The sequence below is a fragment of the Gammaproteobacteria bacterium genome, from assembly GCA_015709615.1.
In the GTDB taxonomy this organism is placed as follows: domain Bacteria; phylum Pseudomonadota; class Gammaproteobacteria; order Burkholderiales; family Nitrosomonadaceae; genus Nitrosomonas.
This window is the reverse complement of the sequence record CP054179.1, coordinates 2,871,870-2,987,212: the sequence shown is the minus strand read 5'-3', so window position 1 is coordinate 2,987,212 and position 115,343 is coordinate 2,871,870. Positions and strand designations below refer to the sequence as shown.

The following is a 115,343-nucleotide window of genomic DNA, read 5'->3' as shown; positions in this document are numbered from 1 at the left end:
CCGGATTGGGTTCGCGCGCGCGGCCTGGCTATTTTTCAGATGGCGGTTTTCGGCGCTATGGCCGCCGGATCGCTGGGTTGGGGGCAAGTAGCGATCGTCAGCGATCTATCGACATCGTTGATCGCCTCGGGATTACTGGCGCTTGCCCTGATTCCGATCACTCATCGCTTCACGCTCAATCTGGGCGAGCATCATGACCATACGCCTTCGGGACACTGGGTGGAACCGGTTGCGGCTACTGCGGCTGCTCATGATAGCGGCCCGGTGCTGGTGACGCTGGAATACCGCATCGCGGACAAGGATCGCGATGAATTTTTTACGCTGATCCGGGAGCTAGGAACAATCCGCCGCCGCGACGGCGCGATTCAATGGGGATACTTCGAGGATATCGAACAGCGCGGGCGCTTCATCGAAATGTTCATGGCGGAATCCTGGATCGATCACCTGCGTCAGCATGCCCGCGTATCCGCAGCCGACAAAATGTTGCAGGATAAAATTTTCGCTTTGCACCAGGGAACAACGCATCCTCCCGTCACGCATGCCGTGACACCGCAGCCCGGAAGTCCCTCGGAAGCGATTCCCAAATCGCATCACGAACTTTGACTGGTATTGTTCCGTGCGTCCCACTCCTTGAACCGAAACTGTTGCGGAATGTCGAAAAATCACCATAATTTGCACCCGGGGCACACAATGAAAGCTATGATTGCAGTCATCTTAATGATATTTGCCATGACGGTATTTGCAATGGAGAAAACCGTGACATCCAACTCTGTAACATCAAATCCGAACAGTACTACGAAAACCGATTTCATCGTCTTGGGCATGGGGTGTTTCTGGGGCGCGGAGAAGCGCATGAGCGAGATTCCAGGCGTACTCGACGTGGAAAGCGGCTACGCGGGCGGCGATCTTCCCGGCGTTGGTTATCAGCAGATTTTGAATCATGAGCGGATGTTAAGCGCGGGCCGGACAACGGCACGCAATCATGCCGAAGTGATCAAGGTCACTTTCGATCCGGCAAAAGTAACGCTCGAAACCGTGCTGGCGAAATTCTGGGAAAACCACAACCCGACGCAAGGAGACCGCCAAGGTAACGACATCGGCAGCAATTACCGCAGCGCCATTTATTTTCACGACGAATCGCAGAAGAACCTTGCGCTGAGCACACAAAAAGTTTATCAACAGGCGCTGGATACCGCCGGGTACGGAAAAATCACCACGGAAATCCTGCCGCTGAAAAATTACATCACCGCCGAGGAATATCATCAGGATTACTTACGAAAAAATCCCAACGGCTACTGCGGCCTGGGCGGCACGGGTGTGAAATACCCTGCAACGGATCAGAAAGCCGCAAAAAATGATTTCACAGGGAACCCCGCAACCGCCGAACGCATAAAACCGCTGGATGGCAAGGATTTAAACTTTGCCCAGCAATTGGTGATTTTTGAGGCCGAGCATTGCGAGTACTGCAAGCTTTTCGACAAGGAAGTACTTAATCAGTGGCAAGCAACCGTGCCAGTGGCGACAACGATGAACCCCAACCCACCGGCTGGCTGGAATTTGGAAAAACCGCTATTTGCGACACCGACCATCGTACTGTTCCGCAACGGCCAGGAAGCCGCCCGCTACACGGGGTACAACGGGGAAAAAGCTAATTTCTGGAAGTGGCTGGGGTTTCAGCTGCTGTCACCGGAACAGCAAAAAATCGCCTTTGCACAAGGCACCGAACCGCCGTTTACCGCGTCCAACCTAGATGAAAAACGTCCCGGACGGTTTGTCGATCCGATCACCGGCGCCACGCTTTTCCTCAGTCAGACAAAGTTCAACAGCGGCACCGGCTGGCCGAGCTTTTTCGATCCCGTCGAAGGATCGGTAACGCTGCACGACGATTTTTCTCACGGCATGCAGCGCATCGAAGTCCGCAGCGCCAGCTCCGGCATACACCTCGGTCACGTCTTCGACGACGGCCCGCCGCCGAGCTATAAACGCTATTGCATCAACGGCAATGTGCTGAAGTTCATTCCGGATTGATTCGATGATTCCGCTGAGCCAACAATTCTGTGGCCTCTGGAGGCGGAAGGGAAAACTCAATATCCGGCGGTTTATGTGTGATCAAATGGCGTTACTGCCGCTAATTTTTATTTGATTTCCCGGTCTCTTACTTCAGCTTGATAATCGGTCAGCATACCGGCAACGATGATGATGATACCCATCGCTATATAAAAATTCCTTGCCGCTTCTTCATCCGAAAAATTAAGAATAAAGGGGACGGCTATCAACAAAGGGCCAACCATGCGCTCAATCCAGCCATGAACGGTAAATGGAATGAGCTTAACTACCCCAAAAGGAAAATCGGAAGCCAGGGTAACAATCAAATGTACTACGGCAAGGCCATAGGCTAGCATTGCTGATAGCTGGCTTAATCCTAAAAGTGTAGGGGCCAGTAAAAAAATAAAGACAGTCAAAAAATCAAAATAACCGTGTATGCGCGGCGAGATTACTTTCATGTGAACGCTCCTGTATTAATTTTTGGTCACTCCGATAGTCACCATGATCAATAAATTAATACAGTGCGGTCATTGATGTCTGTTATCTGCACAACAAATCTACATATTCCTCACAAAATTCCAAGTCGTCAGGATTGCTGAAATTCGCAAGAATCGGCAAGAGCCGCATCATTAATGCAAATCTGATCGCGCGTGTAATCAAGCATTCCGCGATTTCTGAAATCATTCAAAACCGTGCTCACGACCGAGCGGCTTGCTCCCACTAAATCCGCCACTTCTTGCTGGGTCAAGTGGATTTCCAAGGTATACCCATGCGTGCATCGTATTCCAAACATTCCGGCCAATTCTAACAATGTCGTGATAACGCGCATTTCAACGGGTTGAGTCAGAATAGTTGTTAGTTTGCGTTCCACCCTTTGCTTCCGGGCATACATATCTTCAATGACATACCAAGCCAACTCCGCTTGATGAGACATCATCGCTTTAAAATCGCTATAGGCTATTCGATAGTAATTCACTTCACCCAATGCTTGCGCAGTCTCCTCCATTTCCTGGTCAAGGGAGTTATTCTGAAAACAACCAATGACATCCCCTTTCTTAAGCAGATCAATGGTGATTTCACTCCCCTGTTCGGTTAAATGAGAAAGTTTAACAATACCGCTTTTTATCCAGAATAAATCGGAACAACGATCACCTTGGCGGTAAAGAAAAGTTTTTTTCGGAACATTAATTTCCACAATCGAAGGATAATCCTTCTGCAATTGATTCGTATCACGTTCAAAAAATTCGCTAATCAACTTAGATTTAGCATCGTATGCTATAGATTGCATTTTCAATTCCATTGAAATTTAACTGTATTTAATTATGCAATAATTTAATCGCCTAACGAGCTTAGAAATCAGCAAGAACGTAACAAATCTGACAAATATTGGCAGACGCAGTTAGAATTAATATTAATAGAAACAATAAGATATCACAATAATCAATTTGCAAATCCCTGGTTCGAACCCAGGACGGGAAGCCGCCAATCGCTCCCACGAAAATTACCCCGCATCAATCAAAAAAACTAGAATAATCCATTCAAGTAATAAATAGTATTATCCAATAGGGAGATAAAACATTATGGCTGCTTTAATGATGACGATTTTGACGCTCACTTCAACATCCTTTGCCCACAACGATATGATCCCCGCGCGTTTTACGTGCGACGGACAAAACATCTCACCCGCGCTGAGCTGGACCGGCCTGCCGGAAGGTACGAAAAGTCTGGTGCTGATCGTCGACGATCCGGATGCGCCCGATCCTGCGGCGCCGAAAATGACCTGGGTACATTGGGTACTGTATAACATTCCACCCGCTGCCGCCGGTTTGGTCGAGGGTATTGCAGAGAAAGATTTGCCGCCAGGCGCGTTGCAGGGAATTAATGACTGGAAGCGCGCCGGTTACGGCGGCCCGTGCCCGCCCATCGGCACGCACCGTTATTTTCATAAGTTGTACGCGCTGGATGCCGTGCTGCCGGATTTAAAACATCCAACCAAAGCCGCGCTCGAACACGCGATGAAAGGTCATATCCTGGGCCAGGCGGAGTTGATCGGGCGTTATCAGAAGCAGCATTAAGCGGGTTGATCGTACCGAGCCAATCCCCGGGCATTCCGGCGCTCTTCAGTTTGCTATTAAGGAAGGATTTTTTCACTGCACCGGTCTGCGCGCTTCCCTGAACCAGGCCCGGTATTGCGCCATTTTCGTGCGTTGTTCCGCCGGGGCGTGGCGGCGGCAGGTGGCGTATTCCGCCGTATCCGCTTTGGCGCCCCAGCGGATTTCGGCGCAATCGTTGGGGTTGTAAGCCATTTCAAAAGCCGCTTTGCGCGTCAGCACGTCGGCCAGTGACAGTTCCCACGGGCTGCCGTCGCTGCGCGTGTAGCGGATGCTGCTTTCCAGGATGCGTTGCGCGTGATGCTGCTCGATCTGCGCTTTGGCTTGCGCCGGACTTTGGTTGCCGAGAACGAACAATTTCGGATGACGCAGGATTTTCTCCGGCAAATCGGCTAACACATTGATCGCGATGATCAGGCGCATATCGCGCGATGGCGTGGAGTAATCCTCCCAAGGCCCGAGAGTCTGAAAAATCGCTGCGCCGCCGGGCATTGGGATGACGCTGAGCGGATTCTTGCGGAAATACGCTTCGCCATTGTTGACCGAAGTGACGCGCGTTTCGATTTGTTCGATCAGCGCAGCCAACGTGGCTTCGTACGCTTGCAGGGGATCGAAACCTTCGGGGTTGATGAGTTGCGAAAGCCTGGCGTAGAAACCGTCGGGCGTGAAATGATCTTGCTCCAAGGAATAGGCGGTAAATTCCGGGTGGTTACTCAGCTCGTCATTGCCGAGTACGCGCCATTGGCCGGGAACAGTCTGAATCAACGGGCGGAATGCCTTGAAACCGGGCCCAGCGTTGACGGTATTGGCGAACAGCAGAGTGCCTTCCCACACGCGCTTGCGCGTCACCGAGTTATCCGGTTGCGCATCGACCGCGAGCAGCATGCCGGGACTATCCGCTGTCTGCGGCACCCATTCCGCCAGCACCAAAATATGTCCATACGGATCGGCATACACGGTGCCCGGCCACAGCGTTTCCCGGTTCATCGGAATCGGGTACAAATCGGTCGATTCGTCCTCAAGACCGGTGCGCGCCGAGCCTGAGTGAACGGTATCCACCAGCCGCCGGCTGAATTTCGTGAAATTACTTTGCGAGCTGACGCCACGGGTAAATTCAGACACGATGGTCGGCGCACCGCAACGCGGCGGCGCCTTGGCCGAGCCACGCCCGCACGCGCGGAAAGCAACCGGCAAACCGATCTTCCAGGCAAAATAAGCGCGCAATGTGTACGGCAAATCGGCGCAGTCGGGTGTCAGCGGTAGATTATTGTCTTCATTCTGACCCAGGTAATTGTGCAGAAAATTGCGCTCGGCGTTGCGCAATACCGGTTGCAGCGAGGTAAAGCTGAGATTTTCCGAGGGCGGCGCGCCGAATAACGTTTCAATCCAGGCGGAATAAAACGCCTCGGCGGCAAGATTCCATTCTTTGAGTCTTTCCTGCGCGTTGACCGCACCTGTTGCCCATTTATGACAAGCGGCGAGTTTACCGTCGCGGTAAGCTTCGATACGCTGCAATCCTTCAGTGGATTCCGGCAGTTCGGCAGCCAGACTCCAGGGCGGCCCGCCGCGGCGGCGCGATTGCAGCACGGTGCGCTGACCCTGATTATCGATCAAGACCAATTCCGCCAGCGGCCCATCGGTGGATACCGCCATAATTTTGACGGTTTCACCGGCTTTGGGATTCAGAGGCGAAATCCACAGCTGCGTACCGCCGTGTTGCTCGCACGTTACCTCTTGCGCCAGTACCGGCGGAGCGATGAGTCCTGCCAGTAGCAGTACGAAACATAATGTCAATGGCAAGGAAAGTCCGTTTGCCGCAGCACCGGTTGACTTTAAGCCTGAAAATGCGCGAATGTGCAGTTTAATCAACAAAGATTGCAGACAATTTGCGGCTATGGCGATCATGGCGATACTCCTTTGCGGATTTTGCCGGATGGCGATGGCGCATCACCGGACGGTCATGCCTGCCAAGTTTTTCCTTCGGCAGATTATTCTTTCTTTATAACGGCGACTTCATCCACTATGTCATTTTCGTCATAACTGACTTGAAATGCCATTTCATCGCCACTGAAGGTAATTTCCGTCGGGGTGCCGACCAGTTCCCATAAGCCCAGCGTCACGACATTCGCTGCGCCGTGTAAAAATGCTCTGCCTGCCTTGGCGCCGGTGCTATAGCCTTGCACAAATTTAAATATTTCATAGCGCTTACCGTTGCGGTATTCGCTGATCACCGGCGCGCCGAACTCGGAAATCAGCATGGCTCGGGACGTGCCTTCCTTCAACAAGTCGACATCCTTCTTTTCAGGCTGTTTGGCCGCCATAAAAACAGAACAGCCGGAAAGCGAAACCGCCAGTATTACCAGCATAACCGCAGTTCCTATACATTTTCTTACCTTCGTCATATTCAACCAAATTGATATTCAAAATTCCAACAGTGCATTTTACTGAAATCGCTTCCAGGTTTATCACCTAAATAGCGACTCGCTCAATTAGTTTCTTTATTTCATTACGTTATCGATTCATTCTTCAAACCCGTGCAGCTTAATTCTTTATCGCAACGGGCGCTTTTTATCTCCTCGTGTTTCTCAAGATGCACACATAAAGCTCCATAATAGTTTTATGTTATATAGAAATTAAAAAATATTATTTCTATTTATATAAAAAAATTGCTATCGTTCGCTTCCATTAATTTCCAACACTTTATTGAGTACTGTAAATGACTACTGATTCCGGTTTGGAACACAAAATTGCCGCAACCGGCGATCATGCCAAGAAAATTCCTGCGGAGGTCGCGCAGGAAATTCTGCGCGCCGTTGCGAGCATCGAATACGGATCGATTGAAATCGTCATCCACGACAACCGAGTGGTGCAAATCGAGTGCCGGGAAAAAATTCGTGTCAACCAAAGCGGACCAAGCCGCAAAGCGTTGAAATCCTAATCACCCAAACAGCTTTCCGATTTGATCGGCACACACGGCAGATCGCAAAATAATCATACCGACCAGTCCAACTGGAGGTTAGCAAGTAAACAACATCAGTGACTCAACCGGATTCCCGGAGGGCTTACTAGGAGAATAAGAGTGAAATTTCGTTGGTATTTTTTACCCCTGACAGCATTGAGCGCGCTTGCGATCAATTCCGCCAGTGCATCTTCCGAACAAAAGGCTGCGGTTGACTTTCAGGCAGCGCAACCGGATATTCTGCGCATCGCGCAGCAAGTGTCTGACGAGACCGCAAAACCAGCGGTCAATCAATCACCGGCACAAACCAAACCATCGGATCAAACCAAGCAATCCGATCTGGAAAAATCGCTGCCGGCGATCGTACCCAAACCCAGCGCGCCATCAACCAGCTATCACCGGCGTTCCAACAGCTACGCCACCAATCCCGATTCCGATCCGCCGCGTTATGTGCGCCGCTTGAGCGATATCGGTGTTGAAGCTTTCAAAGATATTAACTGGCTGGAACTCGGTTTTGAGTCGCGCATGCGCTACGAGCACCGTCATAACGACATCCGCCGCATTGAAGGCGGCAACGATGACCCCATTTTTCTGCGCAATCGCGCATGGATAGGGATCAAGGATATTCTCGATCCGTTTCGTTTCGCGGTCGAGTTTCAGGATTCACGGATCGTTAACAACCGCTTTGTCTCGACCGATCAGGAAAGAAATGAGTACGACCTGCTCAACGCGTACGGTGAACTCTATTTCAAAAAAGCGCTCGGCGCCGATGACCGGGGTAATGATCGCCCAATTCGATTCCGGGTAGGCCGTATGGCTTATGAAGCGACCGACCGGCGTTTTATCGCGCGCAACGAATGGCGCAACACCACCAATACGTTTGAAGGCTTCCGCTTGAATCTGGGCCGCGAAGCGAACGATTGGGAAGTTGATTTATTCGGTATGCAACCGGTTAAGCGCTTGCAAACCAAATTTGATGAAGCCAACGATCATTTATGGTTTTTTGGCGCGATCGGCACGTGGCGGCGCTGGTCCGACATCGTCACGATACAACCTTATTACATGGGGCAAAAACAGACGGCCGACCCTACTGGTTTCACCGCGACCAACCGGCTGGACCGGGAAATTCATATGCCGGGATTCCGCGCCTACGGCAATGTCGGCAACTGGTTTGACTTCGATGTCAGCTATAACCGCCAGTTTGGTTACACAGGTCCGAATAGCATCGAGGCGCAAGGCTATACCATCGAACTTGGCAAAACCTTCAATCATGCCTGGAAGCCCCGTATCGGCCTTTTCTATGGCTATGCCAGCGGCGACAAAAATCCCAACGACAATGTCGACAACCGTTTCGATCGCTTCTTCGGGTTTGCGCGGCCTTGGTCGGCGGATCACTATGTGATCTACGAAAACTTGAAAGCGCCGAAAATCCGCTTCGAGTTCAGCCCGACGCAGAAACTCGGGTTTGAATTGGGTTACGGCGGTTACTGGCTGGCCAGCGGCACCGATCGTATGTTCGATATCCTCGACGGCAACATCAGCAACACCGTCAAGGATCCCGGATTCAATCGCGACCGCACCGGCAAAAGCGGCGATTTCGGCGGTCACGCCTTTGAAGGGCGCATCCGTTATCAAGCCACATCGCGCATCAGCACTATCCTCGGCTACACCCACTTCACCGCCGGTGAGTTCGTAAAGAACCGGATCGCGGCCACTTCTTGCGATAACTTGCACAAGCATCCTTGCACCGACCAACGCTCGGGCAACACGGACTTCCTGTACTTTGAAGTGCTTATCAGTCTGTTGTAAATCGTCACCAATTTTCACGGAGAAAAAATTATGAACATCAAATCATGGCTCACCACAAGCTTCCTGACAGCGGCTTTGCTCACCGGCAATAACGTGCTGGCGGAAAAAACCTTGCTGAATGTTTCCTACGACCCGACACGCGAGTTGTATCAGGAATTCAATGCGGCTTTCGCCAAATACTGGCGGGAAAAAACCAAAGAAACCGTAAAGATCCAGCAATCGCACGGTGGATCCGGTAAACAAGCACGCTCCGTCATTGACGGTTTGGAAGCCGACGTGGTGACGCTGGCGCTGGCCAACGATATCAACGCCATCGCTGAGAAAGCCAAATTGCTGCCGGAAAATTGGCAGGCGCGGCTGCCGCTCAACAGCACGCCGTACACCTCGACCATCATTTTTCTGGTGCGCAAGGGCAATCCCAAGGAAATCAAGGATTGGGACGACCTGGCCCGCCCCGGTGTGGCGGTCATCACACCGAACCCGAAAACCTCCGGCGGCGCACAGTGGAATTATTTAGCGGCTTGGCAATACGGCAAACGTAAATTCGGCGACGAGAGCAAAGTCAAGGAATTCGTCGGCAACATTTACAAAAATGTGCCGGTACTGGATTCCGGCGCGCGCGGATCGACCACGACGTTCGTCGAACGCGGTGTCGGCGATGTGTTCATTTCCTGGGAAAACGAGGCGTTCCTGGCGCTCAAGGAATACGGCGCGGACAAATTTGAAATCGTTATCCCGTCGCTCAGCGTGCTGGCCGAACCGCCGGTTGCGGTCGTCGATAAAGTCGTCGACAAACGCGGCACACGCCAGGTTGCGCAGGCGTATCTCGAGTACCTTTACTCCGAAGAAGGCCAGGAAATAGCCGCCAAGCATTTCTACCGCCCTACCCTCGGCAAAGTGGCGGAGAAATACGCCGGACAATTCCCCAAAGTCGAATTGTTCAAGATCGACGAGGCGTTCGGCGGCTGGAAAAACGCCCATAAAACGCACTTTGCCGATGACGGCACCTTTGATCAGATTTATCTGAAGTAACGACAACACAGCGCGCCGCAGCGCGCTGTCAGACCAGGAGGATTCAACATGACCGTGCTGATTGTGGGTGGCGATTACATCACCTCGTTCAAACAGTTCATTGCCGCTCAACGCAATGCCCGCATCGAGCATTGGAGCGGCCGCGCCAAAGGGTTCAATAAACGGCAATTGCCCAGTGAAACACAATTGGTGATCGTGATTTGCGATTTCATTAATCACAACCTAGCCAATTCGATCAAGGAGCAAGCCAACCGCAGCGGTATTCCGCTGGTTTATTGCCATCGCTCCGTGAACGAGCTGAAACGCAAATTAATGGATGTATATCCGGCGGATAAAAACGGTTGTGACGGAAGTTGTTGCCGCCTCGGTAACGAATCCCGGAAATTGCATTAAAGAATCCAACGGGCGGCGGACGAATATCCGGCAAGTCTGTTGCCAAGCAACCGGCTTTGCCGCCCGCACGCAGCAGCATTCACTTCAATGGAGACTATTCCATGAATACAAAAGCAAACAATACGCATATTGTGCTGGATGAATTTGAGCTCATCAATTCAGCCACCGATTACACATTGAAACGCGCACCTAACGGCTGGATCAGCGGTTATTTTTATCAATGCGAATTGACCAGCGTTTTTCAACCCATTTTCAACGCCGATCATGGCAGAACCATAGGGCACGCCGCCTATGTGCGCTCCAAGTCGAACGAAGAAATCGCGCTTTGGCCATGGCAAGTTTTCGCCATGGCGTCCAAGGACGATCAATTGATCGAACTCGACCGTTTATGCCGGGCGATCCATGCGTTGAATTATTATTTCAACCACTCTTCCCAGTCGGACAATTTATATGTCGAGGTTCATCCGCGTTTGCTGGAAAGCGTCAAGGACGATCACGGCCGCTCGTTTGAAAACTTTCTCGACCTGATCGGCGTGAAAACCTCGCGTGTCGTGATCGAAATCCCGGCCATCATCAACCGCAACTGGAAATTGCTGCAGCATGTCATCGGCAATTACCGCTCGCGCGGCTACCGCATCGCCGCCAACTACACCGGCAACCGCAGCGATTGGATGGCGGAACTGGGCAGTCTGTATCCGGATGTCGTGCGCATCTCGGCCAGCGATCTGCTGCGCCATGAAGCCGTCACGGCCTTGACGGATACCGTGCACAGCTTCGGCGCCAGCGTGCTGGTGCGGGACATTGAAACGCCGGAACAACTGATTGGCGCCAAACGCAGCGATGCCGATTATTTGCAAGGCAATCTGCTGGGCAAGACGGCATCTGCGATCGAAACCGCCGAACTGCCGGTGATCGCCAAGCCGGTTAATTAGAACTTAGCGAAACTCTGAGAAATCCAGCTTCGGAGCTTACCTGGAAACACACAACAATCGCCCCGGATACCCGGGGCAACCTGACAAATTTGCAACACTCTATCCTAAGGAGAAAATGAAATGACCGATATCCATCAAGCCCATACCGCATTAAGCGACGTTGCCGCCCGCACGCTTGCCAATGCCACCAAAACCGTGCCGATGATGGGCACCATCACGCCGCGCTGGCTCACCCACTTGTTGAATTGGGTGCCGGTCGAGGCGGGTATTTACCGCGTGAACAAAGTGAAAGATCCCGATCAAGTGGAAGTCGATTGCTCCGCCAAGGATGAGCGCGAACTGCCGGCCACGTTTGTGGATTACGAGGAATGGGGACGGGAGTATGTGCTGAGCGCGGTGAATACCGTGCTAGATGTCCATACGCGCGTATCCGATCTGTACAGCAGTCCGCACAACCAGATCCGCGAGCAATTGCGCCTCACCATCGAAACGGCAAAAGAGCGCCAGGAAAGCGAGTTGATCAACAACAAGGAATACGGTTTGCTGAACAACGTCGCGAAATCCATGAAGGTGAAAACACGCACCGGCGCGCCCACTCCCGACGATCTCGATGAACTGATTTCGCGCGTATGGAAAGAACCAGGTTTCTTTCTGGCGCACCCGCAGGCAATCGCCGCCTTTGGCCGCGAATGTACCCGCCGCGGCGTTCCCCCTCCGACCGTTTCGCTGTTTGGTTCACAGTTCCTGACCTGGCGCGGCATCCCGCTGATACCGAGCAACAAGCTCAATATCACCGGCGGTAAAACCAATATTCTGCTGTTGCGCACCGGAGAAAGCCGTCAAGGGGTGGTCGGGCTTTATCAGCCGAACTTGCCGGGCCAGCAAGGCATGGGATTATCGGTGCGTTTCATGGGCATCAACCACAAGGCAATCGCTTCTTACCTGGTTTCCCTCTATTGCTCACTGGCCGTGCTAACCGAAGATGCGCTCGGTGTGCTCGAGAATGTCGAAGTGGGTCAATATCATGAGTACAAGTAATCTCGATCAATTGGCGGGAGAAAGCTTGCATGCGGCGTCCGGTCACTTGCCGGATGTCGAGTTGCTGACACGCCTGGCCAATGAATTCTTTTCCGCTTTACCTAACTCAAGCGCGCCGCCAGCGGCGGCTGCGCCAGTATCGGCACAAGCTCTGGAAATTCCCGCGTTTCCCGCGGATCATCCGCATGTGGGAAATTTCGCAGTGCAACCGGACATTCCGTTACCGTTTGAAAGCGAATTAAATACGCTGTTTGCGCCGGGTAAAGATATTCCCCCGTCTTTATCCGGCATAACACACACGGCGAGCACTTCCTCCACGTCAGCAACGTTTGCAGCGTTGCAGCAAGCTCCCGCATTGGCCCCCTTCCCTTCAACTGCGGGAGTTCTTGCTTATCCATCCACCGTTCCGTTGCCGTTCGAAGACGAGTTGCGCGCACTGCTTCCGCCGGTGCAAGCCGCTTCGCATCACTCTGCAAGCGCTCCCATTGCGCAAAACCCGGCAACGGCATTTTATTTTCTCGACGGCATGCCATCATCCGTTCCGGATGATACGGTTGCGCAATTCGCATCCGCGCACCCGCCTTTTGACGTCAATGCTATCCGGCGCGACTTTCCGATCCTGAAAGAATTGGTCAACGGACGCCCGCTGATTTGGCTGGACAACGCCGCGACCACGCAAAAACCGCAATCAGTCATCGATCGGCTCAGCTATTTCTATCAACACGAAAACTCCAACATCCACCGCGCCGCGCATGAATTGGCGGCGCGCGCGACCGATGCTTACGAAGAAGCGCGCCAGAAAGTTAGCCGCTTCCTCAACGCATCGTCAGCGGACGAAATCGTTTTTGTGCGCGGCACGACCGAGGCCATCAATCTCGTGGCGCAAAGCTGGGGGCGGCAGCATATCGGTGAAGGCGATGAAATCGTCATTACTTGGCTGGAACATCACGCCAATATCGTGCCGTGGCAGCAATTGTGCAACGAGAAAGGCGCCATACTGCGTGTCGCTCCGGTCGACGATCAAGGCCAAATCTTGTTGGAAGAGTATCAAAAACTGCTCAATTCGCGCACCAAATTGGTAGCATTTTCGCAGGTATCGAATGCGCTCGGCACCATCACACCGGCGCAGGAAATGATCGCGATGGCGCATCGCGTTGGTGCACGCGTATTGGTCGACGGCGCGCAATCCGTGTCGCATATGCGCGTCGATGTGCAACAGCTGGATTGCGACTGGTTTGTTTTTTCCGGCCATAAGGTGTTTGCGCCGACCGGCATCGGTGCGTTGTTCGGCAAAGCCGAGCTGCTGAATTCGATGCAGCCTTGGCAAGGGGGCGGCAACATGATTCAGGACGTCACTTTCGAGAAAACCACGTACCATGCGGCACCGGCCCGCTTTGAAGCGGGCACCGGCAATATCGCCGATGCGGTTGGATTGGGTGCGGCGATCGATTACGTGCAACGCATCGGCATCGACAACATTAGCCGCTACGAACATCAACTGCTGGTTTATGCCACGCGCGGCCTGAGTTCGATTCCGGGTTTGCGTTTGATCGGCACCGCGGCGGAAAAAGCCGGTGTGCTGTCTTTCGTGTTAGCGGGTTTCAGCTCCGAAGAAGTCGGCACGGCGCTCAACCGCGAAGGCATCGCGGTGCGCGCTGGTCATCATTGCGCGCAGCCTATCTTGCGCCGCTTCGGCCTGGAAACCACGGTACGGCCATCGCTGGCATTCTACAACACTTGCGCGGATATCGATTTTCTCATCGCCGCGCTGCACCGCATCCAAAGCGGGCGGACGAGTTTCTGATCATGAATGGATTCCAACCACCACAAGGAATTTTCAATTGAGCACATTCAAGCAATACAGCATCTTGCCCGGCTTCAATCTGGCGCTGGGATTCACGTTGCTTTATCTCAGTTTGATCGTCCTGATTCCGCTGTCAGCGGCGTTCATCCGCACCGCCGAATTAACCTGGCCGGAATTTTGGACGATCATCACCACGCCGCGCGTTCTGGCCTCATACCGGCTGACTTTCGGCGCATCGTTTGCAGCTGCATTAGTGAACGCGGCATTCGGTCTGCTGGTGGCCTGGGTGCTGGTACGCTACGATTTTCCCGGCAAAAAGATTGTCGATGCTTTGGTCGATCTGCCGTTCGCCCTGCCGACCGCCGTAGCCGGTATTTCGCTCACCGCGCTGTACGCCGGGAATGGCTGGATCGGACAGTTTCTTGAACCCCTGGGCATCAAAGTGGCTTTCACACCGCTGGGGATTTTTGTGGCGCTGACTTTTATCGGATTGCCGTTTGTGGTGCGCACGGTGCAGCCGGTGCTCGAGGATATCGAAGCCGAACTGGAGGAAGCGGCCGCCACACTCGGAGCCAACCGCTGGCAAACCTTCACGCGCGTCATTTTCCCGGTGCTTTTCCCGGCCTTGATCACCGGTTTTGCGCTGGCATTCGCGCGCGCTGTCGGCGAGTATGGTTCGGTCATTTTTATCGCCGGCAATATGCCGATGATTTCCGAAATCACCCCGCTGCTGATCATCACCAAGCTGGAACAATATGACTACGCCGGTGCTACCGCATTGTCGGTGGTGATGCTGGTCATTTCGTTCATTCTGTTGCTGATTATCAACCTGCTGCAATGGTGGAGCCGGCGCCGCAGCAGTGACTCTTTAGGATCGCCATGACTACGATGACATTTCCCGTATCCGGCACGACTTTCCGCCAGCGCGCCACGCAAGAACCCGCCTGGGTGCGCCGCTCCTTGATCGGGCTGGCGCTGGTATTTCTGACGTTATTTTTATTTGTTCCGCTGATTTCGGTTTTCTACGAAGCTTTCAAAAAAGGCGCAGAGGTTTATTTTGCCGCGATCACCGATTCCGATGCGGTTTCCGCGATTAAGCTGACACTCACGGTGGCGGCGATTGCGGTACCGCTCAATCTGGTATTCGGTATCGCCGCGGCCTGGGCCATCGCCAAATTCGAGTTTCGCGGCAAAAATCTGCTGATCACCCTGATCGACTTGCCTTTCTCCGTTTCACCAGTGGTTTCCGGCTTGATTTACGTGCTCGTATTCGGCCTGCAAGGCTGGCTCGGACCGTGGCTGGCGGAGCACGATATTAAAATTATTTTCGCCGTTCCCGGCATCGTGCTGGCAACCGTTTTTGTCACCGTACCATTCATCGCACGCGAATTGATTCCTTTGATGCAGGCGCAAGGCACCGAGGAAGAGGAAGCTGCGGTCGTGCTCGGCGCCAGCGGCTGGCAAACCTTCTATCAGATCACGTTGCCGAACATCAAATGGGGTCTGCTGTACGGCGCCATTCTGTGCAACGCGCGCGCCATGGGAGAATTTGGCGCGGTATCGGTGGTATCCGGCCATATTCGCGGCAACACCAATACATTGCCGTTGCACGTCGAAATTCTCTACAACGAATACAACTTCGCCGCCGCGTTTGCCGTGGCTTCGCTGCTCGCCTTGCTGGCGCTGGTGACGCTCGCGCTGAAAACGCTGATCGAATTTCGCAACAAACAAACCCAAAAACAAAGAGGTGAGGAATGAGTATTGAGGTTTTGAGTCTTTCCAAACAATTCGGCACCTTCACCGCGCTGCGCGATGTCAACCTGCAAGTGCAATCCGGTGAACTGCTGGCTTTACTGGGCCCGTCGGGTTCCGGTAAAACGACGCTGCTACGCGTGATCGCAGGACTGGAATCCGCCGATAGCGGGCAAGTGCTGTTTCACGGCAAAGACGCCACCAACCAGCATGTGCGCGAGCGCCAAGTGGGATTTGTTTTTCAGCATTACGCCTTGTTCCGCAACATGACGATTTTCGAGAATGTGGCATTTGGTTTGCGCGTTCGCCCGAAAGAATTCCGTCCGTCCAAAACCGAGATTCGCGAACGGGTCATGGAGTTGCTGCATCTGGTGCAGCTGGATTGGCTAGCGGATCGCTATCCACACCAGCTTTCCGGTGGCCAGCGCCAGCGCATTGCCTTGGCGCGGGCATTGGCGGTAGAACCGAAAGTGTTGCTGCTGGATGAACCCTTTGGCGCATTGGACGCCAAGGTGCGCAAGGAACTGCGTTCTTGGCTCCGGCGGCTGCACGATGACATGCATATCACCAGCGTATTCGTCACGCACGACCAGGAGGAAGCGCTCGAAGTCTCCGATCGCGTGGTGGTGATGAACGAAGGCCGGATTGAACAAATCGGCACACCGGATGAAGTGTACGAACAACCGGCTAGTCCGTTTGTGTACGAATTTCTTGGCAACGTGAACCTATTCCACGGCCGATTGCACCGCGGACGCGCCTGGATCGGCGATCTTGAAGTGGACGCGCCGGAACACGCAGAAGCGGAGGAAATGGCGGCGATTGCGTATGTGCGCCCGCATGAAATCGAGGTTGAGCGCACCCGCAATGGTGAAGCGGCACTGGCGGCGCAAATCGTCCATGTGCTGTCCGTCGGCCCGATTGTCAGGCTGGAGCTGGTGCGCGAAAACGATCAGGAAAGAAATCCGGTGCACGCCGAAATCAGCAAGGAGCGTTTTCGCGAATTGCAGCTCGCCAAGGGTGACAAAGTCTTTATCAAGCCGAAACGGCTCGACTTGTTCCCCAGCTACCCGCCCAGCCATTTGAAACATTGAGGTGTAATTTCCAATGCACATTGAGCGGAATTTAGAGATTAAAGACATGACAACCGAACTGAAATCGCATGGTACAGCAGAATCAGAAATCAATCGCCTGGAAATCGATCATATCGTCTCCCAATTGCGCACGTTGCGCGTGACATCGCTGGAACACCGGCAACGGTTGAACAAGCCGCCCAAACTGCCATCGCGGAAAACTCTGGCAACCATCATCGAGCGTTTGAGCGCGGCGTTGTTTCCGAATCGTCTGGGTGCACCGGGCGTTTCCGATGAAGGCATCGATTACTACGTCGGACATACCTTGGATATTACCTTGCGCGATTTGCTCGATCAGATTCAGCACGAATTGTTTTTTGTCTCGGGCCAGGAAATTGCCGCTCCACCGCTTCGTGAGCAAGCTGCTGCCATTGCCAACACATTCGCCAAGCAACTGCCAAAAATCCGCAGCTTATTGGAAAACGACATCCGCGCCGCCTACGAAGGTGATCCGGCGGCGCACAGCGTCGACGACGTGTTGGTATGCTACCCGGGCGTTATTGCGATTATTCATCACCGCATTGCGCATGAATTGAATCAATTGGGTGTGCCACTGATCGCGCGCATGATATCGGAAATCGCGCATTCGCTCACCGGCATAGAAATCCATCCGGGCGCGCAGATTGGTGACAGTTTCTTCATCGATCACGGTACCGGCGTGGTGATCGGCGAAACGACGATCATCGGCCGCAATGTACGGCTGTATCAAGCCGTCACCCTGGGCGCCAAACGATTTCCCGTCGATGAAAATGGCATTCTGGTGAAAGGTAATCTGCGCCATCCCATCGTTGAAGATGACGTGGTGATCTACGCCGGCGCCACGATCCTCGGGCGTATCACCATCGGCCGCGGTTCCACGATCGGCGGTAATGTCTGGCTGACGCACAGTGTCCCGCCGGGGAGTCACGTCATGCAAGCGCAAATTCGTACCGAGGTATTCGCAGCCGTTACAGAAGCTTAGTTTCGTCGACGGGAGATTATTACCGGCGACTGCCGGTGCTCATATGATGGGAAAACTGGCCGCACCGCAGCGGCCAACCCCGGGGAAGCTTTGGAAAGGCGTTTAGTCACCTGAGGAATTAAATCTATTGGGTTATAAATTGACGCATTTCTTCCAATGCATCGGTGACGTGCTCGCTCGCAATATCGGCATGTCCCGCTTTAGCGTGAGTAATGGCTTGCACTAAGTGCCGGATTGATTCCGTTATGTGTCTCCTTTCCCCGGTGTTTTCATTGTCAATCGCTTCCGCCTCTGCTTTTTTGACATACTCCAAACTTGCTTCCGCATGCTTGTGAATATGCTCTGCGTGTGCTTTATGGGTTCTGGCCATTTCCGCATGTTTTATTGCTTTCATCATGAAGGCAGTCGCCTTTTCCGATTCCGTATTTCCTGAATAACCTGATGCACTGATCTCGCCGATCAGAAAAAGCGCCAGCATGGCAGCAATCAAAATGGACGGTATATTTCTCATGATATCGAACCTCGCTTTTCATTGATAAAAAATACATCACTCTTTTTAGCAATACCCGCGGATAACAGTTAGCGAGCTGATCCTATAACTTTTCCGCGTGATGGCTGAGATATTCCGCCACCCCTTCAGGGCTTGCTTTCATACCAGGCTCTCCATTTTTCCAACCTGCCGGGCAGAGCTCTCCACGTTCCTCAAAAAATTGCAGCGCATCGACCATGCGCAACATCTCGTCAACATCCCGGCCGAGCGGCAAGTCGTTAACTACCTGATGGCGTACGATTCCTTTTCTGTCGATCAAGAATGAGCCGCTCAGCGCCACATGATTCGGATGACTGACTCCGTAAGCATTCATCACCTCGCCGCCCAAATCAGATACCAGCGTAATCTCAATCGCACCGATCCCGCCTTGGGTTATCGGTGTGTTGCGCCAGGCATAATGCGTGAAATGGGAATCCACCGAGACGCCGATCACCTCCACATTCCGCCGCTGAAAATCTTTCGCTCGATGGGAATGTGCAATGATTTCCGGTGGACAAACGAAAGTGAAGTCCAAAGGATAAAAAAACAAAACTGCGTATTTGTTGCGAATATGGGTATGAAAATTGAAATTTTCATCAAAAGCGCCACTCGGCAACACAGCAGGCTTCGTAAAATCGGGCGCTAGATGAGTGACGAGCGAAGACATGTTTACTCCTTTCCGGTCGTGTTATTGAAACAGCTGTCAAACCAGTCCGATTTGATCACATCGGCTTGCGGTCAGTGGCATATCCGACAAAATTCCTCATTTTTTAAGTGCAGCCAGTTGCTCTTTCAGCGATTTAATTTCCTCTTCCGCCCGGATTTGCGGTGTGATATCAAATTGCACACCCAGGAAATACAGCACATTGCCATGCGTATCGAAGAGCGGCGAAACGAGCAAGTGGTTATAAAACAACTCACCGTTTTTACGAAAGTTCCTCAAAACCACTTCAACCGGTTTCTTGTTCTTGATCGCATCTTGTAATTGCTTGACACCGGCTTGATCATGCTCATTTCCTTGTAAAAAACGGCAATTTCTGCCCACCGTTTCCGCCAAGGTATACCCGGTTATTTCCTCAAATGCCTTATTGACATAAACCAAGGGCATATCCTCTTGATCGGGATCCGCCAGTGTTACGCCGTTTACACATGAATCAAGAATCTTGGACAATACTTGTGGAATTAATCCGGGGTCTTTTTCAACGACGAAATCCATGATCTTCTCTCCAGGTTAATCAACGATTGGTTAATACTTAAAATGGTCAGTTATGGGAATCAGGTCCGATCCGCTTCAATCAGTTTCTTGATATTTCTCACCGTTCTTTCAGTACCGTCTTGCACCGCGATGCGTACGAGCTTCTCGAACGGCCGCACATGCAAATCCAGGCTCAACAGCTCAAAAACAAACGTCACCCGGCTATCCGCCACATTGATCGCTTCAATCACATAATCACAGCGGTATGGATTGGAAACACCTTCAAAGCAAATGCGCGAACCTTCCTCAAAAATTTTTACTTTGAACGTCGATTCCGAACGGTTTCCCTGATCGATACGGACCTGACGGCATACCGTTCCGAGTTTTACCGGACCATCGGTGATTTTTTCCAGTTCTTTGACTTCAGGCGACCAGCGCGGGTAGTTGATCAGCAGATCGTGACCGATAAAATCAAAAATCTTGTCACTGGGGCTTTGAATGATTGCGCTGGCCTTGCCGACTACCGGGCTATCTTTGAACAAACCAAGCATTTAATGCCTCCTGCACAATGTTTGCTAAACCAAATAAGTATCGATACCTGCCAATAATAAGTCATATTGCGCTTCAACGATTTCTTTAATTGTCAAAGCCGGCATGCCGGTGATCAAATTGCCCTCCGCCATCAACCAGCCCACGGCATCCGACGCACCGAGACTGACCACATAGCCTAACTCGTGATGCAGATAAGGTTCGAGCAGTCCGGGAAATCCCGCGTGCCGCAATACGTTGCGCGCCACCAATTTACCTTTCCGTACAGCCGATTGCGCAGTCAATGTATTGGACCCCAACGACTGATAATAAGAACAATCGCCAGCTACAAAAATATTGGGCAATGGTTTTTGATCGGTCAGCACTTGCCCGAACGCATTCGCGGTCAACATATTCTGCTGTTTTTTGCCTAAAAACAACAGCGACAAATCCGAAGGCAATTCGAACCGCTGCCCGGTAACTTTCTCAGCCAGCACGATGTTACCAAGCTGCTGCTCACAGTAATAAGTTTCCGGGTAAAACGCAATATTCAGATCGCGCATGCGTGATTCCACGTAGTTCGCGAAACCGTCAGGAAATTGCTCGAGCACATGCTCACCCGAATGAATCAAACGCAAATCAGCTTTACTTCTAATCCGATCCAGAAATTGCTTAATCTCGAATAAAAACTGGATACCCGTGGCACCTCCGCCAACGACAGAAATCACCGGTTGCGGCGAATCACATCGATTAAGAAATGCGGTTAACAGCTCCGCACCGCCGGTCACCGTAAAATCATGCAGATGAAACACATTGCCGGTATTGCTATGATCATTCTCCCGGCTCTGGCAACCGGTTGCGATAATCAGATAATCAAAATCGACAGCTTCACCGTTTACAACCAATTGCCGTTTGGCCTGATAATCTTGCAACGCATCGGCGTCGAAGCATAGCGATGCCGCAATGTGGCGGCACCCGTAACGGCTCTCGATATCGGCAAAAGGAATCAGCAAATCGGTTAAGGGATAACGGAATGTTTCGTGCAAATGTGTGATTTTCAAATGCTGCGTTTTGGGATCAAGCAGTGTGATTTCCGTATCCGGAGCAAATTGCAGCAGATTGGTCAACGCGGCAAGGCCGGCGTATCCGCCGCCGGCGATGACCACTTTCAATCTTTTTTGTCTTGTAATATTAAACGGCAAAAAAGCCACGCTAACCCCTTACCTGATATCTATGAGCAACTTAAATTATCCACATTGGCAAATTCACGACAGTACCCCGCCCGCCGTTCATCTGGATTACAGCCTAGCATAATTACCGCTTTTTTGGTTTTTTATCACACCCATCGGGGATTCGGTTCACGCGCCAATTGGGTATTGCCCAGCGCCAGAATGACGAAATATCGCCATCCAGAATCTCTTCGGGCGGTTCCTGGCCAAGAAAATGCAATGCCGCAACCAATTCACGCAAGGCATTGACCGTATCGATCGGAACGGCATGGGTTTGCTTGCTGAGTTTTTCACCGGCTACATTGGTTACCACGGGCAAGTGCATATAATGCGGCGTTGCATACCCCAGCAACCGCTGCAGATATACTTGCCGCGGTGTGGAATCGAGCAGATCGGCGCCGCGCACGACATGCGTGATTCCTTGCGCGGCATCGTCCACCACGACCGCTAATTGATACGCATAAATTCCGTCGGCGCGGCGTAATACAAAATCGCCGACGTCTTGGCGTAGTCTTTGCGCATAAGATCCTTTCAGAATATCCTGGAACTGGATCAACTCATCAGGAGTTTGAATGCGAAGCGCATGCGCATTCTTGGTCGAAGCGGGTTTGTTCAGACAGGTTCCCGGATAAATAAAACCATACAAACCGGTTATGCTGGAATCCGAAATTTCCTTTCGCGAACAGGTGCAGGGATAAAGCAAGCCTTGTTGATTCAAAAACTCCAATGCTTCTTGATAAACTTTAGAACGCTGATTCTGGTAAATGACTTCTCCATCCCATTCCATCCCCAGTTTCTCGAGCGTAGCGAGAATATGTCGCGCCGCACCCGGTACGGTGCGTGGCAGATCAACATCCTCAATTCTGACCAGCCACTTGCCATGATGAAATTTCGCATCGATATAGCTGCCTACCGCCGCAACCAGCGAACCGGAATGTAAAGGGCCGGTGGGAGACGGCGCAAACCGTCCGCGATAATTTAAAACAGCGAATGAATCGTTTTCCACTACAAAATTAGCCAATTGATCGAGTATTAATAGCGGGCAAACTACAAACAAGCACCGGTATGGGTCGGCCTTATCCTTTATAATGCCCGCCATCCTTCAATCATAATCGTTTTCCTGCGGCATTGAATGACGAATTTTAGGGCAAACATGCATATTCATATACTGGGAATTTGCGGCACCTTCATGGGGGGAATTGCCGCGATTGCACGCAAATCCGGACATACGGTGACCGGTTGTGATCAGGATGTCTATCCACCCATGAGCACACAGCTTGAATCGCAAGGTATTCAGCTGATACCGGGTTATTCACCGGAACAGATCCAGTTGCAGCCGGATATATTCGTCATCGGCAATGTCGTAACACGCGGCAATCCGCTGATGGAGGAAATTCTCAACCGTAATTTACCTTATATTTCCGGGCCGCAGTGGTTATCGGAAAACATTCTGCGAAACCGCTGGGTGCTTGCCGTCGCCGGCACACACGGCAAAACGACAACCAGCTCGATGCTGGCTTGGATACTGGAATATGCCGGATTGAATCCAGGGTTTCTGATCGGCGGAATCCCCGAGAATTTCGGTATTTCAGCAAGGATTGGAGATTCTTCGCCTTTCTTTGTCATCGAGGCGGATGAATACGACACGGCTTTTTTCGATAAACGCTCCAAATTCGTTCATTACCATCCCAGAACGGCCATCCTGAACAATCTCGAATTCGACCACGCCGACATCTTCACCGATCTTTCCGCTATCGAGCGACAATTTCATCATTTCGTGCGGATTGTTCCCAACAATGGCCTGATCGTGGCAAACGGCACCGATCAAAATTTAAAACGGGTTCTGCAGCAAGGCTGCTGGACGCCTGTCGAAACATTCGGCACGGAAAATAGCTGGCATGCGAAGTTGCAGGATAATCACGCGATTGATATTTATTGTCACGATGCGCTTCAAGGACAATTACAATGGGATTTATTGGGCGAGCATAACCGCATGAACGCGCTGGCGGCGCTCATCGCGGCGCGGCATGCCGGAGTACCGGTCATGGTAGCAATCGAAGCCTTAGCGCAATTCAAGAATGTCAAACGGCGCATGGAAAAACGCGGTGCGATCAACGACGTCACCATCTATGACGACTTCGCTCATCACCCGACCGCCATTCAAACGACCATCAACGGTCTGCGCGCACATGCCGGTAAAGAAAGGATCATTGCGGTTCTGGAACCTCGTTCAAACACGATGAAAATGGGAGTATGGAAAGATTTTCTGGCAGACAGTCTGCGAGAAGCCGATCACGTTTTCTGCTTCACGCGCGATGCGCAATGGGCCAAAGCCGCGCTGATGCCATTAGCCGAGAAAGCAGATTGTTTCGACGATATGAACCAACTGGTGCAGGCTATCTGCGCTATCGCCAGACCCGGTGATCATATCCTGATCATGAGCAATGGCGGATTCGGCGGTATTCATGAAAAAATTTTATCGGCCCTGAAGAAATAGTTACCTGAGGTTATTCTATGCAGGGGATTTTTATAGCCGGCACATTTAACCACCTTCAAATTCACACAAGGCAAATACCTTACAGCCCAGATTTTCCAGCCGCACCTTGCCGCCCACATCCGGCAAATCAATAACGAAACAGCATTCCACCACTTCACCGCCCATATCCCGGATCAGACCAACAGCCGCTTCCGCAGTCCCGCCGGTTGCAATCAAATCATCGATCAGAAGCACCCGTTCCCCAGGCTGAATCGCATCCACATGAATTTCAATCCGGTCGCTGCCATATTCCAATTGATAGTCTCTTCCGATCGTTTCGGCCGGTAATTTATTTTGCTTGCGAATCGGCACGAACCCTTTACCCAGTTGATAGGCCACCGGAGCACCGATAATAAAACCGCGCGACTCGATTCCGGCCACTTTATCAATTTTGACGCTGCTGTAGCGGCTTGAAATTTCCTGAATGGTGGTCCGCAATCCGACGGGGTCTTTTAACAACGTTGTAATATCACGAAACATAATGCCGTGATGCGGATAGTGCGGAACGGTCCGAATGTGAGATTTAATTGACATAGCACAACGATAACCAAAAACAGTGAATAAAGTTCGAGCCTAGCGATTATCGGAAACGACAAAGGCCCCAACCTACAACAGGTTGGGGCCTTTTTATCATTACCTCAAGTTACACTAAATCTATGCTTAGTGATCCATTCCAGCTTTTGCATCAAAGCTGGCTGGTTTTTTCAGTTGGGTCATGATGTCATCGTTCCAGGCACCTTCAACATTCATGTGAGCAGCAGCACCCAATAATACCGCTTCAATCAGGTTATGACTGAGGTATACGTGCAAGCCAGGTTGATGGAATTCATACGCTGCAGCAACTGCGGCGCCTGCTGGAACGAACCAGGTTTCTTGATTGGTCAGAGGTGCATCACCAAATGAACCGCCTACCCAATACAAATCACCGTGTCCACCGATCAAGTGCGGATAGGAAGGACGGTTGGCTTGCGAATGAATAAACAGAACTTTCTCACCCACTTTAGCTTTCAGTGCGTTGTCGCCGGTCAGTGCACCAACTGCGCCATTGAATACTACGTGTGTTGGGATGAGTCCTTTGGCAACTTCCAGCATATCAGCCATGCCTTCAGCTGGTGAGCCATATTCTTTAAATTTGCCGCTGCTGTCTTTTGGCAGATAGAAATCTTGTTCGCCGATGTAGTAAGCGCGGTCATACTTGTATGGTTTGCCTTTGTTGTCTTTCAGGCCATCTTTAGGCAATACCATGAGGGCACCGCTCATACCGGAAATAACGTGGAACGGAATCATGGTTCCGCCTGGTGCGCAGTGATAAACGAATACACCTGCTTTAATGGCTTTCCAGCGCAGTACAACTTCTTCACCCGGTTGGACCAATGTCAAACCTGCACCACCCAATGCACCGGTTGCTGCATGGAAGTCTACGTTATGCGCCAATGTGCTTGTTTTTGGATTTTTTAATGTCAATTCAACGTAATCGCCTTCATGTACGACGATGAGCGGACCAGGAACGCTGCCATTGAAAGTCAACGCCCAAACTTTTGCACCTGGAGCAACCTCGACCAATTTTTCCACGGTTTCCATGGTAATTTCAACGACTTTTGGTCCTTTTGAAGTTTGCTCATGTGCAGGTACATTTGGTGGAGCCACCAATGTTTGTTTTACACGTGGCAGTTTAGAAATGTCTGGTGCAGCAGCAACAACCGCTTGTGTTGCGCCTAAACAGAGCAATCCCAAACCCACAATTGCTTGAACAGCTTTAATCATATCTCCCTCCATAAATGATGAATTTTACGCTTCTTTATGCGCCATTCTAATTACTACTTGTCATGTAATCAGCATGATTACCGACATCTGTCTTTTACTATCAATTAGAGCAAAAAAGACGGAACGGAGAATATACACTTTCTGTAGAAAACTGTCTATTCTTAGTGGCTTGTAGCGATTAAAGCCTTACTGAATGAATGGAATTGCGACTCAGCGGCAGCGATATTTGATACTTATTTTCTTATCCATTTGAATTTTCAGCCTTGTATCAGCTTAATTTCAGCCGCTGCGAGATTTTCTTGTGTGCCGCGCAGAACCATCACATCGCCCAGTTCCAAGCGTGTTTCTGCCGTCGGTAACAATCCGCGGATATTGCGCCGCCTCACTGCGGTGACTTCGACATCAAGGCCGGCCAAATCAAGCTCACCCAGCGTTTTATTGATCGCAACCGCGCCTTCGATGATGGTAATCGTCAGCAAACGCGGCAGCAATTTTTCGCTGCCGTCCTCCGCTTCATCCGTAACACCGTGATAAAAACCGCGCAACAAGCTGTAGCGCCGCTCACGGATTTGCCGGATGCGACGCAAAATCCGCCCGGTCGATATATCGACAAACATCATGGCGTGCGACGCCAGCATCAAGCTGCCCTCCATGATTTCCGCAACCACTTCGGTTGCACCGGCTTCTTTCAATAAATCGATGTCGGAATCATCACGTGTACGGACGACAACCGACAATTCGGGGTGTAGCTCCTGAACATGTTTGAGAATTTTTAGTGTAGAAACGGTATCGGCATAACTGACCACCAAAACTTTGGCACGCATCAAACCGGCAGCAATCAATACTTCGCGCCGGGCCGCATCGCCGTACACCACCGCCTCCCCCGCGTTGGTCGCTTCGCGGATACGTTGCGGATCGAGGTCCAACGCTATGAACGGTATCGACTCCTGCTCGAAAATGCGCGCAATGCTCTGACCGCTGCGTCCGTAACCGCAGATGATCACATGGCTTTGCGCCACCATAGTCTGCGCAGCAATGGATGTGATCTGCATGGCACGGTACATCCAGTCCGAACCGTAAAAACGGTGAATCACCGATTCGCTGTATTCAATCAGAAACGGAGCGATGAACATCGACAACACCATCGCCGCAAGCACCGGTTGAAGAATCGAATTTTCGATCAAGCGGAACTCACCGGCTTGCGCCAGCAACACGAAGCCGAATTCCCCCGCCTGCGCCAGACTCAGTCCTGTCCTGACCGCGACATTGGCATCCGCGCCAAACAAGCGCGACAGTCCGGCCACGACCACTATTTTCAATACCATGAGCACCGCCAGGATCACAAATACCCAGACAAAGCTTTCAATGACGACCTGCATATCCAGCAACATACCGATCGTGACAAAAAACAGCCCAAGCAAAATATCGCGGAAAGGTTTGATATCGTCTTCCACCTGGTAGCGGTACTCCGTCTCGGAAATCAGCATTCCGGCCAGAAACGCCCCCAATGCCAGCGACAAACCGGCCAATTCGGTCAGCCACGCAATTCCGAGTGTAACCAGTAGCACATTGAGCACGAACAATTCCGAGGATTTCTGCCGCGCCACCAAATGAAACCAAGGTCGCATCAATTTCTGCCCGAAAAACAGCAAAAAAGTCAGCACCGCCATCACCTTCAGCAAGGCAATCGAAAGCATCCAGCTGAAATCGCTGGTATCGCTATCAAGTTCGATCGCCAAAGCCGGCATGATGATCAATAGCGGAATCACCGCCAAATCCTGGAAAAGCAATACCCCGATCACTTGCCGGCCATGCGTGGAATTCAGTTCCGCTCGCTCCGTCAGAATTTTGCTCACAATCGCCGTCGAGGACATGGCCAGAGCGCCGCCCAGCACCAATCCGGCGTGCCAATCCAGCGCCAATATCCAGGCAATCGCCATCACCACGGCGATACTGACCACCACCTGCGCCGTGCCAAAACCGAACACAATGCGTTTCATCGTGATCAGCTTCGCCAAACTGAATTCCAGCCCAACGCTGAACATCAAAAATACCACGCCGAACTCGGCCAAATGACGTGTCTCATCGGAATCCGCAATCCAGCCCAATGCATGAGGTCCGATACACACCCCCGCCAGCAAATAACCCAGCATCGGCGGCAGGCGCAATGAGCGGAATACAACCACAGCCAATACCGAAACGGCTAACACAATGAGTACAGGCTGCAATGGATTAAACATAGCGGCGAAAAATTGTTTTAGACAAAAAGCGATAAGATACTTCAGGATAGTGCGCTTCACAATCCGCGCAAGACATAATGCTATAATCGCGGCGATTTAACACTTCATACGGAAATGCCAGTACCTCATCTCTCAACCGCCCTGCGCGGCCCCATCCTCGATCTTGAAAGCCGTATCATCAACGCCATGCCCACTATTGAGCATTGGTTGAGAAACAAATGGCGCGAGCATGCCGTTCCTTTTTATTGCTCGGTCGACCTGCGCAACAGCGGCTTCAAATTAGCACCCGTGGACACCAATTTGTTTCCCGGTGGTTTTAATAACCTCAATCCGGAATTCATTCCGCTGTGCGTGCAAGCGATGATGAGCGCGATTGAAAAAATTTGCCCGGATACGCACAGCATCTTGTTGATCCCGGAAAACCACACGCGCAATACCTTCTACTTGCAGAATATCGCAACATTGCAAAACATCATCCAGCGCGCCGGATTGAATGTGCGCCTTGGCACGCTGCTGCCCGAAGTGACCGAAGCCGCCCGGATTGATCTGCCGGACGGGCAATCCATCACGCTCGAACCCATCATTCGCAAAAACAACAAACTCGGCGTTAGCGGCTTCGATCCCTGTGCGGTGCTGCTGAACAATGATTTATCGAACGGCGCACCGGAGATTTTACAGGGCCTGCAGCAAACGGTTATTCCGCCCTTACATGCCGGCTGGGCAACACGGCGCAAATCGGAACACTTTGCCGCGTACGATCGCGTAGCGCAGGAATTCGCCGATTTGATCGGCATCGATTCGTGGTTGATCAATCCGCGTTTTACTTCGTGCGGAGAAATCAATTTCCTGGAAAAACAGGGTGTGGAATGTGTTGCAGCAGCGATCGACCGGATTCTCTCGGTGATCAAGAAAAAATATCAACAGTACGAAGTGAAAGAAGATCCTTTTGTCATCGTCAAGGCCGATTCCGGCACCTACGGCATGGGCATCATGACGGTCAAGAGCGGCGAGGATATCTATAATCTCAACCGCAAACAGCGCAACAAAATGGCGGTGGTGAAAGAAGGACTGCAAGTATCGAACGTGCTGGTGCAGGAAGGCGTCTACACTTTTGAGACGATCAATCAAGCAGTAGCCGAACCGGTGGTGTACATGATCGACCGTTACGTCGTCGGTGGTTTTTACCGCGTGCACACCGGACGCGGCATCGACGAAAACCTGAACGCACCAGGCATGCATTTCGTACCGCTGGCATTCGAATCCACCTGTCTGGAAGCCAACGCCAAGCAACCGAATATCATCCCGAACCGCTTTTATGCTTATGGCGTCGTGGCACGGCTGGCGCTGTTAGCCGCCGCGCTGGAATTGGAGCAAACCGATCCGCAGGCGCAAGCGCCGCTCCCTGCCTGAATGCCGTCATGAAACTCGCCTTTATCATCGATCAGCTGGATTCGATCAAAACCACTAAAGATTCCAGTTTTGCGATGATGCGCGAAGCAATCACCCGGAATCATCAGATTTACGTGCTCTACCAGCACGACATCGCGTTGATCGATAACACTGTCATAGGTTCTTGCCGCGCCCTAACCTTAACCGACACCCCCGATCAAGCCGGTCATTGGTACCGCACCGGCGACAGCTCGCCTGTGCCGCTCAATCAATTTGACGCCGTGCTGATGCGCAAGGATCCGCCTTTCGATCTGGAATATGTTTACAGCACGTATCTGCTGGAATTGGCGCAAGCACAAGGTGCGTTCGTCATCAATAGCCCGCGCGCCATCCGCGATCACAACGAAAAGCTCGCGATTGCGCAATTCCCGCAGTGGATCGCCCCCACGCTGGTAACCAGTCAAGCGCATTTGATCCGCGAATTTCTCGCGCACCATCAGGATATCATCCTGAAACCGCTCGACGGCATGGGCGGCGCCAGCGTGTTCCGCGTGCACAGCGCCGATCACAATATCAGCGTGATTCTTGAAATGCTGACCCATTACGGCACACGCACCATCATGGCGCAACGGTTTATCCCTGAGATCGCGCAAGGAGACAAGCGCATTCTGCTCATCGGCGGCAAGCCCGTACCGTATGCACTGGCGCGGATTCCCAAACCGGGAGAATCACGCGGCAATCTGGCTGCCGGTGGCACCGGAAGAGCGCAACCGCTATCAGCGCGCGACCAAGCCATCGCAGAATCGCTCGGGCCCGAATTGGCCAAGCGCGGTTTAATGCTAGTGGGTTTGGATGTGATTGGCGATTATCTGACGGAAATCAATGTTACCAGCCCGACTGGCATGCAGGAAATCACTCAACAAACAGGATTTAACGTCGCGGGTATGATGCTGGATGCGATTGAATCCGGTGTTCGAGACAGGCCATTAAGGAAAGAAAGTTAGCGCCGGAAACCACAGTACAACACAAAATAGCGTGGATTGTATTGGGCCAACGGTTGATACAGCTTTTGCAATTCTTCTTCCGGTCCGTGGATTTCCAAACGTACGATTTCAGCGATCTCGAGCGCCTGTTGCAGCAGATCGCTCACATTTTCCAAATGCGCCAGCAGTCCATCGGCATCTTCATAGCCTTCACGGCAATACGCTTCGCTGCCATTGAAGCTGAAGCCGTAATAAAGGCATTTCGGTTCAGCACCGGATCTGGTAACAAATTGCTCGCACAGTTGTTTGAAGCGGTCGATTTGACCCTCAGTGATCTTGAAATAGGGTGCTATCGAACAGCATCGATCGTGTGTAGGCATGGATTCAGGCGATTTGAAGCGAAGAGGGTTTTATAACGCAAGATCACGAAAAAACCGGATTCATCATTAACAAGCCCGGAACAGACACAACTTGTATTGTGATCCATTCCGGGCTGATCGTAAGCTGGAAGCTTGTTATTACAAACTTAGTGAACCGTCACTGCTTGTTTTTCTTCGCAAATCAGATTGCTGCAATAGGTTTCATGGATACCATCCAGGAAGCCCCACAACGCATCGCACGCTTCCTTGGTTGCAGCCAGCACTTCGGCTTGTTTTTCCGGGGTATCGGCGAAGCGTTCGATGATGCTCCATTCGGCCTGTGAATGGTAAATATCGGCTTTTTGGTGAACCGAGAAGAATTCGTAATCTTCAGGATTGCTCATGCCATAGAATTTGGCCAGGCCATCGATTTTTACCGCGGCGATGTCGGGCACTTGCGACTCGAATGCGTGTAGCGCTGCCAATCCCGCATAGAATGGGCGGTTCAAGCAAATATCGCGGAAGGTGTTGACCAGATTCTCGGTGGTCGGCAACGCCGCTGTATTGGCCAGAATTTTATCGTTCGCGCCCAATGCGAAGGCAAAGTTTTTCCATAACGCTGGATGGTTTTTTTCGCCGTGTTCTTCATCGATCAGATTGCGCAGTACTTCCTGGCGCACGCTGATGTCGCCGCTGTTGCTCTCGGAATGGATGTGCGGGGTGTTGAAATGCACCGCGCTTAAATAGGTCGGTTCCGCCAGCACGTTGTAAAAATATTGTTCGGCATAATGGCGCAGTTGTTCCTTGGTCAATTTGCCTTCGGTCCAAGCGATATAAAACGGATGTTTGAGCAAATGTTTTTCGCTGATGATGGCGCTGATTTTTTGTTTGAGCAGGGTATTGGTTGTCATGATTACTCCTTTTAAACCGTGATGAATAAAGTGCTGCATATGATCGCTAAATAACACCGGCAAGTCAAATTTAACCGGCTCGCGCGGCATCCAAGCGGTCGGCCAACTGCCGGCTGGCGGTGATCATGTTGCTGAGCGCCGGTTTGACTTCGTCCCAATTGCGTGTTTTCAGTCCGCAATCCGGATTCACCCACAGCCGCTCGGGCGGTATGCGCTGCGCGGCTTTTTTCATCAACTGCATAATCGAATCGACCGACGGAATATTGGGCGAGTGAATATCATACACACCAGGCCCGATTTCATTCGGATACTGAAACTGATCGAAGGCGTCGAGCAATTCCATATCCGAGCGCGATGTTTCGATGGTGATCACGTCGGCATCCATGCTCGCGATTGCTTCCATGATGTCGTTGAATTCCGAGTAGCACATATGCGTATGAATTTGCGTTTCGTCTCTGACGCCGTTTGCAGTGATGCGAAAGGCGCGGGTAGCCCAGTCCAGGTAACCCCGCCACTGCGATTTTCTCAGCGGCAGCCCTTCGCGCAGCGCCGCTTCATCGATTTGAATCATGCGGATACCTGCTTGCTCCAGCGCCAACACTTCATCGCGAATCGCCAGCGCCAGTTGCAGGCAGGTTTCCGCACGCGGCTGGTCGTCGCGCACAAACGACCAGTTCAGCATCGTCACCGGCCCCGTCAGCATGCCTTTCATCGGTTTACTGGTCAATGACTGCGCGTATTGAATCCACTCCGTGGTAATCGGCTGCGCATGCGCCACATCGCCATAAATCAGCGGCGGTTTGACGCAACGCGAACCGTACGACTGCACCCAGCCAAATTCGGTAAACGCGAAGCCATCCAGATGTTCGCCGAAATATTCCACCATATCGTTGCGCTCCGGTTCACCATGCACCAGCACATCCAGTCCCAAAGCTTCCTGCTCGCGCACGCAATGCTCGATTTCCTGTTGCATCGCGTGGCGGTAATCGGCCTCGGACAATCGCCCGGCACGAAAATCGCGGCGCGTTTGCCGGATCTGCTGTGTTTGCGGGAACGAGCCGATCGTCGTGGTCGGAAACAGCGGCAGCCGGAATCGATCCCGTTGCACGATCGCGCGCTGATGATAAGGCGAACGGCGATTACCCATGGCATCGGTGATTGCCAGCACACGCGCGTTGATATCCGCCCGATGCACACGCTGCGATTGTTTGCGGCTGGCAATCGCCGCCTGATTTTCCTGAAGCGATGCAGCAACGCTGGCCCGGCCATGATTCAAGGCTTTCGCGAGGATGGTGATTTCATCGAGTTTCTGCACTGCAAACGCCAGCCATGAGCGGATCTCCGGATCGAGCTTTTGCTCGCTATCCAGATCGACCGGCACATGCAGCAACGAGCAGGACGGCGCCAGCCACAACCGGTCTTGCAAGCGTGCATGCACCGGTTCCAGCCAATCCAGCGCCGCAGTCAAATCGGTTTTCCAGATATTGCGGCCATTCACGACACCGAGCGAGAGGATTTTATGCGTCGGCAGCCAGTCGGCCACCTTGGCAACTTCATCCGGCGCGCTTATGGCGTCCAAATGCAGCCCGGCCACCGGCAGTTCGCACGCCAATTGCAGATTGTCTTGCAGTTGGCCGAAATAGGTCGCCAGCAGCAATTTAACCGGCGCGGCTTGCAATTGATAATACGCCGTGCGCAACGCATGCTGCCACGGTTGCGATAACTCCATGACCAGCACCGGCTCGTCGATTTGCACCCACTCGGCACCGGCATTTTTGAGCGCGCTCAGCAATTGCGCGTAAACTGCCAGCAGATCGTCGAGCAAATCCAGTTTATCGCTGCCGTCCTTCGATTTTCCCAGCCACAAATAAGTGACCGGCCCCAAAATGACGGGCTTGACTCGCGGGTGAATCTGCTGCGCTTGCCGGATCTGTTCAAGCAAACGGCTGGCATGCAATGAAAAACGTGTGTTTGCGTCAAATTCCGGCACGATGTAATGATAGTTGGTATCGAACCACTTGGTCATTTCACCGGCATGCACGCAACTGCACGCGGATCTGTCCGCAGCCGAACGCCCCCGGGCGACGCGGAAATAGTTGTCGATCTCGCTACCCGCCAGTGCGCTAACGCGTGCCGGAATGTTCCCCAGCATGAAGCTGGTATCCAGCACATGGTCGTACAACGAAAAATCTCCCGCCGGAATCCAATCCAGTTGCGCCTGGTCCTGCCAATGTTGCAAGCGCAGCGAGTCGGCCGTATCCTGTAAAGCCTGTTCAGTGATCTCCCCTTTCCAGTATTTTTCCAAAGTGAATTTCAATTCCCGGTTCTTGCCGATGCGCGGAAATCCAAGATTGTGTGTCGTTACCATAAATCACCACTCCACGATTAATGAAAGTGGCGCTATTGTATGAAGGTTGAGTAATGAATAATAATGATCAATTTTCACATTCCAATTAGGTTACCTTATAAATGATCGAACACAGCCACCTGAAAATCATTCAAGCGCTGCACACCAACGGCACCCTGACCGAAGCCGCCAATGCGCTCTGCCTCAGTCAACCCGCGCTATCGCACCAAATCGGTTATCTGGAAAAGAAACTCGGCGTCAAGTTGTGGGAACGCGAAGGCCGCAGCCTGCGCCTGACGCAGGCAGGCATGCTGCTGTTGGAAACCGCCCAGCAAGTGCTGCCGGTTTTAACACAGGCGGAAAAAACCCTCGCAGCGTACGGCGAAGGACGCCAAGGCATTTTACGCATCGGCGTGGAATGCTATCCGTGTTTTGAATGGCTCACCGGCATGATCGGCCAGTACATGCGGCAAATGCCCAGCATCGATGTCGACATCGTGCAGAAATTTCAATTTTCCGGTCTGGAAGGTCTGTTGAATCACCATATCGACGTATTGATCACACCCGACTTAGTCAGAAAAGACAATATCGGGTATGAAATCCTCGCGGAATATCAATTGGTATTGCTGGTTGCGTCGACTCATCCGCTGGCGGACATACAGCAGATTACTCCGGAAGATTTGAGCAAAGAAACGCTGCTGACCTTCCCGGTGCCGCTCGAACGGCTCGACATCCTCACGCATTTCCTCACCCCCGCGCACCTCGAACCGGAAAAACTGAAACCCATTGAGTCCCTGGAAATCATGCTGCAAATGACCGCCCTTAACCGAGGCGTGTGCGTCCTGCCGGAATGGCTCGCCGACATCAAAAACAAAAACTTGAACCTCAAAAAAATCCAAATCGGCGATCAAGGACTGTTTCAGAAACTGTATCTGGCAATGCGGGAAGTAGATAAGGTAATTCCGTATATACGGGAATTTATTGTGGTGGGTCAGAAAACTGCTAAAAATTCTTGAGAGTAAAATTTATGTTACTCGCCGATAGTTGATTGCGATCTTAAATTCACACGACAGATTTCAATGAGTTGGTAATCTGATAGAAGTGAGCAAACAATTATTTAATCATACGCAAAATTCATTACTAAATAACGAATATGTATAACCTTTTTGTAACAGCTGTGGAACAAGCATGGAATAAACCATTCTATGAATATGACAGAAGTCGATTTCTTGAATACACAAACGACAAGTTAGTTAAATATTTCAAAGACCTAACAGATAAAAAAACAACTCTGTTAAAGTCATTACCTTGTTTGTTTGCATATGAAGGAACAAAAAGTAGCGTTCGTATCGGTAAACTTAAATCAATTAAAGAAAGAGGGCGTGCTATTTTAATTGAATATGAACTCTACACTGGTATTCCTGAAATACCATTTTCATCTATTGAGCCAATAGCAAAATTGCTCGATATTCGCGATTGGGAGATGAATCGTACACATTGGGCAGTTAAAGACGAAGATTTAATAGAAAGATTGGATTCCGCTTCACTGATTAAATCCAATCAAATAAAACCATCGCCGATATCCAAAAAAATCGATGATCTTACCGAAACAGATATACCTCTTCCAAAAATAACATCTATTCAAAAATTTATTGGAAAGATATTGTCTGAAAAGAAACAGGCTGACATAGAAATTTTTTATCGTGGCCACTCTGATAAAGAAAAATACAGATTAGTACCTTCATTGTTTCGGAAAGATGATGATGGAAATTATCTATATTTAGAAAATGAACATATTCTTTATCGAGAGTTAATAGTTTCTAATTCATCTGATTTCACTTCAGATGAATATACGCTAGATCGCCTGGTAAGAATGCAGCATTACTCACTTCCCACAAGACTTCTTGATATAACATCGAATCCATTAATAGCACTCTATTTTGCATGTAAGTCAAACTCTGGAAAACATGAAGATGATGAAAAAGAAGGCGAAGTAATCATTTTTTCTTTAAAAAGAGAACTAATTAAATATTTTGATTCTGATACAGTAAGTTGTATCGCAAATTTAGCAAGATTACCAAAAAGTGATAAAGATCAAATTAGCTTCGATCTTGATAAAGTTGGATTTAATGATCAGGCACCAATAAAACGCTTAATTCACTTCATAAAAGAAGAAAAATCATTTTTTGAAAGTAGAATTGTCCCTGATGACTTACGTAAAATCGTTTGTATCAAAGGAAAAAAGAGTAATGATAGAATTTCATCACAATCTGGTGCATTCTTACTCTTCGGACTTGATGCCATTTTAGATGAAAAAGGCACATCAAACATAAAGGTCACTAGAATTCCAATTACCAATAAGATAAACATCCTAAATGAGTTAGATCTCCTAAATATTAATGAAAGTACGGTATTTCCATATATAGAAAATTCGGCAAAGTACGTAGCTGACAAATATAAATTTAAACTTATAGTTAAATCCAACAAATCACTGTAAATAGTAACAGATCAAAATAACGTTACTTATAGTACTCCTGTGATTTATTAGAAACACAGAACCATCGCTCTCTTAAAATCAAACTCACTTATGGACGAACAATCAAGCCTGCTGGCGTTATTCACCAGCAGTTTTCTCGCTGCGACGTTGCTTCCCGGTGGATCGGAAGCAGTACTCGTGGGGGTGTTGCTGGCTTATCCCGATTTGCATTGGCAAGCGTTGGTTCTGGCAACGATCGGCAATACGCTGGGTGGGATGAGTTCGTATTTGATCGGCCGGTTGCTGCCGGATGAGAAGACCGTGCTGAAAAAAGCCGGTGGTAATGCGCGCGGACTGGAGTGGGTGCGGCGGCATGGTGCGCCGATTTTGCTGTTATCGTGGGCGCCGTTGATTGGCGATTTGTTGTGTGTGGCGGCGGGGTGGTTGCGCACCAATTGGTTGTGGGCGTTGCTGTTTATTGCTGCGGGAAAGTTTGCGCGGTATTGGGCGATTGCCGCCGCGATGAATTGAGTGGATGCACGATTCAGTTTATTCAAGGGTATAAATAAACTGAATCGTTATGAATCGATTAAACCGAATCAGTTTTCAAACAATTTCTGTAGTTCGCCGTTTTGATACATTTCGGTCACGATGTCCGAACCGCCGATAAATTCACCGTTGACGTATAACTGAGGAATCGTGGGCCAGTTTGAGTAATCCTTGATCCCCTGTCTGATTTCCGGATCCGCCAGAACATCCACAGCGAAAATATTATCAACACCACAAGCCTTCAGAATATTCACGGCATTCGCCGAGAATCCACATTGCGGCTGGTCTGGGGTGCCTTTCATGTAGAGTACGACCGGATGCGTGGTAATTTGTTGTTCAATTAAATCTTCAACATTCATAGTGTCAATCTCTCCAAAAAATCATTCCAAAAGTTTTATACAGAAACAAAAAACGTTATATCAATTGCTGCGCAGGATTACAACGTATAGCTCACTTCACAAAATTCAACTGACCGCCGCTCACGCGCATTATGCCAGCCAAGTCCGGGTGGGAACAAATATTACTGAAATCCCTATTCTGTAACAATTGCCGGCATGCGGATGCTTGATCATAGCCATGTTCAAGCAGCAGCCAGCCATTTTCGGCCAGGTGATCCGGCGCATTATGGATAATATGGTTGACACACGACAAACCGTCATCCCCAGCGGATAAAGCCATTTGAGGTTCAAACCGTAAATCCCCTTGTTGCAAATGCGGATCACCGTGCGCCACATAGGGCGGATTAGATACGATCAGATCAAATCTTTCTCCGGAAAGTTCATCGAACCAGCTTCCCATCACCAAACTCAGATTATCGATTTGCAGGTTTTGCGCATTCTGCCGGCAAACCGCCATTGCCGCAGGCGAAACGTCAACCGCGGTGATTTGAGATTGCGGCCGGTGTTTGGCGAGGGTGATCGCTATCGCACCGCTGCCGGTGCCTAGATCGAGCACCCGGCAAGACCGGTCGAGCGGGATCAATTGCAACGCCAGATCGACCAGTAATTCGGTCTCAGGGCGTGGAATCAGAACCGCTTCGTTGACTTTGAAAGTCAGATCGTAAAAATCCCGCTTGCCGGTTAAATAAGCAATTGGCGCACCGTCAATCCGGCGCTTGACCAGACACTGGAATTCTTCCAGTTGCTGCGCGTTCAACATTTGATCGGGATGGGTCAGCAAGTGCGCCTGAGTGGCATCAAGAACGTATTGCAGCAACATGTAAGCATCGACCCGGCCGATATCGCGGCAGGCGGATGTCAAAGCTTGGGAAATGGTTATGCGCTGCATTTCACTGCATCGGGTAATAATCAGCCGGACGGCTGATTATTCTTGTACCGAAGCGGCCAGAAGCTCCGCTTGATGCTCAGCCATCAGCGCCGAGCACAATTCATCGATATCACCGTCCATGATCTGATCCATTTTATACAGCGTCAGATTGATGCGATGGTCGGTTACCCGTCCTTGCGGAAAGTTGTACGTGCGAATCCGCTCCGAACGCTCGCCGGTTCCCACCAGCGACTTCCTCGTTGCGGCTTGTTCCGCGTGGTGCGCGCGCATTTGTTTGTCATGAATACGCGCCGCCAGCACGCTCAACGCTTGCGCTTTGTTCTTATGCTGCGAGCGTCCGTCCTGGCATTCCACCACGATGCCGGTCGGCAAATGGGTCACGCGCACGGCGGAATCGGTTTTATTGATATGCTGGCCGCCTGCACCAGAAGCACGGAAAGTATCGATGCGTAATTCGGCGGGATTGAGCACCACCTCGCTGACTTCGTCGGCTTCCGGCATAACGGCGACAGTGCAGGTGGACGTGTGCACGCGCCCTTGCGTTTCCGTGACCGGCACGCGCTGCACGCGATGCCCACCGGATTCGAATTTAAGCCGGGAATACGCGCCGTGACCGATGATTTTTACGATGATTTCCTTATAACCGCCGATATCCGACACGCTTTGCGAAATGATCTCTACCTGCCAGCCGCGCCGCTCCGCGTAACGCGAGTACATGCGGAACAAATTCCCGGCGAACAGGGCGGATTCGTCACCACCGGTACCGGCGCGGATCTCCAGGAAAATATTGCGTTCGTCGTTGGGATCTTTCGGTAGCAGTTGTTTTTGTATTTCCGACTCCAGCTTCACCAGCTGTTCTTTGCCCGCTTGTATTTCAGCTTCGGCAAACGCGCGCATATCCAGATCGGCATGCATTTCCCGCGCGGTTTGAATATCGCGTTCGCTTTGCTGGTAGGCGCGGTAGAGTTCCACGATGGGCACGATTTCCGCGTGTTCGCGCGTCAATTTGCGGTAATTATCCAGATCGACCGTAGCGGATTCGCTGCTCAACAAATGGTTTAATTCTTCCAGCCGCACACTCAAGCGAGTGAGCCTGTCCGTGATATTTTTGTTCATTGCGGGCGGTGCAGTTGGTATAGCCGGTTAATCAGATCGACTAATTCTTCGCGTTCGTCAGCTGCCGCGTGGTTCAAAGCGCTGGATGGTACATGCAGGAATTTATTGGTTAAGCCGTTACTGAACGCTTCCAAGACTTTTTTTGGATCTTCGCCTTTCTCCAGCAGTTTGTGCGCCCGCTCCAGTTCGTGGCGGCGGTAACGCTCCCCCTGATCACGCAACGCGCGGATAGTTGGCACCATTTCCCGGGTTGCCAGCCAACGCATGAAGTCGACGACATTGGAATCGATGATGGTTTCAGCCTGCGCCACCGCATTTTGACGAGAATCCAGCCCTTCTTTGACAATCTCCGCCAAATCGTCGACATAGTAGAGAAACACGTCGTCCAGTTCGGCCACTTCGGATTCCACATCGCGCGGCACAGCCAAATCGACGATGAAGATGGGGCGGTGCTTGCGGATCTTGATCGCACGCTCGACCATGCCCTTACCCAAAATCGGCAGCGGACTGGCGGTACAGGTTACGACGATGTCATGCAACGCCAATTGTTCCGGCAAATCGCTGAGCGTAATCGCCTGCGCGCCGAAACGATCCGCCAGCGCCTCTGCACGTTCGGTGGTACGGTTTGCTACGGTAATTTTCTTGGGATTGCGCGCGGCAAAGTGATTGGCGCACAATTCGATCATTTCTCCGGCGCCGATAAACAAAACACGTTGTTCGCCAATATCGCCGAAAATCCGTTCGGCCAGGCGCGCTGCAGCGGCGGCCATGGATACCGAGCTGGTGCCAATTTCGGTTGATGTGCGCACTTCCTTGGCGACATAGAATGTGCGTTGAAACAGTTTATGCAGCAATAAGCCGAGCGTCCCGGCGTGTTCCGCCGATTTCACCGCATTTTTCAGTTGCCCGAGTATTTGCGGCTCACCCAGCACCATGGAATCCAATCCGCTGGCAACGCGGAAGGCATGTTTTACCGCATGTTCACGCGGAAATTTGTATAAATAAGGGTCCAGTTCGCGCGTCGGTAAGTGATGAAAATCGGCCAGCCACGCCATGGCTTCTTCCGGTCTATCGGTACAGCAATAGACTTCGGTGCGATTGCACGTGGACACAATCGCGGCTTCCTTAATCGGATTGCGCCCGACCAAATCCCGCAAAGCCAGTTCCATGGTATTTTCGGGAAAAGTCACCTGCTCGCGCACATCCAGCGGCGCAGTATTATGATTGATACCGAAGGCGAATAACTGCATGAAAAATAATGTCGGCCAATGAAAGCAACAGGTAAGAAATAACTCGTGATTATAATATTAGGCGTGCTTAATTACCATCAATGAACCTAATAAATTTTGCAATTCTTTATCGCTCATATAACCGTTCCTTCAGTGCCACGGCGTAACCGGAATGATCGAAATGCTATTCTTCGGCGAGCCTTCGATAATCCGGTCGCTATACGTCAGATACACCAGCACATTGCGTTTGGCGTCATAAAATCGGACCACTTGTAATGTTTTGAACAGCAGCGACGTGCTCTTTTTAAAAACTTCCTTGCCGTCTTCCTGGCCGTTCTTTACTTTCTCCGGCAACGTAATCGGCCCGATCTGGCGGCAGGCTATCGAAGCATCCGATGTGTCTTCAGCCACACCAACCGTGCCACTAACACCGCCGGTTTTTGCCCGGCTTAAATAGCAGGTGGCGCCGGGAATTTCCGGATCGTCAAATGCCTCGATCACAATCTTGTCATTTGCGCCCAACAATTTGAATTTAGTCGAAACACTGCCGATCTGCTCCGCCACCGCACTGCCGGCTGTAGAAAACAACAAGGCCATCGTCAATACGAAATATCCAATGATTCTTTTTTTATTCTGCAACCGCATCATGTTTTCTCCCAAATTCGGTATATACCAGTTTTAATTTATGCGCCATGCCCTTTTACTCAACGCAGATTCAATAAATTATAGCCATTGAGTCTTGGGATACAAGTTAGTTTCATCGACACTTAAGGTTTTTTGCAGCTACCGGAACAGCATGCATGAAATTGAATCTGCGATTTCATTTTTGACCGTTTTTAATACGCGATGACAAAATACGATAGAGCATTGATTGCTCAAGCGGAAGCGGTGCGGGATATTGCCGGATTGGCCGGTTGGTAGGCGCGATTGGACTCGAACCAACGACCCCCACCATGTCAAGGTGGTGCTCTAACCAACTGAGCTACGCGCCTGGGAAAAGCGGATTCTAACCGAAACCGCCAAATGCCACAAATGTAATTGCGCTGACCATGCCCGAAAACACGTCCATGGCGGTGCACAATGAATTTTAAGCAATCAGCTCAACTTTACCGGTTTCCAAATGATATATCCCACCCACCACACGAATTTTCTTCTGATCGTGATAGTAATCCAGAACCGGCGTTTTGGTCCTGAGTCTTTCAACCGTCATGATGACGTTCATTTTGGTTACATTAATCAACCGGCTGCTAGAGGTGTCATTGACGGCCCTGACAGCCGGAGCAATCGCGCTGGCCAGCAATTGGATATGACCGGGAAAATCCTTGTGATGGTCAACCGCTTCCACCGCCGCCTTGACCGCACCGCAACTTTCATGACCCAGCACCATGATCAAAGGCGTATTCAACACGGCAACCGAATACTCAATGGTAGCGACGTTATCGTTGGTTAAATAATTTCCGGCACCGCGCGCCACAAACAAATCACCCAGCGCTTCGTCGAAACAATGCTCGGGACTGACTCTGGAGTCTGAGCAACCGAGTATGGTGGCATAGGGATTCTGCCCGCTCACCAAAGCGGATTGAATGTCATGAAAATCAAGCGGTTTGGATTTACCCGAAACGTAGCGTTCATTGCCTTGCATCAGTCTTTCCAACGCTTGATCCGGTGTCAGCACATTTTCCGGCTTGGGCGGAACTACGGTATAGGGCGGCTCGGCAGCGATACTATTCGCCATTGATGCAATTCCGGCATACGTCATCCCCAAACTCAGCGCGGATGCTGCTGATAATTTGACGAACGTCCGCCTGCCGCTGCATATGCCGGAGTCTTGAGTGAGATCACCGGATTGTTCACATCGATAACACATACTGAAAATCCTATCCCTGCCGAATTGACCAAAGCGCCGATTCTACACCCTCGGCACTCAGGCGCTCACAAAACCCATTATCACTAATGTTCAAAACTTGATTTTCAAGTATACTGCCCCGCTGCAAGAATTATCCGGAGAAGAAAAACTGATCTGGAAGCAATGCGTTAACACGAAATAAAATTCCATTTTAATAAATGAATTGGCATTTGCCAGGGAGAATTTATGCGTAAATTATTACCAACCGCTTTATTGTTTTTGATACTTGCTTTACCTTTCAACAGTTTTGCTCATGAAGGCCATGACCATAGCCACGATGAATCCGCAGCCGAATCTCAATTGGATAGCGGAAACGGATGGCGTCTCGTCAGGAAAGTGGAAATGGGCACTTCAGGGAAATTTGTTAATTTAGTACTGGTCGACCACGCCGTTTACACCGACAAAACGGTCTACAGCGCCGCCATCAACCGGTTGTGCAGCCCGTCCGATCAATTTTGCAGAATCCGGTTCTGGAGCGAAGAGCGTTTTATTCCTGAAACCGCTGCTTTATCCGTAGAACAAAACAAACAGCTCAGAGCCGATTATCTGGTAAACAAATCAGCCGGCATGCATCATTTGCGCTGGTCTTGCACTGTAGATCCGGACAAGACACATTGCTTCTAAAAATGCTCTGAAAAACTGCTGCGATCATACTGCATTGAAATCAGGCTCAAAAATACTCATTTACCTAGCGTAAAATCCGTTTTTCCGCCTGATTCAAATTATCCGACCGTCGCCCCTACCATTCTTAGAGCTTTCCTCAGGAAACACAGAACAATGAACAAATTATTCAGCGTTTCCCGGAAATTGCTTTTGCAAGCATTTTCAGCAATCCTGGATAAGAGTGCCGTAATGCAGGAATTGCCAGTGGTAATTTCAAATATGCAAAGCCCGCTTATCCACGCCAAGTGCAGCTTCATGGAATACTTCCGATAACGATGGATGCGCATGCACAATACAGGCGATATCCTGGCTGCTGGCGGAAAATTTCATGGCCATCACAGCTTCTGAAATGAGTTCCGATACATGCGGGCCGATCATGTGAACACCCAATACGCGATCGGTTTTCTCGTCCGCCAGTACTTTGATGAATCCGCTCGTTTCGCCCATGGCGCGCGCGCGGCCGTTGGCGATAAACGGGAATTGACCCGCTTTATAGGCAATACCAGCCGCTCTTAACTCCTGTTCATTCTTTCCCACCCAGGCAATTTCCGGCACGGTATAAATCACCCACGGCACGGTATTGAAATCGACCGCTTCAAGCTCACCGGCTTGGCCTTTTTCCACATGCAGGATCGTTTCCGCAACCGCCACACCCTCTTCGGAAGCCTTGTGCGCCAGCATGGGGCCGCGCACCACGTCGCCGACGGCATAAACATTCGCCAGATTGGTGCGGCAATATTGGTCGACCACGATAAATCCGCGTTCATCCACCTGTAAGCCGTTTTCCTGAACACCCAATCCCGCAGTATTCGGAATGCGGCCGATCGCGACAATCAACTTATCGACCTCCAGAGCCTGTTCCTGGTTATCCGAGTCGCTATAACTGACGCTGACCGTATCACTGGCCACTTTGACCGATTTGATATTGACACCGGTATTGATCTGTAACCCTGGCTCCTTGGCAAATATGCTTTTAGCTTCCTTAGCAACTTGCTCATCCGCCGCCATCAGGAAACCCGGCATGGCTTCAAGAATCGTCACTTCCGCGCCCAGCCTGCGCCACACGCTACCCATTTCCAATCCGATCACCCCCGCGCCGATCACCCCCAGCCGCTTGGGCACTTCCGTTAACGCCAAGGCTCCGGCATTGTCCAGAATCATGACATTATCGACCGGCGCAAAAGGTAGTGGCCGCGGCACGGAGCCGGTTGCCACGATGACATGCTTGGCCTGAATCGTTTCAGCATTACCATTATCGTCCACTTTTATTTGCCAAACGTTAGCGGATGCTTCGCGTTGCAGCAGCGTTCCGCGACCATGCATCGATTTCACTTTGTTCTTCTTGAACAGCGAAGCGATACCGGCGGTGAACATCGTCACAATTTTGTCTTTGCGCGCAATCATGACAGGAACATCGACGGTGACATTCTCCGCCGCGATACCGTGTGCGGACATCTTGTGCTGAATTCCAAAATAATTTTCCGACGATTCCAATAATGCTTTGGACGGAATGCAGCCGACGTTCAGGCAGGTGCCGCCGAGACTTGCTTTGCCTTTGGGATTTTTCCACTCATCGATACATACGGTATTCAAACCCAGCTGCGCGCAACGGATCGCCGCAACGTAACCGCCCGGACCTGCGCCGATAACTGCTACATCAAAAATTTCCGACATGATTCAACCTTATCAATAGACCAAAATTAAGGCGTAATTTTAAAGGAAAAAACTGCTGCCGATGATTTGTTTTGTTGGACGGATTCAATCTACTGCAACGGCAATTCGCCGCTGGCGCAGCCGATGCCGCCGATTTCTCGCACCGCCTGAACATAATCGCCGTTTTCGCGTAATTTTATCCATGAACCTGCGTGACTGCGGGCGTGCATGCGCGCCAGACGGGAAAGACTGGTGGCGGGCATTTCCCATTGCAAACCGTTTAAAATTTCATCGGCACCGGTGGAATTATTGCACACCAAGATCATGTCGCAACCGGCTGCCAGCGCCGCTTGCGCTCGCGCCAGCATCGATTCCAGAAATTCTCCGGCGCCGCGCATGCTTAAATCGTCACTGAAAATACAGCCTTCGAATTGCAATTCGGTGCGTAACACTTTCTGTAACCAGAAGTTTGAAAAGCCCGCCGGTTTCGCATCCACTTTGGGGTAAATCACATGCGCCGGCATGATGCCGGTCAATCCGCAATTAATCATTTGCCGGAAAGGAATCAGGTCACACATCTCGATATCGGCGTAGCGGCGCGGGTCAATGGATTTTTGCACGTGCGAATCGGCGCGGATATAACCGTGCCCAGGAAAATGCTTGCCGATTGCCGGCATGCCGCCCTTTTTCAGTCCGAGCATCAGCTGCTGCGCCAGATCGGAAACCGTTTGCGGATCGGCATGAAAAGCACGATCACCGATCACACCGCTCTGCCCATGATCGATATCCAGCACTGGCGTGAAACTGAAGTCGACGCCGCAGGCATTCAACTCCGCCGCCAGCACATAACCGGTTTGCAGCGCAAGATGGCGCGCACGCGCGGGTTGCTTATCCCAGATTTTTCCCAGTTCGCGCATCGCGGGCAAAGGTGTGAAGTCTTCGCGGAAACGCTGCACGCGGCCACCTTCATGATCGACCGCGATCAGCAAATGCGGGTTGCGCAACGCATGAATCTGCTGTGTCAATTCGATCAATTGGCGATGATCGGTGTAATTGCGAGAAAAAAGAATCACCCCACCGGTGAGCGGATGCAGCAACCTGCGCTTATCGTCTCCGGTCAACTGCGTACCGGCGATATCGAGCATCACGGGTCCGAGCGGCATGGTTATTTTTCCAGCACGACAAAGGCGCACACCATCGTGATCTCATCGCTGATGGAAAGATGATGCTGCGTAATGCCCCGGTCGTTGATGAGTCGATCGAGTTCGGGATGGAATTGAAAAAACGGTTTGCCCAGATCGTCGTGCGTGATCGTGATATGCGTGAAATTCACCGGATGGCGCAATCCCGTGCCCATCGCCTTGGACAATGCTTCCTTGGCGGCAAAGCGGCCGGCCAAATACAAAACCGGCTTACTGCTCGAATGGTATTCCTGCCACTCGCTGTCGGTCAAAATGCGCCGCGCAAAGCGCTCGCCATAACGATCTAGCGATTGAGCGATACGGGCCGATTCGACGATATCGGTGCCGATACCGTAGATCACGCGCGCGCTTCCAGCATCAACTGTTTCATTTCCTGCACAGCTTGCTTGAAACCGGTAAAAATCGCCCGCGCCACAATCGCGTGACCGATATTCAGCTCGGAAATGCCGGGAATGGCGGCAATCGCCTGTACATTGCCATAATGCAAGCCGTGACCGGCGTTGACCTTCAGACCCAGAGCGATACCCAAATCAACTGCTTTTTGAATGGCGGCAAATTGCTCTGCTTGCGCTTGCGATGTATGCGCATCGGCATAACCGCCGGTATGAATTTCGATCACCGGCGCACTGGCACGCGCAGCCGCATCAATTTGCAGCGGATCGGCATTGATGAACAACGACACGCGAATTCCCGCTTGCGCCAGTTTCCGGCATGCGCGCTGCACTTGATCGAAATGCTTCACGACATCGAGCCCGCCTTCGGTCGTCAATTCTTCGCGCCTTTCCGGCACCAGGCAAATATCATGCGGTTTTATGCGCAGCGCGATGCCGATCATTTCATCGGTCACCGCACTTTCCAGGTTCATCCGGGTAGTCAGCCGGTCGCGCAAAATTTCGACATCGCGATCCTGAATATGGCGGCGGTCTTCGCGCAGGTGCAAGGTAATCGCATCCGCTCCGGCGGATTCGGCGATCAGCGCCGCTTCGACCGGATCCGGATAGGTTGTGCCGCGCGCCTGCCGTAACGTCGCCACATGATCTATATTCACACCTAATTCAATCATCATTGCAATTTTCCAGGATACCGCTCAAAGAAATTTCCAGCGGGTTATTCATAACCAAGATTCCTCAGCACACTTTCACTATCAGCCCAGCCGCTTTTCACTTTCACCCACACTTCCAGATACACTTTGCCGCCCAATAGCAATTCCATGTCCTGGCGCGCCTGGGTAGCGATTTGCTTCAGCTTTTCACCTTTTTTACCAATGACAATCGCTTTCTGATTCGGTTTCTCAACGAGAATCGTGGCATAAACCTTATACAACTCATCTTCCAGTTTAAACTGATCGACCACGACACTGGTCGAGTAGGGAATTTCATCGCCAACCAGACGGAATAGCTTCTCCCGGATAAATTCCCCGGCGATAAAACGCTCGCTGCGATCGGTCACTTCGTCTTGACCGAACAACGGCGGATTCACCGGCAAATAGCTCCGGATCACATTGAGCAAGTCCGGCAACTGAATCTTATGCATAGCACTCACCGGTATAATGTCGGCAAACGCAAATGCTTGCGCCACTTCTTTCAAGAACGGCAGCAGCAGCTTTTTGTCAGCCAGCTTATCGATTTTATTGACGACCAAAATAACCGGAACATTTTCCGGCAGGATTTTCAGCGCGGCTATATCCCGCTCATCAAACCGCATCGCTTCGATGACAAACAGAATAACGTTCACATCCTGCATGCTTTGCGTCACCACCCGGTTCATTGCCGCATTCAAGCGGTTGGTATATTGCGTCTGGAAGCCGGGCGTATCGACAAACACAAACTGCGTTTGTCGATCGGTCAGAATACCGTTAATGCGAAAACGCGTGGTCTGGGCTTTTCTCGATGTGATACTGATCTTTTGCTGCAACAGCTTATTGAGTAACGTCGACTTACCCACATTAGGGCGGCCGATAATGGCGACGTAGCCGGTACGAAAATCGGCGTCAGCAATCATTCCGAACAATCTTCAAGAGAGTCTTCAAGAATGCGGTGCTCATGGCGTAAACCTGATTTCTTCATAAGCCAATTCTGCGGCGGCTTGCTCGGCGCCGCGGCGGCTTGTGCCTTCCCCCGAGGTGCGGATATTCAACGCCGATACCACACAATCCACCTGGAACTTCTGTTTATGCGCCTTGCCGCTGGTGGTAACGACAACATACTCCGGCAACGCCAGTTTCTGGCTTTGCAAAAATTCCTGTAATAATGTTTTGGGGTCTTTGCCGTGTGTCTTAAGGTCGATATTTTGCATCAACGGTAAAAAAAGTTTACTGACCACATCTTCCGCTTGTGCATAGCCTTCATCGACATAAATGGCCCCCAGCACGGCCTCAAAGGCATCGGCCAGGATAGACGGACGGTGACAACCACCACTTTTTAATTCCCCTTCGCCCAATCTTATCAGTTGATCCATCTGCAAACTAAGCGCCATGCCGGATAAGGCTTTTTGATTGACAAAATGGGCGCGCAGCCGCGATAAGTCGCCTTCCGGCAGATCTGGGAAGCACTTATAAATCAATCCGGCAATCGCACAATTCAGCACCGCATCACCGAGAAATTCAAGGCGTTCGTTGTGCGCCGCGCTGTGACTTCGATGCGTCAATGCTTCCAACAATAGCTTGGGTTGCTTAAACGAATACCCGAGACGTTGACTAAATTGGTCGAGTAACGATTGGTGAATACCTGGTAGCGCTCCGCTTGGCATGATGTTCAACCATTACTCGCTGGTTGCATCAAAATCTATCGTCAAGGATAGGTTGGAAACCAGCGGTATCCTTACCGTATAGTTCGCGCTTAATACGATACGGCCACTTTCCTTATTGATTTTAATGTCTTGCGCATTAATGGATTTAATATTATCGATCTGGGCACGCTTGCTGAACAATACTCTGATTTGATTCAAATCCGCACTCTGCGTGTTAATATCTTTAACAATGGCAGACAGATTTTTTTGGATCGATGAAAATTCAATATAGGCCGGCGCAATCTTCAAACCGGAAATTGCAAGCAGAATCAAAATCACAGCCCAAACGAGCAAACCGGATAGACTAATACCCTTTTGTTTTCGCCGCATCGTGTGATATTGCATGCTCTTTTCCGTGTTTAAGAAAAACTTACCTATTACTTGATGGATAAGCCGATACGTTCAAAATTTCCAAAATTCCACCAGATCATGAAAGCCTTGCCGACAATATTCTCTTCCGGCACAAACCCCCAGTAACGGCTGTCGCTGCTGCTGTCGCGATTATCACCGAGCGCGAAATAATTTCCCGGCGGCACTTCGCAGGTAAATCCCGTGCGGTGATACTTGCAATGATCGCGAAACGGAAAATCCCTGACATTAGAATATTGCAACCCTTTAACATCCTGATTGATCAGAATCGAGTGGTTTTCTTCCTTCTTCAAATACTCGGAATAACGATCGGAATAGATATAGCCGAGACCTGATTCCACATATTTGTAATCGCCGTCGTATTCCATCTTAACCACTTCGCCATTAATAATGAGTTGCTTATTGTGATAAGTGATCACATCGCCGGGCACCCCGATCACGCGCTTGATGTAATCGATCGAGGGATCCTCCGGATAACGGAATACCAGCACATCACCGCGCTTCGGTTCATTCATATCGATAATTTTCTTGTTGATCACCGGCAATCTGATTCCGTAGGTATATTTGTTGACCAGAATGAAGTCACCGACCAGTAGCGTCGGAATCATCGATCCCGAGGGAATCTTGAACGGTTCAATCACGAAGGAACGCAAACTGAAAACGATCAGAATGATCGGAAAAAAACTCTTGGGATACTCGATCCACCAAGGCTCGCTTTCTTCCTCTGCGCGTTTATTTTTCCAGAATAGGAAATCCAGCAAATAAATACCACCGGTGATCACCAGCAATACGAACAAAATCAAAGGAAAATTCATTTTGATTCCTTCGGCAAGGTATTGCACATTGTACTCACGTGATCCGGCTTTAACTCAAAATCAGACAGTGCGACTGTATTTTTACGATTCATTATTTATTATCAACCTGCAAAATTGCCAGAAATGCTTCTTGCGGAATTTCCACATTGCCCACCCGCTTCATTCTCTTTTTACCTGCTTTTTGCTTCTCCAGCAACTTCCGTTTACGGGTTATATCGCCACCGTAACATTTTGCCAACACATTCTTGCGCAATGCTTTAACCGTTTCGCGCGCAATAATATGCGCACCGACCGCCGCTTGTACCGCGATATCAAACATCTGGCGCGGGATCAATTCACGCATTTTTTGCACCAGTTCACGTCCGCGATACTGACTGTTGCTGCGATGGATGATCAGCGATAACGCATCGACTTTATCGCCGTTGATCAATACATCCAGCTTGACTAAATCGGAAGCACGGAATTCCTTGAATTCATAGTCCAATGAAGCATAGCCGCGGCTGGTCGATTTCAAGCGGTCGAAAAAATCCATGACGACTTCATTCAATGGCATCTCATACGTCAGCATCACTTGCTTACCCATATACTGCATATTCGTCTGATTGCCACGTTTGCTGACACACAAGGTAATCACCGCTCCGACAAATTCTTCCGGCACGATGATGGTCGACGTGATAATCGGTTCGCGTATCTCTTCAATTTTGGAAAGATCCGGAATCTTGGATGGATTTTCAATTTCGATCACACTGCCGTCGCGCATCAGCACTTGATAAACCACGGTCGGCGCGGTCGTGATCAAGTCCATATCGTATTCTCTTTCCAGGCGCTCCTGCACGATATCCATGTGCAGCAAGCCGAGAAAACCGCAGCGAAAACCGAATCCCAGTGCTTGCGATACCTCCGGTTCGAAATGCAGCGACGAATCGTTCAACTTCAATTTTTCCAACGCGGAACGCAAGGCGTCGTATTGATTCGATTCCACCGGATAGAGTCCGGCAAACACCTGTGGTTTGATTTCTTTAAAGCCTTGCAGCGGCTTGTCGGCCGGATTCGTGGCGGACGTTACCGTATCCCCCACTTTCGCCGCATCGAGCTCTTTAATGCCGGAGATGATAAACCCCACTTCTCCGGCACTGAGAGAATCGCGATTGACTGATTTCGGCACGAACACCCCAACCTGCTCACACAGTTGCACCGCTTTGCTCGCCATCAGCAAAATTTTATCGCCGGGTTTTAGGGTACCGTCCATCACCCTGACCAGTATCACGACACCGACGTAATTATCGAACCAGGAATCGATGATCAACGCCTTCAACGGCGCATGAGGATCGCCCTTCGGTTCAGGGATTTTGGCGATCAAGGCTTCCAAAACATCCTCGATACCTTGGCCGGTTTTCGCACTGATTTTCACCGCATCATGCGCATCGATACCGATGACATCTTCGATATTCTGGATGACACGTTCCGGGTCGGCCGCCGGCAAATCGATTTTGTTCAGCACCGGAATGACTTCGACACCTTGCTCAATCGCGGTATAACAGTTCGCGACTGTTTGCGCTTCCACCCCTTGCGATGCATCAACCACCAGGAGCGCACCTTCGCAGGCGGCTAACGAGCGCGAAACTTCGTAGGAAAAATCCACATGCCCCGGCGTATCGATCAAATTCAGCAAGTAAGTTTCGCCGTTTCTGGCTTTATAACGCAGCGCCGCAGTCTGCGCCTTGATGGTAATGCCTCTTTCACGTTCCAAATCCATCGAGTCGAGCACTTGCTCTTCCATTTCGCGATCGGACAGCCCGCCGCACAAATGGATAATACGGTCTGCCAGTGTCGATTTGCCGTGGTCGATATGGGCAATAATGGAAAAATTGCGAATATGCTGCATCAGAATATGAAGTATAAAAGTATGTTTCCAGTCACACGGAACCGAGTATCATCAGACTGAAAATTAAAATATTGTATCGGCAGTTAAAAGAGGCAGCATTCTAACGAAATTTGGCAAGATAATCATCTAAAGCCGCCAAATCGAGAAAATAATGACAAATCTCCTGGCGGGTAAACGAGGATAGCAGGACAGGAATCTTATCGCCGTAGCGCGCCACTAATTCCGGATCGGAATCGATATCGACGACCTGAAAATCAAACGATACTTGCGCTTGCAAATTCCGTAGCGCAAGTATCATATCCTGGCAAAGATGACACGCTTCCCGGCCATATACGATCAATTTTCTCGCTTGATCCACATTTGTTGAGACAGCATCACTCTTTCTTGTCATCGTCGCTCAGCTTCATGGTGATGAACGTTGTGAGATCCCCTCTTTTCACAAGCAAGGCGATATTTTTTCCACTTTTGGCCTGATTCAGCAATTCATTAAATTGCTCGACCGTTTTCACATCCTTGCTGTTTAAACCCAGGATGATATCGCCGATACGGATCCCGGAACGGCTGGCAATACCCGGTTGCATGTCTTCGACCACTAAACCATTGGTAATCTCCAGCTGTTTCTGTTGCTCTTCGGTGATTTCGCTCAACGCCAACCCCAGGCGATTCGATGCATTCTGTTTTTTACCCGGTTTGTGCTTGCGGTTTTCCGCCGCATCATCGGAAGGCGTCTCTCCGACTTCGACTTTAACTGTTTTCAAAGCCCCGTCGCGCCAAACTTCAATCGATACTTTGGATTTGGGTTTGGTATTGCCGACTATGCGTGGCAAATCCGCAGAGATGGCAACCGCTTTTTCATCAAACTTGAGGATAATATCGCGCGCCTTGATCCCTGCTTGATCGGCAGGACCGCCTTTTTCCACCGAAACGACCAGCGCGCCGTTACTGTCGGATAAACCAAAGGATTCCGCGAGTTCTTTGGTCACCTCCTGAATCATGACGCCGATTCTTCCCCGACTTACTTTACCGTTAACTTTCAGCTGATCCGCAATTTCAGTGGCGACATTAATCGGTATGGCAAATGACAATCCCATAAAGCCGCCCGTCCGGCTGTAAATCTGCGAATTGATCCCGACCACTTCACCGCGCATATTGAATAGCGGGCCGCCGGAGTTTCCCGGATTGATCGCCACATCGGTCTGGATAAACGGAACATAATTTTCCTGCGCTAGGGAACGACCTTTCGCGCTCACGATACCTGCTGTCACACTATGCTCGAAACCGAACGGCGAGCCGATTGCTACCACCCATTCACCGACTTTGAGATTTTCCGGATTTCCCTGTGTGGCTTTGGGTAAGTCGGTAGCATTAATTTTGATCAAGGCAATATCGGTCTTCCGGTCGGTGCCGACAATCTCAGCGGCAAACTCACGCTTGTCATTCAGCTTTACCGTAATCTCATCCGCCGTTTCAACGACATGCGCATTGGTCAGAACATAACCATCCGAGCTGATAATAAAACCGGAACCCAACGATTTAGGTTCAGATTTTCTTGGCGCGGGAAATGGCTGCATATGCCGCTTGAAAAAATCATAAAACGGCGAATTCTCCGGTATACCCGGCATTTCGGGCAGCACCTGACTGCTCACCGTATTTGCATTCTGCACAGCACTAATATTGACTACAGCAGCACCATGTTTCTCCACAAGCCCGGTAAAATCCGGCAACTGGCTGGTTTGCGCAAGCACTGATGAGGTGTGCAGCAACAATAAAATTACTATCGATCGAAGCATGATTTTGTCCTTACTTTACATATGTGCAGCAATCCACAGGGTATGATAACTCTCTATATCTTCGAACCGGGGAAATGTTCAATTCTTGCTTATGAACATATTTGGAAAGCCGGGGGATTTTGCAAGTTTAGCGTGCTTCAACTTGCGGAAATTAATTTTTTTTAACAACAGAATCGCCTATTCGTTTAATTGTTTCCAACGGAACTTCACCGACCGTTGTTATTTTATGATCATCGAGCATACGAACATAAATATTGATGGCGCCACGACTGGTAAAAAAACCGGGAACCGGTGACGGCGCATCCTTGCTAATCGGTTCAATAAAAACGGAAACTGTGGCAAGCCCGTCGGATACTGCAATATGATCGACCAGCGCGGTTTTCTCAGTTAAGTTGCGCTTCATTTCAACCAACTTCCTGAAACCGGCAGGCAGATTCTTGATCTGCCACTGTAATTCACCTTCATTCAAAATGGAGGTCAACAGGCTTGTCGTCTTCCAATCATTCGTAACCAGTATTTGGTCCGGTTTTAATTGACTGGGATCGATTTCCCTATCGATTTCCAGTTGTGCGAAAGCGAATTGCTCAATGATTTGATCACCGTTGACGACAGCCGCTTTAACGGGCACCCCTGTTTTAGCGTCAATCCAAAATTGATATCCATAACGGAAGGAATCTCTCGGTGTTAGAGATAGAACCTGGCATTCATAGTCTGAAACCCGTTCGCGTCCGGCTTCCTTGACGTAGTAATTCCTGTCAACATCATCCAGCGGGAATGGGAGAATATCAGGAAAGAACTTACGGAACCAACGTTTTTCAGTATATATTTTTTTACTGTCCGGCAGATAACACTGCATTTCATCGTTAGTGCGAAAAACAATGCGCGGCGATCCATCTAAAATTTCAATTCTTTCGCGTTCACCGGCTTGATCAGCCTTGTGCACAATGCGCGACGTTTCCATATGCCCATTGGCATAATATACGAATGTTCCCGAATAATTGTGCCGACGCGGCGCATCAGCCATTTTTTTTAGCCAGTCAAGCGCACTTTCCGTTGAGCGAGATAATTCTTGTGCACATACCGCTTGAAAACTGATTACTGCCAATAAAAACAGCGAAAACAGCGCGAATATTCTGCGACTCATCATCTCCCATATCTTTCGCGATAGTCTGTCACGTTATTGACATTGGTAACTTGCCCATTCATTGTGATTCCTGGAGAAAACTCACGGTGCACAAACAGGTAGTCATTCATTTCAACGGGAGGATGGGAATAATTATGAATCAAGGGAGGGGAAGAAACTACAACAGGAGAGGCGGTTAACGTATTGTCACGTTTGGATTGCTCCGCCACGATTATTTGCTGCGGTTTATATAAATTATGCATAATCACCCATCCCGAGACCATCGCGATTATTGAAGCAGCCATTGAAAACGCCAGGACTTTATGCTTTTGTCTTTTTTCTGTGGTGCGGGACGTATTGGGAGAAAGAACAATCGGCTCGGCTTTTAACTTGTGACTAACACCCGAAGAAATATTCATTGATAATCGTGAGGATTGCCGTAGCGCATCACCGATCAAATGATACGTTTTCCACTCATTACGCAAATCGTCATCTTTTTTTATCGCTTCAAAAATACTTGAAACGTCTTGTTGATCAAGTTCACCATCCATTAATGCAGATACTTTACTTTTCACGTTACCACCTCTTGTCTTTACTTGTCCCTAGCAAAGGACGCAACTGTTCGGATATCGCTTCACGCGCACGAAATATACGTGAACGCACGGTCCCTATAGGACAACTCATAATATTGGCAATTTCTTCATAACTTAATCCGTCAATTTCCCTCAAAATAATCGCTGTTCGCAATTCTTCAGGCAACGAATCGAGTGTCTGATTAACCGTTTGAGCAATTTCTTGGCTCATCAGTTCACTTTCGGGCGTATTCATTTCCTTCAGCAAACCGCTATCTTCAAAATCTTCAGCATCCTCATTGTCGAATCCTTGCAATGTCGGAAGCTTACGTCCTTGAGATACTAGAAAATTCTTTGCTGTATTAATACCAATCCGGTATAGCCATGTATAAAAAGCACTATCTCCACGAAAAGAAGGTAAAGCTCTATACGCCTTAATAAAAGCTTCTTGCGTCACATCCTCAACTTCGGCCGCGTCGCGTATGAACTGCGATAACAAGCGCGCTAGCTTTCGTTGATACTTAATGACTAGTAGATCAAATGCATGCTTATCTCCGCCTTGAACTCGTTCTACTAACTGTTGATCGATTTCCCGATCCCCCATACAACTTGGTCCCTGAGCATTTTGAATAAATTTAAATTTACTCTTGTTCTGTTATTAAATGTTGCATAATGGCGCAACAGAATAAGTATACATATCCAAATGAATCTCGGAAACCTGTAATGGCATCGCAATCGTTTCAAAGACAATTAATCCTATCAATTAGTTCACAATTTAGCTTTTTGACTTTAAAAAATAAAACAATGCGTAAATTTGCGTTTGCTGTTTTTTTAATTCATCAATGACCAAAATATAAATCCAGCTTAATGTCTAATAACAATTTCGACACCTTGATTATCGGCAGCGGACTGGCCGGATTTACACTGGCACTGCATTTAGCGCAATACAAAAAGGTCTGCATAGTCACTAAACAAACCACTGACTCAGGCGCCAGTTCTTGGGCACAAGGTGGAATTGCAGCGGCATTATCAACAAATGATTCTCCAGCAAAACATGTGCACGATACATTAGTCGCCGGAGCCGGTTTATGTGATGAGGAAGTCACCCGACATGTGGCCGAGAATGCAGCAAACGCAATCCATTGGTTGATAAGCCAAGGCGTTATTTTCACCAGCGACCGGACTAGTGAAACGGGATATCACTTGACAAAAGAAGGCGGTCACAGCACAAGGCGCATCATTCATAGCGGTGATGCCACAGGAAAAGCTGTTCAGCAAGCTTTAATCCAGAAAATACGAAATCACCCGAACATATCGATATTGGAACATCATATCGCCATTGATCTGATTACTAGCGACAAATTGCCGGGTTATACAAATCTGCAGAAAAAAAGATGTTTTGGTGCTTATATCCTGGACAAGAAAAAAGATAAAGTACTGACATTCACCGCGCAAAATACCGTCCTAGCAACTGGAGGGGCCAGTAAAGTCTATTTATATACCACCAATCCGGACACAGCGACAGGTGATGGCATCGCCATGGGGTGGCGTGCGGGTTGCCGGATTGCCAATATGGAATTCATCCAGTTTCATCCGACATGTCTTTATCATCCTCACGCAAAATCGTTCCTAATCAGCGAAGCCGTACGCGGCGAAGGCGGTTTATTGAAATTACCCAATGGCGAGCGTTTCATGCTGCACCATGATCCGCGCGCCGAACTAGCGCCGCGCGATATTGTTGCCCGTGCCATCGACTTTGAAATGAAAAAAAGAGGACTGGATTGCGTCTATCTGGACATATCCCATAAACCAGCCGGTTTCTTGCAAGAACATTTCCCGACCATTTACGCCCGTTGCCTGGAATTGGGCATCGACATCACTCGGGAACCTATTCCGGTTGTTCCGGCGGCGCACTATACCTGCGGCGGAGTGGTTACCGACAAGTATGGCAAAACCGATCTCGACAATCTGTATGCCATCGGAGAGACCGCGCATACCGGGTTACACGGCGCTAACCGTCTCGCCAGTAATTCTTTGCTCGAATGCTTGGTACTGGCGCAAGCAGCCGGAAACAATATCGCCAATCAACCGGCGAATGGATTACCCCGGCTTCCCGATTGGGATGAGAGCCGGGTTACGGATGCAGATGAAGAAATTGTCATCGCGCACAACTGGGATGAATTGCGCCGTTTTATGTGGAATTACGTCGGTATTGTGCGTACCACCAAACGGTTGCAACGTGCACAGCACCGCATTGCGCTATTACATGAAGAAATCAACGAGTACTATATAAACTTCCGCGTCAGCAGTGATTTGTTAGAGTTACGCAACCTTGTCGATAGCGCGGATCTCATCGTGCGATCCGCCATGCTGCGCCATGAAAGCCGGGGATTGCACTATAGCAAGGATTACCCGGACACGTTGCCAGTGGCGCACAATACAATATTGAAGAAAGAAATTTAACTACGTAGCCGTTCCAATTGCTCCTAAGCCGGTTAAACCGGCCCAGACTAAAACAAGATAGTGCCATTCTAAAAGACTAACTGCATTTTCCGGTTTCAGAACCATCACTCTTGGTTTCCGTACCGTCTTCTTTCACACAAGAATTCTGGCAAACACCTGATTTTTTACATGCCTTTCCAGCTGGGAGGCTCTTTTTATCAATACAGGCTCCATCCACCAAATAGCAGACTTGGTTCGCACCGCAAGCGGTTTTTCCGTCTTTTTCAGTATCCAGGCTACATGCGGCAAAAGCATGACTGGTAGCAAGCACCATTACAAGAACCAGTATCAATGCATTAACAGTTTTTTTTAAGCATATCTCCTCTTCTTTTTAGTTTACAAATAAATCCCCTTATTGCATTGTTAGAATAGCAGAAAAATTTTCTACCGCATGGAAATTGTTTTTACCGCCTGCGTCAGAAAATACTTCTCAATACATTGCAAGCTTACTTTGATCACAATCCGCCAATACTTGAAAAACCAAGAAATCTCTATTAATCATAGCCTGTTATCCCATAAAGTTTATCCGCGGCAATTCACTCTGAAGATTTATCGCTTCTCCCGATCATTTTTCCATTTCCACCGCAACCAAATCCGTAATTGCCTGAACTCCTCCGCATCCATGCTATCCGGCAGTATCACTACACTGCGCATGAAAAACCGCTCAACCGGATGCAAGCTGATAACGGTGAGATAGGGAGCGACAAAGGTACTATCCGATAGGCCGCAAGCCACCGATTGGCCGGAACGCGCTATCAAAATGCAAGACATCTCATCCGTCAGCGTCAAAGCCACGACTGCATCGTGCGCCGTAAGCAACGCATCTTTGCGCAAATAATAAATCAGGCTGACGATCAACAAAGCAGCGATCGCCGCTTTCACGCCCAGCGGCAGCACCAGCGGCCATAATACGAGGCCAGCGGCGGCATGAGCCAGACAAAGCAGCACCGCAAGATAATAGGAAGGCTGAAGACGAACAAGCAAATTGGACATATTTAAATTACCAATCTACCTCTCATGATTACAGCAAGCAGAATTTCGCGCAGTAGTAAAGTTGCCGCCTGGCGATGCGCTCGCTTGGATTGGTATCGTATAATCATCGCCCGTTAATTTATCTGTCGTTTTTGTATGAACCCAGCCTGGCAAACCTTTTTATGCAATCATCGCGCCGTTATTGAAAATTCTGGTGTAATTCATTTCGGCGATAGCGCAGTGGAACTTCAAGATACACAAATAGCTACTGTAATGGCTGACCTTTCGCATTACAGTCTCATCCGTTTTTCCGGAGAAGACGCGAAAACCTTTTTGCAAAGTCAGTTTACTTGCGATATCCGGGAAATTAATCCGCACAAGGCGCAATACGGCAGTTACTGCACCCCCAAGGGTCGGATTTTGGCCACTTTCCTGCTCTGGCAACAAGGCGATGATTTTCTGATGCAATTGCCTGCCAGTCTAGCCGCGGCCATTCAAAAACGATTGTCGATATACGTGTTGCGTGCAAAAGTAACAATAACGGATGCAAGCGATGATTGGATCCGCGTCGGCATTGCAGGGCCGCGCGCCATCGCGCTGCTTGACACTGTTACCGGCACCTCAAGCAGCTTCAGCCAATCGTTGCAAGTCATGCATGATAATGAAATCAGTAAGCTTTATCTTTCTCAACAGCGCATCGAATTGATCACAACACCGGGAAATGCTCCCGAACTCTGGAACCGCCTGAGTCAACACGCAAAAAATATCGGCGCCGGTTGCTGGGATTGGCTGACAATCACATCCGGAATCCCGGTTATTTTGCCTGAAACCCAGGAAATGTTTCTGCCTCAGATGGTCAATCTGGACGCAATCGGCGGTGTCAGTTTTAAGAAGGGTTGTTATCCGGGACAAGAAATTGTGGCGCGCACGCAATATCTTGGCAAACTCAAGCGGCGCATGTTTCTAGCGCATATCAACACAGCGCAAACCGTCACAGCGGGTGATGCGCTTTACAGCAGCGACATGAAAGATCAATCCAGCGGTAATATCGTTAATGCAGCATCATCGCCGCAAGGTGGTTTTGACGTTCTGGCCGTGATCCAGCAAAGCAGTGCCGATACTTGTCCGGTTCATTGGCAATCGCTGCAAGGGCCGGTATTAGAAATTGAATCCCTGCCCTACCCGTTACCGGATTCAATAGCAACGGCCGACTGATGTGGCGCATTAGAATCCGTTTTATTGCCTCCAATCTTCCGGCGCATACTGCTTGTCATGGGAAAAATTCAAATTCTCCGGCGCATTGGTGCCGCCCGTTACAACAAACGTCATCGCTTCTTCCGTCGTCCAATCGGTCAATATCACGTCTTCCATCGGCAAGATTTCAATATAACCGGATGTCGGATTGGGTGCGGTCGGCACATAAACAGCGGCAAGCTTTTTCCCGCTGCTTTTATCCGTCATGACTTTGGTGATAAATCCGACCACTTTCATTCGCGACGATGGAAAACTAATCAGCACAACGCGCTGTCCGGTAACCGGCGGCTGGCTGATGGTGTGCAGGAAACGTTTGGTAGCGCCATAAATCGTTTGTACCAAAGGCAATCGCGCCAGAATATTTTCATAGATACCGATGACTTTCTTGCCAATCACAAATGATGCCAGCAGCCCGATTCCATAGAGACTCATGATGGTTAGCAACGCAGCCACGGCTTGCTGAAAATGAGAGTCGAGCAACCAACTGGCCGTGGTATCCGAGAATGGCCGGACAGCTCGCGCCATTCCTTTGAGCAAGGGATCGCCGATCTGCGCCAATAAATTCAATAAAAAATCAAATACCAGCCACGTCACCCACAGCGGCGCCACCGTAAGAAAGCCTATTAATATATAGCGACCCAGGTGAGCGGAACGCGGGGCATGTTGCTCATTACTCTCGGTTGACATGTTTTAATTTTTCTCCAGCGAGATTTACCTAATCGATTCTTTATTTTCTTCCGGTCAAGGAGCGCTAAACGCCTGCAAACCGCCCGCAGGCAGTAGTGCATAAGACGGGCTATGATAATATTTTTTTGCGCGAAACCGGTACAAATATTAGAAATATCATATACTGGCACAGCAACGGTGTTCTTGGTAGAATCGCCGGGTTCGTTGCAAAAATTTCTGACATAGATCGACTGGCATTGAACATGCGCTATCCGTAAAACTGTTTTCATTGGCTCATTGGCTGCGGAAAAATTTTGGCCAATGTACATTCCGTAAAAACCGAAACCACCTACCGAAAACAGCACCATCTCATGCAGAAAAAATGAATCGTTAAACTAAAAATCACCCTGGTACCATTCAGAGTGTACTTTATAAGATTGAAAAGGGATCGTTATGTCACAAAGCTCAACACAAATAAATAAGTATCTTAAGAGTTTACAGAAACACTTAGCTGATGAGCATCCGGATAACCCGACACTTGCCAACGCGGTGAAAAGTTTCAGAAAAATGGACTATGTTGGCCATAGCATGGGACTACTCAATAAAGATGAGTCTTACGCAACCTGTGTTACGTGGTGGCCCATGATTGCCGTACTAGGCACTTTTTCTGCTGGAAAGTCGACCTACATCAATTCTTATCTGGACATGAAGCTGCAGCGCACCGGCAATCAAGCCGTCGATGACAAATTCACGGTCATTTGCTATAGCCGCCACAATGAAGCAAAAACACTACCCGGTATCGCGCTTGACGCCGATCCCCGCTTTCCGTTTTTCCAGATCAGCCGCAGTATTGAAGAAATCTCCGAAGCCGGGCAGGAGCGCATTGATGCTTATCTGCAGTTAAAAACCTGCCCATCCGAAAATATCCGCGGAAAAATTCTGATCGACTCCCCCGGTTTTGACGCCGACAATCAACGTGCATCGACATTGCGTTTAACTCAGCACATCATTAACTTATCCGATCTGGTTTTGGTATTCTTTGATGCACGCCACCCCGAACCGAAGGCCATGCAAGATACACTGGCTTATTTGGTATCGGCCAGCGTGAATCGCGCCGATGCGAATAAATTCCTGTACATTCTGAATCAGATTGATGTCACGGCACAGGAGGACAATCCGGAGGAAGTCGTTTCCGCTTGGCAACGTTCACTCGCGGAAGTCGGCTTAGTCACGGGGCGGTTCTACCGGATCTACAATCCAGCTGCTGCCGTACCGATCGCCAATCCGCATATCCGGGAACGCTTTGAGAAAAAACGTGAAGAAGATATGGCCGACATCAATGCAAGAATGCATCAGATCGAAGTTGAGCGCTCTTACCGCATTGTCGGAAAATTAGAACAAACCGCCAAAGGCATTAAGAATCAGATCGTCAACAAACTTTCCGATATGCTGAAAAAATGGAAAAGTAAGGTGGTTTTATTTGACGGTCTGGCTTTTGGCACACTGGCGGTTTTGGCTGGGATCGCTCTCACCATGAATGAATCTTGGGGTCTTTTGAAAACTTTCCAGGAAGAACTCATGCAAGGTGAAACCCCGGCAATCGCCATAGCCACTTTTCTGCTGGTCAGTATTATTTTTATCCACTTCGCCATCCGCCGGGCAGTTGCCAATAAACTACTGAAGAATCTGGCGAATGAAATCGGCAATGATCACGAAACCTACAAGCAATATATGCAAGCATTTAATAAAAGCACCGCCGCGTACCGCCCGATGTTTCTAAGCGGGCCTGCCGGCTGGAATGACGTTGCGCAGCAAACAATCGATGAAATCATCAACGAAGCCAACGATTATATTCAAGCATTGAACGATCAGTTCACGAATCCATCGGGAAATGGAGGCGAGAACTCACAAGTTTGAGATCTTGAGCGATGGAGGATCATCATTTACTGATCGCGAGTGTTTCCATTATCGCGCAACCATTCACACTCACCTTTACTGCGCTTGGGAATAGCAAACTGAATTGATAAAAAAGCCCAACTAATCCTATTAATTCCTTTTTTTGCTATCTCTTGCGCCAATTGAGTATTGCGTACGCATACCGTCATCGGCATTTTTTCGCTTATCCATCCCATCCAATTCACGCTGAACGTCATGTCTTGATCTGATTTGGACAAGAACAAGATTAAAGAGTAAAATTCCCGCTCTTTAATAAATGGTAGTAATTTAATCACCGGAGAATTAACTTATGTCAGTTACAATCGACCAAAAAGCACAGATAGTGCGTGACTATCAAAGAGCCGAAGGGGATACTGGCTCTCCAGAAGTACAGATTGCGCTTTTAACAACCAGAATCAATGACTTGATCGGACACTTTAAGACACATGTCAAGGATCACCATTCCCGCCGCGGTCTGTTACGTATGGTGGGCCGCCGCCGTAAGCTGCTTGACTATCTCAAGAACCGTAACGCTGACTCCTATCAGACACTGATTGAACGTCTCGGTTTACGCAAATAAATGTTCTTTTTAATATCGGCTCGTATTGATCGCATGGATCAGTGTTCATCCCGATTGTCATGTGATCGATCTTCCTGTCTGCAAGCAAAATCAAAATTCGGAAAGATTCATCAAATAGGAAAAAAAGGATTGTTAATTGAAACCTATTAAGAAGAGCATTACCTATGGGCGCCACCAACTAACACTGGAAACCGGTGAAATAGCACGACAATCGCATGGCGCCGTAATGGTCACAATGGACGATACCGTAGTGCTTGTTACCGTAGTTGGCGCAAAAAATATAAAACCCGGACAAGATTTTTTCCCGCTCACCGTTGATTACCAAGAAAGATCATATGCCGCAGGTAGAATACCCGGCAGTTTCTTCAAGCGGGAAGGCCGTCCTTCCGAGAAGGAAACGTTAACCTCACGGCTCATCGACCGCCCAATCCGTCCGCTCTTTCCCGAAGGCTTCTACAACGAAGTGCAAATAGTAGCCACCGTGATGTCGGCCGACAATGAGATCGATCCCGATATTCCTTCCATCATTGGCACTTCCGCCGCATTGATTCTTTCCGGCATCCCGTTTGACGGCCCGCTCGGCGCAGCGCGAGTCGGTTATATCAATAATGAATACATTCTCAATCCAACCACTTCGGAATTAAAAGACACACAATTGAACCTGGTTGTGGCAGGTACGCAACAAGCCGTTCTGATGGTTGAGTCTGAAGCCATGGAGCTTTCAGAAGAAGTCATGCTCGGTGCGGTAACCTTCGGTCATGAGCAAATGCAGGTGGTTATCAATGCAATAAATGAATTTGCCGATGAAGCCGGTGTTACGGCTTGGGATTGGACACCGCCGGAAAAAGATGTTGCATTTGAGGAAAAAATTACCGCTCTGGCGGAAGCCGATTTACGGCAAGCGTACAAAATTAAACAAAAACAGGCACGAACTGAAGCTATCGAAGCAATCAGTCAACGCATCTCCACAGAATTAGGTGTCGATACGGAAAGCGGCCCCGATCTTCAATCGTTTAAGGAAGCCTTTTTCTCGCTGGAATCAAAAATCGTGCGTAACCAGATTCTGGATGGAGAACCCCGGATTGACGGCCGCGGCACACGCACTGTCCGTCCCATCACAATCCGTAACGGCATACTGCCGCGCGCACATGGCTCGGCACTGTTTACTCGGGGTGAAACTCAGGCGTTAGCGATTGCAACGCTGGGCACTGCACGCGATGAACAAAAAATCGATTCGCTGCAGGGTGATTACAACGACAGGTTCATGCTGCACTACAACATGCCGCCTTACGCAACCGGAGAAATCGGCCGCGTCGGCACACCAAAACGCCGTGAAATTGGTCACGGCCGTCTTGCCAAGCGCGCCCTTGCCGCTGTATTGCCCACACCGGAAGAATTCGGTTATTCATTGCGCGTCGTATCGGAAATTACCGAATCCAACGGTTCCAGCTCCATGGCGTCGGTTTGCGGCGGCTGTCTTGCACTAATGGATGCCGGCGTACCGCTCAAGGCGCATGTCGCCGGTATCGCCATGGGTTTGATTAAAGATGGCAACCGTTTTGCTGTACTGACCGATATTCTGGGCGACGAGGATCATCTCGGTGATATGGATTTTAAAGTAGCCGGCACCGAAAAAGGCATTACCGCACTCCAAATGGACATAAAAATCCAAGGCATCACTAAAGAAATCATGCATGCAGCCCTGATACAGGCGCATGAAGGGCGGATGCACATCCTGCAAATTATGAAGCAAGCACTGCCGTCCACCCGGGAAGACATCTCGGTCCATGCACCGCGCATCATCAAATTAAAAATCAATCCGGAAAAAATCCGCGATGTCATCGGTAAAGGTGGCGCAGTCATACGAACACTAACGGAAGAAACTGGTACGACCATTGACATCACCGATGACGGTCAAGTGACGATTGCGTGTGTCAATGCGGAAGGTGGCGAATTGGCCAAAAAACGTATAGAAGATATTACCGCCGAAGTGGAAGTTGGAAAAATTTATGATGGTGTAGTACTAAAATTGCTTGATTTTGGCGCCATTGTCAGCGTACTACCCGGAAAAGATGGCTTGTTACATATTTCACAAATTGCGAATGAGCGCGTCAGCAACGTTTCCGATCATCTGAATGAAGGCCAGCAAGTTCGCGTCAAAGTGCTCGAAGCCGATGACAAAGGGCGATTGCGCTTAAGCATGAAAGCTGCAGCAGCCGATGAAGGCAGTACAGATTCTGCTACGGAAGAGACTTAAATCGCGGCATTCTGATTTTAATCTGACAAAAGCCCTGTCATTAAGACAGGGCTTTTTTTATTTTTCCAGCCATAACCAGCCTGACTGCCATTCACAGTTATTTTGCTACCTGCTTCTCGCGCATTTCATCCAATGTTTTGCAATCAATGCAAAGTGTCGCAGTTGGCCGTGCCTCCAAACGCTTTAAGCCAATTTCCACACCGCAGCTATCACAATAACCATAATCCCCAGAATCAATCTTGCCAATGATTTCATCAATTTTCTTGATCAGTTTGCGCTCCCGGTCGCGATTACGCAGCTCGAGCGTCATATCGGACTCCTGACTGGCGCGATCATTAGGATCGGCAAACACCGTCGCTTCATCCTGCATGGTATGAACAGCACGGTCTATATCCTGCCCCAATTCAACCTTCATGTCTTCCAGTATCTTACGAAAATGCACCAGTTGATCAGGACTCATGTATTCTTCGCCTGCTTTTGGTTCATAGGGAGTCACTTGTTTACTTTGCAGCTCATTTGGCATCTCTAAGGCTCCTCTTCAATTCCTGTCGCGTACAAAAATCGCATAGTATTATCAGAAAATGTATTAGATAACAAGTCATTTATGACTTGTTATCTAATTATTACCGGATCGCATTTTAAAATAGCATAAAAATTCAAATTTAATTTGTGACATTACTCATGCTGGATGCAAGTATTTTCAACTTCTCATAGACTTCTCATAGCGAAAAAAACACTAACTGATCTGCTCGGCGCACGAAGAAATTGACGTATCAAAACTAAATAGGTATAGTGTCGCCTTTTCCGGGGTGTAGCGTAGCCTGGTAGCGCGCCTGGTTTGGGACCAGGATGTCGGGAGTTCAAATCTCTCCACCCCGACCAATTTCAGCCCTAATATTTAGAGCAAGCCCGATTTGGTGCCCGTAGCTCAATCGGATAGAGCACCAGCCTTCTAAGCTGGGGGTTACAGGTTCGATTCCTGTCGGGCACGCCACAAATATTTCCTGACAAATGGACTGAATTGCTCAACTCAGTTTGTGTATATACTCAACAAACTGCGCCGTTCTCTTATTTATGGTGGCTGTAGCTCAGTTGGTAGAGTCCCGGATTGTGATTCCGGTTGTCGTGGGTTCGAGTCCCATCAGCCACCCCATGTAACATTTATCCCTGTCGTTCAGTTTCAATGTTGAATCTCCCTCGCGCCCAATGGAAGCGTGACTTTATCCGCTCGAAAATATATATTAGCGGCAGAACGCTTTATTTACCCGCTAATCCGCCTTATTCTTAGGAACCATACCGATGAGCCACAATTTATTCGATAGCCTGCGTGAATTATCCCTAGCCCCCGGAAACACTGCGAAATACTATTCACTTCCGGCACTGGAGAAAAACGGCATTGGAAAAATTTCCCGCTTGCCGGTATCGATTCGTATCATATTGGAATCGGTATTACGGAACTACGACAACAAAAAAATCGCGGAAACTCATATCCGTCAACTGGCCAATTGGAAACCCGATGCCGCCAGAGTGGATGAAATACCGTTTGTGGTTTCGCGCATCGTGTTGCAGGACTTTACCGGTGTACCGCTGCTGGTCGATCTTGCCGCCATGCGCAGCGCGGCAGTAAGACTGGGGAAGAATCCCAAACTGATCGAACCCTTGGTTCCCGTCGATCTGGTCGTCGATCACTCGATTCAGGTCGACCACTATGGTACAAAAGACGCGATCAACCGCAATATGGAAATAGAATTTTTCCGTAATAACGAACGTTATCAGTTCATCAAATGGGGCATGCAGGCATTTGACACGTTCAAGGTGATCCCTCCCGGAATCGGCATCGTGCACCAAGTCAACCTCGAATACCTCGCCCGTGGCGTACATCAAAAAGATGGGTTCATTTTTCCAGATACGCTGGTCGGCACCGATTCGCATACCACCATGATCAACGGCATCGGCGTTGTCGGCTGGGGTGTCGGCGGGATTGAAGCGGAAGCCGGCATGCTGGGGCAGCCGGTTTATTTCCTGACACCTGATGTCGTCGGCGTTAATTTAACCGGTCATCTGCGCGAAGGCGTAACCGCAACCGATCTGGTGCTGACGATTACGGAAATGCTGCGCAAAGCGAACGTCGTCGGCAAGTTTGTCGAATTCTTTGGTGAAGGAACCGCTTCATTGACACTGCCCGACCGCGCCACGATCGCCAACATGGCGCCGGAATACGGCGCAACGATGGGTTTCTTTCCGGTCGATGACGCAACCATCGACTACTTCAAAGGCACCGGACGCAGCCAGGAAGAAATTGCCGCTTTTCAAAGGTATTTCCAAGCGCAGCAATTGTACGGCATCCCCAAGAAGGGCGACATTGACTATAGCAGCGAGCTCTCGCTGGATCTGAGCTCAGTCACATCCTCGCTGGCAGGACCCAAACGTCCGCAGGATCGCATTGAACTCGCAACAATCAAATCGCGCTTTACCGAACTCTTCAACAAACCCGTCAAAGAAAGCGGCTACGGCAAACAAAACGACGACATCCAGCAGCGTTACGCCCTGCGCGATGTGCATACGCAAGAACCCGAAGTATGTGTCGACTCCGGCATACCCAACGGTAGCCGCGTACCGGCACCCGGCTCTGGCGCGGCAGCGAGTGCGAACAAAGAACAGGCAGCGGAAAATACCACCCCTGCGGAACGCCGCATGGTTTCCCGCAACGTTGCGGAAATGGTTAACAATCGTCCCGCACCCAACGCAGCTGATTTATGCCATGTCGAATTGAACGGTTCAAGCATTGACTTGGGTCACGGCGATGTCTTGATCGCCGCCATCACATCCTGTACCAACACGTCCAACCCCAGCGTGCTGATCGCCGCCGGGTTGCTGGCTAAAAAGGCGGTGGAAAAAGGTTTGTCGGTCAAGCATCACATCAAAACATCGCTGGCGCCAGGCTCGCGTGTGGTTACCGATTACTTGCACGTCACCGGACTCCTGCCCTATCTCGAGCAACTGGGTTTCAATCTGGTCGGCTACGGCTGCACCACCTGCATCGGCAACGCCGGGCCGTTATCCGAGCCGATTGAAGAAGCGGTCGTAAAAAACGATCTGGTCTGCGCCGCGGTGTTATCTGGTAACCGCAATTTCGAAGCGCGTATCCATTCGAACATCCGTGCCAACTTTTTAGCATCGCCGCCGCTGGTGGTCGCGTACGCAATCGCGGGCAGCGTTCTGAAAGACCTGACGGCCGAACCCTTGGGCATCGGCAAAAACAACCAGCCGGTCTGGCTGAAAGATATCTGGCCGAGCAGCGCCGAAGTCCATGCCTTGTTGAAATATGCCGCCAACGCCGATACTTTCCGGCAGCTCTACAGCAATCTCACCAAGGATCATGCGCTGTGGAATAGCGTTACTTCGGTTACCGGGCAAACCTACAACTGGCCGCAATCGACTTACATTGCCGAACCGCCCTTCTTTGCAGACTTCTCGTTACAACCGGCAGCAAGTGGCGGCAATGACATCAAAAACGCTTATGCATTGGGCGTATTCGGCGATTCAGTGACAACCGACCATATCAGCCCGGCAGGTTCGATCAAGGAAACTTCGCCCGCCGGACGTTATCTGCTCGATCATCATGTCGGCAAAGCTGATTTCAACAGCTACGGCGCCCGCCGTGGACACCACGAAGTGATGATGCGCGGCACCTTCGCCAACGTGCGCATCAAGAATCTGATGATTCCCGGTAGCGAAGGCGGTGTCACTCTCTACCAAGGTGCTGCCGGATCTGTACCGGAACAAATGAGCATTTACGATGCCGCGATGAAGTATCAGGCACAAGGCATTCCGACGGTTGTTTTCGGCGGCAAGGAGTACGGCACCGGCTCGAGCCGCGACTGGGCTGCCAAGGGTACGCAGCTTTTGGGGGTCAAAGCGGTGATCGCCACCAGTTTCGAGCGCATCCACCGCAGCAACCTGATCGGCATGGGCGTTCTGCCGCTGCAATTCAAAGGTAATGACAGCGTCGAATCGCTCGGCATCAAAGGTGATGAACAGTTCGATATTACCGGACTGGATAACATTCAGCCGCAGCAAGACGTCACGTTAAATATTCGCAGAAAAGATGGCAGTAACCAGACCGTACAACTGCTATGCCGCATCGATACCGCGATCGAGGTGGATTACTTCAAACACGGCGGCATTTTGCCTTATGTGCTGCGCGAGTTGATGGCATAGGCGATCACTCGTTTTATTAAAACAAATAATAATATTTTCATATTGTTAATAACATCACAACGGCCTCTGTTTATATAACGCCGGATGCCATATAGTGCGTCTATGATAATAAAAGCGGAGGTAGTCCGATGATGTACGATCTGGTTGATAAAGTTTTTAAAACACTTTTATCTTTAAATGAGGAAGATGAGAGAAAATTTGCCGATGCGAGAAAAGACATCAACCACATCAACCATATCCTGCACGACATGATCACTATCGACACCAAAAGCTCCGCACTGCTAACGCACGTTTCCGTCATGCTGGCGGTTGTAATCGGCATGCTGTTCACGTTGATCGGCCCGAAGGAAAGCGGAAGTATTCTGGCTTATATGCTAAAAATTGAAATGGTGGCTTACGCCGTCGTCGCCATGGTGCTGCTTCGATGCCTCGATATCATGGGACCGCCATTCCGGAGACTCGGAAATGAAATGCACGAAATCGATGCCCAATACCATCAAGAAATAGTCATTAGAAGAGCAATCTATCAATTGATGTCGCGGGTTGTTTTTATTTTGACGGTCGTATTGGTCTTGATTACATTCTTGAAGATTTTCGGTTTTCAGTAAGCTTGCAACACTTACCTTACGAATGTTCATGATAACGCTAAAGAGACTGCGCTACTCCCACTCAATCGTCGCCGGCGGCTTGCCGGAAATGTCGTAAACAACGCGGTTGATGCCGCGGATTTCGTTGATGATGCGGTTGGAAACCTTGCTTAACAGTGAGTACGGCAGTTCTGCCCAGTTGGCTGTCATGAAATCCTGCGTTTGCACGGCTCTGAGGGCAATGACATATTCATAGGTGCGTCCGTCCCCCATGACGCCGACGGATTTGACCGGCAGAAACACTGCGAACGCTTGCGAGGTTTTATCGTACCAGCCGGCGTGTTGCAGTTCCTCGATAAAAATTTGGTCAGCTTGTCTCAGCAGCTCGGCGTATTCGTATTTCACTTCACCCAGGATGCGCACCCCTAAGCCGGGACCTGGGAACGGATGACGGAAAACCATATCACGCGGCAAACCCAGCACCAGACCCAATTCGCGCACCTCGTCCTTGAACAATTCGCGCAACGGCTCGAGCAGTTTCAAATGTAACGTTTCCGGCAAGCCGCCGACATTATGGTGCGATTTGATGGTGTGCGCTTTCTTGGTTTTACCTCCAGCGGATTCGATCACATCGGGATAAATCGTACCCTGCGCCAGCCATCTGGCGTCGCTGATTGCAGCGGATTCGCGTTGAAATACCTCGACAAATTCGCGGCCGATGATTTTCCGCTTCATTTCCGGGTCGGTGACACCCTTAAGGTTACGATAGAAATCGCGGCTGGCATCGACATGGATCACTTTGACCGCTAAGTTTTTCGCAAACGTTTCCATGACTTGCCGGGCTTCGTTAGCGCGCAGCAAACCGTTGTCGACAAACACACAGGTCAACTGATCGCCGATGGCGCGATGAATCAACGCCGCCGCGACCGAGGAATCGACGCCACCGGATAATCCCAGAATCACCCGGTCGTTACCCACCGCCGCGCGGATTTTACCGATTGCTTCTTCGACGTAATCCGGCATATTCCAATCGCGCCCGATACCACAAATATCGTGCACGAAACGGTTGATGATCGCTTTGCCTTGCAGCGTATGCGTGACTTCGGGATGAAACTGGATACCGTAAAAGCGGCGACTATCGTCCGCCATCGCGGCGATCGGCGTGGCGGCGTTACACGCCATCACGGTGAATCCATCCGGCAACGAAACCACGGCGTCGCCATGACTCATCCAGACTTCCAGCAGTTTTTTTCCATCCTTATCCGCGCGGTCTTGGATATCCTGAAATAACGCGCCGTGCGGCGTCGTTTGCAGTTCGGCATAACCGAATTCGCGCACCGCGGCATTCTCAACCGTACCGCCCAATTGCGCCGCCATCGTCTGCATACCGTAGCAGATGCCCAGCACCGGCACACCGAGTTCAAAAACGATTTGCGGCGCGCGCGGCGTTTCGTCCTCGGTTACCGAAGCGGGACCGCCGGACAGGATAATGCCTTGCGGTGCGAAGGTTTTGATAAATTCAGGATCGGCATCGTACGGATGCAATTCGCAATACACATTGGTTTCACGCACGCGCCGCGCGATCAACTGCGTGTACTGTGAACCGAAGTCCAGGATCAGGATTTTTTGATGCATGGAAAAGAATAATTACTTGACGTGATAATTAGGCGCTTCTTTGGTGATTTGCACATCGTGCACGTGCGATTCACGGATACCGGCTGATGTAATCTCGACAAACTCCGCCCGCTGGTGCATCGCCGCAATTGATTCGCAGCCCAGGTAACCCATGCTCGAACGCACACCGCCCATCAATTGATGAATCACCGCGGAAAGGCTGCCTTTGAACGGTACACGTCCCTCCACACCCTCGGGCACCAGCTTATCGTTGTTTTTTTGCTCTTTGTCTTGGAAATAGCGGTCACTGGATCCTTGCTGCATCGCCGATAGCGAACCCATGCCGCGGTAGCTTTTGTACGAACGCCCTTGGAATAATTCGATTTCACCCGGCGCTTCCGTCGTGCCGGCGAATAAGCCGCCAAGCATCACAGTATTCGCACCCGCCGCCAGCGCCTTGGCGATATCGCCGGAATAACGGATGCCGCCGTCGGCGATCATCGGCACGCCGCAACCTTTGAGTGCTTCGGAGACATTATGAATGGCGGTGATTTGTGGAATGCCGACGCCCGCGACGATACGCGTGGTGCAAATGGAACCGGGGCCGATGCCCACTTTTACCGCATCCGCGCCATGATCGACCAGTGCCCGGGCCGCCGCTGCCGTCGCGACGTTTCCGCCGATCACCTGCACCGACGGCAGGTTCTTTTTAACCCATGCAACCCGGTCCAGCACACTTTGCGAGTGACCGTGCGCGGTATCGACCACGATCACATCGGCGCCGGCTTCGGCCAGCGCGATTGCGCGTTCTTCGCTGCCCTCTCCGACACCGATCGCTGCTCCGACCCGCAGCTGTTCCTGTTCATCTTTGCAGGCCAACGGATATTCCGATGTTTTGATAATGTCCTTTACGGTGATCAAGCCGCACAATTCAAATTGATCGTTGACCACCAGCACACGTTCCAGCCGGTGTTTGTGCAACAGCGCCAGCACTTCCGCGCGCGGCGTATCTTCCTTGACCGTCACCAGACGGCTTTTCGGCGTCATGATGTGTTTGACGATCTGATCGAGATTGGTCTCAAAACGCAAATCCCGGTTGGTCACGATACCGACGACTTTCTTACCGTTCACCACCGGTAATCCCGAGATCTTATGCTGGCGGATCAACTCCAGCACTTCGCGCACGGTCATATTCTGATGGATGGTCACGGGATCTTTAACTACGCCGCTTTCAAAGCGTTTGACTTGCGCGACATGCGCGGCTTGCGCCTCGATCGGCATATTTTTATGGATAATACCGATGCCGCCTTCCTGCGCCAAGGCAATCGCCAGCGGCGCTTCGGTCACCGTATCCATGGCCGCCGACAGAACAGGGAGATTGAGTGTGATGGTACGCGTCAATTGCGTTGCCAAGCTGACATCACGCGGCAAAACCGTCGAGTGGGCTGGAATCAACAGAACATCGTCAAAGGTCAGCGCTTTTTGAATCAATTGCATGATAACAATCCTTGGCAAAGCGATATTATAGCCAAATTCGGCGGCAAATTTTGTGCCAAATAGACTGAGAATACAACATATTTCCAGCGGATATGATTTAATGCGGAAAATCTTTAAGTTGCGCAAACACGAAACCGATGTATTTCGGATGATTCATTTTCTGGAGCCGCTATGAGAATTTTTGCAGTTGCCGTGATCGTTCTGCTACTCAACACCAATACCTACGCACAAATTTATAAGTGGATCGATAAAAACGGTAAAACGCAATACACCGATCAACCGCCCCCGCCGGACGCCGCCAAAGAGGAAAAAAGGTTAAATATCAGATCCGGGCCGGTCTCAGGAAGTCAAAACAAATCTAGCAATTTATCCGAACAACGAGAGGAATTCGACAAGCGGCGGCAGCAGCAACGAGAAGAAGATGCCAAGCAGCAAGCCAAATCGGAGGAAAACAAAAAAAAATGTATAGACGCCCAAACTCAGCTTAAAATGTACGCCGATTCGCCGCGCTTGACGATTCCCGATGGGGCCGGCGGTATGATGTATGTCGATGACGATCTGCGCCAAAGAAAAATTGCTGATGCCAACAAAGCGGTCGCAACTTATTGTAAATAAAACTGCGTTCTTGAACGAGATGACGGTATTCCGCAGCAAACTACTCATTGTTATTTTTCTCTTTCTAACAGGTACTTCGGTTTCGGCTGAAGTACCTGTTTCACATTCCGGGCACGATCATAGCGCGCGGGTGAAAACCGCTTTTCCCGCTGATCATGCAGCGCAACCCGGGATGCACTGGCAAATCCTGCCTGGTGAAGATATTCCGCAGATCGCCCGCCTGATGTTCCCGGACAATGCGCGTATGCGCGATGCTTTTATACGAGCGGTCATCCGCAACAATCCGCAACTCTTTCCCGATCGTGTTTATCAACCCATCCCGGCGGGAACCACAGTCTACATCCCCGATCTGCGAACGATCGGCGCTTATGCAAAACCACTAACCCGCAAACACACAAGCAACGCACCCCAGAGCGCGCGCAAGCATCCGCCGCAAGCACCGGCTCAAGTTAGCGCGCAAGCCGGTTTCAGTCACGATCATCCGGTATGGCAGCTTATCGAACACCTGGAAAAAATCGCCGAGGAAGAGACCGGCGAGCTCAACAAGCTGCTCAATCGCATCGAATCCATCGAGAAACAAATCGTCGCGATGCAGTCTTTGCTCTCGGCAAGTGTCGCAGCGGCAAACAAACCTCTCGCCGAGATCGCGCACAGTACTCAGCTAGCAGAAAACGCGCAGCAACAGCAAAACACAGCACCACCTGCCGGGCATGAAATAACGCCGCTGCAATCCAGCTCACCGCAACCGGTCAATCCGGCTGCGCCGGTTGAAAGCGGCGCCGCTCCGGCGGAGCCTGCCTTGTTTTCGGATAACGCATTACTTCTTGGCATACTGCTGATACTGTTGATCGTCATAGTGATCGTGCGCAGCTATCGCAAAATCAAGGCAAGACTGGCGCAATCGCGCGATGCATCGCTGCTGCCGGATGCCGCCGAACGGCACCAATACGAAGCGCTGTTGCTGCGCCGCACTGAGCAAAATACCGGATCGGCGGAAAATCCGCCGGAACCATCCGGCCAAGCTGTAGCCGAGGCGCGCGCGCTGATCGAACAGGAAAATCCGGATGCAGCCGTTCAATTACTGCAAAAGCACCTTGCCCAAAACCAGCACGATATCCCCGGCTGGCTCCTGCTATTCGAGCTGCTGTACAAAGCCAGCAACAAAAGAGATTTCAAGAAAAATGCCCGCCGCTTCAAACGGCTCGGCGAATTCCCCAATATCTGGCAGCAAATCCAGAAATTAGGCAATCAACTCGAACCGGATGAATCGCTCTACTTCGACGAACAAAAGCGCAAAGAAAAGTTTTTTTCCGACGCAGGGGATTCGGATAAATAAAAAGCGCCGATGTTGTTACCCTCGGCGCTTCTTAGCTGGTTAATTTACGTGTAAGAATTTCTAGCGTTGTTTACAGTATTCAGGAGAATACTGTAGATGAACATACACAAACGCACTCGTTTAACATTATTGGATCGTCAGGAAATCTGGCGGCTGTATCAAACCCGGCTGTGGAAGGTAGTTCAGCTGGCAGAATACTTTCACGTCAGCCGGCCAACGATTTATGACGTACTGAAACGAGCCAGACTCCAGGAATTTACTCCGCGTAGCAGTACCAATCAGCGCTTCAAGACACTGCAGTATGGCCTCAAACGTTTGGCTAAAGTAGAGCAAACCATCCAGGAACGTCTCAAGCGCGAAGCGAAGCGCTATAACAAATCTTATCCGGGCGAGCTCGTTCACCTCGATACCAAGCGGCTTCCATTATTGAAAGGACAGTCTGCCAATAAACCTCGCGAGTACCTGTTTGTGGCCATCGATGATTTCTCCAGGGAATTGTATGCCGATATCTTCCCCGATAAAACTCAATACAGCGCCGCTTGCTTTCTCATCGCTACTGTTGCCCAATGTCCTTATCAAATCGATTGCACTTATTCCGATAACGGCACGGAATTTAAAGGAACTGACGATCATGCTTTTGTCAAAGTTTGCAGGCAACACGGTATCGGTCAGAAGTTTACTCGTGTCAATCGTCCTCAAACCAACGGGAAAGCTGAGCGGGTCATCCGTACTCTGATGGACATGTGGCACAGTAAGATTCACTTTAAAGACAGCGCCGATCGACGCATTCAGCTTCTCCGTTTCATTAACTTCTACAATACCGTTAAGCCTCATAAGAGTTTGAATAATGCTACCCCTTATGAAATACTCAACGCTTATTTCAATCAACCTCTCTGTAAACAACCCTGAGATTTCTTACAATTTACGGAAACGCTGATTAATTGATTGCACGAGCGAATCGCTTCGTTGCGCGGTACTCACTCCCTCGCCTATCTTGTTGATATGTCTCGGTTGCTGCGTTCCGTGCGCCTATCGCTTCATCTCGTTCGCCGAATTAATCAGCGTTTCCTTACAACTACTTCAACGCAAGACTCTCCAACGCCTTCTGATGATTCCATTTGCCGTGGAATAACAACCCCTTCTTGCCCGGTGTACGGTCGCTGGTCCAGGTGATGTAATTGCCGTCCGGCGTAAACACCGGTAAACCGTCGAAGCCGTCCTTGTCGGTCACACGCACCGGTTCTTTCTGACCGTCGATATCGACGATGTACAGCTCAAAATTGCGGTGGCCGTGCAGATTGGTGGCGAAAATGATGTATTTGCCGGACGGATGATAAAACGGCGCCCAAGACATGGCCTTCAGACGCGTAATCTGCTTTTGATCGCTGCCATCGATATTCATCGTGAAGATTTCCGCTTCCCGGCCGCTTTCCGAAAAACGCCGCCATACGATGCGCTTACCGTCGGGACTGAAGAATGGGCCGCCGTCGTAGCTTTTCGTTTGCGTCAGACGTTTGACGTTGGAGCCGTCGGCGTCCATGATGTAAATATCGATCATCGATGCCGGGTTGGCTTTGAACAGTGCTGCTTCTTCCTCGGTTAATTCGCCGCTGTAAGCGCGGCGGTTGGAAGCAAACGCGATCAATTTGCCGTCCGGCGACCACGACGCCTCGGCATCGTAACCCAAGGTGTTGGTCAGATTTCTGATATGGCCGCCGCTGAAGTCGGTTTCGTAAATATCGTAGTATTCATCGTAATCCCATGCGTACGACTTCTGTTCGCCCGCTTTGCGGCGCTCGATCTCAGCCGCCATTTTGGCTTTGGCTTCCTTGTCGTCATGCGTCGAGGAAAACAGCACTTTCTCCTGCGACGGGTGCACCCATGCGCACGTCGTCTTGCCGCTGCCCGGCGACACCTGCGTCACCGCACCGCTATCGACATTCTTCAAAAAAATCTGGTAAAACGGATTGTCATCCGCCACTTCCGCCTGATAGATCATCCATTTCGAATCGGCCCGGTAATACGCTTCCCCGGCGCGCTTTTCCTTGACGGAAAGTTGCTGCTCATCGGTAATGAAACCGGCGGCATGGACGTTCAATGCCGCCAAAAAAATTAAACCCGGTAAAAACCTGCCGCCGGATCGTACAAACTTCCGCATACCTAAAGATGTTTTCATGTGCAATCAGAATTCCGGTAAAAATTGAATTGAAAATTATAACCGCAGATGGAACCGCCTGTATTCCTAATCTTCCGTTCCGGCTAATGGCTGCGCAGCGGTTTCACCAGCAAGGATAAGCTGAACAACAGCGCACTGAACAAGACTATGGTTGCGCCGGACGCAACATTGAAAATATAGCTTAAATACAGACCGGCCACGCCGGTTATGGCGCCGATGAGCGTTGCATAAACCACCATTTTACTGAAACTGTCCGTCAGCATGCGCGCCGTCATCGCGGGCGCGATCAGAGTCGCGGCGACCATGGTGACACCCGTCACGTTAAGGGAAACGATAATGACCAGCGTGAGCAATAGCGAAAACAGCAATTGCGCCAAGCCGGTGTTAATGCCGAAGATGCGCGCGGCCTCCTGATCGAAGGTGGAAAAAAGCAGTGTCCGATAGGTAAAAAACATCGTGACCGCTGTGAAACATGTGACAAGCGCGATGATCATTAAATCCTGCTCGGTAATACCAAGAATATTGCCGAACAAGGCAGCTTCGAAATTTTGCTTGAAATTACGCAGCTTGCTGATGATCGCCACGCCCAGCGCAAAAATGGCGGTTGTCACAATACCGATAGCGGCATCCGGTTTGATCTTGCTGTTTTGAGTGATTTTATTGATGGCGAGCGCGGCGAATACGCCCAATGCGCAAGCGCCGGCATAAAAATTCAGATTCAGTGTAAACCCGATAACCGCGCCGCCAATCACTGCGTGCGACAATCCATGACCGATATAACTCATGCCGCGCAGCACCACATAGACACCGGTCAAGCCGCCCAACGCGCCGACCATGAGCGCGGCCAGCAAGCCGCGGCGGAAAAAATCATAATCGAACGGTTCGAGAATGTACTCTACCATTTATTGTCATCGGCAAAGTTAAGCGGCGTGCTGTTGGCGATCAAAAGATGCCCCCGGTGCTTGACGATGACAATGTCGCCGCCGTATGTCCGCGTCAGAATTTCGTTGGTGAAAATCTCATGAGGGCGTCCTTGCGCGACCACGCCGCGATTGAAACAAATCACCCACGGCAAATGCGACGCCACCGCGTTCAGATCATGCGTTGTCAATACAATGGTGATGCCTTCGGCATTGATGTCGTTCAGCAAGTGCAATATTTCGTGCTGCGTTCTGATATCGACCCCCGAGGTAGGTTCGTCGAGTATCAGAAGCTTGGGATTGTTGATCAGCGCGCGCGCCAGAAATGCGCGCTGCCGCTGACCGCCCGATAAATTACCGACAGGATGCCGCAAGCAATCCAGAATGCCCAGCCGGTGCGCAATCGCTTGAATTCTGCCGCGCTCCTTTTTACTCAGCCAAGGCCAGATGCGTCCGTTGGTATAAAGCCCCATGGTGATAACTTCTTCAGCGGTCACCGGGAAATGCCCGTCGGTACCGCCGAGCTGCGGCACATAACCGACTGCATTCGGTCTTAACCGGCCGGCCGGCGCATCGTGCAACCGGATACTGCCCGCAATCACCGGATGCACGCCGAGCATGACTTTGAGCAACGTGGTTTTGCCGCAGGCGGTGGGCCCTACAATGCCGGTAAACCGGCCGGCGCCGATTTCCAGTGAAAGGCCTGCGAAGAGTATATTCCGCTCATAACCGGCGGTAACATCGCTCAGTTTAACGGCGGAATCGGGCGGCATGCTAAAACCCGGTATTGCCGGTATCGATCTTCGCCATGCAATCCGGGTTGCCGCCCAGCGCTTCCGTCATGATGGCCACATTTCCGGCCATCATGCCGATGAAAGAATGATGAGGCGGCGCAGGCAATTCATCGTCGGAGAGTTGATCGACGAATTTGACGTTCGCTTCGCGCGCGATTTGCTCCATTATTTTACTGGGAAAAACTTCCGAACCGAAAATCGCGGGCACGCCGGTATCTCTAATTTGCTTGATGATATTCATCACTTCCCGCGGCCCCGGCTCGGCGAAATCGGCAGGCTGCACGGCCGCAATCACGATCATGCCGTAGCGCGGCGCGAAATATGCAAAGGAATCGTGATAAGTGACCAGCTTGCGATTCTCTTCGGGAATGGTCCCGACACAGGCAAAAATCGCCCGATCCAATTCTTGCAGCTTGCCGAGGTAGGTTGCCGCATTCGCCCGGTAAGCCTCCTTATTGCCCGGATCCAAAGCGGCAAGCTGATCGCGGATGATTTCCGCGTACCGCATCGCCAATTCAATATCGAGCCACACATGCGGATTGGGATGACCGTGTTCGCGCGGAAAACTGAAATCATAGCGCCAGTCTTCTTCTTTCAGCGCGCGGTTTCCCAATTGCAAAACCGGTGTTGCCGCCTTCTTGACCTTCTGCGCCAGTTTTAGCGTGGGCAATTCCAGGTCGAGACCGTTCATGATGATCAGATCCGCCGCTTGCAGCGTTTTTATGTCGGAAGGAATCGGTTCGAAGGTATGCGAATCGACGCCATCGGGAACGATACCGGTAACTTTGATATGGACTCCGCCGATGTTCCGCACCATATTGGTAATCGGGGAAACCGTCGCCACGACATTCGGCTTTGCGCGGCCATCCGCGGCAAGCAGCGAATGATGAAAAAAAAGGGCTAATGCGCATAACAGCATTGCCGCGCTGTTCATGAGTATTTTCATAACACACTTGATTTCAATAAAAAAAATTGATCTCATTCTACTTCATCTCCGGCATTTCATTGGTTTGAGCGGATTAATCCGAACTAAAACGCGTATCAATGGCTATAACAATACGTACTGACACTTATTTCGTATGAAGAAAAAATAGTTTATCCTACCAATGTAGGATTTTTCCTTATGTGAATGTAAGAAATTCAATTAGGTGTTAAGTATATAGCTTAGATAAACTTAATCCAAAATACAAAAAATAAAAATATGCACATTGTTAAAAATCTATCCGAAAAAAATGGCGAAACGCGCTGCATCACTATGGTTAGCATTCATAAGCTGCATGCAGCTTCTATTCATCTGGCGGCCGCTGCCCGCAATCGCGGCGGGCGTGCCGACACTAAAAGAAATGATTGTACGCCCCAATTCCCGGGAATTGATCGGCAGCGCCAACTCCGCCAATGAAGGCACGGTGCTCAAGCAGCAACTCGATCTGCGTACCGTTTATCGCCCCGGCGAGTTGCTGGAGACCGTGCCGGGCCTGATCGTGACGCAGCATAGCGGCGAAGGCAAAGCCAACCAGTATTTCTTGCGCGGCTTCAATCTTGATCACGGCACGGATTTACGGATTACCGTCGACGGCATGCTGGTCAACCAGCGCTCGCACGGTCATGGCCAAGGCTGGGCGGACACCAATTTCATTATTCCCGAATTGATCAGCAACATTCAGTACCTGAAAGGCCCCTATTACGCGGAACAAGGCGACTTCTCCTCGGCGGGCGCCGCCAGCCTGGGTTACGTCAATACGCTGCCGAAAGGCATTGCCAGCTATGGTCTGGGGGAACAAGGCTTCATGCGCGGACTGGCGGCGAAATCGCATCAAGCGGGTGGCGGCAATGTTTTGTACGCGCTGGAATTGCTCACCAAAGACGGCCCGTGGATCAAGCACGAGGATTTCAAGAAATTCAACGCGGTGCTGCGCTACAGCCAGGACAACGGCCCTACCAAGTTCAATGTCACGGCGATGGGCTATGGCGGGAAATGGAATTCCACTGACCAGATTCCGCTACGGGCAGTCGCCAGCGGCTTGATTCCCCGGCTTGGCGCCATTGATCCGAGCGACGGCGGCAAGGCGCACCGTTTCAGCCTGTCCGGCGCGCTGGAACATGCCGGCCGCTTCGGTAAAACGCAATTGAATGTGTACACCCTGCATACCAACCTGGCGTTATTCTCGAATTTCACCTATTTCCTGGACGATCCCGTGAACGGCGACCAATTCTCGCAGTTCGATAAGCGCTTTCAGTCGGCGATGAATCTCAATCACGCCTGGGTCAATAAAATCGGCGGTTTCGAGGTTGAAAATACCGTGGGCGTGCAGTTCCAAAACGATATCATCGACAATGGGTTGTTGAGCACCCGGCAGCGCCGGACATTATCGACTACCCGCAAAGATCATATCAATCAGAACAGTATCGGTATTTATTATCAGAACAGCGTCCAGTGGCTGGAAAAATTCCGCAGCGTAGCGGGCGTGCGTTCGGATTTCTACTGGTTTGATGTCAGCAGCAATCTCAGCGCGAATTCGGGCAGCCGTTACGACAGCATGACCAACCCCAAGCTGAGTTTGATTTTCGGGCCTTGGCAGCAAACGGAATTTTATTTTAACTATGGCGGCGGCTTTCATAGCAACGATGCGCGCGGCACCACATCCACCGTCGACCCAAAATCCGGCGATCCGATTCAGCCCGTCAGCCCGCTGGTGCGTTCAACCGGCTATGAAGTTGGCGTGAGAACAGGGATTATTCCAGGCCTGCAAGCATCGTTTGCCTTATTCCGTTTGGATATGGCTTCGGAGCTCCTGTTTGTCGGTGATGCCGGCACGACGGAAGCCACCCGTCCGAGTAAACGGGAGGGATTCGAAGCTTCATTATTCTATAAGCCTAACGATTGGCTGACGGTCGATGTCGATTATGCGCTCGCACGGGCGCGCTTCAGCGATTCCGATCCAGCCGGCGATCATATTCCCGGCGCAATCCGGGGGGTGGGCAAGCTGGCGGTCACCGTTGATAACGCCGGTCCGTTCTTTGGCAATCTGCAAGCCCGTTACTTTGGCAAGCGGCCGCTGATCGAAGATAACAGCGTGCAATCCGATCACATCGTGACGCTGAATGGCCAGGTCGGCTATAAAATCGGCAAGAATGTACGGATGACACTACAAGGCTTTAACTTATTGAATACTCATGCACATACAATCGACTACTATTACACATCCCGGTTGCCAGACGAACCTGCCGCCGGTGTCAGCGATGTGCATTTCCATCCGGTTGAAAGCCGTTCGTTGCGCGTCAATTGGATAGCAAATTTTTAATCGATGCCGTGGCGTGAGTTTACCGGCGTATCAAGGAAACGGCATTTGTCTTCATCAATCATCAGCGATGACAATCGCTAGGGGGGGGTTTTTATGGAACGGTTTACTATTTCAATGGACGATCAACTATTCAAGCAGTTCGATGAAGTTGCTCAGGCGCGCGGCTACTACAACCGCTCCGAAGCGATCCGCGATCTTATCCGCGAGTATCTGGAAACTTCCCGGTTGCAGAAGGACAACAAAGGTTATTGCATCGCCACACTGAGCTATATCTACAATCACCATGAAAGGGACTTGGCCGGTCAGGTGACCTCGGCGCACCACCAGCATCACGACCTGACTTTATCGAGCATGCATGTGCATCTGGATCACGACAACTGCCTCGAAGTCACCATCCTGCGCGGTATCGTCGAAGAAGTCAGGCGTTTCGCCAATCAAGTGATCGCCACCAACGGCGTGCGGCATGGTAAGTTGCACATCGTGCCGATCGAGTTGACTCAAGGCAATCACACGCACTCTACCTCTGCTGGTCCGCATATGCATAGCAAACCGCTGACTTGAGGTAGGAAAAGATCGGAAATAAAACCCCGTTTTAAGAAACGGAGGTTAATTCGAAGTTGTTTTTTGCTGCGTGTCAGTTTTTCCAGTATTTGGATTTACTGGCAGCGAACAGGAACATCCACATGGTCAATACAAATGGAAAGGTCAGTGTCGGCAAACCGATCGGCGCCAGAAAATTCGCCAAACCCGCCTGGCAAATAATGGTCAGAATTCCCGCCAGCAAGGCGAGCAATGCGCTGCCCGCGGTCGGTTTGAGAAACACCCAGCCGACCGCCATCATCGTCAGCACCGGATTGAATGCATACAATCCCATTTCGATAAGCGTTTTGTCCGCACCGAGCATTACCGGTACGACAACGCCGACGATCGCGCCCGATAGCGCCATGACAGCGCCGCGCAAGGAAGTGATCGCTATGCCGGTCAGGAATAAAACACCGACGATGACACTATCGGCAAACATAACTTCGCCGATGCCTTTGGCGACTGCGGTATACCAAGCTTCAATCGCGTCTTTTGAAAAGCTTGCAAATTCCGCCGTGACCACCGCAGCGGTTGCAATGTCAGCAGGAATTGCCGGAGCGGGCAATACCGGACCGCGGGTGAATCCATCGAAAGAATAGACAGCCACCATGAACATCCAGCATGTCAGAACAAACGGTGAAGTAGAAGCCGGGATATTATAGGGTTGCAGGATTCGCATCAAAGCGGCCAGCACCACGGTCGACAATATCGACGCGAGTACCACATAGAGCCAGAGTTGCGGCGTGTGTTCGAGAAACAAAAACAAACAGGGGCCGACCAGGGTGCCATTGAAACCGTACAGTCCGGCATCGATATCGTCTTCCGAAAATCCCAGTACATAAGCCGCGATTGTGCTGCTCACAACGCCCACGGTCGCGGCGAGTCCGGCAGTAATTCCGCCCACGTACAACGCGATTAAAAAAATCAAACCGGTAACCGCGTTGCAGCAGAAAAATACTTGTCCGACACCCCTGAAAATGACGCGCAAAGGCTTGGGTATCGCTTTGTCGATTGAAAGTGACCAATCCATGATGATGAGCTCCTAAGTTTTTTACGGAACAACAGCTGCGGCAAAATTTATCCGCTCGCCTGTTGTTTGACTTCTTCCAGCAATCCTTGTTTTACAATGAAATCGACGATCTGATCCACGCCCTCACCCGTATGCAGATTGGTGAAAACAAACGGCCGCTCGCCGCGCATTTTTTTGGCGTCGCGTGCCATGACGTCCAGATTCGCACCGACGTACGGCGCCAGATCCGTTTTGTTGATCACCAGGAGCGCCGAGCGCGTGATGCCGGGGCCGCCCTTGCGGGGTATTTTTTCACCGGCGGCGACATCGATCACGTAAATCGTCAGATCGGAAAGCTCGGGACTGAAGGTTGAGGCGAGATTGTCACCGCCGGATTCAACCAGGATCAGATCGAGATTGGGAAAATCGGCCGTCATGCGGGCAATCGCTTCGAGGTTGATGGAAGCGTCTTCACGAATCGCCGTATGCGGACACCCGCCCGTTTCCACGCCCATCAAACGCTCTGGAGGCAGCGCATCGGCGCGCAATAAAATTTCCATATCCTCCTTGGTATAAATATCGTTGGTGATGACCGCCATTTCATAGCGGTCGCGCATTTTTTTACTCAAGGCTTCGCACAAAGCCGTTTTGCCCGATCCGACCGGACCGCCGATGCCGACTCGCAGGGGATTTGATGGTTTATTCATGTCGTTCTATCCAAAAAATTATGATCGGTAAATTCTGCTGTATTGCGTTTCATGCTGCATGGACAACAGCGACAATCCCGGCGCCCAATTGGATAACTCATCGTCATCGAGCTGCTGCGCCCGCAGTGCTGCTTTTTCAATCGCGCCGTGCAAGGAAAACAACAAGCTTTGCCCCGATACCTGGCCGAGCGGAACCGATTTAACGCAAACCAGCACTTGATTCTCAACCATCGAGAACAACATGCCGAGCAGCGCCGCCTGATGCGGCACCGCGAGCGCCTCCGCCGCGCAAGCGAAAGCCGTGGGCAGAGGAATTTCGGATTGCCCAGCCAGGATCGCGCGCAATGAATCGTCCGCGATATTCAGATCGGTGACGAGTTTCGCCAAGGAATAACCCATTTGAATGGTTTCCGCGCGGAATTCAGTGGTATCGCGCGCAGCGATAAAGCAGCCGCTCCAATAATGGACACTCGCCGCGTCGCGCTGGGAAAAGGCTTGCAGCAAGCGCCATGCGACAGGCGCTTCAAAGTCCGCGGCAATCGCTAAATATTCGGTGATCCAGGCGCGCGCCGAGCTTTCGTTATGGACAGCGCCTTTTTCAATCGCCGATTCCAAGCCTTGCGAATAGGTATACGCACCCACCGGCAGCGATGGGCTCGCCAACTGCAACAAACGAAGCAATACAGCGGATTGCAAAGTCATGATTAGGATTGCGGATCGGATGGCCGGTGAATCTTCTGCCGGGCCGGGATTGGCGCCAGCGGGCCGTGCGCGTGATAATGCCCGTCGCCATGATGATGGTGCCCGCCCCCGCCGCCATAAGCGCCCGATTCCGGTTCAAATTGTGCATTTTCCTCGGTAACCGTGGCGCCCAGGCCCTCCAGCATTTGTTTCAGGACGCTATCGGTATGAATGCGCAGAAATCCTTCGCCAACTTGCGTTTGCGTATGCCGGTTGCCCAAATGAAAAGCGCAGCGCAATAAATCGTACGGGGTGCGGCAGGTAATCCGGTACGTGGGTTCATGGGCCGCGATGATTTGCACCACCCGGCCATCGGCGCTTTTGAGCAAATCATTATGGCGCAGCACGGTACCGCGCTCGGTAAAAATAGCGACTTCCTCACCGGATTCGAGCGCTGTTCTGAGGCGGCTGTTTTCGCGCATTTCATAAGGCAGAACCAGTTGCGCAAACACCGATTCGGCCCGGTCTATTTTAGTATTCAGCGTAATCATGTGTTGTTATCGTCAGTTAGTGATTATCGATGATCACCGCCATTGCGTTATCGCAATAACGGCGACCCGCGGGCGGAGCAGCTTCCGGATCGGGAAACGAGTTTTAGGGATTGCTCGCGTGGACAATCCGCTCCGCCACCGGTATTCCTAAAATAGAAAATACCGTTGCGCCATCGGCAATACATCTTCCGGTCCGCATGTCAGCAACTGGCCGTCCGCGCGCACTTCGTACGTTTCAGGATCGACTTCCATTCTCGGCGTAGCGCTGTTGTGAATCATGTCTTTCTTGCGCAGATTCCGGGTATTTTTGACTGCGATAATGTTTTTATCCAACCGCAACTGATCGATCAGCCCCTCTTTGAGAGCGGCTTGCGAAGCGAATGTATAGCACGAGGTTTTGATCCCGCCGCCGTATCCGCCGAACATGTAGCGGTAATGCACCGGTTGCGGTGTCGGAATCGATGCATTCGGATCGCCCATCAGCGACGCGGCGATCATACCGCCTTTCAGGATCATCGACGGCTTAACGCCGAAGAATGCCGGTCTCCAAAGGACAAGATCGGCATATTTACCGACTTCGACCGAACCGATGGCGTGCGCAATGCCGTGGGTAATCGCCGGATTGATCGTGTATTTGGCGATGTAACGCTTGACCCGGAAATTGTCGTTTCTTGAGTTGTCTTCCTGCAACGTGCCGCGCTGTATTTTCATTTTATGCGCAGTCTGCCAGGTGCGCAGCACCACTTCGCCGATCCGGCCCATCGCTTGCGAATCCGAGGACATCATCGAAATTGCCCCCATATCGTGCAGAATATCCTCGGCGGCAATCGTTTCCTTACGGATGCGCGATTCGGCAAAAGCCAGATCTTCGGCGATATTGGCGTGCAAGTGATGGCACACCATCAGCATATCCAAGTGCTCATCGAGCGTGTTGACGGTATAAGGACGGGTTGGATTGGTCGATGACGGCAGCACATTGTCGAGTCCCACGACGGCAATGATGTCGGGCGCATGACCGCCGCCCGCGCCTTCGGTATGGAAGGTATGTATCGTGCGGTCTTTCATCGCGGCGATGGTATTTTCCAGATAACCGCCTTCGTTGATCGTGTCGGTATGAATGGCAACCTGCACATCGTATTTGTCCGCGATAGCCAGACAGTTATCGATGGCTGCAAAAGTGGTTCCCCAGTCCTCATGCAATTTCAGCCCGCACGCGCCGGCCAGCACCTGTTCCTGCAGCGGCGTCGGCAGACTGGCGTTGCCCTTGCCGAAGAATCCGGTATTCATCACCAATCCGTCGGAGGCTCTGAGCATCGAATGAATGTGCCAAGGACCGGGCGTACAGGTGGTGGCGGCTGTGCCAACCGCGGGCCCGGTACCGCCGCCCAGCATGGTGGTAATGCCGTTCATCATCGCGTCTTCGGCTTGCTGCGGAGAAATGAAGTGGATGTGCGTATCCACGCCGCCGGCGGTCACAATCAAATTTTCACCGGCGATGATCTCGGTCGCCGCACCGATGGCCATCGTTACATTGGGCTGGATATCGGGATTCCCGGCTTTGCCGATATTGGCGATTTTGCCGTTCTTGATGCCGATGTCCGCTTTGACGATTCCCCAATGATCGATAATGATCGCATTGGTGATCACGGTATCCATGACGTCCGCATGACTGCGCTGCGATTGCCCCATGCCGTCGCGGATCACTTTTCCGCCGCCGAATTTTACTTCCTCGCCATAGGTGGTGAAGTCTCTTTCAATTTCGATGAAAAGTTCGGTATCGGCCAGACGGACACGGTCGCCGGTTGTCGGCCCCATCATTTCCGCATAGGTTTGGCGGGAAATTTTTACACTCATTTTGTTACTCCTGTAAAGTCGTTGCGAACCAAACTATTTCAGTTTGCCCATCACTTTCTGATTGAATCCATACACGATCCGGTCACCCGCGAGCTCGACCAGCTCGACAGTTCTCTCTTGCCCGGGCTCGAAGCGGATGGCCGTGCCCGCCATGATATTCAGGCGCATGCCATACGCCGCGTCGCGGTCAAATTTCATAGCGGAGTTGACTTCGTAAAAATGAAAGTGGGAACCGATCTGGATCGGGCGATCCCCGCCATTGGAAACGGTCAGGGTTTTGGTTTTTCTGCCGACATTCAGCTCGATCTCGCCCGCCTCGGTAAACACTTCGCCTGGAATCATGGGTACTCTCATGGCATTCTCCTATTGCTTATTCGTTAAATGATCGGATTGTGCACGGTGACCAGCTTGGTTCCGTCGGGAAATGTCGCTTCCACCTGAATATCCGGAATCATTTCGGGCACGCCTTCCATCACATCCGTGCGTGTCAATACTCTTTGTCCCGCCGCCATCAGCTCCGCCACCGTGCGGCCATCCCGGGCGCCCTCCAAAACGGCGCAGGTAATCAGCGCAACCGCTTCCGGGTAATTGAGCCTTAAGCCACGGGCCTTGCGCCGCTCAGCCAGCAATCCGGCGGTGAAAATCTGCAGTTTGTCTTTCTCTCTCGGTGTTAAGTCCATCGCTTTTCTCCTGGGTAAAGTTACATTTACAACTAAGGCCGCGGCCGTATCCGAAGCCAAGAAAACTCTGAAAAACTACTGCGCTCGGTCATGCTGTACTGAAATCAGACTCAAAATGCTCATTTACACCTCGCAAACTGCGCTTTTTCGCCTGATTCCGCCTTGCCTGACCTTCGCTCGCTACCTTTTTCAGAGCTTCCTCAAATAAAAATCTTACCGGCGGCGCCAGCGTCAATCATGTATTCCACATCCTGGGAACAATCGCGGGGCGGCCGAGAATTTCCGGACGGAACAACCCCCACGCGCGCAGCATGATATGCCGCGCCGCCTCGCTCGAATGGCCCAGATAACGAACCACGATAATCGATTTGAGTTGCGAAATACCGACCTGGCCGGAATCACCGGCGATTGCCGCGGATTCTTCGCGCGCCACATCGATCAATGCCTGCGGTACCGGTTTTCCCGTCGCCAGAAGCGTGGCGCACACCGGCTTGCCCGACAAGGCGAGCGGGCCGTGCATGGCGCCGCTCTCGCCTTGCAGTCGTATCTGCTCCAGCCAAATCATCGTGCCGTTGCGGCGGATACTGGTACGCTGCTTGACCTGGCCGCTATTGAACGTCTCTCCCGAAGCCGTGCGTCCGAAGCACAATATTTCGCACCCCACGTAAGCGGCGTCATTTTCCAGTATCACTTGGTGATCGATGCTGACATTGGCGTTGTTGAAAAAAATAGTTTCTTGCGGCACCCATTCGAGGGCTGCGCCTTGACCGGCGCTGAGCATGATTTTCTGCTGTGAAGTATGGCCGTTGGCTTTGTACCACTTGGCTGCGCCGGGTGTCGTGATCTGCACCTTTGCAGCCGCGCCGACATGCGCCGAGATTTCCAGTTGATCGCCGCCGACCACGCCCCCAGGCGGATGAATGATGACGGTATGACAAACTTCCCGGCCTTCCGGATAGAGCGGTTTCTGCACCAGCAGCGGACCGAAATGATCGCGCGCCACCAGACGGGAAGCACCGTCAATGTGTGCAAACTCCAGCGCCAATTTTGCGTGCAGCGGCTTATCGCAGCTAATCCCAGGCTGCGGCAAAACCTCGCGCAGCGATTCGCGGCCGCTCACGACCGTCAAATTCTGCTGCTGAATGGATGACTCTTCTGAAGCGGTGGATAACGGCATGCGCATGATCATTTACCGAACATATTTTTCCGGAATCTAAATCTGCAATTGGAAAGAAATTTTAAATACGTCGAGCGCCTGCCCTGTTACGCCCGGTGCGTAATTCAAACCTTTCATGAGCAGGTCGCCGTGCTGATAATAGGCGGAAACGCGTGCATTAAAGCCGTCGATAATATAGTTCAGACCCGCTTCGATCTCTTCCCGGTTGCTGCTGCGGTTCGGTTGAATACTGGTAAACCGGCCGTAGGGTTGAAAATGCCCGATGCCGACTTTGGTTGGAAACATATAAAGACCGGTGACCGTCCACGATTTACCGTCAAACATGCAAAAACAATCCTTATCGCTGAATGCAGCGGTCGAGTAATTGGCATAGAACTGCTTGTATTCGGCGTTGGTGGTAAAAACACCCAGGTTTCTGGGCAGCACTTTCTCAAACAATAAATCCCCGGTAAAACCGAGAAAATCGCTGCGATGCGCGAGCGATCCGGCGCCATTTTTCTGATACGACATGCCGAACGCCATTGCCAAAATGTCTCCCGCTTTACCGTAATACGTGCTGGAGGTGTAATAACCCGGATTCTTCTCCGGATTCAGGAAATTATAAGTGACACGGGCAGCTGTCAGCACCGAGCCGCCTTGATTGGGGCCTGCGGTATTCGTCGATTCCAATCCGCGGTAAACGCCCATGGCGTAGCCCAGCGTTCCCGGCACGATCTTCGGCTCCAGATTCCCCCAGAAAGTCACACCATCGTCACGGCCATAACGCCCGGCGCCGCCGTTACCGAATTTGGTGCTGAAGTCCTGTGAAAAGAACGGCGTCTTGAAAGCATCGTGGGTCGCCTGGAAAAAGGGGCCGCTTAATTCGCCCCGTTCGGTCGGCACCAGCATACGGCCGCCCCAAATATTGAAATAACGGTTGTATTCGAATTTTGCGATGGCATCGAGCACGTTGTAGGACATTCGGGGGTTATCCCCGGCGCTAGTATTGTTACAGAAGAAACAATCGGTATTGACTTCGAACTTGAGATGTTCGTTGAACTGGCCGTTCAAATAAATACGCGCATTATCGTTACTGTAGTTGCCGCCGTTCAAATTGCCGTTAAGATTCTCCGTCCATAATCCAGAGCCCCGATAGCCCGCGCCCAGCTTGATCCATCGCGTTTCGCTGGATTGCACTTTTAATTTATCGGAGATGGGCTTCATCGACACATCCATCGCAGAAGCTTGAAATGCCGCGAAGTAGAAAATACCGGATAGCATGGAAAGCAGAAAAAAATTCGCTCTTTGGGCTTTTGTCTGCAAATTGTCAGTGTCTATCTTCATACCGCTACTTTCCTATAATCGTTTATCAAAACGGACGGCTGGTTAACAATCAAGGCACGCAAAACTCACAGCCGCTCATTCTATTTCAGTTTTTTAGCCGGCCGGATTTGTAATATTTTTGCCCATTTTTTATGAATTTTAGTGGCGTATCGGTTCAATCCCGTTACGAACAGGCGCTGCCTTAGTTCAAGAGAAATCATGTAATTCCAGCGGGTTAACCGGAAAAATCCTGCGATTCTTCCGCGTACCGTCAACCCCGGGAACAATAAAAACCGGCGCTTTGCATCAGCGCCTTTTCGCTGCGCTTATCCAGCCTGCCTCAAAAACATAGGATGTTTGATATGATGCTAATCGCCGGGCGAATCGCGCGATCCTCGGCAATCACTAGAATCCGTTAAACCCATCTAAAAAATGCAAAAATCATTAAAACTCGCTGCCTGCTTAATTTTCACCGTTTTCTTGTTCCATAGCCTGCTTGCCGCCGCAAGCAACCAAACATTTCAGCACCGCATGGAAATCCGGTTATCGCCGGATACTTCGGAAATCCGGGTCAAAGACCGGATTCAAATCCCGGATCACATGCGCAATGCCAAAGAGCCTGTGCAGCTTGATTTCTATTTGCACGCCGGACTGGCGATCAGCGGTGTGCAGGATGCCACGCTCGAAGCGGATACCAACGAAGTTGCGCTGAAATCCCGGCCGATTTCGATCCGGCATTACACGGTGACTGTACCGCCGGGGCAGGATGTCTTCACGCTGCAATATGGCGGCCAGATCCATCACGCGGTGCAAGGGCCGGGGCAGGAATATTCGCGCAGTTTCGGTTCCACGCCGGGCGTGATTTCGCCGGAAGGGGTGTTTCTGGCGAGCGCCAGCGCGTGGTATCCGCATTTTGGCGATGCGCTGGTGTCGTTCCAGTTGGACATTCAGGTACCATCCGGCTGGGATGTGGTAAGTCAAGGATCGCTCGTGCGCGAGAACGGCGCCAGTGAAACGCAGCATGTCGTCTGGGAAGAACAGCAGCCGCAGGACGATATCTATCTGATCGCCGCGAAATTCCAGCGCTATACGCAATCCGCCGGTGCGGTGAATGCGATGGTGTATTTGCGCAGCGCCGATCAGCCACTGGCGCAGAAGTACCTCGACGCCACCGCACAATACATCGCGATGTACAACAAGTTGATCGGCCCCTACCCCTACAGCAAATTCGCGCTGGTCGAGAATTTCTGGGAAACCGGTTACGGCATGCCGTCGTTCACGCTGCTCGGCTCGAAGGTGATCCGCCTGCCGTTCATTTTGCATTCGTCTTACCCGCACGAAATTCTGCACAACTACTGGGGCAACGGCGTATTCGTCGATTACGCCAAAGGCAACTGGGCGGAAGGCTTGACCGCTTACCTCGCCGACCATTTGGTCAATGAGCAGCGCGGCAAAGGCGAGGAATACCGCCGCGATGTATTGCAGAAATATGCCGATTTTGTCGGCAAGGAAAAGGATTTCCCAGTCACCCGCTTCGTGTCGCGCCACAGCGCCAGTTCGGAAGCGGTCGGTTACGGCAAAACCATGATGTTTTTCCACATGCTGCGGCAGGAGCTCGGCGACGATGCATTCACTAAAGCGCTGCGGCGGTTTTATCAGCAATTCAAATTCCAGCAAGCGACGTTCGCCGATTTGCTCGCCACGTTCAACACCAGCACCGGAAAGGATCTGACGCAACGCTTCGAACAATGGGTGCATCGCACCGGCGCGCCGGATCTGGTGCTGCGCAGCGCGGAAACCGAGCGCACGGCGGATGGATTCAAACTCACGCTCGCCGTCGAGCAAACCCAGCCGGGCGAACCGTACCGTTTACACGTGCCGGTCGCCGTCACGCTGGAAGGCGAGGACATGGCGGTGGAATCACAAATCGTCATCGAGCAAACCAAACAAACGGTCGAGATGACATTCGCCAACCGCCCGGTGCGTATCGATCTCGATCCGCATTTCGACGTATTCCGCCGCCTGGATAGCCGCGAGATTCCCTCGGCGCTATCGCAAGGTTTCGGCGCGGAAAAACCGCTGCTGATTCTGCCTGCGCGCGAGCAAAAAGCCGTGCTGGAGGCCTACCGCGCATTGGCGGCCAATTGGCAAAGAACCCAAGCCAGTCCGCTGGAAATCGTCACCGACGAGCAACTAAAAACGTTACCGGAAGACCGCGCCGTGTGGATTCTGGGCTGGCAAAACCGGTTTGCGGACAACATTTTGCAAAATCTTTCCAACCGCGATGTCTCGTATCGATCCGGCCAATTGCAGCTCAACCATAAACGCTATCCGCAGAACGGCCACGCCGTGGTGTTAAGCGCGCGGCAATCCGCCAATCCCGATAAGACGCTGCTGTGGGCCGCCGCCGGTACCGTTCAAGCCGTGGCCGAACTCGCCAACAAACTGCCGCATTACCGCAAATACAGTTACCTGGTATTCAAAGGCGATGAATTGATCAATATCGACAAAGGCCAATGGCCGGTTCTGCAATCGCCGCTATCACAGCCGGTGCGGCAAAAAGACGGCTACGCGCTTGATGCCGCGCTCACGGCGCATGCCGGCATCACCAAGCCGCGCCGCGCGCTGGCGGAACTACCACCGGTTTTTTCCGAAAGCCGCATGATGGCGGATATCACGCACCTGGCGCACGAATCGTTCAAAGGCCGCGAGCTCGGCACACCGGAACTGGACGAAGCGGCCACCTACATCGCCAAGCAATTCCAGCAAATCGGCCTACTGCCTGGCGGTGACGACAACAGCTATTTCCAGACTTGGCAACAGGATGTTGGCCTGCCGAAAGGCAATATCACGCTGCGCAATGTCGTCGGCATCCTGCCCGGCACCAACCCGCAACTCGCCGGGCAAAGCCTGGTGATCGGCGCGCATTACGACCACCTCGGCACCGGCTGGCCGGACGTGCGCGCCGCGCATCAAGGCAAAATTCATCACGGCGCGGACGACAACGCCAGCGGCATCGCCGTGATGCTGGAACTCGCCCGGCAGATCGTGCCGAAATGGCAGCCGGAGCGCACCATCATTTTCACCGCATTCACCGGCGAAGAAGCGAATTTACTCGGCTCCACGCATTATGTCCGCAGCAACGGTCGATTCCCGGTTGAAAAAGTCATCGCGATGTTGAATCTGGACACCGTCGGACGGCTGGAAAACAACCCGGTCACCGTGTTCGGCACCGGCACCGCACGTGAACTGGTACACATTTTCCGCGGCGCGAACTTCGTCACCGGAATTGCGGTCAACGCGGTGCAAGACGACTTCGGCTCCAGCGACCAAGCCGCATTCATCCAGGCTGGCGTGCCCGCCATCCAACTGTTCGCCAGCGCGCACGAGGACTACCACGCCCCTGGCGACACCGCCGACAAAATCGACACCGCCGGGTTGGTCAAAGTCGCCGCGATCCTGAAAGAAGCCACCGAATACCTCGCCAACCGCATCGAACCGCTGACGGTCACGCTATCGTCAGCCCCCGCTCCCGCCGAATCCGCCGCACCGAAGGAAAAACGCAAAACCAGCCTCGGCACCGTCCCAGACTTTGCCTATCAAGGTGAAGGTGTGCGCATCGACAACACCCTCCCCGGCTCCCCGGCGCAACAAGCCGGACTGCAACCAGGCGACATTCTGCTTCAACTGGCCGGACAACCGGTTAGCGATTTGGCGTCGTATGCAGGGATTTTGCGGTCGTTGAAAGCAGGGGAAAAGGTCGAGTTACGATTTAAAAGGAATGATGAAATTAAAGTAGCTGAAGTGGTTTTGGTGGAGCGCTAGCATTATTCAATTTATTAATTAATATTAGAAACAGGATGATAGATAATATTCTCTGTGATTACACAACATCATCGACGGAATTATTGGACACAATGACTTATATATTACGTTGGGTATAGGTAGGAGTCAGGTTGGATACGATTAACGAAGAGCAGACACAGTGACGCTGTACCGCAATAACCATTACGTCCCTGTTTGGTACCAAGAGCGATTCATTCCACTAGGGAATGAAGAGAAAAAGTTTTGGTACCACGACTTAAAGCCAGAAACTGTGGTTTCAAATGGTCGTCCTTATAAACGCAAAGCGCTGCTTAGATGGGGGCCAAAGAAATGCTTTTGCCAAGATGACTTATATACGACGAAATATGGCCAATGGTTGTCAACCGAAATTGAGGAAAAGTTCTTTGGTCCAGTTGATGCATTTGCGCGCCCTGCGCTCGACTATTTCTCTAATTTTTCGCACCCAAGCGCGGAAGGAGATTTGTTTCATCGATTCCTTCTTTACATGAGCATTCAGAAGCTCCGAACACCAAAAGGCCTAGCCTATTTAGCCAATCTTACAAGACAGATTGACAAAAACGCAGTTCTTTTTGAACTTCAACGATTGCAGAAGATTTTTTGCGCCATTTGGACTGAGTGCGTATGGAGCATCGCAGATGCTTCCCAATCTGAGACCAAGTTCATACTTTCAGACCACCCTGTCACGGTCTACAACCAAGGATGTTTCCCTTTATCTGAGTGGTGTAGAGACTATCGGGATCCAGATATTTGGCTCAGTGGAACCCACACACTTTTTCCGCTAACGATAGACAAGATTCTCGTCCTTACAAACCTTTCGTGGGTACGCTATCCCTACGGAAATCCGACGAAGCATCGACCAAATTCAAACCCATTCCGTGCAGCAATGTTTAAATTTACCGGCATCCAAGTCGGACGATCGCTATCCGACCAAGAGGTCACAGCTATCAACTACATCATTAAGTCACGTGCGTACCGATACATTGCAGCGTCAGAAAAATCATGGCTTTTTCCTGAGGATAAGCTGAAGGCTCCTAGATGGGATTCCTTCGGACGGAACTATCTATTGATGCCAGACCCAAGGTCTGTCAGCTTCTCCGGTGAGATCATCATCGGATACAAGGACAAGAGGACTGACTCCTTCGATGTATACGGGCGAAAGCCTTGGCATAGCAATTACGACGATAAGGCTCAGCATGATCGGGAGTGGGAAACGTTTCACGCTTTTCAAGGCGAGTTCGCCCGACTATTTGGGCCGAGGCGTCGCGGGCTATCCTTTGAGACTCATCGGCTAACCCCAGAGGTGGATAGTGATGAATATCATGCGTATCACTTGGGTCTCGAGCAGAAGTTCAAGAAACATCGATACAAATCGCGGCGCACATAGGTTATCGACCACACAACGCAACGGGTCTCGTTTTTTCCTAATAAGCAAACTGTTCGAGCGGACGTGGGTGTTGCGCGACATCGAGCGGCGTTTCCCGCGCAGCCTTGGTAATCTTTTCCACGTGTTTAGTCACAGGGTCGATCATTGCATTTGTTTCATGAATGATGGTGAAATACCGATCCCCGTGTTTGAACAAACGGGCGATGGCCGTAATATTCTTCATGAAATTTATTATCACCAGTTATTAAAGAGCGCTACGGAATGAAAGTTACACTGAAAACAACGCCTTCCAAAGAAAGCCAAGTAATCCTGGATTCGCTGCAAAAAGCCGTAACACAAGCACTTGAAAGGAAACGCCGCTTGGGTCAGTACGCCGTGGTCTGCCGAGACGGTAAGCCAGTGATGATTGGCGAGGATGCGCCGAAGGTATCAGAAAACCCTGTCAATCGACCGACCAAGTAACCATCCAAGTAGCGCAACCGTGAAAAGCAACCGATACCCCTGTACTCGTCAGAACCGGCTTGCTTGCAGCGCCATTACCTAACTTAGTTCAAAGGAAACAACTCCAAAGCTTCTGCGCTTAAGGCGATTTACGTACTTTTAGGTACGAGGATTCAACTGAGGGTTTTGTTAAATTATTGTTTTTGTTGTTTCGATCAGCAGGATTCGCATCGACGTCAATCTCTCCGGCTGGCACTGGCTTATCAAGATCAGTATATTGCAATACGCCAAAGGGTTGAATTTCGTTGTCGGCGGGTAATTGATCGCGATTCCAGCCTCCTCCAAGCGCACGAATAAGCGCCACCGATGCTTTCAGTAGATCAGTCTTGATTTGTACAGAATCGATACTTGCCGTCAGCGTACCGAGTTGGGAATAAATGAGTTCAAGACTGGACGCCAAAGCGCCCTTATAGAGTTCCATGGTAAGGTTTTGTGTTTTACGCGCAGCTTCGACGGCGGCATCCTGCCGCTCGGCAGCAATAGTTATCCAATGAGTCTGGGTCAGGTTATTCTCAACTTCGCGAAAGGCGTTCAGTACGGTCGAGCGATATAAATTTTCTGTCTCGCGATAGACCGACCATGATTGTTGTAACTGCGCCCGACGGTACCCACCCTGGAAAAGTGGAATGGAAAAAGAGGAACCATAAGCCCAGAAACTGTTAGCCAAGCTAAGCAGATTGAGTCCGGAATCCTCGAGTCCTCCCCCAAGCCGGAAGGATACGTTTGGAAAAAAAGCGGCGCGTGCAATTCCAATGGTGCGGTTAGCTTGTGCCATCCGGCGCTCCATAGCGGCAATATCGGGCCGGCGTTCAAGCAAAGTAGATGGAACTGTCTGTGGAAGGCTAAAATTCGCGGTAAGGAGGTTATCTACCGGTTCGAGTTTAAAACTAGCCGGGGCAAGATTAAGGAGAATTGCAATAGCCTGTTCCATTACTTTGCGTTCACCATGCATCAGAGCTAATTTTGACTCGGTAGCGTACAACAGAGACTCAGCACGCGCTACGTCGAGAGCAGAAGCGATCTTGCCTTCGAACTGAGTCTCTACAACAGTTAATGAATAGTTATAAAGGTCGATCGACTGTTTGTAAATCGCGATTTGTGCATCCAATCCACGCAGTGTGAAATAATTCGATGCAATTTCCGCCTGCAGAATAAGGCGTGCCAGTCCATAATCGGCCGCGCGTTCCTCAGCACGATAGATTTTGGCTTGTGCGGCATTCCGGAGTTTCGACCAGAAATCCGGTTCCCAAGATGCGATTCCATCCATCAGAACTTGAGTATCGCTGTCAGGTTCTCCGGGAGCACGGAAGAGGGTATGATCGGATTGTCTGTTATTGCTGCCACCAAACCCAAAGCCCATTTGGGGGAAATATCGAGATCGTGCCTTCATCATTGCATTACGTGCTTGAACAAACCGTTCGGCTGCAGCATGCAAGTCTGGATTGGCTGCCATCGCCTGTTCTACGAGACTGTCAAGAATTGGATCGTCATATAGTTTCCACCAGTCGGGCCGGAGTACATCATCCGACGGATTAGCTTTAACGAAAGAACTCGTTCCCTCCCAAGAATCCGGAACAACGAATTGAGGTTCTTGATATTTGGGCGAAAGATCAAATGCAGGAAAAGTATTGCAAGCCGCCAGACTAACTGCCAGAAATAAGAAACTACCAAATCTTACGCCGAGACGACAGAGGTTTGAAAATATGGTTTCCATTTTTACACCGCAAGTCAGTTATAGTCAGATGATCGAAATGATCGTTATGATGCATGCGCTTGTTTTGGACTCGGATCCGGTGTTTCTGAATGTGAGGCTGATTTCGACTCCTCACGTGATTCCACTGGTTCATTGATCATGTCATATCCCGGTCTAGGCGTTACAATTTTCACCAAATCACCTTCAAGCAGGGCAGCGCTGGGATTGTTTATAAGTCGGTCCTCTGTCGTGACGCCCCCGCTTACTTCGACAGTAGCATCGAGGAACCTGGTTACCGTGATTGGCTTAAAGCGAACACGGTTATTTTCATCTACATAGGCAACTCGAACTCCCATTTCATCAAATACCATCGAGCTGGATGGAATCGAGAGATGATTATGCGCAACCTCTACGGTCAGATTGACTGATGCATAGGAACCAGGCCACAGATCCCGGTCTTCATTTTCAATCACGAATTGGGTGACCACCGTGCGTGTGCTCTCATTGAAGCCGCGAGCAGTAGTTAAAAATTCGGCAGTGAAATGCCGGTTGGAAAATTGCGGCACCGTTAAGTCGGCTTTCAAGCCATCATGCATAACAGCACCGTATGCCTCCGGTACATTGACAAACAAACGCAACCGGCTGATGTCTGCGACAGTAAAAAGATTGCGGACTTCACCTTCCGGTGTACTGATAGTGCCTTCCTTATTGATGAAGTCCCCCACATTAATGCTACGGTTAATGACCACACCGTCATACGGCGCAACAATTGTTTTAAATCGAATTAATGCTTCATAGTTACTGACTCTTTGTTTGGCGGCATTGACTTTTGCCTGTTGGGCTTTTGCCTCGGCAACCTTCACCGAAATCGCCTGCTCGGATACCGCCTGGTTTTTACGCAAGGCGATATACCGTTCCGCAGTGAGTTTAGCAAGATTATTAAGGGCTATTTCCGACTCCAGATCCGCCTTGCTTTGCCGGTATTTGGCATCAAGAGCCGGCGCGTAGATTTCGGCAAGGACATCCCCTTTTTTCACGATCGCTCCCCAATCCTTGTACCACATTTTCACATAACCAGATACCTGGGCATAGATTGGCGCCTGAAACCAAGCCTGAATGGTACCTGGAAGCTTGATGGTTTCTGTAGAAGGCAACGGTTTGGCATAAACGATAGCTACCGTCGGAGTGTCATTTTCAAGCGCTTTTTCTTTTAAAGCAGCCATATTTTCTTCGGATTCAATGATTCGATAACCCATGTAGACGACACCAAGAGCCATCACCAAAATCATCATGCTTTTTTGCTTTGATTTTTCCATATCATGAGTCTCCTTGTTGAAGGGCATCTTGCTGCTCATTTTTAGAAACGCTTCGCTTGCGGCTGTAATAGATGACGGCGTACACGCAGGGAACAAAAAACAGGGTATACACAGTTGCGAACGTCAAGCCGCCAATAACCGCACGACCCAGCGGCGCATTGGTGGATCCTCCCATAGCCATCGGAAGCATGCCCATAATCATGGCTGCTGCGGTCATCAGCACAGGGCGAATACGCGCTTTGCCTGACTCAATCGCGGCTAACAACGGATCGCCATGAATTTGGATGCGCTCCCGTGCATAGGACACGACAAGTATGGAATTTGCCGTGGCCGTTCCCATCGCCATGATGGCGCCTGTCAGAGCCGGTACGGAAATGTTCGTCTGGGTCAGGAACAGAGCCCAGGCAATGCCTGCTAACGCACCCGGCAATGCTGTAATGATGATGAAAGGATCCAACCATGATTGAAAATTGATGACAAGCAGGAGATAGATCAGTACGACAGCCGCTATGAGGCCGATAATCAGTTCGCCATAGGTAGTGACCATATTCGCGGCTTGACCGGCGATTTGAACTTCGGAACCACGAGGGACTAGATCGTCCATCTCATCAACAATCTTCTTGACATCATCCAGCACACCGCCAAGTCCACGCCCTTCGGCAGATACATAGACCTCGATCAGCGGCATGATACCCCTGTGGGTAACCAGACCAGGCGTTCCCACCGGCGACAGCTTCGTCAGATTGCCCAGAAGCTGATAATCCTCATCCAAACCGCCATCCCCTATCTTCTTGACAGGAATTGTATTCAAGTCATTGACACTTGCGACCTGAGGTTGAGGGTTGTAGATGTTGATCTGATAGGAAACCCCGGTTTTCAGATCCAGCCAGTATTTCTGATCGATCTGCTGGGTTCCGTTAGTGGTGACCAGCATATTCAGAGCAATGTCCGTTTCACTCTTGTTAACGCCGAGTCCAAATGTTCTTTGGCCTTCGACAAACATGGTTGGCGTACGCATGGTTTGCTGGATGACTACGTCGGAGGAACCGGGAATTTTACGTAGCCTGGCTTGCAGTTGGCGTGCATACTCGTAGTTCCCGTATATATCCATCCCGTTAACCTGAACAGTAATTGGAGAAGGAGAACCGAAATTCAAAATTTTCGCTATCAGATCGGCTGGCTGAAATGTGAATTCACTTCCTGGATAGCGTTCTTTCAAACCTTTATGAAGAATTTCACGCAGATCCCACACTGCCGATTTTTCGTTGAACAGGGTGATCGTCAGATCGCAATCCTGCGTTCCGATGGTGGGCGTCGGAATAAACGCTAGGTTATGCGGTCCGACGGGTATGCCGCAATTACTGACGATATCTTCGACCTGCCCGGGAAGCAATTCCTTGATGTCGTTAGAAACAAGCGTGGCGATGCGGTTTGTGGATTCCATCCGTGTACCGAGAGGTGCCCGCATGTGCATCTGGATGGTTCCTGATCTGACTTCAGGAAAAAAATCACGTCCGTTGAAGTAGAACAAAATAAGTGAGACAAGCGCGAAAGCCAGCATGATCGTTGCAAGTCGACGGCGATTTTCAATTGTGTATTCGAGCAATCCGCCATACCAAGCGCAGAATCGAAGAAAGCGAGCCTCGAATCCTTTCTGAAAACGAGAGAAAATTCCCATATGATGCTTTAATCTCTGCTGAAAACCGGCAAACCTCCCCGCTGGCTTTTCATCGCTCTGGTGCGATTCCTTTTCGTGTTCCTCTGCGTGAGGATGCTTAATCAGATATTTCGCCATGGTCGGTACAAGCGTACGCGACAGAATGAAGGACGCCAGCATGGCAAATATCACCGCCAGCGCCATTGGCTTGAACAGAAAACCCGATACGCCCGAAAGCGTGAACAGCGGCAACCAGACAATGCATATACATAATGTAGCAAGCAGCGTCGGAATAACGATCTGATTGGCTGCATCAATGATTGCTTCATCGAGTTCTTTACCCATCTCCAGGTGGGTATCGATGTTCTCTATCATCACTGTCGCGTCATCGACAAGAATCCCTACCGCTAGCGCCAATCCTCCCAGCGTCATGACGTTCATCGACTCATTCAGCACTTGCAGGAAGATAAGGGAGGTTAAAATACACAACGGAATTGAAGTCGTAACGACTACCATGGGGCGCCATGAGCCCAGCATGACCATGACAATCAAACCGACAAGCAGGCCAGCGATCGCCATCTCATGTGTTACCTCCTCAATGGATTCCCTCACGAAGACCGATGCATCGGTAATGATTTTGACATCCACATGAGACGGCACGATCTCCTTGATACGCGGAAGCGCTGCCCTGATACCGTTGACGACGTCCAGGGTCGATGCCTCACCACTTTTCATGACGACAATAATGACAGCCTGTTTACCATCCACCATTACGGAGTTTGTTTGCGGGGGACCTGCAAGCTGAACATCGGCGACGTCGCGCAAAAAAACGAAGGAATTACCTTCTCGTTTAATCGGAATACTGTTGAATTCATCGATATCCGGCGGCATTGCGTTTGTCTGAACCATCCAGTCGGTCTGCTTGATCTTCATGTCACCCGCGGGCAACACGATATTCTGCCGATCGAAGGCCGCATGGATATCCGTTGGCGATACATTACGAGCCAACATTTTGTCTTTATCGAGGGATACCAAAAGCTGTTTGGGCTTTCCACCGTAAGGATGCGGAAGAATCGCCCCCGGAATCACTACAAGCAGGGGTCTGATTTGCGTATAAGCAAGATTATAGAGTTCTGCCGGCGTCATCTCATCTGACGTAACCTGCAGACTGGCAACCGCTACCGAAGATGCTTCCAAACGCATGATCATCGGCGGCGAAATATCCGGTGGCAGCGCGTTGACAATGGTCTGGCTTATCGCTGTGACTTCCGCTTCAGCGCCAGGGAGGTTAGTATGTGGCTGAAGAAAAATATTTGTGATGCTGATGCCATAGTACGCTTGACTGACGATATCCGAGATACCTTCCACCGTCGAAGTCAGCATGCGCTCGAAGTAAAAAGTGATACGACCGGACACATCCAGCGGCAACATACCGGCGTAAGCCCACACTACAGAAATTACGGGAATTTTGATAGCGGGAAAAACATCTGTCGGTGCATGCCGTATCGCTCTGATTCCAAATATAACGATCAGAATTGAAAGAACTACAAAGGTATATGGTCTTCGTAAAGCGATCAGTACAATTTGATTCATACTATGCTCCCATACTTCTTCGGTAAAAAAATCGCTTTATCCACAAATACTGCGCGTAAGAAGGAGATTTATCCATTTGCAAACCCCTTTGCCTTTGTGAAGGTTTAGCGCGTTATTAATTTTCAAAAAATGGACGTATCCCCTAAAAAACTTCGGAAGCTTTCAGCCACCCATCTATGTAGTTGCGCTGATTAAGACGAGGTGTCATGTTTTTTATCTTGCATGACGGATTTATTGTTTCATTTATAAAATTAGATGTATATACGAGTGAAACCTTATGGTTTAACCCAGTATTGAAGCTGTCTCCTTGAATCGCTCCGGGTTTTCCGGAAATAAAATAATTCGAGAGGAGGAGAAGATGAAGGATCAAATCAGTTATTCACCGGAAGTACGGGAACGAGCGGTTAGATCGGTATTTGAACAGCAGAAAGAGTATGGATCGCAATGGCCGGCGATCAAATCGATTGCATCGAAGATTGGCTGCACAGCGGAGACGGATCGGGGAATTCGAGGCGGCATGCCGACATCGGATTACGAACGGCTCAAGCAACTGGAACGGGAAAATCGTGAGCTCAAACGGGCGAATGAGATATTGCGGAAGGTATCGGCTGGCCGGACGTGCGCGCCGCACCCAAAGAAAAACGCACAACCAGCCTCGGCACCGTCCCGGATTTTTCATATAAAGGCGAAGGCGTGCGCATCGACAACACCCTCCCCGGCTCCCCGGCGCAACAAGCCGGACTGCAACCAGGCGATATTCTGATTCAACTGGCCGGGCAGCCGGTTAGCGATTTGGCATCGTATGCGGCGATTTTGCGGTCGCTAAAAGCGGGGGAGAAAGTGGAATTGCGGTATCGAAGGGATGATGCGGTGATGGTGGCTGAGGTGGTGCTGGTGGAGCGCTAGCAGCTTAATTGCTGATTCCGGGTCGCTTTGATTACTGGAACTACAACCGAGTTGCCGGATATAGCTTGGCAGCAAAAATAATAGAGTGTTACCCTATAAAATGTTAGCTTCTACATGCTCAAACGATTGTGTTTTACCATGTCTTTTATGGATTAATGGACTAGATGGAACAATTTTATGGCTAGCAACATTGTCGTATTAGATTCAATTAACTGTCTTATTCCTTATCAATTAATATTGTAAACAGGATGATAGATAATATTCTCCGTGGTTATGCGACATTACCGGCGGGATTATTGGACAAAATGTCTTATATTTTACGTTGTGCCTCAATGAGGAACAAATGAACTGGTCTGTAGCAGCAACATCTCTTGCGCTACTTGTACTAATCGCGGGAGAAGTTTTCGGCCAGTGGAATGTGGCGCATTACAAAAAAAGGAAGTGTAAGGTTGGTGCGCGTGATGCATTCTTGGAAAACCGGAAAAAGAAAGCTTCTTTCAACACTGTGGTACTGTTTTTGCTGATTGTATCCTCGTTGTTATCACTTTATTCAGACATTAAGGAGAAAAACATGGACGATGAGTCGTTACAACAATTAAGAAATGATATTGCGGGTGTTGGATCGAGGGTCAATAAAATAGAGAAATATTTATGGCCCCCCATCGATCCGAAAATAAATCCAAAGACCCCAGATGATGATCCTCCCTTAGGTCCAAAGGAACTCGACCAGAGAATGAAACAATTGAATGATAAGGTGGACAGATTAAATGCCGTTGCAGCGCGGAAAGAAGAGCTAGAGGAAATTCGAGAGGAAATCGTAAAAATGCGAGCAAGCTTAGATTCTTTAAAAGAGACCATTGAACATCTTGAGAAATACATGGCTGCCCCTGCCGGATCACGGTAAAAGCATAACCAAACATTCAACCCGGACTCCGCAAAAGCGTGGAGCGGGTTTATATATAAAGCGGAAAAACTGTTAATGTGCAGAGCGCAATTTGTGTTTAACAATGATCTGAATATTGTCCCGCACTCAATATTAGAGAACGCGGCATTTGAGGAAACACCGTTCATTTCTTTCACGGCTTCGCCCCTGCGGGGTGTTCCTCAATTTAAACGTTATGCGGCACTCGGCTTCGATGGCCACGACTAGCCATAAACCGTTACCTGTCATTGCCAGCTTCGGGGAGAAAGGCGGTAGGCGCAGGGGAAACAAGTGAGCAAGGGTGGGAACAGGAAGCGCAAAAACGCCGGAAAAGTGAGCGCTCGAAGTAAGGATCCGCGCTTCTCTTCCCTAAACATCAGCACGATCGATCAGCATAAGCGCGTCGGAAGCAAATTGGTCCCTCCGCTGGCACAGATTCCGAAGATGACGACATCATCTTGGTCGGATCATCACATGCCAGAGATGCTGTGGGCCGTCCTGCTCGCTGGTGTCCTAGAGCGGCAACATTACCTAGACGTGTTAAGGAAGGTGGCGGTTCAGTGCCGGAGCTGGTTCCTGCGAGAAGACGACGAATACGCCGAAAAACAGGCACCTGACCCAGAGGTAGGCCTCAACTTCTCGATTGTCGTCGACCAAACGAAGTTGGCTGAGGTTGCAGATGAAGAGTTCCGCGATTTCATCAAGATACCCTTAACTCATCCATTAGGTTATGCGGCGCTTCGGCCGATTCTCCTCATTGACGATCTTCCAGGAATTGCGAGGTGGAAAAGGGAGATTAATGCGGAACCGACAAAGGACGACTGGAACACGCTTGCTCGTGCGATTGCCTATGTATTGGATCATCAGTCGGAAGCATCTACCGACATCCGATGGTTTAAGGTCATCGTTGCTATCATCTCGGGTCGAATGCGATTTCCAACATCCTTTGCAGAGAGGCTTGAGGAATTTCGGTTGTTTCCCAACAAAGGTGACATGAGGTCGGTTCGCCCCTCTATCCGCTCTATGGAAATGACACTCCGCCGCAGCCATCCGTCGGCATGGATTGAGCAGTTCTGGGCACAGGCGCTTCGCAACACTGCCTGCATGGACCCGTCGGAAGGCCAAGGTTACACGTTCATTGAAACTGGGATTGACCCGAGTACTCTCTACGCTGCTCGGGACAGTATTATTGAGAAGTTTCGGCGAAATATCCGAGCGGAGCGCGTTGACGCCCGACTGGACTCCGCATTCGGATTGGTGCTTTACGCTCTCAGCGTACTTGAAGAGATTGGGATGCACCACATCCACACGAGGATCGCTGGAGCTATTGCGCTTAGATCCCTCGCGGAGGTCTGCATAACACTCCACTACCTTGGTAAAACCGATTCGCCTGAAATGTGGCAATCGTACCGAGTTTATGGGGCTGGTCAGGCGAAACTCGCTTTCTTGAAGACGCAGCAGACGCACGGTGACCTGCCGAACTTTCTCGACGAATCCACGCTTCACTCGATTGCCAACGAGGACATATGGCAAGAGTTCTTAAACATCGACGTCGGCCATTGGGCAAGCAGCAATTTGCGAAAACTAGCAACAAACTGTGGTACCAAGGAGATCTATGACAAGTACTATGATTGGTCGTCGAGCTACATTCATGGAAACTGGGCAGCGGTACGCGACACAAACTTCGTGAGTTGCCACAATCCGCTTCATCGATTGCACCGAATACCAAGAGTGGCTCATCGGAGTTTGAACTCGGTGGAACCGGATGCAATCGGATTGGTTAATGACATGATCGCCGCTCTGGAAAAGCTCTTCCCCAGCGAGGAAAAGATTCCTCTGGTCGCTTCGAGGCAGCCTGAAGCCGATACCACAGGGTCGAATGCCGGTCGGGAGAATGAGTCATCGCATGCGTAAGCACCGACTCGGGTTGAAAACGGATGCATGAATGGGATCAGGTCTTGCTTCTTTCATACAAGCAAGCTGTTCGAGCGGACGTGGGTGTTGCGTGACATCGAGCGGCGTTTCCCGCGCAGCCTCGGCAATCTTTTCCATGTATTCAGTCACAAGGCCGATCATTGCATTTGTTTCATGAATGATGGTGAAGTACCGATCCCTGTGTTTGAACAAACGGGCGATGGTCGTAATATTCTTCATGAAATTTATTATCAGCAGCTATTAATGGAAGTTAAGCAATGAAGATAACGTCAAAAGTGAAGCTCTCCGAAAAAGGCCAAGTAATGCTGGATTCGCTGCAAAAAGCCGTAACGCAGGCACTTGAAAGGAAACGCCGTTTGGGTCAGTACGCCGTCGTCTGGCGGGACGGCGGGCCAGTAATGATCGGTGAGGATGCGCCGAAGGTACCAGAAAATCCGGCCAGTTAGGGAAGCACTGATTGCGCGAGACGGCTAGACATGCGGACAAACACTGATCGCAACGGCGAAAATAATTAAACAACCATCACTACTCCCGAATCTTCAACCGAACCCCTGGCGGCCGCTTTTGTGCCGATGACGATAGGCGGTTGAGTCCCAGTACCGTAACGCGGTGCGCGCTGTTGAAGCTGGGTGCGCCGTCCCGGTCGCGCAGAATGGAGGATACTTTGTATTCCAGCCGTTGCGATTGCGGGTCGAAACGGATGTCGTGAATCCAGATTCCGGCGCGCTGCACGCGTTGCTGTTCGCATTCGTTGGTAAGGTCCCAGCCGGTCAGCATCGGGATGGCGTAGTCGTAGGGCAGTTCAATGATGCGGACTGTTTGCGTGCGCACCACACCGTCGACGCTTTTGCGGCAGGTATTCGCCTTTCCGGAGCGCGGATTCAGCGCGAGAAAATCCGCGCGCAGCTTGACGCTGCGGCCACGAATCCAAGCCGCGCGCGTTTTGATGCGGTGCGCGCGCGTGTTGTTATCCTTGAAAATGGTTTGCGTCGCCCAATGCGGTCTACCATCGAGATTCGGCGCTGTATTGGCCTGCGACAGATTGTAGGCCGCTTGCAACAAGGGATAATCGGTGCGATCCCCCCACTTGCACGGTATCCAGCGCCATTCGCACTCAAACGCATCGGCAAATTGGAAATCGAAGCCGCGCGGGATGATCGCAATCGCGTCGTTCCTTTTCAGCGTGCCTTTCTGGCCGTTGTACTCCATGGCAGCCACCGCACCCTGATTTTCATCCAGCACCGCCGATGTTTCGACACCGTTGTAATCCTCTTCGATGGTGGCACCGATTTCTGCGGAGTGATAGCCGAATGCGGTATAAAACACGCAAAACTCAAAGGCATCGTTGCGGTTTTGATCATCCAGCTTGCCTTGCGCCTCGAACGCCAGAAACGTCGAGCCGGTGTTTTTAACCAGCTTGCTGTGCACGATGTCGGCGCGCATCGAATTGACTTCGCGATCCTGATTCGCATAGCGCAAATCCCAGCCGTTCAGCACCACCGTGCCGCTATCGACGTAACCCGGCATTTCTATCCACTGCACGATGGTCGCCGGCTCGCGGCCGTTATCGCGCTGCACGCACTTGCTGCCTTCCAGCAGAATGAATTTACCCGCGTCTTCGAATACCGTTTTGGCTTCGGATTTCAGCGACAATTGCTCGAAAGCTGTCGGGATTTTGACCTGAGATTCTGAATCCGGTGTTTTCTTTTCCGGTTTCTTGGTTGCGCAAGCGGATAGGGAAAGCAGCAAACATATTGCAAGAGATATCAACACTAGGCGGTTCATTTTTCTCTCCCAAACGTTTCTCAATGGCCTGCTGGAAATGTCAGTGGTTATTTTTTCTTGGCGCGCAATCTTCGGGCTTCTTTCGGATCGATGATCAAAGGCCGGTAAATCTCAACCCGGTCATGGGGCTGCAACACCGCTTGCGGCTGTGTGATTTTGCCGAAAATGCCCAGTTTGTTTTTGGCCAGATCGATTTCCGGAAATTGCTGCAAAATTCCGCATAGCCGGATCGCTTGTTCTACCGTACAGCCGGGCGGCACATCGAGTTTCTGCAGAATCTGAACATGCGGCAATGCGTAAACGACTTCAACCTGCATCGGCGCTATCAGCGTTTGCCGTGAACTGCTTCCGCCCGTTCGATGAAGTGCTCCACGAAATTGTTGGCAATTATATGAAATACCGGCCCGACCAGTTTCTCAAGAATCTTGTTCGAGAACGTGTAATGCAAACGGAATTTGATCTTGCAGGCATTATCCGACAATGGGATGAATTGCCAGTAACCGTCCAGATGCTCGAATGGACCGTCGAGCAGACTCATTTCGATCAGATCCGGCGGAAAGCGTTTATTCTTGGTGGTAAAACTATGTTGAATATGATGATAGTCAATTTTGACGGTAGCATGCGTCGTCACTTCGTCTTGCGGATCGACCGAAGTACCACCGCACCAAGGAAGAAACTCCGGATATTTCGCGACATCGTCGACCAGCGCGAACATTTGACTGGCCGAGTATTCAACCAAAACTGATTTTTCTATTTCTGCCATAAAAGTAAGTCACCCCGCATCATGAGGGAATACTGAAAAACTGATAAAATGTACGAAATTTAGTGATTCCCACCCATTTCATACCCGCATGAGTATAGTACAAAATAAAAAAGCCTTTCACGATTATTTTATCGAAGAAAAGTACGAAACCGGCATGGTATTGGAGGGGTGGGAAGTCAAAGCCATCCGCGACGGCCGGGTTCAGTTGAAAGAAGCTTATGTTATCATCCGCAACGGCGAATTGTATCTGATCGGCAGCCATATCAGCCCGCTCATGACAGCGTCAACGCATATCCACCCCGACCCGGTCAGAACACGCAAATTATTATTGCACGCGGAAGAAATCCGGCGGCTCATCGGTAAAGTCGAGCGCGCCGGTTACACACTGATTCCCCTCGATATGCACTATAAAGCGGGCAGGATCAAACTGGAAATCGGCTTGGCCAAAGGCAAGAAGCAACACGACAAGCGCGAATCCGAAAAACAAAAGGAATGGGAACGCACCAAGCAACGCTTGATGCGCACCAAATAAAGCAACCGGTCATCGTTACCGGATTCAATTTCAAAAAATAATTTTTATTTTACGAGTATGCAAAAACCAATACCTATTGCGATCTGGTTATTCATCTGCTGTGCCTTAGTATTCGCCATGATTGTGGTCGGCGGCGTTACGCGCCTGACCGACTCAGGGCTTTCCATCGTCGAATGGCAGCCGATTGTCGGCACCATGCCGCCCATCACGCAGCAAGACTGGGATGTGCTGCTGGAAAAATACCGTGCCACGCCGCAGTATCAGCAAGTCAACAAAGGCATGAGCGTCGACGAATTCAAAAGCATTTTCTGGTGGGAATACTTTCATCGCTTGTTAGGCCGCTTGATCGGCGTGGTATTTTTTGTGCCGTTTGTTTATTTTCTGGTGAGAAAGCAAATCGACCGGCCGCTGGGCGTCAAACTGGCGGGAATCTTCGTACTGGGCGGATTGCAGGGATTTATGGGCTGGTACATGGTCATGAGTGGCTTGGTCAACGATCCGCATGTCAGCCAGTACCGTCTGACCGCGCATCTGGGATTGGCTTTCGTCATTTTCGCCGCGATGTTCTGGGTTGCGCTCGGGTTGCTGTCGCCGCAGCGCGAATATTCTCCGGGCAACGAAAAACTGCACAGCTTGCGGCGATTTTCCTTTAGTTTGAGTTCATTAATTTTCATCATGGTATTGTCCGGCGGTTTCGTGGCCGGCATTCGCGCCGGCTTGGCGTATAACACCTTCCCGCTGATGAACGGGCATGTCATCCCGCCCGATCTCTTCATCCTGGAACCGTGGTATCGCAATTTCTTCGATAACATGACCACGGTGCAATTCGATCACCGCTTGATCGCCTGGATACTGGCTTTCTCCGTGCCGATTTTCTGGCTGAAATCGCGCACCGTCGAACTGCAAGGAACCACACGCCTGGCATGTAACGTTTTTCTACTGATGCTGGCGATACAAATCAGCTTAGGCATTGCAACCTTGCTGCATGTGGTGCCGATTCCATTAGCCGCGTCGCATCAAGGCGGAGCCGTGCTGCTGTTTGCCGCGTCGTTATGGGTCAGCCACCGCTTACGCTAGGGAAGCTCTGAAAAACTACCGCAAGCAGCTTCACTCCGGTCAGACGGTTTCCGGTTGCTTGCAGAATCCCGGGTAGTGCAAAACTCAGAGCGGAAGAATTCCGCAATGAATAAAACAGCCGACACCCACAACCCCGAATCCGGCAATGTGAAGCCAAAGCCACGGCGCAGACGCGCCGCGGTCAATCGCGGCCGGGCTGAAAACGGTAGCGGTAACAGGAAACCAAGAAAGCAACCAAGAAGAAGCCAGTCCGGCGGATTCAAAAATACATTACTGCTGACCGGCATCGAAATTCTTGGTTTAAGCGTCGCAGCGGTATGTGCTGTCATCATGCTGCTCGGTTATTCCGCCGGGCGGTTCTCCGGCACCAGTTTTTTCGGTCATTTACTGCCCTTCACCGCCGGTGTATTGATATTGATCGTGGCCGCCGCCCTTTTTCTGCTCGGCTGGTGGAAGCTGCGGCAATGGCTGCGGCGCTATTCGGAATTTCTCACACCGGCATTGTCTTTGTCGCTCGCTTTGCTGGCACCCTGGCTCGTCACGCACGACCAATTCACGCTGGCTTACGGCAATTTCCGCACCTTGGTCGGCGGCAAGGAAGAAGCGGGGCGCATGACGATTTCGCATCAGGTGTATGCGGCTTACCGCCGCCATGATGCGGCGCAATTGCAAAAAATGGTCAACCGTTCGCAGGAGTACCGCCAAGCAATCGAAGACGCGGCCCGGTCTTTCGCTATCGATGTCCATTTGCTGCACGGCATCGCCGCGATGGAATCGTCGTTCATTCCGCGCGATAGCCATGACGGCGGACGCGGCCTGTTTCAGATCACCCGCGTTCCGGAAACCGTCATCGCACAAGCGCGCAAGCGGCTCAACGTGGAAAAAATTGTGCTGGAAAATCCCCGTCACAACGCGTTTGTCGCCGCTGCCACCTTCAAGCACTATCTGGCGGAAATGAAAGACGATCTCTTTCTGGGCTTACTGGCCTACAACATCGGCCCGGCGAACGGCGGCTTACGCTTCATCATGCAACAATACGGCGCGACCGATTTCACCACGATCCAACCTTACCTGCAAACACTACCGCGCGACTACCCGATCCGGGTGCTTGCCTACTCGCTGGCGTTCCGCCTGTGGCAGCAGGAAGGCCGCTTGCTCGCGTACGAAGAAGGCAACAATGCCATGCGCATCCAGCGCATCGGCATACCGGGATTGCGCGCCGGTTTGTGAACCGCGCCATTGCACAAGATATACTCCTGCTACTTAATCCACACCGCTTTGATATTCACGAATTCGCGGATACCGTGGTACGACAGTTCGCGGCCGTAACCGGATTCCTTCACGCCGCCGAACGGCAGGCGCGGGTCGCTTTTGACGATGCCGTTGACGAACGTGCAACCGGCATGAATCCGCCGTGCCAGCGCTTCGCCGCGCGCGGCATCGCGGGTCCATACGCTACCGCCCAGGCCGAACTGCGTCCGGTTGGCTAAGCGGATTGCTTCTTCGTCATCGTTGACCCGCACGATCGCGGCAACCGGCCCGAACAGTTCTTCGTCGAACGCCGCCATGCCCGGTTGCACATGATCCAGAATCGCCGGCGCGTAATACGCACCCTGCGTACCGATAAAGGCGCCGCCAATCACCCGCTGCGCACCCGCGGCCACACTCCGTTCGACTTGCGCATGCAGATCGGCGCGCAAGTCTTCGCGTGCCATCGGTGCGATGCCGGTAGTCTCGTCTTTGGGGTCGCCGCTCTGTAATCGATCAAACAGCACTTTCAATTGCGCGACAAAAGCATCGGCGATGGACTCGGCAAGTATGAAGCGCTTCGCGGCAATGCAGCTTTGCCCCATGTTCTGCAGCCGCGCAGTGAGCGCTTGTTGGGCGGTCGATTCAATGTCCGCATCGTCGAGCACGATAAACGGATCCGATCCGCCCAGCTCGAGCACGCACTTCTTTAAGTTCTGACCGGCGATCGCCGCCACCCGCCGCCCCGCCGCGCTGCTGCCGGTCAGTGTCACGGCGGCAATGCGCGGATCGGCGATGACTTCTTCCGCTTGCGCGGCGCTGATCATCAGGGTGCGGAAAGTATCGACGGGAAATCCGGCTTGCCGGAATGCCTCTTCCAGCGCCAATGCGCAGCGTGGCACATTCGATGCATGCTTCAGTACCACCGTATTGCCTGCCATCAACGCTGGAGCTGCCGCACGGATCAACTGCCAGAACGGAAAATTCCACGGCATGATGCACAGCACGACACCCAGCGGCTGATAAACCACCAGGCTGCGGCTGGCATCGGATGCAACCGGTTCGTCGCGCAGATACGATTGCGCATGCTCCGCATAGTGTTCGCAGCCGATTGCGCATTTCTCCACTTCCGCTTTGGCCTCGCGCAGCAGTTTTCCCATTTCTTCGGTGATCAGATGCGCGTACTCCTCGCTGCGCTGGCGGAATACCTGCGCAAGATTGCGCACAAACCCGGCGCGCTCATCAAAACTGAGCGCCGCCCAGCCGGTCTGCGCGGATTCCGCCTGGTGCAGCGCCGCATCGATTTCACCGGCTTGCCAGGTTGGAAAAGATTGCAGGGTTTGGCCTGTGGCCGGATTGATCGATAGCATTGGCATAGAAAATCTCCCGTTGGTAGTCAGTATATTTTGGCTATTCAGTCTGTGACGCAAATCAATTCATCCCAGTTTGTCGTGTAGCTGGGGCTGCGGTTTGCCTGCTTCATTTTCCACGGCTGGCGGAAACCCTCGGACGCCAGTTTCAGCGTGCCGTTCCCCATCCGGACATTGATCCGGTCCATGACTTCCATCAATTTTCCGGATTTATTCTCCTCCGCCAAGCTGAACAAATCGCACTGCCGGTCATTTATGCTCACCAATCCGGCCAGCATGATTCGCGCTTTCTGATAGCGGTAACCGCTGCGGTAAATTTTGCGCAATCCCCATAACGCCGCTTTGGTCAGCCGCATCGTGTCGGCGCTTGGCGCGGGCAGCGGAATGATCATCCCGTTGGCGTAATACTGTTCTTGCGTATTGAACGGACTGGTACGGATCGCAACGTAAACCGACCCGGCGGACAGCTGCTGGCGACGCAATTTTTCCGCGGCGCGGCGGGTATACAGCGACACTGCTTCTTCCAGACTGGCCAGATCGGAGACGGGCACACCAAACGAGCGCGAGCTGACGATCTGCTTACGCAACGGCGCGACCTCTTCCAGTTCGATACAAGCCACGCCATTCAGTTCACGGATGACTTTCTCCATCACGACGGAAAAGCGCGCGCGCATCGCCGCCGGGCAAGCCCGTTGCAGATCGCGCACGGTCTTGATACCGATGTCGCGCAATTGGGGAACAAGCCGCCGCCCGATACCCCATACCTCACCCGCGGCAATCCGGCTAAACCAATCGTATCGCTGTTGCGGCGATGCATCGTTCAGATTGCACACGCCGCCCGATTCCGGGTATTGCTTGGCGATATGATTGGCCAGTTTGGCCAGCGTTTTGGTCGGTCCGATGCCGACGCAAACCGGCAAACCTACCCATTGTTTCACACGCTGACGGATGCGCTGGCCGTGCAGCATCAGCTCTTGCGCCTTGAATCCGGTCAAATCGAGAAAGCACTCGTCGATCGAATAAACTTCCTGCCGCGGACTGAACGCCGCCAGGATATTCATCACGCGATTGCTCATGTCGGCGTACAGCGCATAATTGGACGAATACGCGACGATTCCGCGCCGTTGCGCCCAATCCTTGAGCTGAAACCACGGCTGCCCCATCTTAACACCCAGCGCTTTCGCTTCGTTGCTTCTCGCCACAGCGCAACCGTCGTTGTTGGACAATACCACGACCGGCTTGCCCTCCAGGCGCGGATTGAACACGCGTTCGCAACTGACGTAGAAATTGTTGACATCGACCAAGGCAATCGCGCGTGTCATTTGAATATTTGCCATGTTCTGAGTAACGCCCCTATGATATCTGCACGTTATTCAAACACTCATGCGCAGCGATGTCAAATGGCACTGCTGTAAGCATCAGGATGGCAGCATCGGCGGGGCATGGCCTGGATCGGAAGCCCGGTTACTTCAGTCGCATTTCTCACTGCAACGCCAAAATCTTGCATACAATACAATCACCCTCACGACACTTCCCGGTTACCTGCGATGAAAAATTATTTCTCTCCTCTGCATTTATTATTTTTCATATTTCTGCTTGGTATCATGACGATGCTGTTCCAGGCGGAATTGCTGTCGTTTGCGTT

General features: G+C 51.0%; 109 protein-coding genes, 4 tRNA genes and 1 pseudogene (2 of these 114 cut by a window edge). 47 read left to right on the top strand and 67 right to left on the bottom strand.

Translation table 11 applies throughout. The features are described 5' to 3' along the window. Both HRU77_14275 and msrA read left to right on the top strand, forming a co-directional pair. Positions 1-603: the final stretch of an MFS transporter gene (locus tag HRU77_14275; protein QOJ21744.1), read on the top strand. The gene continues 1,017 nt to the left of window position 1, outside the view; the window shows 603 of its 1,620 coding nt (coding positions 1,018-1,620); its start codon lies off the left edge, out of view; it ends in the stop codon at positions 601-603. Positions 604-690: 87 nt separating this feature from the next. Continuing rightward, positions 691-2,028, top strand: coding sequence for a peptide-methionine (S)-S-oxide reductase MsrA (gene msrA, locus HRU77_14270; GenBank protein ID QOJ21743.1), 1,338 nt, complete (start codon positions 691-693; stop codon positions 2,026-2,028). Between the two features lie 107 nt (positions 2,029-2,135). Here the strand turns inward: msrA and HRU77_14265 are convergent, their stop codons facing one another. Continuing rightward, positions 2,136-2,504: a hypothetical protein gene (locus HRU77_14265; protein ID QOJ21742.1), complete on the bottom strand. Its 369-nt coding sequence runs from the start codon at positions 2,502-2,504 to the stop codon at positions 2,136-2,138. Between the two features lie 128 nt (positions 2,505-2,632). Continuing rightward, the gene (locus HRU77_14260) at positions 2,633-3,346 is read right to left on the bottom strand and encodes a Crp/Fnr family transcriptional regulator (protein ID QOJ21741.1); all 714 of its coding nucleotides are present in this window, start codon (positions 3,344-3,346) and stop codon (positions 2,633-2,635) included. Between the two features lie 280 nt (positions 3,347-3,626). Between HRU77_14260 and HRU77_14255 the strand changes: the two genes are divergently transcribed. Then, complete coding sequence (locus HRU77_14255; protein ID QOJ21740.1) at positions 3,627-4,121, top strand: YbhB/YbcL family Raf kinase inhibitor-like protein; 495 nt, start codon at positions 3,627-3,629, stop codon at positions 4,119-4,121. A gap of 72 nt (positions 4,122-4,193) precedes the next feature. Here HRU77_14255 and HRU77_14250 read toward each other — a convergent pair whose 3' ends face one another. Both HRU77_14250 and HRU77_14245 read right to left on the bottom strand, forming a co-directional pair. Then, complete coding sequence (locus HRU77_14250; protein QOJ22200.1) at positions 4,194-5,957, bottom strand: hypothetical protein; 1,764 nt, start codon at positions 5,955-5,957, stop codon at positions 4,194-4,196. A 188-nt stretch (positions 5,958-6,145) separates the two neighbouring features. Further along, entirely contained in the window at positions 6,146-6,559 is a 414-nt protein-coding gene (locus tag HRU77_14245) for a hypothetical protein (protein ID QOJ21739.1), read from the bottom strand. 314 nt (positions 6,560-6,873) lie between these two features. On the opposite strand from HRU77_14245, the gene HRU77_14240 reads away from it, so the two are divergent. The 11 genes from HRU77_14240 to HRU77_14190 all read left to right on the top strand — a co-directional run bounded on the left by HRU77_14240 (position 6,874) and on the right by HRU77_14190 (position 17,967). Further along, positions 6,874-7,095 (top strand): YezD family protein, encoded by a 222-nt coding sequence (locus tag HRU77_14240; GenBank protein ID QOJ21738.1) that lies wholly within the window; start codon positions 6,874-6,876, stop codon positions 7,093-7,095. 141 nt (positions 7,096-7,236) lie between these two features. Beyond that, entirely contained in the window at positions 7,237-8,925 is a 1,689-nt protein-coding gene (locus HRU77_14235; GenBank protein QOJ21737.1) for an alginate export family protein, read from the top strand. A gap of 30 nt (positions 8,926-8,955) precedes the next feature. Further along, positions 8,956-9,957 (top strand): sulfate ABC transporter substrate-binding protein, encoded by a 1,002-nt coding sequence (locus HRU77_14230; protein ID QOJ21736.1) that lies wholly within the window; start codon positions 8,956-8,958, stop codon positions 9,955-9,957. Between the two features lie 48 nt (positions 9,958-10,005). After that, positions 10,006-10,350, top strand: coding sequence for a DUF2325 domain-containing protein (locus tag HRU77_14225; GenBank protein QOJ21735.1), 345 nt, complete (start codon positions 10,006-10,008; stop codon positions 10,348-10,350). Between the two features lie 101 nt (positions 10,351-10,451). Continuing rightward, entirely contained in the window at positions 10,452-11,282 is an 831-nt protein-coding gene (locus HRU77_14220) for an EAL domain-containing protein (GenBank protein QOJ21734.1), read from the top strand. A gap of 120 nt (positions 11,283-11,402) precedes the next feature. Beyond that, positions 11,403-12,320, top strand: coding sequence for a hypothetical protein (locus HRU77_14215; protein ID QOJ21733.1), 918 nt, complete (start codon positions 11,403-11,405; stop codon positions 12,318-12,320). Beyond that, positions 12,307-14,124 carry a cysteine desulfurase gene (locus tag HRU77_14210; protein QOJ21732.1) on the top strand — a complete coding sequence of 606 codons (1,818 nt, stop codon included), beginning with the start codon at positions 12,307-12,309 and terminating at the stop codon, positions 14,122-14,124. Before HRU77_14215 ends, HRU77_14210 begins: the two co-directional genes overlap by 14 nt. A 37-nt stretch (positions 14,125-14,161) precedes the next feature. Then, positions 14,162-15,007, top strand: coding sequence for a sulfate ABC transporter permease subunit CysT (gene cysT / locus HRU77_14205; protein QOJ21731.1), 846 nt, complete (start codon positions 14,162-14,164; stop codon positions 15,005-15,007). Beyond that, positions 15,004-15,882: a sulfate ABC transporter permease subunit CysW gene (gene cysW / locus HRU77_14200; GenBank protein QOJ21730.1), complete on the top strand. Its 879-nt coding sequence runs from the start codon at positions 15,004-15,006 to the stop codon at positions 15,880-15,882. The genes cysT and cysW overlap by 4 nt, the downstream gene beginning before the upstream one ends. After that, positions 15,879-16,967 carry a sulfate ABC transporter ATP-binding protein gene (locus tag HRU77_14195; protein QOJ21729.1) on the top strand — a complete coding sequence of 363 codons (1,089 nt, stop codon included), beginning with the start codon at positions 15,879-15,881 and terminating at the stop codon, positions 16,965-16,967. The genes cysW and HRU77_14195 overlap by 4 nt, the downstream gene beginning before the upstream one ends. A gap of 46 nt (positions 16,968-17,013) precedes the next feature. Continuing rightward, entirely contained in the window at positions 17,014-17,967 is a 954-nt protein-coding gene (locus HRU77_14190; GenBank protein ID QOJ21728.1) for a serine acetyltransferase, read from the top strand. A gap of 124 nt (positions 17,968-18,091) precedes the next feature. Here HRU77_14190 and HRU77_14185 read toward each other — a convergent pair whose 3' ends face one another. The 6 genes from HRU77_14185 to gluQRS all read right to left on the bottom strand — a co-directional run bounded on the left by HRU77_14185 (position 18,092) and on the right by gluQRS (position 22,547). Then, on the bottom strand, positions 18,092-18,478 hold the full coding sequence (locus HRU77_14185; protein QOJ21727.1) for a hypothetical protein: 387 nt from the start codon (positions 18,476-18,478) through the stop codon (positions 18,092-18,094). Between the two features lie 82 nt (positions 18,479-18,560). Next, positions 18,561-19,163 (bottom strand): peroxiredoxin, encoded by a 603-nt coding sequence (locus HRU77_14180; GenBank protein ID QOJ21726.1) that lies wholly within the window; start codon positions 19,161-19,163, stop codon positions 18,561-18,563. A gap of 96 nt (positions 19,164-19,259) precedes the next feature. Beyond that, positions 19,260-19,712, bottom strand: a complete 453-nt coding sequence (locus tag HRU77_14175; protein QOJ21725.1) for a PAS domain-containing protein — start codon at positions 19,710-19,712, stop codon at positions 19,260-19,262. Positions 19,713-19,771: 59 nt separating this feature from the next. Next, the gene (locus HRU77_14170; protein QOJ21724.1) at positions 19,772-20,242 is read right to left on the bottom strand and encodes a polyketide cyclase; all 471 of its coding nucleotides are present in this window, start codon (positions 20,240-20,242) and stop codon (positions 19,772-19,774) included. Between the two features lie 24 nt (positions 20,243-20,266). Further along, positions 20,267-21,430, bottom strand: a complete 1,164-nt coding sequence (locus tag HRU77_14165) for an FAD-dependent oxidoreductase (GenBank protein ID QOJ21723.1) — start codon at positions 21,428-21,430, stop codon at positions 20,267-20,269. A gap of 103 nt (positions 21,431-21,533) precedes the next feature. Beyond that, positions 21,534-22,547: a tRNA glutamyl-Q(34) synthetase GluQRS gene (gene gluQRS, locus HRU77_14160; protein QOJ21722.1), complete on the bottom strand. Its 1,014-nt coding sequence runs from the start codon at positions 22,545-22,547 to the stop codon at positions 21,534-21,536. A 54-nt stretch (positions 22,548-22,601) separates the two neighbouring features. Here gluQRS and mpl point away from each other — a divergent pair, with 54 nt between their 5' ends. After that, entirely contained in the window at positions 22,602-23,945 is a 1,344-nt protein-coding gene (mpl, locus tag HRU77_14155; protein ID QOJ21721.1) for a UDP-N-acetylmuramate:L-alanyl-gamma-D-glutamyl-meso-diaminopimelate ligase, read from the top strand. A gap of 45 nt (positions 23,946-23,990) precedes the next feature. On the opposite strand, the gene HRU77_14150 is transcribed toward mpl, so the two are convergent. From HRU77_14150 to HRU77_14140, 3 genes are all read right to left on the bottom strand, one after another. Then, positions 23,991-24,518 (bottom strand): adenine phosphoribosyltransferase, encoded by a 528-nt coding sequence (locus HRU77_14150; GenBank protein QOJ21720.1) that lies wholly within the window; start codon positions 24,516-24,518, stop codon positions 23,991-23,993. Positions 24,519-24,644: 126 nt separating this feature from the next. Beyond that, positions 24,645-25,748 carry a nitrite reductase, copper-containing gene (nirK, locus tag HRU77_14145; protein ID QOJ21719.1) on the bottom strand — a complete coding sequence of 368 codons (1,104 nt, stop codon included), beginning with the start codon at positions 25,746-25,748 and terminating at the stop codon, positions 24,645-24,647. A 257-nt stretch (positions 25,749-26,005) separates the two neighbouring features. Continuing rightward, a complete protein-coding gene (locus HRU77_14140; GenBank protein QOJ21718.1) occupies positions 26,006-27,988 on the bottom strand; it encodes a cation:proton antiporter in 1,983 nt (660 codons plus the stop codon). A gap of 114 nt (positions 27,989-28,102) precedes the next feature. On the opposite strand from HRU77_14140, the gene gshA reads away from it, so the two are divergent. Continuing rightward, positions 28,103-29,398 (top strand): glutamate--cysteine ligase, encoded by a 1,296-nt coding sequence (gene gshA / locus HRU77_14135; GenBank protein ID QOJ21717.1) that lies wholly within the window; start codon positions 28,103-28,105, stop codon positions 29,396-29,398. A gap of 8 nt (positions 29,399-29,406) precedes the next feature. Then, positions 29,407-30,381 (top strand): glutathione synthase, encoded by a 975-nt coding sequence (gene gshB, locus HRU77_14130; GenBank protein ID QOJ21716.1) that lies wholly within the window; start codon positions 29,407-29,409, stop codon positions 30,379-30,381. Here the strand turns inward: gshB and HRU77_14125 are convergent. The 3 genes from HRU77_14125 to metE all read right to left on the bottom strand — a co-directional run bounded on the left by HRU77_14125 (position 30,378) and on the right by metE (position 33,998). Next, on the bottom strand, positions 30,378-30,740 hold the full coding sequence (locus HRU77_14125) for a hypothetical protein (GenBank protein ID QOJ21715.1): 363 nt from the start codon (positions 30,738-30,740) through the stop codon (positions 30,378-30,380). The two genes, gshB and HRU77_14125, sit on opposite strands and share 4 nt — an antisense overlap. 146 nt (positions 30,741-30,886) lie before the next feature. Then, positions 30,887-31,630 (bottom strand): CADD family putative folate metabolism protein, encoded by a 744-nt coding sequence (locus HRU77_14120; protein ID QOJ21714.1) that lies wholly within the window; start codon positions 31,628-31,630, stop codon positions 30,887-30,889. Positions 31,631-31,700: 70 nt separating this feature from the next. Next, positions 31,701-33,998: a 5-methyltetrahydropteroyltriglutamate--homocysteine S-methyltransferase gene (metE, locus tag HRU77_14115; GenBank protein QOJ21713.1), complete on the bottom strand. Its 2,298-nt coding sequence runs from the start codon at positions 33,996-33,998 to the stop codon at positions 31,701-31,703. 101 nt (positions 33,999-34,099) lie between these two features. On the opposite strand from metE, the gene HRU77_14110 reads away from it, so the two are divergent. From HRU77_14110 to HRU77_14100, 3 genes are all read left to right on the top strand, one after another. Next, a complete protein-coding gene (locus tag HRU77_14110) occupies positions 34,100-34,993 on the top strand; it encodes a LysR family transcriptional regulator (GenBank protein QOJ21712.1) in 894 nt (297 codons plus the stop codon). A 137-nt stretch (positions 34,994-35,130) separates the two neighbouring features. After that, a complete protein-coding gene (locus tag HRU77_14105; protein QOJ21711.1) occupies positions 35,131-36,474 on the top strand; it encodes an FRG domain-containing protein in 1,344 nt (447 codons plus the stop codon). 90 nt (positions 36,475-36,564) lie between these two features. Next, entirely contained in the window at positions 36,565-36,984 is a 420-nt protein-coding gene (locus tag HRU77_14100; GenBank protein QOJ21710.1) for a DedA family protein, read from the top strand. Between the two features lie 68 nt (positions 36,985-37,052). Here HRU77_14100 and grxD read toward each other — a convergent pair whose 3' ends face one another. The 7 genes from grxD to HRU77_14065 form a co-directional block, all read right to left on the bottom strand. Then, positions 37,053-37,361 carry a Grx4 family monothiol glutaredoxin gene (grxD, locus tag HRU77_14095; protein QOJ21709.1) on the bottom strand — a complete coding sequence of 103 codons (309 nt, stop codon included), beginning with the start codon at positions 37,359-37,361 and terminating at the stop codon, positions 37,053-37,055. A gap of 91 nt (positions 37,362-37,452) precedes the next feature. Next, positions 37,453-38,289: a peptide chain release factor N(5)-glutamine methyltransferase gene (prmC, locus tag HRU77_14090; GenBank protein ID QOJ21708.1), complete on the bottom strand. Its 837-nt coding sequence runs from the start codon at positions 38,287-38,289 to the stop codon at positions 37,453-37,455. Positions 38,290-38,325: 36 nt separating this feature from the next. Then, positions 38,326-39,405, bottom strand: a complete 1,080-nt coding sequence (gene prfA, locus HRU77_14085; protein QOJ21707.1) for a peptide chain release factor 1 — start codon at positions 39,403-39,405, stop codon at positions 38,326-38,328. Continuing rightward, complete coding sequence (locus HRU77_14080; GenBank protein QOJ21706.1) at positions 39,402-40,655, bottom strand: glutamyl-tRNA reductase; 1,254 nt, start codon at positions 40,653-40,655, stop codon at positions 39,402-39,404. The genes prfA and HRU77_14080 overlap by 4 nt, the downstream gene beginning before the upstream one ends. Positions 40,656-40,784: 129 nt before the next feature. Beyond that, positions 40,785-41,231: a CreA family protein gene (locus HRU77_14075; GenBank protein ID QOJ22199.1), complete on the bottom strand. Its 447-nt coding sequence runs from the start codon at positions 41,229-41,231 to the stop codon at positions 40,785-40,787. Positions 41,232-41,549: 318 nt separating this feature from the next. After that, positions 41,550-41,626: transfer RNA gene (locus HRU77_14070), tRNA-Val, on the bottom strand. Positions 41,627-41,721: 95 nt separating this feature from the next. Continuing rightward, positions 41,722-42,501 carry a carbonic anhydrase gene (locus HRU77_14065; GenBank protein ID QOJ21705.1) on the bottom strand — a complete coding sequence of 260 codons (780 nt, stop codon included), beginning with the start codon at positions 42,499-42,501 and terminating at the stop codon, positions 41,722-41,724. 225 nt (positions 42,502-42,726) lie between these two features. On the opposite strand from HRU77_14065, the gene HRU77_14060 reads away from it, so the two are divergent. Next, positions 42,727-43,164, top strand: a complete 438-nt coding sequence (locus HRU77_14060; protein QOJ21704.1) for a hypothetical protein — start codon at positions 42,727-42,729, stop codon at positions 43,162-43,164. Positions 43,165-43,416: 252 nt separating this feature from the next. On the opposite strand, the gene lpdA is transcribed toward HRU77_14060, so the two are convergent. From lpdA to rpoE, 14 genes are all read right to left on the bottom strand, one after another. Next, positions 43,417-44,877, bottom strand: coding sequence for a dihydrolipoyl dehydrogenase (lpdA, locus tag HRU77_14055; GenBank protein QOJ21703.1), 1,461 nt, complete (start codon positions 44,875-44,877; stop codon positions 43,417-43,419). Between the two features lie 89 nt (positions 44,878-44,966). Then, on the bottom strand, positions 44,967-46,019 hold the full coding sequence (gene nagZ / locus HRU77_14050; GenBank protein ID QOJ21702.1) for a beta-N-acetylhexosaminidase: 1,053 nt from the start codon (positions 46,017-46,019) through the stop codon (positions 44,967-44,969). A gap of 2 nt (positions 46,020-46,021) precedes the next feature. Next, complete coding sequence (locus HRU77_14045) at positions 46,022-46,399, bottom strand: holo-ACP synthase (protein ID QOJ21701.1); 378 nt, start codon at positions 46,397-46,399, stop codon at positions 46,022-46,024. Continuing rightward, the gene (gene pdxJ / locus HRU77_14040; GenBank protein ID QOJ22198.1) at positions 46,396-47,121 is read right to left on the bottom strand and encodes a pyridoxine 5'-phosphate synthase; all 726 of its coding nucleotides are present in this window, start codon (positions 47,119-47,121) and stop codon (positions 46,396-46,398) included. Before pdxJ ends, HRU77_14045 begins: the two co-directional genes overlap by 4 nt. A 44-nt stretch (positions 47,122-47,165) precedes the next feature. Continuing rightward, entirely contained in the window at positions 47,166-48,059 is an 894-nt protein-coding gene (era, locus tag HRU77_14035; GenBank protein QOJ21700.1) for a GTPase Era, read from the bottom strand. A gap of 39 nt (positions 48,060-48,098) precedes the next feature. After that, on the bottom strand, positions 48,099-48,806 hold the full coding sequence (gene rnc, locus HRU77_14030) for a ribonuclease III (GenBank protein ID QOJ22197.1): 708 nt from the start codon (positions 48,804-48,806) through the stop codon (positions 48,099-48,101). 12 nt (positions 48,807-48,818) lie between these two features. Then, a complete protein-coding gene (locus tag HRU77_14025) occupies positions 48,819-49,190 on the bottom strand; it encodes a DUF4845 domain-containing protein (protein QOJ21699.1) in 372 nt (123 codons plus the stop codon). Between the two features lie 32 nt (positions 49,191-49,222). Then, positions 49,223-50,029, bottom strand: coding sequence for a signal peptidase I (lepB, locus tag HRU77_14020; GenBank protein QOJ21698.1), 807 nt, complete (start codon positions 50,027-50,029; stop codon positions 49,223-49,225). A gap of 91 nt (positions 50,030-50,120) precedes the next feature. Further along, positions 50,121-51,917 carry an elongation factor 4 gene (lepA, locus tag HRU77_14015; GenBank protein ID QOJ22196.1) on the bottom strand — a complete coding sequence of 599 codons (1,797 nt, stop codon included), beginning with the start codon at positions 51,915-51,917 and terminating at the stop codon, positions 50,121-50,123. Between the two features lie 97 nt (positions 51,918-52,014). Continuing rightward, complete coding sequence (locus tag HRU77_14010; protein ID QOJ21697.1) at positions 52,015-52,305, bottom strand: glutaredoxin family protein; 291 nt, start codon at positions 52,303-52,305, stop codon at positions 52,015-52,017. Then, positions 52,289-53,704, bottom strand: coding sequence for a DegQ family serine endoprotease (locus HRU77_14005; protein QOJ21696.1), 1,416 nt, complete (start codon positions 53,702-53,704; stop codon positions 52,289-52,291). The genes HRU77_14010 and HRU77_14005 overlap by 17 nt, the downstream gene beginning before the upstream one ends. Before the next feature lie 151 nt (positions 53,705-53,855). Further along, positions 53,856-54,851, bottom strand: coding sequence for a MucB/RseB C-terminal domain-containing protein (locus tag HRU77_14000; GenBank protein QOJ21695.1), 996 nt, complete (start codon positions 54,849-54,851; stop codon positions 53,856-53,858). Next, a complete protein-coding gene (locus HRU77_13995) occupies positions 54,848-55,402 on the bottom strand; it encodes a sigma-E factor negative regulatory protein (GenBank protein QOJ21694.1) in 555 nt (184 codons plus the stop codon). Before HRU77_13995 ends, HRU77_14000 begins: the two co-directional genes overlap by 4 nt. Before the next feature lies 1 nt (position 55,403). After that, positions 55,404-56,003, bottom strand: coding sequence for an RNA polymerase sigma factor RpoE (gene rpoE / locus HRU77_13990; protein QOJ21693.1), 600 nt, complete (start codon positions 56,001-56,003; stop codon positions 55,404-55,406). Between the two features lie 263 nt (positions 56,004-56,266). Here rpoE and nadB point away from each other — a divergent pair, with 263 nt between their 5' ends. Next, positions 56,267-57,862 carry an L-aspartate oxidase gene (gene nadB, locus HRU77_13985; GenBank protein ID QOJ21692.1) on the top strand — a complete coding sequence of 532 codons (1,596 nt, stop codon included), beginning with the start codon at positions 56,267-56,269 and terminating at the stop codon, positions 57,860-57,862. 76 nt (positions 57,863-57,938) lie between these two features. Here nadB and HRU77_13980 read toward each other — a convergent pair whose 3' ends face one another. Both HRU77_13980 and HRU77_13975 read right to left on the bottom strand, forming a co-directional pair. Next, complete coding sequence (locus HRU77_13980) at positions 57,939-58,175, bottom strand: hypothetical protein (GenBank protein ID QOJ21691.1); 237 nt, start codon at positions 58,173-58,175, stop codon at positions 57,939-57,941. Positions 58,176-58,450: 275 nt separating this feature from the next. Then, positions 58,451-58,894 (bottom strand): hypothetical protein, encoded by a 444-nt coding sequence (locus tag HRU77_13975; protein ID QOJ21690.1) that lies wholly within the window; start codon positions 58,892-58,894, stop codon positions 58,451-58,453. 135 nt (positions 58,895-59,029) lie between these two features. Here HRU77_13975 and HRU77_13970 point away from each other — a divergent pair, with 135 nt between their 5' ends. Next, positions 59,030-60,088, top strand: coding sequence for a folate-binding protein YgfZ (locus HRU77_13970; GenBank protein ID QOJ21689.1), 1,059 nt, complete (start codon positions 59,030-59,032; stop codon positions 60,086-60,088). A 21-nt stretch (positions 60,089-60,109) separates the two neighbouring features. On the opposite strand, the gene HRU77_13965 is transcribed toward HRU77_13970, so the two are convergent. Continuing rightward, the gene (locus HRU77_13965) at positions 60,110-60,814 is read right to left on the bottom strand and encodes a DUF502 domain-containing protein (protein QOJ21688.1); all 705 of its coding nucleotides are present in this window, start codon (positions 60,812-60,814) and stop codon (positions 60,110-60,112) included. Between the two features lie 432 nt (positions 60,815-61,246). Between HRU77_13965 and HRU77_13960 the strand changes: the two genes are divergently transcribed. Then, positions 61,247-62,710, top strand: a complete 1,464-nt coding sequence (locus HRU77_13960) for a dynamin family protein (GenBank protein ID QOJ21687.1) — start codon at positions 61,247-61,249, stop codon at positions 62,708-62,710. 26 nt (positions 62,711-62,736) lie between these two features. Here HRU77_13960 and HRU77_13955 read toward each other — a convergent pair whose 3' ends face one another. After that, on the bottom strand, positions 62,737-62,946 hold the full coding sequence (locus tag HRU77_13955) for a hypothetical protein (protein QOJ21686.1): 210 nt from the start codon (positions 62,944-62,946) through the stop codon (positions 62,737-62,739). Between the two features lie 92 nt (positions 62,947-63,038). On the opposite strand from HRU77_13955, the gene rpsO reads away from it, so the two are divergent. Continuing rightward, positions 63,039-63,308, top strand: a complete 270-nt coding sequence (gene rpsO / locus HRU77_13950; GenBank protein QOJ21685.1) for a 30S ribosomal protein S15 — start codon at positions 63,039-63,041, stop codon at positions 63,306-63,308. Positions 63,309-63,444: 136 nt separating this feature from the next. Next, a complete protein-coding gene (pnp, locus tag HRU77_13945) occupies positions 63,445-65,565 on the top strand; it encodes a polyribonucleotide nucleotidyltransferase (protein QOJ21684.1) in 2,121 nt (706 codons plus the stop codon). 97 nt (positions 65,566-65,662) lie between these two features. On the opposite strand, the gene dksA is transcribed toward pnp, so the two are convergent. Continuing rightward, entirely contained in the window at positions 65,663-66,088 is a 426-nt protein-coding gene (gene dksA, locus HRU77_13940) for an RNA polymerase-binding protein DksA (GenBank protein ID QOJ21683.1), read from the bottom strand. A 282-nt stretch (positions 66,089-66,370) separates the two neighbouring features. Between dksA and HRU77_13935 the strand changes: the two genes are divergently transcribed. From HRU77_13935 to HRU77_13915, 5 genes are all read left to right on the top strand, one after another. After that, a tRNA-Pro gene (locus HRU77_13935) sits at positions 66,371-66,447 on the top strand. Positions 66,448-66,482: 35 nt separating this feature from the next. Further along, positions 66,483-66,559, top strand: a tRNA-Arg gene (locus tag HRU77_13930). Positions 66,560-66,642: 83 nt separating this feature from the next. Further along, positions 66,643-66,718 (top strand) — tRNA-His (locus HRU77_13925). 146 nt (positions 66,719-66,864) lie between these two features. Continuing rightward, a complete protein-coding gene (locus HRU77_13920; GenBank protein QOJ21682.1) occupies positions 66,865-69,786 on the top strand; it encodes an aconitate hydratase in 2,922 nt (973 codons plus the stop codon). 128 nt (positions 69,787-69,914) lie between these two features. Then, complete coding sequence (locus HRU77_13915) at positions 69,915-70,394, top strand: hypothetical protein (GenBank protein ID QOJ21681.1); 480 nt, start codon at positions 69,915-69,917, stop codon at positions 70,392-70,394. Positions 70,395-70,445: 51 nt separating this feature from the next. On the opposite strand, the gene guaA is transcribed toward HRU77_13915, so the two are convergent. Together guaA and guaB are read right to left on the bottom strand one after the other, a co-directional pair. Beyond that, positions 70,446-72,008 carry a glutamine-hydrolyzing GMP synthase gene (guaA, locus tag HRU77_13910; GenBank protein QOJ21680.1) on the bottom strand — a complete coding sequence of 521 codons (1,563 nt, stop codon included), beginning with the start codon at positions 72,006-72,008 and terminating at the stop codon, positions 70,446-70,448. A gap of 12 nt (positions 72,009-72,020) precedes the next feature. After that, positions 72,021-73,484, bottom strand: a complete 1,464-nt coding sequence (guaB, locus tag HRU77_13905; protein QOJ21679.1) for an IMP dehydrogenase — start codon at positions 73,482-73,484, stop codon at positions 72,021-72,023. Positions 73,485-73,655: 171 nt separating this feature from the next. On the opposite strand from guaB, the gene HRU77_13900 reads away from it, so the two are divergent. From HRU77_13900 to HRU77_13890, 3 genes are all read left to right on the top strand, one after another. Continuing rightward, a complete protein-coding gene (locus HRU77_13900) occupies positions 73,656-74,099 on the top strand; it encodes a DUF4124 domain-containing protein (protein QOJ21678.1) in 444 nt (147 codons plus the stop codon). Beyond that, positions 74,029-75,435 (top strand): hypothetical protein, encoded by a 1,407-nt coding sequence (locus HRU77_13895; GenBank protein QOJ21677.1) that lies wholly within the window; start codon positions 74,029-74,031, stop codon positions 75,433-75,435. The genes HRU77_13900 and HRU77_13895 overlap by 71 nt, the downstream gene beginning before the upstream one ends. 96 nt (positions 75,436-75,531) lie before the next feature. After that, a complete protein-coding gene (locus tag HRU77_13890) occupies positions 75,532-76,344 on the top strand; it encodes a transposase family protein (GenBank protein QOJ21676.1) in 813 nt (270 codons plus the stop codon). A gap of 166 nt (positions 76,345-76,510) precedes the next feature. On the opposite strand, the gene HRU77_13885 is transcribed toward HRU77_13890, so the two are convergent. The 4 genes from HRU77_13885 to HRU77_13870 form a co-directional block, all read right to left on the bottom strand. After that, a complete protein-coding gene (locus tag HRU77_13885; protein ID QOJ22195.1) occupies positions 76,511-77,593 on the bottom strand; it encodes a PD40 domain-containing protein in 1,083 nt (360 codons plus the stop codon). Between the two features lie 101 nt (positions 77,594-77,694). Then, entirely contained in the window at positions 77,695-78,513 is an 819-nt protein-coding gene (locus HRU77_13880; protein ID QOJ21675.1) for a metal ABC transporter permease, read from the bottom strand. Further along, a complete protein-coding gene (locus HRU77_13875; protein QOJ21674.1) occupies positions 78,507-79,304 on the bottom strand; it encodes a metal ABC transporter ATP-binding protein in 798 nt (265 codons plus the stop codon). The genes HRU77_13880 and HRU77_13875 overlap by 7 nt, the downstream gene beginning before the upstream one ends. 1 nt (position 79,305) lies before the next feature. Further along, positions 79,306-80,271 (bottom strand): zinc ABC transporter substrate-binding protein, encoded by a 966-nt coding sequence (locus tag HRU77_13870; protein ID QOJ21673.1) that lies wholly within the window; start codon positions 80,269-80,271, stop codon positions 79,306-79,308. Between the two features lie 286 nt (positions 80,272-80,557). On the opposite strand from HRU77_13870, the gene HRU77_13865 reads away from it, so the two are divergent. Continuing rightward, positions 80,558-82,627 (top strand): TonB-dependent receptor, encoded by a 2,070-nt coding sequence (locus HRU77_13865; protein ID QOJ21672.1) that lies wholly within the window; start codon positions 80,558-80,560, stop codon positions 82,625-82,627. A 93-nt stretch (positions 82,628-82,720) separates the two neighbouring features. Continuing rightward, a complete protein-coding gene (nikR, locus tag HRU77_13860) occupies positions 82,721-83,188 on the top strand; it encodes a nickel-responsive transcriptional regulator NikR (protein QOJ21671.1) in 468 nt (155 codons plus the stop codon). Positions 83,189-83,261: 73 nt separating this feature from the next. Here nikR and yut read toward each other — a convergent pair whose 3' ends face one another. The 9 genes and pseudogenes from yut to HRU77_13815 all read right to left on the bottom strand — a co-directional run bounded on the left by yut (position 83,262) and on the right by HRU77_13815 (position 91,143). Further along, complete coding sequence (gene yut / locus HRU77_13855) at positions 83,262-84,239, bottom strand: urea transporter (GenBank protein ID QOJ21670.1); 978 nt, start codon at positions 84,237-84,239, stop codon at positions 83,262-83,264. Positions 84,240-84,286: 47 nt separating this feature from the next. Further along, complete coding sequence (ureG, locus tag HRU77_13850) at positions 84,287-84,925, bottom strand: urease accessory protein UreG (GenBank protein QOJ21669.1); 639 nt, start codon at positions 84,923-84,925, stop codon at positions 84,287-84,289. 18 nt (positions 84,926-84,943) lie between these two features. Next, entirely contained in the window at positions 84,944-85,621 is a 678-nt protein-coding gene (locus tag HRU77_13845; GenBank protein ID QOJ22194.1) for an urease accessory protein UreF, read from the bottom strand. Between the two features lie 8 nt (positions 85,622-85,629). Next, positions 85,630-86,157, bottom strand: a complete 528-nt coding sequence (ureE, locus tag HRU77_13840) for an urease accessory protein UreE (protein ID QOJ21668.1) — start codon at positions 86,155-86,157, stop codon at positions 85,630-85,632. Positions 86,158-86,304: 147 nt separating this feature from the next. Continuing rightward, on the bottom strand, positions 86,305-88,011 hold the full coding sequence (ureC, locus tag HRU77_13835) for an urease subunit alpha (GenBank protein ID QOJ21667.1): 1,707 nt from the start codon (positions 88,009-88,011) through the stop codon (positions 86,305-86,307). A gap of 33 nt (positions 88,012-88,044) precedes the next feature. Next, positions 88,045-88,353 carry an urease subunit beta gene (locus HRU77_13830; protein QOJ22193.1) on the bottom strand — a complete coding sequence of 103 codons (309 nt, stop codon included), beginning with the start codon at positions 88,351-88,353 and terminating at the stop codon, positions 88,045-88,047. A 35-nt stretch (positions 88,354-88,388) separates the two neighbouring features. Beyond that, positions 88,389-88,691 (bottom strand): urease subunit gamma, encoded by a 303-nt coding sequence (locus HRU77_13825; protein ID QOJ21666.1) that lies wholly within the window; start codon positions 88,689-88,691, stop codon positions 88,389-88,391. A 235-nt stretch (positions 88,692-88,926) separates the two neighbouring features. After that, positions 88,927-89,868 (bottom strand): urease accessory protein UreD, encoded by a 942-nt coding sequence (locus HRU77_13820; protein ID QOJ22192.1) that lies wholly within the window; start codon positions 89,866-89,868, stop codon positions 88,927-88,929. A 36-nt stretch (positions 89,869-89,904) separates the two neighbouring features. After that, a pseudogene (locus tag HRU77_13815) lies at positions 89,905-91,143 on the bottom strand (hypothetical protein). A 459-nt stretch (positions 91,144-91,602) separates the two neighbouring features. Here HRU77_13815 and HRU77_13810 point away from each other — a divergent pair. After that, positions 91,603-94,995: a M20/M25/M40 family metallo-hydrolase gene (locus HRU77_13810; protein QOJ21665.1), complete on the top strand. Its 3,393-nt coding sequence runs from the start codon at positions 91,603-91,605 to the stop codon at positions 94,993-94,995. Positions 94,996-95,155: 160 nt separating this feature from the next. Then, positions 95,156-96,400, top strand: coding sequence for a DUF4238 domain-containing protein (locus tag HRU77_13805; protein ID QOJ21664.1), 1,245 nt, complete (start codon positions 95,156-95,158; stop codon positions 96,398-96,400). A gap of 37 nt (positions 96,401-96,437) precedes the next feature. Here the strand turns inward: HRU77_13805 and HRU77_13800 are convergent, their stop codons facing one another. After that, entirely contained in the window at positions 96,438-96,623 is a 186-nt protein-coding gene (locus tag HRU77_13800; protein ID QOJ21663.1) for a hypothetical protein, read from the bottom strand. Positions 96,624-96,661: 38 nt separating this feature from the next. Here HRU77_13800 and HRU77_13795 point away from each other — a divergent pair, with 38 nt between their 5' ends. Beyond that, entirely contained in the window at positions 96,662-96,862 is a 201-nt protein-coding gene (locus HRU77_13795; protein ID QOJ21662.1) for a hypothetical protein, read from the top strand. 118 nt (positions 96,863-96,980) lie between these two features. Here the strand turns inward: HRU77_13795 and HRU77_13790 are convergent, their stop codons facing one another. From HRU77_13790 to HRU77_13780, 3 genes are read right to left on the bottom strand one after another with little or no spacing between them, the layout of a single operon-like run. Beyond that, a complete protein-coding gene (locus tag HRU77_13790) occupies positions 96,981-98,615 on the bottom strand; it encodes an efflux transporter outer membrane subunit (GenBank protein QOJ21661.1) in 1,635 nt (544 codons plus the stop codon). A 44-nt stretch (positions 98,616-98,659) separates the two neighbouring features. Next, positions 98,660-99,910 (bottom strand): efflux RND transporter periplasmic adaptor subunit, encoded by a 1,251-nt coding sequence (locus HRU77_13785; GenBank protein ID QOJ21660.1) that lies wholly within the window; start codon positions 99,908-99,910, stop codon positions 98,660-98,662. 1 nt (position 99,911) lies between these two features. Continuing rightward, positions 99,912-103,160, bottom strand: coding sequence for an efflux RND transporter permease subunit (locus HRU77_13780; protein ID QOJ21659.1), 3,249 nt, complete (start codon positions 103,158-103,160; stop codon positions 99,912-99,914). A gap of 618 nt (positions 103,161-103,778) precedes the next feature. Between HRU77_13780 and HRU77_13775 the strand changes: the two genes are divergently transcribed. The 3 genes from HRU77_13775 to HRU77_13765 all read left to right on the top strand — a co-directional run bounded on the left by HRU77_13775 (position 103,779) and on the right by HRU77_13765 (position 106,902). After that, entirely contained in the window at positions 103,779-104,066 is a 288-nt protein-coding gene (locus HRU77_13775) for a PDZ domain-containing protein (protein ID QOJ21658.1), read from the top strand. A gap of 343 nt (positions 104,067-104,409) precedes the next feature. Next, positions 104,410-104,970 carry a hypothetical protein gene (locus HRU77_13770; GenBank protein QOJ21657.1) on the top strand — a complete coding sequence of 187 codons (561 nt, stop codon included), beginning with the start codon at positions 104,410-104,412 and terminating at the stop codon, positions 104,968-104,970. Between the two features lie 462 nt (positions 104,971-105,432). Continuing rightward, complete coding sequence (locus tag HRU77_13765; GenBank protein ID QOJ21656.1) at positions 105,433-106,902, top strand: hypothetical protein; 1,470 nt, start codon at positions 105,433-105,435, stop codon at positions 106,900-106,902. On the opposite strand, the gene HRU77_13760 is transcribed toward HRU77_13765, so the two are convergent. Next, on the bottom strand, positions 106,888-107,142 hold the full coding sequence (locus HRU77_13760; GenBank protein ID QOJ21655.1) for a hypothetical protein: 255 nt from the start codon (positions 107,140-107,142) through the stop codon (positions 106,888-106,890). The two genes, HRU77_13765 and HRU77_13760, sit on opposite strands and share 15 nt — an antisense overlap. Positions 107,143-107,180: 38 nt before the next feature. On the opposite strand from HRU77_13760, the gene HRU77_13755 reads away from it, so the two are divergent. After that, complete coding sequence (locus HRU77_13755) at positions 107,181-107,369, top strand: hypothetical protein (protein QOJ21654.1); 189 nt, start codon at positions 107,181-107,183, stop codon at positions 107,367-107,369. A 79-nt stretch (positions 107,370-107,448) separates the two neighbouring features. Here the strand turns inward: HRU77_13755 and HRU77_13750 are convergent, their stop codons facing one another. Genes HRU77_13750 through HRU77_13740 form a run of 3 tightly spaced genes read right to left on the bottom strand, consistent with a single transcriptional unit; the run spans position 107,449 to position 109,471 of the window. After that, positions 107,449-108,708: a hypothetical protein gene (locus HRU77_13750; protein QOJ21653.1), complete on the bottom strand. Its 1,260-nt coding sequence runs from the start codon at positions 108,706-108,708 to the stop codon at positions 107,449-107,451. Positions 108,709-108,755: 47 nt separating this feature from the next. Then, positions 108,756-109,025, bottom strand: coding sequence for an RnfH family protein (locus tag HRU77_13745; GenBank protein ID QOJ21652.1), 270 nt, complete (start codon positions 109,023-109,025; stop codon positions 108,756-108,758). Between the two features lie 8 nt (positions 109,026-109,033). After that, on the bottom strand, positions 109,034-109,471 hold the full coding sequence (locus tag HRU77_13740) for a type II toxin-antitoxin system RatA family toxin (GenBank protein ID QOJ21651.1): 438 nt from the start codon (positions 109,469-109,471) through the stop codon (positions 109,034-109,036). Between the two features lie 88 nt (positions 109,472-109,559). Here HRU77_13740 and smpB point away from each other — a divergent pair, with 88 nt between their 5' ends. The 3 genes from smpB to HRU77_13725 all read left to right on the top strand — a co-directional run bounded on the left by smpB (position 109,560) and on the right by HRU77_13725 (position 112,310). After that, complete coding sequence (smpB, locus tag HRU77_13735; GenBank protein ID QOJ21650.1) at positions 109,560-110,003, top strand: SsrA-binding protein SmpB; 444 nt, start codon at positions 109,560-109,562, stop codon at positions 110,001-110,003. A 57-nt stretch (positions 110,004-110,060) separates the two neighbouring features. Then, positions 110,061-111,080, top strand: coding sequence for a COX15/CtaA family protein (locus HRU77_13730; GenBank protein QOJ21649.1), 1,020 nt, complete (start codon positions 110,061-110,063; stop codon positions 111,078-111,080). 105 nt (positions 111,081-111,185) lie between these two features. Next, on the top strand, positions 111,186-112,310 hold the full coding sequence (locus HRU77_13725) for a transglycosylase SLT domain-containing protein (protein QOJ21648.1): 1,125 nt from the start codon (positions 111,186-111,188) through the stop codon (positions 112,308-112,310). Positions 112,311-112,339: 29 nt separating this feature from the next. Here HRU77_13725 and HRU77_13720 read toward each other — a convergent pair whose 3' ends face one another. Next, positions 112,340-113,704 carry an NAD-dependent succinate-semialdehyde dehydrogenase gene (locus HRU77_13720; GenBank protein QOJ21647.1) on the bottom strand — a complete coding sequence of 455 codons (1,365 nt, stop codon included), beginning with the start codon at positions 113,702-113,704 and terminating at the stop codon, positions 112,340-112,342. Between the two features lie 38 nt (positions 113,705-113,742). After that, the gene (locus tag HRU77_13715) at positions 113,743-115,020 is read right to left on the bottom strand and encodes a Y-family DNA polymerase (GenBank protein ID QOJ22191.1); all 1,278 of its coding nucleotides are present in this window, start codon (positions 115,018-115,020) and stop codon (positions 113,743-113,745) included. A 225-nt stretch (positions 115,021-115,245) separates the two neighbouring features. Here HRU77_13715 and HRU77_13710 point away from each other — a divergent pair, with 225 nt between their 5' ends. Continuing rightward, positions 115,246-115,343 carry the 5' end (the start) of a DUF1614 domain-containing protein gene (locus tag HRU77_13710; protein ID QOJ21646.1) on the top strand. Its footprint extends 571 nt past the window's final position, so the window shows 98 of its 669 coding nt (coding positions 1-98); its start codon is at positions 115,246-115,248; its stop codon lies beyond the right edge, outside the window.

Excerpts from the sequence above, each read along its gene's own strand:
- HRU77_13920 (QOJ21682.1), top strand. The coding sequence starts at position 66,865 with ATGAGCCACAATTTATTCGATAGCCTGCGTGAATTATCCCTAGCCCCC.
- HRU77_13965 (QOJ21688.1), bottom strand. The coding sequence starts at position 60,814 with ATGTCAACCGAGAGTAATGAGCAACATGCCCCGCGTTCCGCTCACCTG.
- grxD (QOJ21709.1), bottom strand. The coding sequence starts at position 37,361 with ATGAATGTTGAAGATTTAATTGAACAACAAATTACCACGCATCCGGTC.
- HRU77_13975 (QOJ21690.1), bottom strand. The coding sequence starts at position 58,894 with ATGTCCAATTTGCTTGTTCGTCTTCAGCCTTCCTATTATCTTGCGGTG.
- HRU77_13970 (QOJ21689.1), top strand. The coding sequence starts at position 59,030 with ATGAACCCAGCCTGGCAAACCTTTTTATGCAATCATCGCGCCGTTATT.
- HRU77_13790 (QOJ21661.1), bottom strand. The coding sequence starts at position 98,615 with ATGGAAACCATATTTTCAAACCTCTGTCGTCTCGGCGTAAGATTTGGT.
- gluQRS (QOJ21722.1), bottom strand. The coding sequence starts at position 22,547 with ATGGCGGGCATTATAAAGGATAAGGCCGACCCATACCGGTGCTTGTTT.
- msrA (QOJ21743.1), top strand. The coding sequence starts at position 691 with ATGAAAGCTATGATTGCAGTCATCTTAATGATATTTGCCATGACGGTA.
- HRU77_14230 (QOJ21736.1), top strand. The coding sequence starts at position 8,956 with ATGAACATCAAATCATGGCTCACCACAAGCTTCCTGACAGCGGCTTTG.
- HRU77_13895 (QOJ21677.1), top strand. The coding sequence starts at position 74,029 with ATGTCGATGACGATCTGCGCCAAAGAAAAATTGCTGATGCCAACAAAG.
- HRU77_13760 (QOJ21655.1), bottom strand. The coding sequence starts at position 107,142 with ATGAAGAATATTACGACCATCGCCCGTTTGTTCAAACACAGGGATCGG.
- HRU77_14125 (QOJ21715.1), bottom strand. The coding sequence starts at position 30,740 with ATGCCTACACACGATCGATGCTGTTCGATAGCACCCTATTTCAAGATC.
- gshB (QOJ21716.1), top strand. The coding sequence starts at position 29,407 with ATGAAACTCGCCTTTATCATCGATCAGCTGGATTCGATCAAAACCACT.
- HRU77_13825 (QOJ21666.1), bottom strand. The coding sequence starts at position 88,691 with ATGGACTTAACACCGAGAGAGAAAGACAAACTGCAGATTTTCACCGCC.
- HRU77_13915 (QOJ21681.1), top strand. The coding sequence starts at position 69,915 with ATGATGTACGATCTGGTTGATAAAGTTTTTAAAACACTTTTATCTTTA.
- guaB (QOJ21679.1), bottom strand. The coding sequence starts at position 73,484 with ATGCAATTGATTCAAAAAGCGCTGACCTTTGACGATGTTCTGTTGATT.
- HRU77_14120 (QOJ21714.1), bottom strand. The coding sequence starts at position 31,630 with ATGACAACCAATACCCTGCTCAAACAAAAAATCAGCGCCATCATCAGC.
- rpsO (QOJ21685.1), top strand. The coding sequence starts at position 63,039 with ATGTCAGTTACAATCGACCAAAAAGCACAGATAGTGCGTGACTATCAA.
- HRU77_13980 (QOJ21691.1), bottom strand. The coding sequence starts at position 58,175 with ATGGTGCTTGCTACCAGTCATGCTTTTGCCGCATGTAGCCTGGATACT.
- HRU77_14175 (QOJ21725.1), bottom strand. The coding sequence starts at position 19,712 with ATGGATTTCGTCGTTGAAAAAGACCCCGGATTAATTCCACAAGTATTG.
- HRU77_13830 (QOJ22193.1), bottom strand. The coding sequence starts at position 88,353 with ATGATTCCAGGCGAAGTGTTTACCGAGGCGGGCGAGATCGAGCTGAAT.
- HRU77_13960 (QOJ21687.1), top strand. The coding sequence starts at position 61,247 with ATGTCACAAAGCTCAACACAAATAAATAAGTATCTTAAGAGTTTACAG.
- HRU77_13900 (QOJ21678.1), top strand. The coding sequence starts at position 73,656 with ATGAGAATTTTTGCAGTTGCCGTGATCGTTCTGCTACTCAACACCAAT.
- prmC (QOJ21708.1), bottom strand. The coding sequence starts at position 38,289 with ATGCAGCGCATAACCATTTCCCAAGCTTTGACATCCGCCTGCCGCGAT.
- HRU77_14075 (QOJ22199.1), bottom strand. The coding sequence starts at position 41,231 with ATGGCCTTGTTGTTTTCTACAGCCGGCAGTGCGGTGGCGGAGCAGATC.
- HRU77_14170 (QOJ21724.1), bottom strand. The coding sequence starts at position 20,242 with ATGCTTGGTTTGTTCAAAGATAGCCCGGTAGTCGGCAAGGCCAGCGCA.
- ureE (QOJ21668.1), bottom strand. The coding sequence starts at position 86,157 with ATGATTACGCTGAATACTAAAATAGACCGGGCCGAATCGGTGTTTGCG.
- rnc (QOJ22197.1), bottom strand. The coding sequence starts at position 48,806 with ATGCCAAGCGGAGCGCTACCAGGTATTCACCAATCGTTACTCGACCAA.
- nikR (QOJ21671.1), top strand. The coding sequence starts at position 82,721 with ATGGAACGGTTTACTATTTCAATGGACGATCAACTATTCAAGCAGTTC.
- nagZ (QOJ21702.1), bottom strand. The coding sequence starts at position 46,019 with ATGCCGCTCGGACCCGTGATGCTCGATATCGCCGGTACGCAGTTGACC.
- HRU77_14220 (QOJ21734.1), top strand. The coding sequence starts at position 10,452 with ATGAATACAAAAGCAAACAATACGCATATTGTGCTGGATGAATTTGAG.
- dksA (QOJ21683.1), bottom strand. The coding sequence starts at position 66,088 with ATGCCAAATGAGCTGCAAAGTAAACAAGTGACTCCCTATGAACCAAAA.
- HRU77_14150 (QOJ21720.1), bottom strand. The coding sequence starts at position 24,518 with ATGTCAATTAAATCTCACATTCGGACCGTTCCGCACTATCCGCATCAC.
- HRU77_14110 (QOJ21712.1), top strand. The coding sequence starts at position 34,100 with ATGATCGAACACAGCCACCTGAAAATCATTCAAGCGCTGCACACCAAC.
- pdxJ (QOJ22198.1), bottom strand. The coding sequence starts at position 47,121 with ATGATTGAATTAGGTGTGAATATAGATCATGTGGCGACGTTACGGCAG.
- HRU77_14240 (QOJ21738.1), top strand. The coding sequence starts at position 6,874 with ATGACTACTGATTCCGGTTTGGAACACAAAATTGCCGCAACCGGCGAT.
- HRU77_14000 (QOJ21695.1), bottom strand. The coding sequence starts at position 54,851 with ATGATGAGTCGCAGAATATTCGCGCTGTTTTCGCTGTTTTTATTGGCA.
- lepB (QOJ21698.1), bottom strand. The coding sequence starts at position 50,029 with ATGAATTTTCCTTTGATTTTGTTCGTATTGCTGGTGATCACCGGTGGT.
- HRU77_14180 (QOJ21726.1), bottom strand. The coding sequence starts at position 19,163 with ATGTCTTCGCTCGTCACTCATCTAGCGCCCGATTTTACGAAGCCTGCT.
- HRU77_14210 (QOJ21732.1), top strand. The coding sequence starts at position 12,307 with ATGAGTACAAGTAATCTCGATCAATTGGCGGGAGAAAGCTTGCATGCG.
- HRU77_14225 (QOJ21735.1), top strand. The coding sequence starts at position 10,006 with ATGACCGTGCTGATTGTGGGTGGCGATTACATCACCTCGTTCAAACAG.
- ureG (QOJ21669.1), bottom strand. The coding sequence starts at position 84,925 with ATGAATAAACCATCAAATCCCCTGCGAGTCGGCATCGGCGGTCCGGTC.
- HRU77_13755 (QOJ21654.1), top strand. The coding sequence starts at position 107,181 with ATGAAGATAACGTCAAAAGTGAAGCTCTCCGAAAAAGGCCAAGTAATG.
- HRU77_13745 (QOJ21652.1), bottom strand. The coding sequence starts at position 109,025 with ATGCAGGTTGAAGTCGTTTACGCATTGCCGCATGTTCAGATTCTGCAG.
- HRU77_13810 (QOJ21665.1), top strand. The coding sequence starts at position 91,603 with ATGCAAAAATCATTAAAACTCGCTGCCTGCTTAATTTTCACCGTTTTC.
- HRU77_13800 (QOJ21663.1), bottom strand. The coding sequence starts at position 96,623 with ATGAAGAATATTACGGCCATCGCCCGTTTGTTCAAACACGGGGATCGG.
- nadB (QOJ21692.1), top strand. The coding sequence starts at position 56,267 with ATGTCTAATAACAATTTCGACACCTTGATTATCGGCAGCGGACTGGCC.
- HRU77_14100 (QOJ21710.1), top strand. The coding sequence starts at position 36,565 with ATGGACGAACAATCAAGCCTGCTGGCGTTATTCACCAGCAGTTTTCTC.
- HRU77_13870 (QOJ21673.1), bottom strand. The coding sequence starts at position 80,271 with ATGAAAATACTCATGAACAGCGCGGCAATGCTGTTATGCGCATTAGCC.
- HRU77_14190 (QOJ21728.1), top strand. The coding sequence starts at position 17,014 with ATGACAACCGAACTGAAATCGCATGGTACAGCAGAATCAGAAATCAAT.
- HRU77_13785 (QOJ21660.1), bottom strand. The coding sequence starts at position 99,910 with ATGGAAAAATCAAAGCAAAAAAGCATGATGATTTTGGTGATGGCTCTT.
- HRU77_13795 (QOJ21662.1), top strand. The coding sequence starts at position 96,662 with ATGAAAGTTACACTGAAAACAACGCCTTCCAAAGAAAGCCAAGTAATC.
- HRU77_14265 (QOJ21742.1), bottom strand. The coding sequence starts at position 2,504 with ATGAAAGTAATCTCGCCGCGCATACACGGTTATTTTGATTTTTTGACT.
- HRU77_14025 (QOJ21699.1), bottom strand. The coding sequence starts at position 49,190 with ATGCAATATCACACGATGCGGCGAAAACAAAAGGGTATTAGTCTATCC.
- HRU77_14215 (QOJ21733.1), top strand. The coding sequence starts at position 11,403 with ATGACCGATATCCATCAAGCCCATACCGCATTAAGCGACGTTGCCGCC.
- HRU77_14245 (QOJ21739.1), bottom strand. The coding sequence starts at position 6,559 with ATGACGAAGGTAAGAAAATGTATAGGAACTGCGGTTATGCTGGTAATA.
- HRU77_14185 (QOJ21727.1), bottom strand. The coding sequence starts at position 18,478 with ATGAGAAATATACCGTCCATTTTGATTGCTGCCATGCTGGCGCTTTTT.
- HRU77_13890 (QOJ21676.1), top strand. The coding sequence starts at position 75,532 with ATGAACATACACAAACGCACTCGTTTAACATTATTGGATCGTCAGGAA.
- guaA (QOJ21680.1), bottom strand. The coding sequence starts at position 72,008 with ATGCATCAAAAAATCCTGATCCTGGACTTCGGTTCACAGTACACGCAG.
- nirK (QOJ21719.1), bottom strand. The coding sequence starts at position 25,748 with ATGATTAAAGCTGTTCAAGCAATTGTGGGTTTGGGATTGCTCTGTTTA.
- HRU77_14260 (QOJ21741.1), bottom strand. The coding sequence starts at position 3,346 with ATGGAATTGAAAATGCAATCTATAGCATACGATGCTAAATCTAAGTTG.
- HRU77_14060 (QOJ21704.1), top strand. The coding sequence starts at position 42,727 with ATGCGTAAATTATTACCAACCGCTTTATTGTTTTTGATACTTGCTTTA.
- HRU77_14140 (QOJ21718.1), bottom strand. The coding sequence starts at position 27,988 with ATGTTTAATCCATTGCAGCCTGTACTCATTGTGTTAGCCGTTTCGGTA.
- HRU77_13770 (QOJ21657.1), top strand. The coding sequence starts at position 104,410 with ATGAACTGGTCTGTAGCAGCAACATCTCTTGCGCTACTTGTACTAATC.
- era (QOJ21700.1), bottom strand. The coding sequence starts at position 48,059 with ATGATTGCTGACGCCGATTTTCGTACCGGCTACGTCGCCATTATCGGC.
- metE (QOJ21713.1), bottom strand. The coding sequence starts at position 33,998 with ATGGTAACGACACACAATCTTGGATTTCCGCGCATCGGCAAGAACCGG.
- HRU77_14255 (QOJ21740.1), top strand. The coding sequence starts at position 3,627 with ATGGCTGCTTTAATGATGACGATTTTGACGCTCACTTCAACATCCTTT.
- HRU77_13865 (QOJ21672.1), top strand. The coding sequence starts at position 80,558 with ATGGCGAAACGCGCTGCATCACTATGGTTAGCATTCATAAGCTGCATG.
- mpl (QOJ21721.1), top strand. The coding sequence starts at position 22,602 with ATGCATATTCATATACTGGGAATTTGCGGCACCTTCATGGGGGGAATT.
- smpB (QOJ21650.1), top strand. The coding sequence starts at position 109,560 with ATGAGTATAGTACAAAATAAAAAAGCCTTTCACGATTATTTTATCGAA.
- HRU77_13750 (QOJ21653.1), bottom strand. The coding sequence starts at position 108,708 with ATGAACCGCCTAGTGTTGATATCTCTTGCAATATGTTTGCTGCTTTCC.
- yut (QOJ21670.1), bottom strand. The coding sequence starts at position 84,239 with ATGGATTGGTCACTTTCAATCGACAAAGCGATACCCAAGCCTTTGCGC.
- HRU77_13820 (QOJ22192.1), bottom strand. The coding sequence starts at position 89,868 with ATGCCGTTATCCACCGCTTCAGAAGAGTCATCCATTCAGCAGCAGAAT.
- HRU77_13725 (QOJ21648.1), top strand. The coding sequence starts at position 111,186 with ATGAATAAAACAGCCGACACCCACAACCCCGAATCCGGCAATGTGAAG.
- HRU77_13720 (QOJ21647.1), bottom strand. The coding sequence starts at position 113,704 with ATGCCAATGCTATCGATCAATCCGGCCACAGGCCAAACCCTGCAATCT.
- ureC (QOJ21667.1), bottom strand. The coding sequence starts at position 88,011 with ATGAGTGTAAAAATTTCCCGCCAAACCTATGCGGAAATGATGGGGCCG.
- HRU77_14065 (QOJ21705.1), bottom strand. The coding sequence starts at position 42,501 with ATGTGTTATCGATGTGAACAATCCGGTGATCTCACTCAAGACTCCGGC.
- gshA (QOJ21717.1), top strand. The coding sequence starts at position 28,103 with ATGCCAGTACCTCATCTCTCAACCGCCCTGCGCGGCCCCATCCTCGAT.
- HRU77_13885 (QOJ22195.1), bottom strand. The coding sequence starts at position 77,593 with ATGCGGAAGTTTGTACGATCCGGCGGCAGGTTTTTACCGGGTTTAATT.
- HRU77_14005 (QOJ21696.1), bottom strand. The coding sequence starts at position 53,704 with ATGCTTCGATCGATAGTAATTTTATTGTTGCTGCACACCTCATCAGTG.
- HRU77_13765 (QOJ21656.1), top strand. The coding sequence starts at position 105,433 with ATGACGACATCATCTTGGTCGGATCATCACATGCCAGAGATGCTGTGG.
- HRU77_14080 (QOJ21706.1), bottom strand. The coding sequence starts at position 40,655 with ATGCAGTTATTCGCCTTCGGTATCAATCATAATACTGCGCCGCTGGAT.
- HRU77_13875 (QOJ21674.1), bottom strand. The coding sequence starts at position 79,304 with ATGCCGCCCGATTCCGCCGTTAAACTGAGCGATGTTACCGCCGGTTAT.
- HRU77_13730 (QOJ21649.1), top strand. The coding sequence starts at position 110,061 with ATGCAAAAACCAATACCTATTGCGATCTGGTTATTCATCTGCTGTGCC.
- HRU77_14195 (QOJ21729.1), top strand. The coding sequence starts at position 15,879 with ATGAGTATTGAGGTTTTGAGTCTTTCCAAACAATTCGGCACCTTCACC.
- HRU77_13780 (QOJ21659.1), bottom strand. The coding sequence starts at position 103,160 with ATGAATCAAATTGTACTGATCGCTTTACGAAGACCATATACCTTTGTA.
- HRU77_13880 (QOJ21675.1), bottom strand. The coding sequence starts at position 78,513 with ATGGTAGAGTACATTCTCGAACCGTTCGATTATGATTTTTTCCGCCGC.
- HRU77_14010 (QOJ21697.1), bottom strand. The coding sequence starts at position 52,305 with ATGACAAGAAAGAGTGATGCTGTCTCAACAAATGTGGATCAAGCGAGA.
- HRU77_13715 (QOJ22191.1), bottom strand. The coding sequence starts at position 115,020 with ATGACACGCGCGATTGCCTTGGTCGATGTCAACAATTTCTACGTCAGT.
- lpdA (QOJ21703.1), bottom strand. The coding sequence starts at position 44,877 with ATGTCGGAAATTTTTGATGTAGCAGTTATCGGCGCAGGTCCGGGCGGT.
- cysW (QOJ21730.1), top strand. The coding sequence starts at position 15,004 with ATGACTACGATGACATTTCCCGTATCCGGCACGACTTTCCGCCAGCGC.
- HRU77_14105 (QOJ21711.1), top strand. The coding sequence starts at position 35,131 with ATGTATAACCTTTTTGTAACAGCTGTGGAACAAGCATGGAATAAACCA.
- prfA (QOJ21707.1), bottom strand. The coding sequence starts at position 39,405 with ATGAACAAAAATATCACGGACAGGCTCACTCGCTTGAGTGTGCGGCTG.
- rpoE (QOJ21693.1), bottom strand. The coding sequence starts at position 56,003 with ATGGGGGATCGGGAAATCGATCAACAGTTAGTAGAACGAGTTCAAGGC.
- HRU77_13740 (QOJ21651.1), bottom strand. The coding sequence starts at position 109,471 with ATGGCAGAAATAGAAAAATCAGTTTTGGTTGAATACTCGGCCAGTCAA.
- HRU77_13955 (QOJ21686.1), bottom strand. The coding sequence starts at position 62,946 with ATGACGTTCAGCGTGAATTGGATGGGATGGATAAGCGAAAAAATGCCG.